Annotated in this window: 86 protein-coding genes and 1 riboswitch (2 of these 87 only partly in view); of the genes, 36 read left to right on the top strand and 50 right to left on the bottom strand. The window is 62.5% G+C overall.

Annotated elements, in window-relative coordinates:
• Window positions 1–307 carry the 5' portion of a hypothetical protein gene (locus BM400_RS06630; RefSeq protein ID WP_245781721.1) on the bottom strand. It extends 95 nt beyond the left edge of the window, so only the first 307 of its 402 coding nucleotides appear in the window; its start codon is at window positions 305–307; the stop codon falls past the left edge of the window.
• A gap of 261 nt (window positions 308–568) precedes the next feature.
• Here BM400_RS06630 and BM400_RS06625 point away from each other — a divergent pair, with 261 nt between their 5' ends.
• Window positions 569–1,477 carry an alpha/beta hydrolase gene (locus tag BM400_RS06625; RefSeq protein WP_089837784.1) on the top strand — a complete coding sequence of 303 codons (909 nt, stop codon included), beginning with the start codon at window positions 569–571 and terminating at the stop codon, window positions 1,475–1,477.
• 62 nt (window positions 1,478–1,539) lie between these two features.
• Here BM400_RS06625 and xylA read toward each other — a convergent pair whose 3' ends face one another.
• Window positions 1,540–2,859, bottom strand: a complete 1,320-nt coding sequence (xylA, locus tag BM400_RS06620) for a xylose isomerase (RefSeq protein WP_245781966.1) — start codon at window positions 2,857–2,859, stop codon at window positions 1,540–1,542.
• A 165-nt stretch (window positions 2,860–3,024) separates the two neighbouring features.
• Window positions 3,025–4,311, bottom strand: a complete 1,287-nt coding sequence (locus tag BM400_RS06615) for an ROK family transcriptional regulator (RefSeq protein WP_089837780.1) — start codon at window positions 4,309–4,311, stop codon at window positions 3,025–3,027.
• Between the two features lie 302 nt (window positions 4,312–4,613).
• Between BM400_RS06615 and BM400_RS22775 the strand changes: the two genes are divergently transcribed.
• From BM400_RS22775 to BM400_RS06590, 5 genes are read left to right on the top strand one after another with little or no spacing between them, the layout of a single operon-like run.
• Window positions 4,614–7,898, top strand: coding sequence for a TonB-dependent receptor (locus tag BM400_RS22775; protein ID WP_089837778.1), 3,285 nt, complete (start codon window positions 4,614–4,616; stop codon window positions 7,896–7,898).
• 42 nt (window positions 7,899–7,940) lie between these two features.
• Window positions 7,941–8,537, top strand: a complete 597-nt coding sequence (locus BM400_RS06605) for a carboxymuconolactone decarboxylase family protein (protein WP_089837776.1) — start codon at window positions 7,941–7,943, stop codon at window positions 8,535–8,537.
• The gene (locus BM400_RS06600) at window positions 8,530–9,771 is read left to right on the top strand and encodes an MFS transporter (RefSeq protein ID WP_245781720.1); all 1,242 of its coding nucleotides are present in this window, start codon (window positions 8,530–8,532) and stop codon (window positions 9,769–9,771) included. Before BM400_RS06605 ends, BM400_RS06600 begins: the two co-directional genes overlap by 8 nt.
• Before the next feature lie 10 nt (window positions 9,772–9,781).
• Window positions 9,782–10,360 (top strand): carboxymuconolactone decarboxylase family protein, encoded by a 579-nt coding sequence (locus BM400_RS06595; RefSeq protein WP_089837772.1) that lies wholly within the window; start codon window positions 9,782–9,784, stop codon window positions 10,358–10,360.
• 2 nt (window positions 10,361–10,362) lie between these two features.
• A complete protein-coding gene (locus BM400_RS06590) occupies window positions 10,363–10,911 on the top strand; it encodes a carboxymuconolactone decarboxylase family protein (protein ID WP_089837770.1) in 549 nt (182 codons plus the stop codon).
• Window positions 10,912–10,979: 68 nt separating this feature from the next.
• Here the strand turns inward: BM400_RS06590 and BM400_RS06585 are convergent, their stop codons facing one another.
• Both BM400_RS06585 and BM400_RS06580 read right to left on the bottom strand, forming a co-directional pair.
• The gene (locus BM400_RS06585) at window positions 10,980–11,720 is read right to left on the bottom strand and encodes an anti-sigma factor family protein (protein ID WP_089837768.1); all 741 of its coding nucleotides are present in this window, start codon (window positions 11,718–11,720) and stop codon (window positions 10,980–10,982) included.
• Between the two features lie 3 nt (window positions 11,721–11,723).
• A complete protein-coding gene (locus BM400_RS06580; RefSeq protein WP_175528899.1) occupies window positions 11,724–12,260 on the bottom strand; it encodes an RNA polymerase sigma factor in 537 nt (178 codons plus the stop codon).
• Window positions 12,261–12,468: 208 nt separating this feature from the next.
• Here BM400_RS06580 and BM400_RS06575 point away from each other — a divergent pair, with 208 nt between their 5' ends.
• Entirely contained in the window at window positions 12,469–15,222 is a 2,754-nt protein-coding gene (locus BM400_RS06575) for a TonB-dependent receptor (protein WP_089837764.1), read from the top strand.
• 394 nt (window positions 15,223–15,616) lie between these two features.
• Here the strand turns inward: BM400_RS06575 and BM400_RS06570 are convergent, their stop codons facing one another.
• The gene (locus BM400_RS06570; protein ID WP_089837762.1) at window positions 15,617–15,847 is read right to left on the bottom strand and encodes a hypothetical protein; all 231 of its coding nucleotides are present in this window, start codon (window positions 15,845–15,847) and stop codon (window positions 15,617–15,619) included.
• Between the two features lie 130 nt (window positions 15,848–15,977).
• Window positions 15,978–16,601 carry a 30S ribosomal protein S4 gene (gene rpsD / locus BM400_RS06565; protein ID WP_089837760.1) on the bottom strand — a complete coding sequence of 208 codons (624 nt, stop codon included), beginning with the start codon at window positions 16,599–16,601 and terminating at the stop codon, window positions 15,978–15,980.
• 498 nt (window positions 16,602–17,099) lie between these two features.
• Here rpsD and BM400_RS06560 point away from each other — a divergent pair, with 498 nt between their 5' ends.
• Together BM400_RS06560 and BM400_RS06555 are read left to right on the top strand one after the other, a co-directional pair.
• The gene (locus tag BM400_RS06560) at window positions 17,100–18,494 is read left to right on the top strand and encodes a glycoside hydrolase family 28 protein (RefSeq protein ID WP_245781719.1); all 1,395 of its coding nucleotides are present in this window, start codon (window positions 17,100–17,102) and stop codon (window positions 18,492–18,494) included.
• Between the two features lie 11 nt (window positions 18,495–18,505).
• Window positions 18,506–19,894 carry a glucuronyl esterase domain-containing protein gene (locus BM400_RS06555; RefSeq protein WP_089837757.1) on the top strand — a complete coding sequence of 463 codons (1,389 nt, stop codon included), beginning with the start codon at window positions 18,506–18,508 and terminating at the stop codon, window positions 19,892–19,894.
• 25 nt (window positions 19,895–19,919) lie between these two features.
• Here the strand turns inward: BM400_RS06555 and BM400_RS06550 are convergent, their stop codons facing one another.
• Complete coding sequence (locus tag BM400_RS06550; RefSeq protein WP_089837755.1) at window positions 19,920–20,828, bottom strand: dienelactone hydrolase family protein; 909 nt, start codon at window positions 20,826–20,828, stop codon at window positions 19,920–19,922.
• 150 nt (window positions 20,829–20,978) lie between these two features.
• On the opposite strand from BM400_RS06550, the gene BM400_RS06545 reads away from it, so the two are divergent.
• Complete coding sequence (locus BM400_RS06545) at window positions 20,979–22,061, top strand: alpha-hydroxy acid oxidase (protein ID WP_089837753.1); 1,083 nt, start codon at window positions 20,979–20,981, stop codon at window positions 22,059–22,061.
• Between the two features lie 76 nt (window positions 22,062–22,137).
• Here BM400_RS06545 and BM400_RS06540 read toward each other — a convergent pair whose 3' ends face one another.
• The 5 genes from BM400_RS06540 to BM400_RS06520 all read right to left on the bottom strand — a co-directional run bounded on the left by BM400_RS06540 (window position 22,138) and on the right by BM400_RS06520 (window position 27,706).
• The gene (locus BM400_RS06540) at window positions 22,138–22,806 is read right to left on the bottom strand and encodes a Crp/Fnr family transcriptional regulator (RefSeq protein WP_089837750.1); all 669 of its coding nucleotides are present in this window, start codon (window positions 22,804–22,806) and stop codon (window positions 22,138–22,140) included.
• 217 nt (window positions 22,807–23,023) lie between these two features.
• Window positions 23,024–24,178: a DegT/DnrJ/EryC1/StrS family aminotransferase gene (locus BM400_RS06535; protein WP_175528898.1), complete on the bottom strand. Its 1,155-nt coding sequence runs from the start codon at window positions 24,176–24,178 to the stop codon at window positions 23,024–23,026.
• Between the two features lie 562 nt (window positions 24,179–24,740).
• Complete coding sequence (locus BM400_RS06530; RefSeq protein ID WP_089837746.1) at window positions 24,741–25,931, bottom strand: glycosyltransferase; 1,191 nt, start codon at window positions 25,929–25,931, stop codon at window positions 24,741–24,743.
• Between the two features lie 146 nt (window positions 25,932–26,077).
• On the bottom strand, window positions 26,078–26,572 hold the full coding sequence (locus BM400_RS06525) for a DinB family protein (protein WP_175528897.1): 495 nt from the start codon (window positions 26,570–26,572) through the stop codon (window positions 26,078–26,080).
• Between the two features lie 66 nt (window positions 26,573–26,638).
• The gene (locus tag BM400_RS06520; RefSeq protein ID WP_245781718.1) at window positions 26,639–27,706 is read right to left on the bottom strand and encodes a YihY/virulence factor BrkB family protein; all 1,068 of its coding nucleotides are present in this window, start codon (window positions 27,704–27,706) and stop codon (window positions 26,639–26,641) included.
• A gap of 333 nt (window positions 27,707–28,039) precedes the next feature.
• Here BM400_RS06520 and BM400_RS21955 point away from each other — a divergent pair, with 333 nt between their 5' ends.
• Entirely contained in the window at window positions 28,040–28,381 is a 342-nt protein-coding gene (locus tag BM400_RS21955) for a hypothetical protein (protein WP_175528896.1), read from the top strand.
• A gap of 140 nt (window positions 28,382–28,521) precedes the next feature.
• Here the strand turns inward: BM400_RS21955 and BM400_RS06510 are convergent, their stop codons facing one another.
• Window positions 28,522–29,493, bottom strand: coding sequence for a 2-hydroxyacid dehydrogenase (locus BM400_RS06510; protein ID WP_089837739.1), 972 nt, complete (start codon window positions 29,491–29,493; stop codon window positions 28,522–28,524).
• Window positions 29,494–29,551: 58 nt separating this feature from the next.
• Here BM400_RS06510 and BM400_RS06505 point away from each other — a divergent pair, with 58 nt between their 5' ends.
• From BM400_RS06505 to BM400_RS06490, 4 genes are all read left to right on the top strand, one after another.
• Window positions 29,552–32,056, top strand: a complete 2,505-nt coding sequence (locus BM400_RS06505) for a glycoside hydrolase family 95 protein (protein ID WP_089837738.1) — start codon at window positions 29,552–29,554, stop codon at window positions 32,054–32,056.
• Between the two features lie 46 nt (window positions 32,057–32,102).
• Window positions 32,103–32,173: riboswitch (Fluoride riboswitch) on the top strand.
• A gap of 11 nt (window positions 32,174–32,184) precedes the next feature.
• Entirely contained in the window at window positions 32,185–33,537 is a 1,353-nt protein-coding gene (locus BM400_RS06500) for a voltage-gated chloride channel family protein (protein WP_217644083.1), read from the top strand.
• Between the two features lie 39 nt (window positions 33,538–33,576).
• Complete coding sequence (locus tag BM400_RS06495; RefSeq protein ID WP_089837736.1) at window positions 33,577–34,239, top strand: metal-dependent transcriptional regulator; 663 nt, start codon at window positions 33,577–33,579, stop codon at window positions 34,237–34,239.
• Window positions 34,240–34,307: 68 nt separating this feature from the next.
• Window positions 34,308–35,654: an Nramp family divalent metal transporter gene (locus tag BM400_RS06490; RefSeq protein WP_089837734.1), complete on the top strand. Its 1,347-nt coding sequence runs from the start codon at window positions 34,308–34,310 to the stop codon at window positions 35,652–35,654.
• On the opposite strand, the gene BM400_RS06485 is transcribed toward BM400_RS06490, so the two are convergent.
• Genes BM400_RS06485 through BM400_RS06470 form a run of 4 tightly spaced genes read right to left on the bottom strand, consistent with a single transcriptional unit; the run spans window position 35,641 to window position 37,820 of the window.
• Complete coding sequence (locus BM400_RS06485) at window positions 35,641–36,120, bottom strand: GNAT family N-acetyltransferase (RefSeq protein WP_089837732.1); 480 nt, start codon at window positions 36,118–36,120, stop codon at window positions 35,641–35,643. The genes BM400_RS06490 and BM400_RS06485 overlap by 14 nt on opposite strands.
• Before the next feature lie 24 nt (window positions 36,121–36,144).
• Window positions 36,145–36,663 carry a phage tail protein gene (locus BM400_RS06480; RefSeq protein WP_089837730.1) on the bottom strand — a complete coding sequence of 173 codons (519 nt, stop codon included), beginning with the start codon at window positions 36,661–36,663 and terminating at the stop codon, window positions 36,145–36,147.
• Window positions 36,664–36,705: 42 nt separating this feature from the next.
• A complete protein-coding gene (locus tag BM400_RS06475) occupies window positions 36,706–37,242 on the bottom strand; it encodes a phage tail protein (protein ID WP_089837728.1) in 537 nt (178 codons plus the stop codon).
• 44 nt (window positions 37,243–37,286) lie between these two features.
• A complete protein-coding gene (locus BM400_RS06470; RefSeq protein WP_089837726.1) occupies window positions 37,287–37,820 on the bottom strand; it encodes a phage tail protein in 534 nt (177 codons plus the stop codon).
• 1,076 nt (window positions 37,821–38,896) lie between these two features.
• Here BM400_RS06470 and BM400_RS06465 point away from each other — a divergent pair.
• Entirely contained in the window at window positions 38,897–42,499 is a 3,603-nt protein-coding gene (locus tag BM400_RS06465; protein ID WP_089841567.1) for a glycoside hydrolase family 38 N-terminal domain-containing protein, read from the top strand.
• A gap of 154 nt (window positions 42,500–42,653) precedes the next feature.
• Here the strand turns inward: BM400_RS06465 and BM400_RS06460 are convergent, their stop codons facing one another.
• Window positions 42,654–43,520, bottom strand: coding sequence for a hypothetical protein (locus BM400_RS06460; RefSeq protein WP_141223827.1), 867 nt, complete (start codon window positions 43,518–43,520; stop codon window positions 42,654–42,656).
• Window positions 43,521–43,624: 104 nt separating this feature from the next.
• Between BM400_RS06460 and BM400_RS06455 the strand changes: the two genes are divergently transcribed.
• Entirely contained in the window at window positions 43,625–45,727 is a 2,103-nt protein-coding gene (locus BM400_RS06455) for a glycosyl hydrolase family 18 protein (RefSeq protein ID WP_089837721.1), read from the top strand.
• Window positions 45,728–46,017: 290 nt separating this feature from the next.
• On the opposite strand, the gene BM400_RS06450 is transcribed toward BM400_RS06455, so the two are convergent.
• From BM400_RS06450 to BM400_RS06420, 7 genes are read right to left on the bottom strand one after another with little or no spacing between them, the layout of a single operon-like run.
• Window positions 46,018–48,174: a glycoside hydrolase family 3 C-terminal domain-containing protein gene (locus BM400_RS06450; protein ID WP_089837719.1), complete on the bottom strand. Its 2,157-nt coding sequence runs from the start codon at window positions 48,172–48,174 to the stop codon at window positions 46,018–46,020.
• A 23-nt stretch (window positions 48,175–48,197) separates the two neighbouring features.
• Window positions 48,198–49,067, bottom strand: coding sequence for an NAD(P)-dependent oxidoreductase (locus BM400_RS06445; RefSeq protein ID WP_089837717.1), 870 nt, complete (start codon window positions 49,065–49,067; stop codon window positions 48,198–48,200).
• 12 nt (window positions 49,068–49,079) lie between these two features.
• The gene (gene araD1 / locus BM400_RS06440; protein WP_089837715.1) at window positions 49,080–50,108 is read right to left on the bottom strand and encodes an AraD1 family protein; all 1,029 of its coding nucleotides are present in this window, start codon (window positions 50,106–50,108) and stop codon (window positions 49,080–49,082) included.
• The gene (locus BM400_RS06435; protein ID WP_089837713.1) at window positions 50,105–51,277 is read right to left on the bottom strand and encodes an L-rhamnonate dehydratase; all 1,173 of its coding nucleotides are present in this window, start codon (window positions 51,275–51,277) and stop codon (window positions 50,105–50,107) included. Before BM400_RS06435 ends, araD1 begins: the two co-directional genes overlap by 4 nt.
• Window positions 51,274–52,545 (bottom strand): MFS transporter, encoded by a 1,272-nt coding sequence (locus BM400_RS06430; RefSeq protein WP_217644082.1) that lies wholly within the window; start codon window positions 52,543–52,545, stop codon window positions 51,274–51,276. The genes BM400_RS06435 and BM400_RS06430 overlap by 4 nt, the downstream gene beginning before the upstream one ends.
• A 19-nt stretch (window positions 52,546–52,564) precedes the next feature.
• Window positions 52,565–54,304, bottom strand: a complete 1,740-nt coding sequence (locus BM400_RS06425) for a GH39 family glycosyl hydrolase (protein ID WP_245781717.1) — start codon at window positions 54,302–54,304, stop codon at window positions 52,565–52,567.
• A 21-nt stretch (window positions 54,305–54,325) separates the two neighbouring features.
• A complete protein-coding gene (locus BM400_RS06420) occupies window positions 54,326–57,601 on the bottom strand; it encodes a TonB-dependent receptor (RefSeq protein WP_089837711.1) in 3,276 nt (1,091 codons plus the stop codon).
• Window positions 57,602–57,865: 264 nt separating this feature from the next.
• Here BM400_RS06420 and BM400_RS06415 point away from each other — a divergent pair, with 264 nt between their 5' ends.
• On the top strand, window positions 57,866–58,711 hold the full coding sequence (locus BM400_RS06415; protein ID WP_089837709.1) for a FadR/GntR family transcriptional regulator: 846 nt from the start codon (window positions 57,866–57,868) through the stop codon (window positions 58,709–58,711).
• A 30-nt stretch (window positions 58,712–58,741) separates the two neighbouring features.
• Here the strand turns inward: BM400_RS06415 and BM400_RS06410 are convergent, their stop codons facing one another.
• Window positions 58,742–59,773, bottom strand: a complete 1,032-nt coding sequence (locus BM400_RS06410; RefSeq protein ID WP_175528895.1) for a YncE family protein — start codon at window positions 59,771–59,773, stop codon at window positions 58,742–58,744.
• Between the two features lie 140 nt (window positions 59,774–59,913).
• Here BM400_RS06410 and BM400_RS06405 point away from each other — a divergent pair, with 140 nt between their 5' ends.
• The gene (locus BM400_RS06405) at window positions 59,914–60,696 is read left to right on the top strand and encodes a ThuA domain-containing protein (protein ID WP_089841562.1); all 783 of its coding nucleotides are present in this window, start codon (window positions 59,914–59,916) and stop codon (window positions 60,694–60,696) included.
• A gap of 44 nt (window positions 60,697–60,740) precedes the next feature.
• Here the strand turns inward: BM400_RS06405 and BM400_RS06400 are convergent, their stop codons facing one another.
• The 5 genes from BM400_RS06400 to BM400_RS06380 form a co-directional block, all read right to left on the bottom strand.
• Complete coding sequence (locus BM400_RS06400) at window positions 60,741–62,699, bottom strand: M1 family metallopeptidase (protein ID WP_175528894.1); 1,959 nt, start codon at window positions 62,697–62,699, stop codon at window positions 60,741–60,743.
• A gap of 193 nt (window positions 62,700–62,892) precedes the next feature.
• Entirely contained in the window at window positions 62,893–64,491 is a 1,599-nt protein-coding gene (locus BM400_RS06395; protein WP_089837705.1) for a hypothetical protein, read from the bottom strand.
• Window positions 64,475–65,674, bottom strand: coding sequence for a glycosyltransferase family 2 protein (locus tag BM400_RS06390; protein ID WP_089837703.1), 1,200 nt, complete (start codon window positions 65,672–65,674; stop codon window positions 64,475–64,477). Before BM400_RS06390 ends, BM400_RS06395 begins: the two co-directional genes overlap by 17 nt.
• On the bottom strand, window positions 65,671–66,885 hold the full coding sequence (locus BM400_RS06385) for a glycosyltransferase family 4 protein (RefSeq protein ID WP_089837701.1): 1,215 nt from the start codon (window positions 66,883–66,885) through the stop codon (window positions 65,671–65,673). Before BM400_RS06385 ends, BM400_RS06390 begins: the two co-directional genes overlap by 4 nt.
• Window positions 66,886–66,887: 2 nt before the next feature.
• Window positions 66,888–67,226: an STAS domain-containing protein gene (locus tag BM400_RS06380; RefSeq protein WP_089837699.1), complete on the bottom strand. Its 339-nt coding sequence runs from the start codon at window positions 67,224–67,226 to the stop codon at window positions 66,888–66,890.
• 377 nt (window positions 67,227–67,603) lie between these two features.
• On the opposite strand from BM400_RS06380, the gene BM400_RS06375 reads away from it, so the two are divergent.
• Window positions 67,604–69,034 (top strand): WecB/TagA/CpsF family glycosyltransferase, encoded by a 1,431-nt coding sequence (locus BM400_RS06375; RefSeq protein ID WP_089837697.1) that lies wholly within the window; start codon window positions 67,604–67,606, stop codon window positions 69,032–69,034.
• Window positions 69,031–70,533 (top strand): glycosyltransferase, encoded by a 1,503-nt coding sequence (locus BM400_RS06370; RefSeq protein ID WP_089837694.1) that lies wholly within the window; start codon window positions 69,031–69,033, stop codon window positions 70,531–70,533. Before BM400_RS06375 ends, BM400_RS06370 begins: the two co-directional genes overlap by 4 nt.
• A gap of 53 nt (window positions 70,534–70,586) precedes the next feature.
• On the opposite strand, the gene BM400_RS06365 is transcribed toward BM400_RS06370, so the two are convergent.
• Window positions 70,587–72,710, bottom strand: coding sequence for an exopolysaccharide transport family protein (locus BM400_RS06365; protein ID WP_089837692.1), 2,124 nt, complete (start codon window positions 72,708–72,710; stop codon window positions 70,587–70,589).
• A gap of 204 nt (window positions 72,711–72,914) precedes the next feature.
• On the opposite strand from BM400_RS06365, the gene BM400_RS06360 reads away from it, so the two are divergent.
• Window positions 72,915–74,279: an O-antigen ligase family protein gene (locus BM400_RS06360; protein ID WP_089837690.1), complete on the top strand. Its 1,365-nt coding sequence runs from the start codon at window positions 72,915–72,917 to the stop codon at window positions 74,277–74,279.
• A 17-nt stretch (window positions 74,280–74,296) separates the two neighbouring features.
• On the top strand, window positions 74,297–75,415 hold the full coding sequence (locus BM400_RS06355; RefSeq protein ID WP_089837689.1) for a glycosyltransferase: 1,119 nt from the start codon (window positions 74,297–74,299) through the stop codon (window positions 75,413–75,415).
• 53 nt (window positions 75,416–75,468) lie between these two features.
• Here the strand turns inward: BM400_RS06355 and BM400_RS06350 are convergent, their stop codons facing one another.
• A complete protein-coding gene (locus tag BM400_RS06350; RefSeq protein ID WP_089837687.1) occupies window positions 75,469–76,704 on the bottom strand; it encodes a glycosyltransferase family 4 protein in 1,236 nt (411 codons plus the stop codon).
• A 235-nt stretch (window positions 76,705–76,939) separates the two neighbouring features.
• On the bottom strand, window positions 76,940–78,346 hold the full coding sequence (locus BM400_RS06345; protein ID WP_175528893.1) for an oligosaccharide flippase family protein: 1,407 nt from the start codon (window positions 78,344–78,346) through the stop codon (window positions 76,940–76,942).
• An 82-nt stretch (window positions 78,347–78,428) separates the two neighbouring features.
• On the opposite strand from BM400_RS06345, the gene BM400_RS06340 reads away from it, so the two are divergent.
• From BM400_RS06340 to BM400_RS06325, 4 genes are all read left to right on the top strand, one after another.
• Entirely contained in the window at window positions 78,429–79,424 is a 996-nt protein-coding gene (locus tag BM400_RS06340) for a glycosyltransferase family 2 protein (RefSeq protein WP_245781716.1), read from the top strand.
• A complete protein-coding gene (locus BM400_RS06335; RefSeq protein ID WP_089837683.1) occupies window positions 79,418–79,993 on the top strand; it encodes an acyltransferase in 576 nt (191 codons plus the stop codon). Before BM400_RS06340 ends, BM400_RS06335 begins: the two co-directional genes overlap by 7 nt.
• A gap of 23 nt (window positions 79,994–80,016) precedes the next feature.
• Window positions 80,017–80,853 (top strand): PP2C family protein-serine/threonine phosphatase, encoded by an 837-nt coding sequence (locus BM400_RS06330; RefSeq protein WP_089837680.1) that lies wholly within the window; start codon window positions 80,017–80,019, stop codon window positions 80,851–80,853.
• Window positions 80,854–81,021: 168 nt separating this feature from the next.
• Window positions 81,022–82,395: an SGNH/GDSL hydrolase family protein gene (locus BM400_RS06325; protein WP_141223825.1), complete on the top strand. Its 1,374-nt coding sequence runs from the start codon at window positions 81,022–81,024 to the stop codon at window positions 82,393–82,395.
• 24 nt (window positions 82,396–82,419) lie between these two features.
• Here the strand turns inward: BM400_RS06325 and BM400_RS06320 are convergent, their stop codons facing one another.
• Window positions 82,420–84,828, bottom strand: a complete 2,409-nt coding sequence (locus BM400_RS06320; protein WP_141223824.1) for a hypothetical protein — start codon at window positions 84,826–84,828, stop codon at window positions 82,420–82,422.
• A gap of 167 nt (window positions 84,829–84,995) precedes the next feature.
• Here BM400_RS06320 and BM400_RS06315 point away from each other — a divergent pair, with 167 nt between their 5' ends.
• The 3 genes from BM400_RS06315 to BM400_RS06305 are packed head-to-tail and all read left to right on the top strand — an operon-like array spanning window position 84,996 to window position 87,533.
• Window positions 84,996–86,009, top strand: coding sequence for a polysaccharide biosynthesis/export family protein (locus BM400_RS06315; protein ID WP_089837674.1), 1,014 nt, complete (start codon window positions 84,996–84,998; stop codon window positions 86,007–86,009).
• A 16-nt stretch (window positions 86,010–86,025) separates the two neighbouring features.
• Window positions 86,026–86,538: a serine O-acetyltransferase gene (locus BM400_RS06310; protein WP_089837672.1), complete on the top strand. Its 513-nt coding sequence runs from the start codon at window positions 86,026–86,028 to the stop codon at window positions 86,536–86,538.
• On the top strand, window positions 86,538–87,533 hold the full coding sequence (locus tag BM400_RS06305; RefSeq protein ID WP_089837670.1) for a glycosyltransferase family 2 protein: 996 nt from the start codon (window positions 86,538–86,540) through the stop codon (window positions 87,531–87,533). The genes BM400_RS06310 and BM400_RS06305 overlap by 1 nt, the downstream gene beginning before the upstream one ends.
• A 145-nt stretch (window positions 87,534–87,678) precedes the next feature.
• Here BM400_RS06305 and BM400_RS06300 read toward each other — a convergent pair whose 3' ends face one another.
• From BM400_RS06300 to BM400_RS06245, 12 genes are all read right to left on the bottom strand, one after another.
• Window positions 87,679–88,389 (bottom strand): high-affinity nickel-transport family protein, encoded by a 711-nt coding sequence (locus tag BM400_RS06300; protein WP_175528892.1) that lies wholly within the window; start codon window positions 88,387–88,389, stop codon window positions 87,679–87,681.
• A gap of 155 nt (window positions 88,390–88,544) precedes the next feature.
• Entirely contained in the window at window positions 88,545–89,819 is a 1,275-nt protein-coding gene (locus BM400_RS06295; protein ID WP_089837668.1) for a Gfo/Idh/MocA family protein, read from the bottom strand.
• A 96-nt stretch (window positions 89,820–89,915) separates the two neighbouring features.
• Window positions 89,916–90,890, bottom strand: a complete 975-nt coding sequence (locus BM400_RS06290; protein ID WP_089837666.1) for a sugar phosphate isomerase/epimerase family protein — start codon at window positions 90,888–90,890, stop codon at window positions 89,916–89,918.
• 160 nt (window positions 90,891–91,050) lie between these two features.
• Window positions 91,051–94,572 (bottom strand): outer membrane beta-barrel protein, encoded by a 3,522-nt coding sequence (locus BM400_RS22770; RefSeq protein WP_281245488.1) that lies wholly within the window; start codon window positions 94,570–94,572, stop codon window positions 91,051–91,053.
• A 291-nt stretch (window positions 94,573–94,863) separates the two neighbouring features.
• A complete protein-coding gene (locus tag BM400_RS06280; protein ID WP_089837664.1) occupies window positions 94,864–98,511 on the bottom strand; it encodes a hypothetical protein in 3,648 nt (1,215 codons plus the stop codon).
• Window positions 98,508–100,511, bottom strand: a complete 2,004-nt coding sequence (locus BM400_RS06275; RefSeq protein ID WP_089837661.1) for a vWA domain-containing protein — start codon at window positions 100,509–100,511, stop codon at window positions 98,508–98,510. The genes BM400_RS06280 and BM400_RS06275 overlap by 4 nt, the downstream gene beginning before the upstream one ends.
• Window positions 100,512–101,399: a DUF58 domain-containing protein gene (locus BM400_RS06270; RefSeq protein ID WP_089837658.1), complete on the bottom strand. Its 888-nt coding sequence runs from the start codon at window positions 101,397–101,399 to the stop codon at window positions 100,512–100,514.
• Window positions 101,399–102,412 (bottom strand): AAA family ATPase, encoded by a 1,014-nt coding sequence (locus BM400_RS06265; protein WP_089837655.1) that lies wholly within the window; start codon window positions 102,410–102,412, stop codon window positions 101,399–101,401. Before BM400_RS06265 ends, BM400_RS06270 begins: the two co-directional genes overlap by 1 nt.
• A gap of 8 nt (window positions 102,413–102,420) precedes the next feature.
• Window positions 102,421–104,580 (bottom strand): tetratricopeptide repeat protein, encoded by a 2,160-nt coding sequence (locus BM400_RS06260; protein ID WP_089837653.1) that lies wholly within the window; start codon window positions 104,578–104,580, stop codon window positions 102,421–102,423.
• Window positions 104,577–105,497 (bottom strand): hypothetical protein, encoded by a 921-nt coding sequence (locus BM400_RS06255; protein ID WP_089837650.1) that lies wholly within the window; start codon window positions 105,495–105,497, stop codon window positions 104,577–104,579. The genes BM400_RS06260 and BM400_RS06255 overlap by 4 nt, the downstream gene beginning before the upstream one ends.
• Window positions 105,494–107,755 carry a glutamine amidotransferase gene (locus BM400_RS06250; protein WP_089837649.1) on the bottom strand — a complete coding sequence of 754 codons (2,262 nt, stop codon included), beginning with the start codon at window positions 107,753–107,755 and terminating at the stop codon, window positions 105,494–105,496. The genes BM400_RS06255 and BM400_RS06250 overlap by 4 nt, the downstream gene beginning before the upstream one ends.
• Window positions 107,756–107,789: 34 nt before the next feature.
• Window positions 107,790–108,596 carry a DUF4159 domain-containing protein gene (locus BM400_RS06245; protein WP_089837648.1) on the bottom strand — a complete coding sequence of 269 codons (807 nt, stop codon included), beginning with the start codon at window positions 108,594–108,596 and terminating at the stop codon, window positions 107,790–107,792.
• A gap of 159 nt (window positions 108,597–108,755) precedes the next feature.
• Here BM400_RS06245 and BM400_RS06240 point away from each other — a divergent pair, with 159 nt between their 5' ends.
• A complete protein-coding gene (locus BM400_RS06240; RefSeq protein WP_245781715.1) occupies window positions 108,756–110,249 on the top strand; it encodes a multicopper oxidase family protein in 1,494 nt (497 codons plus the stop codon).
• A gap of 136 nt (window positions 110,250–110,385) precedes the next feature.
• On the top strand, window positions 110,386–111,291 hold the full coding sequence (locus BM400_RS06235; RefSeq protein ID WP_089837643.1) for a hypothetical protein: 906 nt from the start codon (window positions 110,386–110,388) through the stop codon (window positions 111,289–111,291).
• Window positions 111,292–111,522: 231 nt separating this feature from the next.
• On the opposite strand, the gene BM400_RS06230 is transcribed toward BM400_RS06235, so the two are convergent.
• The gene (locus BM400_RS06230; protein ID WP_089837641.1) at window positions 111,523–112,908 is read right to left on the bottom strand and encodes an MBL fold metallo-hydrolase; all 1,386 of its coding nucleotides are present in this window, start codon (window positions 112,906–112,908) and stop codon (window positions 111,523–111,525) included.
• Entirely contained in the window at window positions 112,905–113,258 is a 354-nt protein-coding gene (locus BM400_RS06225) for an ArsR/SmtB family transcription factor (RefSeq protein WP_089837638.1), read from the bottom strand. Before BM400_RS06225 ends, BM400_RS06230 begins: the two co-directional genes overlap by 4 nt.
• Before the next feature lie 53 nt (window positions 113,259–113,311).
• Between BM400_RS06225 and BM400_RS06220 the strand changes: the two genes are divergently transcribed.
• The 4 genes from BM400_RS06220 to BM400_RS06205 all read left to right on the top strand — a co-directional run.
• Window positions 113,312–113,794, top strand: coding sequence for a rhodanese-like domain-containing protein (locus BM400_RS06220; RefSeq protein WP_089837636.1), 483 nt, complete (start codon window positions 113,312–113,314; stop codon window positions 113,792–113,794).
• A complete protein-coding gene (locus BM400_RS06215; protein WP_089837634.1) occupies window positions 113,791–114,159 on the top strand; it encodes a sulfite exporter TauE/SafE family protein in 369 nt (122 codons plus the stop codon). The genes BM400_RS06220 and BM400_RS06215 overlap by 4 nt, the downstream gene beginning before the upstream one ends.
• A gap of 82 nt (window positions 114,160–114,241) precedes the next feature.
• Entirely contained in the window at window positions 114,242–114,703 is a 462-nt protein-coding gene (locus BM400_RS06210; protein ID WP_089837631.1) for a cupin domain-containing protein, read from the top strand.
• Window positions 114,704–114,771: 68 nt separating this feature from the next.
• A protein-coding gene (locus tag BM400_RS06205; RefSeq protein WP_089837629.1) for a glycoside hydrolase family 3 C-terminal domain-containing protein crosses the window boundary here: on the top strand, window positions 114,772–115,343 show its 5' end (the start). Its footprint extends 2,068 nt past the window's final position; the window shows 572 of its 2,640 coding nt (coding positions 1–572); it begins with the start codon at window positions 114,772–114,774; its stop codon lies beyond the right edge, outside the window.

The following is a 115,343-nucleotide window of genomic DNA, read 5'->3' as shown; positions in this document are numbered from 1 at the left end:
GCCAAGCCAACTGCCCATCCAGCAGCCCTGTATTGACCGGCGGCATCTGCGCAGTGCGGTAGTCTTCCGTCACACCCAGATCCTGAGCCCCCAGCAGGCGATAGACCGGCTGCGCCGCCACGGTCGCCATATAGCTCCCCTGCTGATCGAGCCATTTGGCGTCCCCCCGCTCCGGAATCCCATAGCTGATAAACGTCAACCGCGGTGCGCAAAGCACAATCAGTTCATGCGCATCCACCGCAAAAGCCGCAACACCGGAGCAGCACGAAAGCAGAAGCGCGCGGAGGGAGCGTTGCGAAGGGCGCATGAAAAACTCCGGAGGCCTATTTCTTTTGGCCGCAAAATAAAGAGCAGCATAGACCACCGAGGCAACACAGGCAAGCACCTTCCGCCAAACCTGCAAGGTAAAGCTCGCGCGGAGGCACCGGTTAGCGGCCAGCAGACTCCGCAACCGCAACACGTGTCGTCTCGGTATAATCCGGCTCTGTTTCTTTTCTGCGTCGAACAATAGCGCTGAGCCAAGGCGGCTCGCTTCATCCCGAAGAACACCTGCTCCAAGGAGATTCTGATGACCTCCCTGCCCCGTCTCTTGCTGGCATGCGCCGCTCTCACCGCCTCAGCCTGCGCCCAGCAGTACACCCTCCCCCTCTGGCCCCACGGCAATCCCGAACCCACCACCATCACCGGCCCCGAAACCGACCCCACTACGGACGCCAACCGCATCGTCTCCGGAAAAGTAACGATTCGCGTTACCAATGTGAGCAAGCCACTGCTCTCCGTCTACCAGCCCGATGCCGCACACAACACAGGCGCGGCAGCCCTCGTCTTTCCCGGCGGAGCTTACATCCGGCTCGCCTACAACATCGAGGGCACCGAAGTCTGCGAGTGGCTGAACTCCCTCGGCGTCACCTGCCTCCTCGTCAAGTACCGCGTCCCCCAGCAGGGACACTACCCCGAGAACGTCGAGGACCTCGAAGACGCCCAGCAGGCCATGCGCATCGCCCGCACCCACGCCAGAGAGTGGCACATCGACCCCGACCGCATCGGTGCCATCGGCTTCTCCGCAGGAGCACACCTCGCCGCCGCGCTCAGCACCCATGCGGACTTTCAGGGCAGCAACGTGCCACCATCCACCATCGACGCCAAACCGAACTTCCAGATGCTCCTCTACCCCGGCTGGCTGAACGGCTCCGGGGGCAAGGTCAATCCCACCGTGCAGCCCACCCCCACCACGCCTCCCACCTTCCTCATCATGGCAGAGAACGACTACACCGCACACGTCGAGAACGCACTCGTCTACTTCCAGGCCTTGAAGGACGCGAAGGTCCCCGCCGAACTGCATCTCTTCACGCAGGGTGGCCACGGCTTCGGCCTTCGCCCGACAGACCTCCCCATCTCCCGCTGGCCCGCCCTCGCTGCGGACTGGCTGAAGACCATCCATATCCTCGGCACTCCAGGCCCCATCGGCAGGCCCTAACGCACGCTGCGCGCCCATGCCCGAGGGCACAAGCGCGCAGAGTCGTAGAGCGTGAAACAGGTTTAGAGCTTGGCCGAGTAGATCGCACGCATCAGCAGGTTCTCGATCTGCTCCTGCTTGCCCGAGCGTGGCTTCGGGTTGATGCCATCCGCCAGCGCCTTCGCCGCAATCTCATCCAGGCTCATCTTACCGGAGAGCATGGCCGCTGCGTCGGGCTTGCTCCAGCCCGCATAGCGCTCCGTCAGCAGAGCATCGTAACGGCCATCCTCAATCAGCTTCGCCGCCGTCAGGAACGCACGCGTGCAGATATCCACGCCGCCCACATGAGCGTGGATCATGTCCTCCGCCGTAAAGCTCTGGCGCCGCACCTTCGCATCGAAGTTGCATCCGCCCTTGCCCAGCCCGCCCGCCTTGATGACGTGATACATCGACATCGTCATCGTCCACAGGTCGTTCGGGAACTGATCCGTATCCCAACCCAGCAGCGCATCGCCGCGGTTGATATCGAGCGAACCCAGCACGCCCAGGCTGCCCGCCGTGGCGATCTCATGCTCGAAGCTGTGCCCCGCGAGCGTCGCATGGTTCGCCTCGAGATTCAGCTTCACCTCGTTCTCCAGCCCAAACCGCTTCAGGAAGCCATACACCGTGGCCGCATCGAAGTCGTACTGGTGCGACGTAGGCTCCTTCGGCTTCGGCTCAATCAGAATCTGCCCCTCGAAACCGATCGTGTGCTTGTACTCCACCACAAGCGTCAGGAACCGCCCCATCTGCTCAAGCTCCTGCTTCATATTCGTGTTCAGCAGCGTCTCGTACCCTTCCCTGCCGCCCCACAACACATAGTTCGATCCGCCCAGCTTCTTCGTCACGTCCATGCAGTTCTTCACCGTGGCCGCGCACCACGCAAAGACATCGGGGTCCGGGTTCGTCGAAGCACCGGCCATGAAGCGCGGATGCGAGAACAGGTTCGCCGTACCCCACAGCAGCTTCGTCGACGACGTCTCCATCTTCTCCGCGAAGTAGTCCGCGATCACATGCAGGTTCTTCAGCCCCTCGGCCAGCGTATCCCCCGCAGGAGCGACGTCCGCATCATGGAAGCAGAAGAACGGAAGATCAAGCACACGGAAAAGCTCAAACGCGGCATCGGCCTTTACCTTCGCCTGCGCAATCGGATCGCCCGCACCCATCCACGGACGTTCGATCGTCGGTCCGCCAAACGGATCGCTGCCGTTCATCGCCAGCGAGTGCCAGTAAGCCACCGCAAAGCGCAGATGGTCCTTGAGCGGCTTGCCCAGCACGACCCTCTCGGCATCGTAGTACTGATAGGCGAGCGCGTTCTCGCTGGATGGGCCTTCATACTTCACGGTTTCGAACTTGCTGAACACGGTTTCCAAAATCGTTCCTCCTGAATAAAGCGCAAACGGATAAAAGCGCGAACGCCATCCCTTGGAACCGTTGCAGCGCGATGCGCCTCCGACAGTGTCCTCAGGTGCGGGCGAGACGAATTATTTTTATCACGAAAACATATCCCGGGACTACACCATGCACCGCTACGTCTTGCGAACCCGCTTCACCGCAGCCGTCTTCTTCGCGGCCACTTTCTTCGGCGCACGGTCCGACTTCTGGTTGCTGTGCGATGCCCGGTAGTACCCCGAATGCCGCTGCAACACCACCGCAGCCGCACCCCGCAACAACGCCAGTTCACCATCCCCGCACCGCACCAGGGCAGGCGCGGATTGGGTCAGCAGACCAACCCCGCACTCACGCTCGATGATGTCCTTCACCATGTCCCAGTAAATGGTGATATCCCCAGCAAAAAGAATCACATCCGGCGACAGCGCCGCGTTGATCGTACGCAGTCCGCGCCCGATCGAAACGCTCTGCCGCTCGATCGCCGTATGCGCGGCCGCATCGCCATTCACCGCCAGCCGGATCAGCTCGCTCATCGTGATCCCACCCGCATGCGGCACCAGCTCCTGGTAGTACCGGATCGCCGCCCGCGACGAGGCAAACATCTCCCAGCACCCATAGTGTCCGCATCCGCACTGCGGCCCGTTGGGGTCCACGCAGATATGTCCAAACTCCCCCGCAAGCCCCTTCCGTCCCAGCACCAGCCGTCCCTCCGCCAGCACCGCCGCGCCGACACCCTCGGAGATCGCCACCAGGATCGCATTCCGAACCCCATCCACATGCCCGAACCAAAGCTCCGACAGCAGGCACGCGTTGGCATCGTTCTCCAGCTCCACCCGCAGCTTCAGCCGCTTCGAAAGCGTGCCGGACACGTCATAGTCGAGCCAGTCCAGATTCGGCACCAGCATCAACCGGTTCGTCTCCGGATCGATCCGCCCCGGAACGCTCAACCCCACACCCTCAAACCGATGCCGCGGAAACTGCTCCCGCAGCCTCTCCATCCCCGACGCAATCGCCTCGATGCTCTGCTCCACATTCGAAGCCAGAGGCACCAGCGTCCGCGTCAGGAATCGCCCATTCAGATCGATCACCGCGATCACCGCCTGCGTCGGCCTTACATCCGCCACCAGCATCACCAGCGAATCGTTCAGCGACAGCATCGTGGGCCGGCGTCCGCGCGCCGTCTTCACCACCGCACCTTCGCGAATCCACCCCTCCCGCAGCAACTGGTCCACGATCGAAGACACTGTGCTCGGCTGTAGCCCTGAAGCCCTCGCCAGCTCCACCCGCGCAATCGGCTGCATCTCCCGCACCCGCTCCAGGATCACATCGCGATTGATATCCCGCGTCAGCTCCGTGGAGGCAACCTCCACATACGCAAGCTCACGCACCGCACGCACCCGCAGCCTCTGCCCGCTCGCCTTCATCGCGTACCGTCCGCGTTCATTTGCGAGAACCGTTTGAAAGAATGCATGTTCTCTATCGATTCCATAGACAATTCAGGGCCCTGGCCTGTTCATTTGATTTCCCACGTTATCACGAAATAAATGAAGATCGCCGCGCAGACAAACAAGCCAGGCCCGCCCTCCGGCACAACGCGACACGTCGCCGCCACACGCGGAGGCTCAATCGAAAGTAGGAGTTACCTCTACACCGCTGTGAGGGCGACAGCCTGTATCCGCCTCTCTATAGTTTCGCTTGGCTCCAAACGAGACATTCAGAGGTACGCATGCATTCTTCACGCCGGCAACGGTCGATCTTTTTCGCTGCCATCTGGGCACTTGCCCTGATCATCGCCAGCGGCCCCCTCTTCGCCCAGGCTCCCACGGGAACCATCGAAGGAACCATCACCGATCGCAACGGGTCGATCGTGGCCAACGCCCACATCAGCCTCGTCAGCCGCGCCACCGGGGTCCATCGCGAACTCGCCGGAACCGCCAACGGACGCTTCCGCTTCTCCGCCCTTCCCGTCGGCGAGTACTCCATCACCATCGACTCCACCGGCTTCGCGCCATTCCTTGAAGATGCCATCCAACTCACCGTCGATGGCACCATCCGCATCGACGCCGTCGTCGTCCCCGCAACGTTGCAACAGTCCGTCGTCGTTCACGCCGGCACCGAGAACATCGATCTCGCCACCAACACCCTCGGCAAGACCGTCACCCAGCGCGAGATCGTCGATCTCCCCCTGAACGGCCGGAACTTCGCCCAGCTCGGCCTCCTCCAGACCGGTGTCGCTCCCCTCACCTCCGGCCTGCTCACCGAAGGCGGCTCCCTTCGCGCCGGCCAGTCCTACGTCGTCAACGGACAGCGACCCGAAGCCAACAACTTCATCCTCGACGGAGCCCAGAACGTAGACCGCATGGACGGCGGCTTCGCCCTCCGCATCCCCATCGACGCCCTCCAGGAGTTCCGCATCCTCACCGCAACCGCCTCGCCCGAATACGGCGGCAACATCGGCTCCATCACCACCATCGTCACCAAGAGCGGCACCCCGCACTATCACGGCACAGTCTATGAGTTCTTCCGCAACGACATCCTCGACACCCGCAACTACTTCTCGCAGGGCGTAGAGCCACTCAAACAGAATCAATACGGCGTCACCGTCGGCGGTCCAGCCCTCGGCAAGCGCCTCTTCTTCTTCAGCTACTACGAAGGCCTCCGCAACCGTGCCGGCATCACCACCTCCGCCACCGTCCCCACCGCCGCCCAGCAGGCCGGAGACTTCTCCGCCAACGCCACGCCTCTGCTCAACTTCGCGGCCGGCGGCACCCCCTTCCCCGGAGGCAAACTGCCTGCGGGCGCCCTCAGCCCCGTCGGCCTCAACGTAGCCAGGTTCTACTACGCCGGCAACACCTCACCCTCCGTCTACACCAGCACCCTCGTCGGAACCAACAACTACGACCAGACCGGCCTCCGCCTCGATCTCCATCACACCGACGCCGACTCCTACTTCCTGCGCTACTCCTACTTCACCGGCTTCAACCTCAACCCCATCTCCGTCCGCGGCTCCGACCTCCCCGGCTTCCCCACCCGCGACGACTACGCCGTCCACTCCGCCGTCATCGGCAACACCCACCTCTTCGGCGCGCACATGAGCAACAACGTGCAGACCTCGTTCTTCCGCTACGGCTTCCTCTTCGACCAGCGCCTCAACCAGAACGGCCCACGCACCCTCGGCTTCAACTACGACTCCGCCTCCGCCATCGGCCAGGGACCGCCCTTCTTCAACCTCAGCGGCTACTCGCCCGTCGGCGGAGCCATCACCGGCCCACGCACCTCCGTCCAGAACACCTACGAGGTCTCCGACACCCTCTCCCTCTCGCACGGCTCCCATCTCCTGCGCTTCGGCGGAGACTTCGTCCGCAACCAGTTCAATCTCTTCCAATCCGTAGCCCCCAACGGCTTCTTCGTCTTCGCCTCCTCCTTCCCCACCAACGACGCCTTCGCCAACCTGCTCCTCGGCGCGCCCGTCCTCTTCTACCAGGGCCTCGGCAGCTTCGATCGCGGCGTCCGTCACTGGGGCCTCGCCGCCTTCGCCACCGATGAGTACCGCGTCGCCCCGCGCCTCACCATCAACGCAGGCCTCCGCTACGAGATCATCAACCCCAACACCGAGATTCACGACCGCCTCAACGCCTTCGTCCCCGGCCAGCAGTCCACCAAACATCCCGAAGCCCCCGTAGGCCTCCTCTACCCCGGCGACACCGGCATCGGCAAAGGCATCGCCAAAACCGACTACCTCGGCTTCGGCCCGCGCGTCGGCTTCGCCTGGGATACCTTCGGCACCGGCAAAACCTCCATCCGCGCCGCCTACGGCATCTTCTACGACCCCTTCTCCAACGGCTCCAACGTCACCGCGCAGGGTCCCATCTCGTCCCTGCCCTACGCCCAGTTCGTCCAGATCTCCGGACAGGTCAACTTCGCCGCCCCCTACACCGGCCGCACCGTCCCCCAGCCCAACACCTTCACCCAGCCCGCCACCGCCTTCACCATGGACCCCAGGGCCACGCCGTCAAACGCGCAGGACTGGAACCTCGGCATCCAGCAGGATCTCGGCGCGGCCTTCGTCCTCGAAGCCCGTTACGTCGGCACCAAAGGCACCCACCTTCCCCGCAACATCGAGGCCAATCCAGCCGTCTTCGGCCCAGGAGCCACCTCCTCCAATGCCGACCGCCGCCGCCAGTATGCCAACTGCCGCCCCAACAACGGCCCCTGCGACTTCGCCACCGTCGGCGAACTCACCTACGGACAGAACTCCACATACCACGCCGCCCAGGTCTCGGTCTCGCGCAGCTTCCAGCACGGCATCGGCATGAACGTCTCCTACTGGTGGTCCAAGACCCTCGACTATCTCTCCTCCATGAACCTCCAGGGCGCATCCGCCAAGCCCCTCAGCGGAGAAAACGACCTCGCCCAGAATCCCTTCAACCTCAAGGGCGAGCACGGACCCTCGCTCTTCGACGCCCGCAATCGTTTCGTCGCCAGCGTCATCTGGCAGGTGCCCTTCGCCAGCCACACCACCGGCCTCACCCGCGTCCTCCTCAACGGATGGCAGCTCAACGCCATCGCCGTCGCCAACAGCCCCACGCCCTTCACCGTCTACGACAGCACCAACGTCTCGCTCCAGGCAAGCTCGCCTCCCATCTCCGGATACTTCGCCAGCCGCCCCAACCTCATCGGCAATCCAAACCAGGGTCCGCACACCGTCGCCCAGTGGATCAGCCCGTCGGCCTTCCAGCGCCTCAACCCCGCCACGCAGGCCGGACAGTTCGGCAACTCCGGACGCAACGTGGCCCGAGCCCCTGCCTTCACCAACGTCGACGCCTCCGCCGTCAAGGACTTCCTCCTCCACGAGACCACCTCCCTCCAGTTCCGCGCCGAGATGTTCAACGTAGCCAACCACGCCAACTTCGGCGTTCCCATCGCCGACCTCGCCTCGCCCAACTTCGGACGCGTCCTCCAGTCCGGCTCCCCACGCCTCATGCAATTCGCCGCCAAGATCCTCTTCTAACCAAGAGCCAACAGCCAATAACCGGCAAAACAGAAGGACCAAATGCAACCTCCCATGTATCTGCCCGAAGTCGAGAACAACCCCCAACCCGGTCCGCACCGCAACCTCATCGAGCGCACCCGCGAACTCGGGCAGGAGAACTGGCAGATCTGGAACCTCTTCGCCTTCCGCCCCGAGATGACCATCCACATGGGCCGATTCACCCACGCCGTCATGCACGAGGAGGGCCCCATCACCCCGGCCCTCCGCGAACTCATCGCCGCCTACACCTCCTCGCTCAACCACTGCGAGTTCTGCATGCGCTCCCACGCCGCCGTCACAGCCGCACTTCTCGACGAAGCGACGGTCCACGCCGTCCTCACCGATCTCGACACCGCGCCCATCCCCGACGCCGAAAAAGCCCTCCTCCGCTTCACCCGCAAAGTCACCCTCGACTCCGCCCACATCACCCCCGCCGACATGGCCCCGCTCCACGAGCTCGGCTGGGACGACGCCGCCCTCTTCTACGCCATCACCGTAGCCGCCCTCTTCAACTTCTACAACCGCTGGGTCTCGTCGAGCGGCGTCCATGCCGTCTCCCACGAAGGTCACGCGCTCCACGCAGCCAACATCGCCCAGCGAGGCTACATCCGTGCCTAACGAAACCTCCCTCTCCTACCCCGGATGGCGCGTCGCTCTCGCCGCCTTCGTGGGCGTCATGGTCAGCTTCGCCGCCATGGTGCCCTTCACCTTCAGCCTCTTCCTCACCCCTCTGCAGGACGCCTTCGGCTGGAAGCGCGAAGCCATCTCCCGCGCCTTCGCCATCACCGCCCTCACCGTCGCGGCCTGCTCCCCCACCATCGGCACCCTGCTCGACCGTCTCGCCCCCCGCCGCATCATCCTGCCCTGCATCCTCGTCTTCGCCGCAGGCATGGCATCGCTCTCGCTCCTCGGGCCCCACATCGCACAGTTCTACGCCACCTACCTCCTCCTCGGCATCGTCGGCAACGGAACCGCACAACTCGCCTACTCCCGAGCCGTCCTCACCTGGTTCGAGCAGCGTCGCGGCCTCGCCCTCGCCGTCGTCCTCACCGGCAGCGGCACCGGATCCATCCTCCTGCCCATCATCGCCCAGCACGTCATCACCACCCACGGGTTCCGCGCCTCCTACCTCACCCTCGGTGCCATCGCCCTCCTCGGCTTCCCCCTCACCGCACTCCTCGTGCGCAACCGCGCATCCGCATCAACCCCACACCACACCGCCTCCCCCATCCGGATCGGCTCCGTCCTCGGCACGAAGATCTTCTGGCTCATCGCCATCCCCGTCATGCTCTCCGCCCTCAGTCTCAACGGAGCCATCGCCCATCTCGCCGCGCTCCTCACCGGACGCGCCGTCACCCCCGCGAGCGCTGCCATCGCCCTCTCCATGCTCGGCGTCTCCGGCATCCTCGGACGCCTCATCACCGGCCATCTCCTCGACCGCCTCTTCGCCCCCTACGTCTCGCTCGCCGTCCTCCTCGTCGCCGCCGCCGGCATCCTCACCCTCGCCTTCGCCAACACCGCCGCCACCGGCATCCTCGGAGCCTTCCTCATCGGCTTCGGCTCCGGCTCCGAGGCCGACGTCGTCCCCTTCCTCATCGCCAAATACTTCGGACGCACCCGCTTCTCCACCCTCTACGGCCTCACTTGGACCGCCTACGCCGTCGGCGGAGCCATCGGCCCCGTCTTCCTCGGCCACGCCTTCGACCAGTCCAAAACCTATCTCCCCTCCGCCGTCGTCGCGCTCGCAGTCCCCCTCATCCTCGCCGCGATCCTCCAACTCTTCCTCCCCAGATATCCCGAAGCCCTCACAACCGCAAACGCCCCGGTCACCCTCGAACCGGCCCACACCTAAAGGAGTCACCATGCCCCACATCGACCTGCCCAACCTCCCCGGAATCCGCGGCCCCATGGCCTTCCGCCCCGAAACCTCCAAGCCCCTCAACGAGCTCGTCGAAGTCCTCCTCCGCCACCCCAGCTCCCTCACCCCAGGCGAGCGCGAACTCATCGCCACCTTCGTCTCCGCCCGCAACAACTGCCACTACTGCCAGTCCATCCACGGAGCCATCGCCGCCGCCCACCTCGACGGCGACGAAGACCTCGTCCTCTGCGTCAAGACCGACCCCAACAACGCCGCGATCTCCCCCAAACTCAAAGCCCTCCTCGTCATCGCCGGCAAGGTCCAGGTCGACGGCAAGAACGTCACCTCCGAAGACATCGCAGCAGCCCGCAGCGAAGGCGCCACCGACCTCGAAATCCACGACACCGTCCTCATCGCCGCCGCCTTCTGCATGTACAACCGCTACGTCGACGGACTCGCCACCATCCAGCCCCACGACCCCACCCTCTACCGTGAGCGCGGCAAGATGGTCGCCCGCAACGGATACGTCGCCGCCAACCTCACCAACGTCGCAAACCCACCCGCAGAACTGGTCACGAGGTAACAATGCCCCACATCGATCTGCCCGCAGAAATCCCCGGCATCGGCTCCGCCTTCGCCTTCCGTCCCGAGACCGCCAAACCCATGCGCGAGCTCGCCAACATCCTCCTCTTCCAACCCGGCGACCATGCCAGCCTTCCCTCGCGCGACCGCGAGCTCATCGCGGCCTTCGTCTCCTCGCGCAACACCTGCTTCTTCTGCCAGACCAGCCACGGAGCCGCCGCAGCCGCGCACACCGGCGGCAGCCCCGAACTCGTCGCCAGCGTCTGCACCGACCCATCCACCGCCGAGATCTCCAACAAGCTCAAGGCCCTCCTCGTCATCGCCGCCCACGTCCAGGGCGACGCCAAATCCGTCACCCCAGCCATCATCGAGCAGGCCCGCGCCGAGGGAGCCACAGACCTCGAGATCCACGACACCGTCCTCATCGCCGCCGCCTTCTGCATGTACAACCGCTACGTCGACGGCCTGGCCACCTGGCAGCCCCGCAACGAAGCGATGTACGCCACCATGGGCAAACGCCTCGCCACCACCGGCTACGCCGCCCCAGCATAGACACCCCGTATGCTTTTACGGCACGGCATCGGCCGTGCCGTAAAAGCCACCTCCAACCGGAGTAACGCCTAAGTCCTGGGCCCATCCTGCACATACTTCTTATAAGCCGCGATCCAGTCCGTAGTAATCGCCCTCTGCGCCGTCCCCAGATCGATCGTCTGGTTGCAGACCATCTGGTGCAGCCTCTCCTCCAACTGGTCCTTCGCCCGCGCATTCCAGACCCCACCCTGATACGCCTGCGGCCAGAGATTGCGGATATCGTCCGTCCCGCCCAACTGTGGATTCACCAGATAGTCGATCTGGTAGTTCTTCTCCATCCCCGCCGCCGCAATCCCATACTCCTGGAACACCGCATGCTGGATCGAGGCCGGCAAAACCGGGTCCAGGTCGTCATCGTCATCCGCAGCCGAGCAGATCTCGCTCAGCGAAACCGTACGAATCGCCCCCGGCGTCAGCGACAGATTCGGCACACTCCCCACATCCCCACCCGCATGCCTCCCGGACCCACCCCACCACCCAAGCCCCACCGCCGCCAGCAAAAAGCACGCCGCCACCGCCCACCCCACAGACCTCGGACGAGAACCCGCCCCACTCCGCCTCAGCGCCCCCTCAAGACGACGCCGCGCCCCCAAAGAAGCCCTCGCCTCCCCGCCAAAGATCGCCCCCACCTCATCCATCGTCCGCCGTGCCGAAGCCACCCGCTCCCCACACGCCGCGCACTCCGCCACATGTCCCCGCATCCTGTCCGCCTCGGCCGGTGAGGCCTCGCGATCCAGCAACCGCAGCACGTCTTCGTCCGAAAGATGCATCCTCTACCTCCCTCCCGCGCGTTCCAGCCGAGCCATCGAACGCGCCAGCGAAGCCGCCACCGACCCCAGCGAGATCCCCACGATCTTCGCAATCTCCCGGTACCTTAGCCCATCCGCCCTCAGCCGCAGACACCTCTGGTCCACCAGCGGCAGCGCCCCCAGCGCCGCCTGCAACCGCGCATGCCTCTCCCCAAACAGAGCCATCTCCTCCGGCCCCGGCCTCTCATCGAAACACTCGACCGTCTCGGCAACCTCCACCGTCTTCCGGTACCGCTTCTTCAGCGCCAGGTTATGCACCACCTGGTACAGCCACCCCTTCAGATTCTCCCGAGACCCCTGCTTCCGTAGATGCTGGAACAGCGCAAGAAACGTCTCCTGCACCACATCCTCCCCATCCTGCACCGGAATCCCGAAGCTCACCGCATACGACAGCAGCCGCGTCCCCAGCAGGTCGAACAGGTCCAGCACCTCGTCCTCCAGCCCCTCCGCCTCCCGGGGAACACAAAGCTCGATCACCGGATTGGCAGGAAACGAAGACATAGGAAGTGCAACCAGTATGCAATAAACACACCGGCGCAGGCCAAGCCTCCCATCCCCGCATAAAACCCGCCCCAGCCAAAAAAACCTGAACAAAAATCGCCCCGCAGGGATATACAAACAGACACCCGAAGCCGCCATCTCCCGAACGCCTCGCCCGATCTGTTTCGGCGCACGAACTAAATCGCTTCACCACGCATAGGACCAACAGATGCCCTCCAGCTTCCGCCTCGCTCTCGTCTCCTTCGCCCTCTGCCTCTCCGCGCTCGCCCAGACCCCCACCGGCGAAATCCGCCTCCGTCTCAAGGACCGCGCCGGACTCCCCACCGCCGCCCAGGGAACCCTCACCGGCCCCACCTCCAGCCACACCCGCACCATCGAAGTCGCCCCCGACGGCACCCTCGACATCCCGCAGCTCCCCTTCGGCATCTACCAGCTCCACCTCGCCGGACAGACCCTCGAGATCGCCGTCCAGTCCCCGCGCCCCATCGAGCGCTCCCTCACCACCGCCCTCCCCGGCCTCTCCACCACCGTCAACGTCGTCGCCTCCACCCCCATCGGTGCCCTCGACATCCCCCTCGCCGACGTCCCCACCCCCGTCCAGACCCTCGACGCCCGGACCCTCCAGGACACCAACGCCATCGACCTCACCGACGCCATGAAGCGCCGCCTCAACGGCGTCTACGTCAACGAGAACCAGAACAATCCCTTCCAGCCCGACCTCAACTATCGCGGCTACACCGCCTCGCCCCTCGTCGGAGCACCCGCCGGCCTCTCCGTCTACATGGACGGCGTCCGCCAGAACCAGCCCTTCGGAGACGTCGTCCCCTGGGACCTCATCCCTAAAATCGCCATCCAGTCCATGGAACTCATCCCCGGCTCCGACCCCGTCTACGGCCTCAACACCCTCGGCGGAGCCATCGCCATCCAGACCAAATCCGGCCTCACCAACCGCGGCGTCTCCGTCAATGCCTACGGCGGCTCCTTCGGACGCCGCGCCGTCGACATGGAACTCGGCACCGGCAAAGGCCCATGGAACCTCTTCGCCGCCGGCACACTCTTCCACGAAGACGGCTGGCGCGTCCAATCCCCCTCCAGCGTCAAACAGTCCTTCGCAAAACTCGCCTACAACGCAGGCAACACCGCCTTCTCCCTCTCCGGCGGCTACGCCATCAACAACCTCATCGGCAACGGCACGCAGGATATCCGCGCCATCAACCGCACCGTCGGCCTCAACCACGGCTACAACAGCGTCTACTCCATCCCCGACGACACCTACCAGCACTCGCCCTTCCTCACCCTCAATGCCAGCCAGTCCCTCCGCCACGGCATCGCCATCAACCTCAACGCCTACGTCCGCTACACCCGCACCAACACCTCCAACGGCGACATCAACGACGATTCCTTCACCGAGTCCCTCTACACCCTCAGCAACACCGACAAGAACACCCTCACCAAGGCGGGCATCCCCTTCCCCACCACCCCCATCAACGCCGCCAACACGCCCTTCCCCTATCTCCGCTGCCTGGCCGCCGCCATCGCCCTCACCTCCGGAATCACCACCGCGGAACCCGCCGAGAAATGCAACGGCGTGGACACCGACACCGTCAACCGTCAGCACGCCTACGGCACCACCGCAGCCCTCGCCTGGAACACCGCGCACAACAAGCTCAGCGTAGGCGCAGGCTTCGACCGTGGCGGACTCACCTTCATCCAGAACGCGCAGTGGGGCTACCTCAACCCCGACGGCCTCACCATCACCCGCGTGCCCGCCTTCGATGACGGCAGCGAAGTCGGCGATGACGGCACGCTCGACGACAGCCGCGTCAATCTCCACGGCGTTACCACCACCCCCAGCTTCTACGTCACCGACACCCTGAGCTGGAAAAAGTGGGTCTTCAACGCCGGTGGACGCTACAACCACACCGACGTCGACAACCACGACCGCCTCCCCCGTGCAGTCTCCGGACGCCCCGGACTCACCGCCGACAACAAGTTCCAGCGCTTCAACCCCACCGCTGGCGTCGTCTTCAAGCCCAACACGCTCCTCAACGCCTACTTCGACTACGGAGAATCCAGCCGCGCCCCCACCTCCACCGAACTCGGATGCGCCGACCCCAACTTCCCCTGCTCGCTGCCCAACGCCCTCGTCAGCGATCCGCCCCTCAAACAGGTCGTCAGCCGCACCTTTGAGTTCGGTGTCCGTGGCAATCCGGACGGACGCATCCGCTACGCCGCCGGCTTCTTCCACACCATCAACAATGACGACCTGCTCTTCGTCGCCTCCCAGCAAACCGGCTTCGGCTACTTCCAGAACTTCGGCAAAACCCGCCGCCAGGGCGTCGAAGCGTCCACCAGCGCCCAGTTCCGGAAGATCGGCGCAGGCATCGAATACACCTTCCTCCAGGCCACCTATCAGAGCACCCAGGTCATCGAGGCCGACAGCAACAGCAGCAACAGCAACGCGACCGGCGGCGAAAAGGGCGTCACCGACGGCGGACTCATCACCATCGTCCCCGGCGACAACATCCCCCAGGTCCCCCAGCACCTCCTCAAGGTCTACACCGACTACCACCCCCTCAAAAAGCTCGCCGTCAGCGCCGACCTGCAGGCCATCGGCAGCTCCTTCGTCAAAGGAAACGAAAACAACCTCCATCAGCCCGACGGCCAGTATTACCTCGGCAGCGGCAAGGTCCCTGCCTACGGCGTGGTCAACCTCGGCGCACGCTACACCTTCAGCCCCCACTACCAGCTCTTCGCCGAGATCAACAACCTGCTGAACCAGCGCTACTACACCACCGGCCAGCTCGCCACCTCCCCCTACAACGACAGCGGAGCCTTCGTCGCCCGCGAGTTCGCCCCCTACCCCAGCGGAGACTACCCCGTCCGCAACACCACCTACGTCTCCCCAGGAGCCCCCATCACCGTCTTCGGAGGCATGAAGGTCTCCTTCGGCAGCCACTAAACCCAGCCCTAACCTTCCAGAGCCCCAAGGCTTGAGCCTTGGGGCTCACAGGATCGCCCGGAATCTGGGCTTTAGCCCCTGGGGTATGCTCTCCTGCCCTGGCCTCAACCGTCTCCACGACACCCATTCGCACCGAGCACTCAAATCACCACGAAATGACCACAAAATCCATACAATCTCCCACGTTTTACCGTCCAAAAAACTACAGGTAAAACCCGAAGAAAACCGAAGAAACACCCATAAAACCCAAAGAAACGCCACGAAAGCCCACAAAACCCAAAGTTGAATATTTTCAACAACATACAGGCGTGGCAAAACAACGAAAAGGTGTGGTGAGATCGACACACGTTAACCCGAAAGTTAACGTGTGTCTGAAAATTGGACTGACCAATCGCTAATGCGTCAGGTGACTCGGCATCGCCGCAGCTTCCTCAAACTGCCCCGACGCCGTCATCTCCGCAAGCTGTTCCATCGCCTCCCGGATCATGTTCGCGGCCTGCGCAAACGCCTCCGGAGCCAGGCAAATCGTGACCGGCCCCACACTCAAATGGATCGAACGGCATCCACACAGGTTGATACGGCCAAGCCCAGTACGTTCGGCAAGAGTGACATTGAACTCATCCATGCTGTACTCCTTCTGTATCGCAAACCGTGCGAAACCATAAGCTCGCAGCTCTCAACTCATAGAAAATAAAAGTAAAACCCGAAACCAACCACGAGCCTTTGCCCGACTCGTCCTCGGCAACGGGTCTCAGCTAGACGCCGCGCTTCGCGTAATACTCCGCCACCTGGTTCGAGTTGAACTCGAATGGAACATGGCTCGTATCCGGAATCGAAAGCAGGACGCCCCGATTCGTCGCATTCTGGTCCGGAACCTGCAGAAAGGAAGGCAGCGGAAGCCGTGGACTCTCCCGGGCCTGCAGCGTAGCCGCCATCTGGCTCGCCCGCGGCAACAGCAGGATCGTCGCGCCCGGACGAAGGATCATCGACCCGATCGTCTCGCGCCTCCCATCCACCTGCACATGCCCATGCGACACAAGCTGCCGCGCCGCCGCCATGCTCCGCGCAAACCCCAGCCGGAACACAACATTGTCCAGACGCCGCTCCAGCAGCCCAATCAGAGCCTCGATCCAGTTCTTCGGCTGCAGGCTCTTGGCCTTGCGCACAAAGTGCCGCATTTGCTCCTCGCGCAAGTCATAGTGAAACAAGAGCTTCTGCTTCTCTCGAAGCTGCACGCCAAACTGCGAAAGCTTCGCCTTGCGCCTCTGCCCATGCTGTCCAGGAGGATAATTCCTCTTCTCCAGCGCCCCAGGCTTGCCCAGACCGGGCAACTCCAGACCCAGCGCACGCTGGATCTTCCATTTCCTTCTCTGACTCATGCTGCGATCTCCAATCTCCCGAGACCTGCGGTGCTTCGCCAAAAGACAGCCGCAGAACTCAGTCCTTGAATATAAGACTAGATCAGTCCGATATCCCGGTCAACCATGAAATGAGCGGCTTGCAAAACAGGAGGGCCTCCCTCGTTGTCTTTTTTGGCGAAGCACGAGAGAGGCCCGAGATCGTCAACCCGAAGGCTGGGACCACCCCCATGATAGACGACCCATCCAGCCACAAACCCGGGTGCCCCTCATCTCGACTTTGAGATGTGGGTTCGTCCATCGCAACGAGGTCTTTGGACGCCCACCACGCACCCCACCCAAGGAAACGACTTCATCGTCCCAATATCGCGGTCCAACCAATTCATGCTAGCCTTTCATGGCCAAAGCGAGGGCCCCACGCCCTGCACTGAAAAACAAAGGAAAACCATGACTCACCCCATCTGGCCACGCCGAAAATTCTTAGAAACTACCGGAAAAGGTCTGGCCACTTTGCCCTTCATGGCCTCCCTTCCTCTGCCCGCTGAAGCCCAAAAGCCCCGCAAGCCGACCGAATCCCACGAACCAACAGGACCCGCCGTTCACCTCAACGTCCGCGATCTCGGCGCACTCGGCGACGGTAAAACGAAGGACACCCTCGCCCTCCAGCAGGCGCTCGACCGATGCAGCGTCTTTGGCGGCGGCGAAGTCGTCGTCCCAGCAGGCGACTATCTCACCGGAGCCCTCCTCCTGCACTCCAACACCACCCTGCGCCTCGAAGACGGCGCCACCCTCCTCGGCTCGCCCGACATCGCCGACTATCCCATGACACAGGTCCGCTGGGAAGGCCGCTGGATCAAGGGCTACGGAGCCTTCCTCTCCGCGCAGAACGCCGAAAACGTCACCATCCTCGGCAAGGGCAACGTCACCGCCAGCCCCGCGATCAAGGGCCGCATCCGCAACGCCGACGGCTCCCCCTTCGTCTACAGCCGCCAACCCGGAGCCTCGAACCTAGCCCGCCAGGACATCATCCGCAACCCCGCCCTCATGGAGTTCACCCACTGCAAGAACCTCCTGGTCCAGGACATCGTCACCCAGGGCAACGACATGTGGTCCATCCACCCCGTTTACTGCGAGAACGTCACCTTCAAAAACGTCATCATCCGCAGCGGAGCCGACGGCATCGACGTCGACTCCTGCCGGCATGTCGTCATCGACGGCTGCCAGTTTGACACCCGCGACGACTGTATCTCGTTGAAAAGCGGACGCGGCATGGAAGGCAACACCATCGCCGTCCCTTGCGAAGACGTCCGCATCTCCAACTGCACCTTCACCGACGCCACCTGGGCCTGCATCGGCATCGGCAGCGAGACCTCCGGCGGCATCCGCAACGTCCTCGTCGAACACTGCAAATGCCTCGGCGCCCGCACCCACGCCATCTACATCAAGAGCCGCCCAGGCCGCGGAGCCTTCATCGAGAACATCACCATGAACGACCTCGAGGTCTCGAACGCTAAGCTCGGCTTCCTCCGGCTCAACTTCCTCAACAGCGGCCTGCAGGATCCCTACCCTGTCCCCGGCCTCGACGGCATCCCCACCGTCCGCAACTACACATTCACCAACATCCGCGTCACCGACGTCCCCGTGCTCGTCACCGCCAACGAGATCCACCCCGACAAACCGCTGGACGGCCTCACTATCCGCAATGTCACGGGCACCTGCGAAAAAGGCCTGTTGCTGGCCAATATGAAGAACGTTCACCTCAGCCAAATCAAGGTCACCGGCTTCACCGGCCCTCTCATCAGCACCTACAAGGTCACTGGCACCGGCCTCACGGGAGCCGCCCCTCTCGAAGCCCCCAAGGTCTCCGGCCTCATCGCCGCTCCCGCAACGCCCTACGTTCTCGGCCAGAAATAAGGAAGACGACCATGCAGATCCGAACTACACTCTCGGCAGCCGCCCTCATGGCATGCGCCATCACCGCATCGGCCCAACTGCCCTCGCGCCCCGATCCCAAAGAGATCCCGCTCCCCGAAATCCACACCAGCATGAAGCCCATGCCTGGCCCCGACGCCCTGCCGAATCGCCCCGAGATGCCCGACCCGCTGATCCTCGACAACGGCCAGCGCGTCCGCACCCCTGCCCAGTGGCAGCAACGCCGCAAAGAGATCCGCACCACCCTCGAGTACTACGTCGTGGGCCTCGCGCCCCCGCCGCCCGGAAACGTCGTGGGCCACGTCCTCAGCGAACAAACGCTCGCCAACGGCAAGGTAAAGTACCGCCTCGTCCATCTCACCTTCGGCCCGAAAGATAGCCTGAGCCTCGACATCGGTATCTTCACCCCAATCGGCGTGCCTGCGCCGCCAGCCATCATCTCCCCCTCCGGCACCCCACCCGGAGCGACCCCTCTTCCCCGTCTCCCGCAGGGAGCCAACCAGGGCAAAGGCCAGGACGCCCTCCTCGTCACCGGCCCCATGGTCACCGAGCCCGGCACCCTTCCTCCGGGTGCTCGCGAAGGCATCCGCACCCGCACCGCGGAGGAGATCGCCACCACCAACCCTGCCCTGGCCCACGGCTACGCCTTCGTCACCTTCAACAACAACGACTGCGGCGAAGACACCACACTCCGCCTACCCGATGGAAGCTGGGCCTATCGCACCACCCGCTTCTTTCCGGCCTACCCCAAGAACGACTGGGGCCTCCTCGGAGCCTGGGCCTGGGGCGTCTCGCGCATCGTCGACTACCTCCAGACCGACGCCAACGTAGACAAAACAAAGCTCATCGTCACCGGCATCTCTCGCACCGGCAAGTCGGCGCTCATCGCTGGCGCCTTCGACGATCGCATCGCCATGACCGCTCCCGTAGCCAGCTCCGGAGGGGGTACCCCAGCCTTCCGCTTCAGCGGTGAAGGCCGAGGCGGCAAGGAGGGTCTCACCGAGATCGTCCGCAAATACCCCAACTGGTTCTCGCCGCACCTGCACCAGTTTTGGGGGCAGCAGGACAAATTGCCCTTCGACGCACACTGGTTCTTCGCCCTCTGCGCACCGCGCCCGATTATCTCGCTCGAAGGCACGCACGACCAGAATGTGCCCATCAACGGCGTCTACCAGAGCGAACTCGCCGCCAGGCCGGTCTACTCGTTCCTGCACGCCGACGGCAAAATCGGTGTCAGCTTCGCGGACCGTCCACACGGCATGGTGCAGGGCGACTGGGACGCCATGCTCGCCTTCGCCGACAAGTATCTGCTCGGCAAGCAGGTCGATCGCGACTTCTACACCTTCCCGCCCGCCCTGCTCTCGACGTCTGAAGGGAAATAAAACCGCCCTAAGCGCGCTTTAGCTTTTAGACCCGAACGTACTGATTGAACCAGTGGATCGTCCTCTGCCACGCAAGATCCGCTGCCACCTTGTTATAGCGCTCCGGCGTAGCATCGCAGTTGAAGCCATGCACGCAGCCCGCATAGATATAGCCCTCATGCGGGACGTGCGCCGCGGTCAATCCCTGGTCGTACGCAGGCCACGTCGCCGCAAGCCGGGTATCGAGTTCGCCGTGATGTACCAGCACCGCAGCCTTGATCTTCGGAATGTCCGTTGCCGTCGGTGGCCCACCATAAAAGGGCGCCGCCGCCGCCAGGTCTCCCCCCAACTGGACCGCCAGCATATTCGTCGTTGAACCGCCGTAACAAAACCCGGTAGCGCCGATCTTCCCTGTGCAATCCGGCCGTGCCTTCAGCCACCTGGCGGAGGCAATCATATCCTCGGCCATCTTCGTCTTGTCCACCTGATTGAAGAGCTGTCCGCCCCGATAGTCATCGCCGGGAAAGCCACCGACCGACGTCAACCCATCGGGCGCAAAGGCCATGAAATTGGCCAAAGCAAAGCGTCGTGCAATGTCCTCGATGTGAGGGTTCAAGCCACGATTCTCGTGAATGACGATCACCCCCGGCAGCTTCGTGGGTTTTTCATTGCGCGTATCCGCGCTCATGGGTCGCACGAAGTAGCCCTTGATACTGCCGTTACCTTGCGGAGAAGGCACCGTCTCGTACGTGGCCTTGATGCGGTCGTCGGTACGGGAGACCTGCTGCCCAAGCGCGTAGTTCGGCATCAGGGCAGAGATCACCGAAGCCGCGGCCAGACCGCCCGCAAGCTTATGAATACCATCCATAAACGAGCGGCGGCTGATGTCGCCATGAATGAATTCGTTATAAAGCGCAATCGCCTCGGCGGGCAGCTTGGTTGCTTTCGGTTCCATGATGGGGGTCTCCAGTCGGGTCCATAGTATCAGGCAAATTAATCGAGACAGGACCGCTGTGGACAGCTCGTTTCAGTGGGGTTGTCGGAAAAAGCGTTATGGTAGGAGGATGTTTGCGGTCATCTGCCTGCCGGAGCACCTGGGGTTTGCATGTCACAACGGCTGGTGAATCTCGACGACTACGAAGCGGCGGCGCGAAGCCTGCTCGACGAACAGGCCTTCGAATATGTCGCCAGCGGAGCCGGCAGTGAGACCACGCTGCGAGCCAACCGCACCGCATTCGACGATCTCGAACTCCTGCCCCGGATGCTCCACGACGTCAGCCGGATCGATACGACAGTAGAGCTCTTCGGCAAAATACATTCGCTCCCCGTTCTGCTCGCTCCAACGGGATATCACCGCCTGATGCATCCGCTCGGCGAGCTTGAGACGATCCTCGGCGCGAACATGGCCGACTGCACCCTGGTGGCCGCCAACTTCGCCACCGAAACCTTCGTGTCCGTGCAAGCCCAGGCCGCGCGCCCCCAATGGTTCCAGATGTATGTGCAAAGCGACCGCACCTTCACGCGCGACCTGCTGCAGGAGGTCCTCTCCGCAGGCTGCGAGGCCGTCTGCGTGACCGTCGATCAACCCGTGAATGCCATACGCGACCGGGAGGCGAGAATCGGCTTCGAGCTGCCGAAAGGCATGGAGCGCGCTAATCTCAAGCGGCTGGGTTCGGCCGTGGCCGGGGCTGCCCACTCCCCGCAGGGCTTCCATATCTACAACGCCGTGCGCGCTTCCGATCTGACCTGGAAAGACCTGGAATGGCTGCGGGGCGAGTGCCCGGTGCCCCTCATGCTCAAGGGCATTCTGCACCCGGACGATGCCGTCATGGCGCAGCAGTCCGGATGCGACGGCATCATCGTGTCGAACCACGGAGGGCGCGCACTCGACGGCGTCCAGTCGACCATCGCAGCCCTGCCCGCAATCGTCGAAGCCGTTGGCCCCGGGATGACAGTGCTCATGGACGGAGGAATCCGCCGCGGGACCGACGTCGTCAAGGCCCTCGCCCTGGGAGCGAAGGCCGTCCTTCTAGGACGCCCCTATCTCTTTGGATTGGCGGTTGACGGTGCCGCAGGCGTGGCGCGCGTGGTCAATCTCCTCCGCATGGAGTGCCAGATCGCCATGGGCCTTCTCGGCTGCCAGGACCTGAGCCAGATTCAACCTCAGTTGCTTCACCGAAAGCGCTAAGAGCCGCGAAAAAAAGGAATGCACGGGCGGTCATCCGTGCATTCCAAGGGAGCTGCGTGATGGAAAAAAATGAGTGCTAAACGGTGGCCCGCTGTGTCTTGGGTTGCTTGAAGCCTGTCCCCGGTTTTGCAGCGGTTCGCCGGTGAAGCAGGCGGCTGAGATGTTCCGGTGTGATGGCAAGCAGCTTTGCAATCTCACCCTGGCACATCACGGACGACGGATCCACAGTCCGCCACAGCGAGTGTGCGTTTTCATTCTTCAGATAGTTGAGGCGTTCGCTGGCGCTGCAGCCCTGCACGATGCCATGCTTCTGCTCCACCATCAGCTCCCTGCACTGCGAAGAGATAAAGTGGCGCAGAACGCGCTGGTTCTGCATGAGCCGCTGAGAAAACTGGTCCACCGAGATGCTGGTGACCGAGCAAGGGGTAACAGTGGTCACGTTACAAAGGCTTGGCATATCCAGAAGCGCTAAAGGCGCTCCTGCCCACCAGCCTTCGGACCGAAGCCCCAGGAGAGACTCTTCCCCCTGTTCGTTGGTGAAGGTTATCTTGACGATTCCCGTTCGGATCAGACGAACGAACGACGGTCGCTGACCTTGCTCAAGAATCACTGTCTTTGCGGGGATGGGTTCGGGTTCGGGTAGGCTTTGAAGGAACTCTGTACCGGCGTTGATGGCCGGGGAAAAGACTGGAACAATCGCGTCGAAATCGTCCGGATTGGTACCTGGGGTGTTAAAGGATGGCATGCTTGTATCTCCGATGCGCTGCTTCCTGCTGGTCTATGCGATAGGTACGTTCATCCCTGCCATTTGGATTTTCGGTAGCAACTTTTTTGCACGTTACTTTGGTGCGCAGACGAATTTTTTTCCCATCCTTCTCGGAGACGCCGCGTTCCCCGCGTTCGCATCACCTGTATGTTGATGATTCCAAAAGCCAAAGATCCAGCCCCCGCAAGACGTCGTTTCAACGAGCATGAAGCACCTCGCGAATCGTCCCCGCAATCGAATGCACATCTTCATTCCGGAGCGACGGATAGATAGGCAGACTCACGATTCCCTCCGAGATCCACTCCGCCACGAACAGCGGGCGATCGAACCGCGTATGCAACCCGGCGAAGATCTTCTGCTTATGCAGCGGAGGCTGAAAGCAGCGCTTCGTCGGAACACCACGGCGCTTCAGTTCTGTGCACAGATCCTGCGCCGCCCACCCGCAGAGGCTCGACGTGAGATGAATCGAGAAGTCCTTGTAATTCGAGACATTCCGATGGCGGACGGATTGAAACGACACCCCCGGAATGCCCGCCAGCAAACGCTGGTACTCTGCGGCAATCTTGTTGTGCCGTTTCACCTTCTCCTCGACCATCGCCAGACCGTTCAACGCAAGCGCTGCATGGAACTCCGACATGCGTGCATTCAGCCCGCACAGCACGGGATTGTAAGCGCCGAGATCGCCACAGTTGCGCGCAGCCCGCAGCCGCAACGCAAGCGCGGCATCGTTCGTGGTGATGATGCCGCCCTCCCCCGCGACGAGAATCTTCGTCGGCGCCAGCGAGAACACCTCCGCATCCCCGAATCCTCCAATCGGACGCCCGGACAACGAACTCCCAAACGCATGCGCCGCATCGAAGAGCAGCTTCACCCGGGCATCCTTCGCAATCGTCTGCAGGCTACGCACCTCCACCGGGTTTCCATACATATGCACACCGAGGATCGCAGCCGTCAACGGCGTCAACCGGTGCGTCACATCGATCGGGTCGATATTCCACGTGTCGGCCTGGCAGTCCGCGAACACCGGCGTAAGGCCATTCCACAGGATGGCCTCTCCCGTCGCGAAGGACGTAAACGCCGGAAGGATCACCTCGCCGCGAAGCCCCAGTGTCTTCATCAGAAGGATGAGCCCGCTCGTACAGCTCGACACCGCCACACAATGCCCCACCCGCAGCCGCTCGGCCAGCGCGCGCTCCAGACGCTCCACCAACTGCCCGTTGCTAATCACGCCGCCACGATACACGTCGCGATACACCTCCATCACTTCGTCCAGCGAAGGAAGCGTGGGTTGCATGAACCCGACGGACGGTTCGACTTCGGGGTGAGGAACGAGCTTCGGTGCAGAGGCCATGGCAATCTCCCGGTACATCGGTTGCGAATCGGTAAGGTCAGTGGAAGGAGTCAAGCAAGAGGGAGCTGGCAGAGCGTGGGAGATGGTGCGGAGCGGTTCGGTCTACGGCTGCGCGCGCACCTGCCGGAGATCGGGAGACGAAAGCGTTCGCTGGAAGATCGTCGATCCACCCCGCGCCACCCTTTGGTCGCCTGCACGAACTACTAGCCGATTGTTTTGAACCATAAGATCGATAGTTACCCTGGGTACTTGCGGAACGCATGCAAGTAACAAGTTTCATCACTATGCAAAGTCTCCTCCACGAAAGACATTGATATAGATCAAGATCGGCTGAACTCCCGATCCGGATCCGCGAGCGTGGCGCAGCAAGAAACGCAGGCCAGCAGGCCGCCGCCCACCAGGAACCAGTCTGTCAAGAAGGAGAGAGCACGGAGCCCGTCGCATCGACGCCGGCATAGACTCTTCGGGTTCACGAAGGGCCGGGCACGTTACCGCAAGGCAAACCCCACCCCGCGCCCCTGCATGGGTCCAGCGGAAACGATGCCCAGGTCGCGAGGCTCCCCTAAATCTCCACCGCGCCCGGAAGTGCGCAAGGCACCTTCACGCGCTCCAGAAGATTCGCGAATCCCCTGTAGAAAGCCGTCCAGCGTGGCCGCAGCACAGGCAGCGCATATCCCCCCGCCACCTCCAGGTTCCTCTTCGAGGCCACGTTCAAGGCAGCCGGGTCCTGCACCAGCGTAAGAATCCGCGACGCGAGCCTGGCCGTATCTCCCGGGGTGGCGATATGCTTCTCCTCCAGCAGCTCAGGCACCGCGCCAACACTCGTCGCGACGCACGGCAGAGCCCGTGCCATCGCCTCGATCAACGCCCTCGGCAGAGCCTCCACCAGCGATGGCAGCACAAACAGATCCGCACGGTCCAACTCGTCAATCAAACGTTGCCCCCAGGGCAGCGCCCCACGAAACGTAATGCTCTCCCCCAATCCAAGCCGCTCCACCTGCGCCTCCAGCTCCGGCCGCAGCCTGCCGTCGCCGACCAGCGTCAGCGTCACCGGCACCCCCTGCCAGTGGCAGATGGAGATCGCATCGATCAGAATGCTCAATCCCTTGTAGCTCTGCGAGAACGTAGCCACCGACACGAGACGTCTCGCCGGTGCCGAAAACACACGCGCTTCGTCACGCAGCCACGCGGCCTCCAGCCTCACATCCGAGCACACAACCTCCCGGCTCGTTCGCCCCGCGGGATAACTCGTCTGCAGGATAGAAGCCACATACTTCGCCGCCGCCGCGTTCGCGCACTGCTCTCGTTGCGCCCGCGTAAACAGCCAGCGGAACAGTCCACGCGCACGCATCACGCCCGGAGCGAGCGTCGCGCTCGCATCCCCCACCACCTCCACCGCATAGGGGCGGTTCGACCTCTTCAGTTCGCGATACGCAAACGTAGCCAGCGGAGAAGGGGTCCGCAACATCACCGCACCCGGCTCCGCCAGCACCGAGCGAATCACCCGCCGGCAGCGTAGCGACTGCAGCGGCCCGCCAGAAGAAGGCACCGCACACAGGTTCACGCGCGGCCCGTCCACCCTCATCCAGCCCGGCTTTGCCGACTCCACATCCATCACCCGTCCCACCACCGTCACATGGTCGAAGACCTCCAGGTAGGACTCCCAGAACGCGGCATCGAAGGAGGTTTCCGTCCAGATCGCCCCACAGGGCGTCTGCACAAATCGATAGTCGAGAAAGTAGATCAACTTCATGCAATCACCCGTAGCTCCCGCCTTGCACGTCAGCGCAAGTGTTGGTCTCGATTTGGGATCTAAACCCCATCCTGAGCCCGTGGCCTGGGTCCGTCATTGATCTGGATCAGTTCCTTAAAACCGTCGAGCGGCGCTTGTCCGCCTCCTTACCAGGTAAATCCGCCCGAAGCCGGAGGCCAGCTTCCCAGCATCTGCCGCAGCAGAACCACTCTTCCAAGGTGGTAAGTATTATGCGCCACCAGGCTGATCGTCTGGTCCCGCACCGTCATCACGCGCACAGGCTTCCCCGCAGGCGAGGGGCAGCGAATCGTCGCATCCAAACCAGCCTCATCCCCAGCCACGACAGCGGCCTGCTCGAGCCCCACGAAGAACCGCGAGCACAGCGCGTCCCAGCTCTCGCCCGCACGATCCTGCGCCGTCGGAAAACCTCCCGAGGCATGCTCCGGCACAGGCGTTTCCCGGCCTGCAAACCAGTCCAGCGAGATCTGTTGCCAGAACGTCACATGCCAAAGCTCCTCATAGATCGTATGCGGAGCTCCCACGACCATTGCATCCACCAGATGCCTGTCGATCCCTTCCAAAATATGACTTGGGGGAGCCGCCGCGCTGTCCCCTACCAAAGCCCGCACCAACTCGTTCATCGCAACTCCTTCCATGATTGTGGGGGAAAAGATGTGGGGGAAAAGAAAAGATTGCCATTAAGCGACCTACAAAGGCCGCCAGACCTTCCCACCAGCGCCAGCCTCCGGAGCGTCAACGAGAGCCGCCGGAGCCACCTTGCCCCGCGGCTCGGGCGTCTTCCCCGTCAGCGTCTTCTCCAGCACCGCCGCCGCGATCTCGCTGTTGATCTCCGCCCCCGTCAGCAGCATCAGGCCCGTCACATAAAACCACGTCAACAGAATGATCACCGCTCCCAAGGATCCATATGTCGCCGAGTAGTCGTTGAAGTAGTGAAGGTACAACCGCAGCAGAAGCGAGGCCAGAAACCACCCTCCGATCCCGAACGCGCCACCCGGCGTCAGCCAGTGCCAGCGCTTGCTCTTCACATCCGGAGCGAAGTAGTAGATGACCGCAAACAAAAGAATCAGCAGCCCCAGCGCAGTCGTCCACGTCGCTCCACGCACGATACCAGCCGCCACCATCCCCATCCACGGACGGGCCGCGTGACGCACCACATGCCTAGCCACGAAGTCCCCACCCAGCATGGTTGCCAGCGTCAGCGTCACGATCAACGACAGCAGAACCGTCACCGCCATCGCCGCGCACCGCACCTTCCAGTACGCCCGCGTCTCCCTCACCTTGTACACGACGTTCAGCGTGTCCTGAATCGCCGTAAACCCCACCGAGGCCGACCAAAGCGCCGCCGCCAGACCGAACGTAATCTTCCCCCTGCTCGCATGCGAGGTCGTCTGGTTGAAGGTCTCCAGCACGATCCCCATCGCCGCGTGCGGAACCACCAGCGCCAGGTAGTTCAGCAGACGCAGATAAATCTCAGAGGCCGACCGCGCCGCCAGACCAAGAATTGCCGACGCACTCACCAACGTGGGAAACAGGGCAAACAGAAAGTAGTACCCAAGCTCCGCAGCGCGACTCAGAAGGTTATCCTCGTTAAAGCTCCGGAACGTTCGCTTGGCGATCACCACGGGCGATACTCCCTGCAGGTCCCACAGGGAGCTCAGCGGCGCAATCGAAACATAGTCCCAGATCCGTTGCCGAAGGGGGTCGGGCGGCTTCATCAGGCTGTGGTCGCGCGCGCTCCGCGGAGCAAACGCCACCCCTTTCTCCACTACACCATCCTCCCTCATCGAATTTTCGAATTCATTCACGCTTCACACCCCAGCCCCCCATCCTGCGTTTTCTGGGTTCCGAAAGCTCCAAAGGCGGGGTAAGATCGGCATACCGGCCTCTGAGATCACTCTCGATGCACCATGAATTTAGGTAGATGCGCGTTCCGTTGTCAGCGAAAGCCCTCCAGGATGCCAACTTCCACAACATCCACAAATTAAGTACTCACCATTTTGTTTCCGCTGCATCCAACCCTGAACGGACGTACGCCGCATCTTCATCGCGACCTTATTCACCCCCTTATTCCACCAAGGAGAAGCAACATGGCCATCCAGCCCATTTTCGTAACACCAGAGATTATCGTTACCGGCCTCGACATCGCAGGCATCTTCGCCGCCTTCGAGTCCACGGAGAGCTCACCCCTCCACGCAGCACCCCGCACCCCCGCCCTCGATGAAGAAGACGAATTCGAAGACGACCCCGTTATCGACGACGACCTCGAGGATGACGAAGACCTCGAAGACGACGAGGATGAAGACGACGAAGACGAGGACGAAGATGACTTCGAAGACGACGACTTCGACGATGACGACGACGAGGATGAAGACGACGACGAAGATGATGAGGATGACGACGACGAAGACGAGGATGAGGACGACGAATAACCCTCGCCCTTGATCTGATTAAACCCAACAGGCCCATGCGCTCGGAAGAGCCATGGGCCTGTCTCAATGTACCGGTCCGCTGTCCACGATATCCATGCAGCAGTCCATGTTGTACCGGCTAAAAACGCACCAAAGATGGACTAATATCCATCCTCCGTCACCACATTGTCCAGCGGCTCCCCAGCCGCAAACCGCCGCACCTGCTCCGCCGCCAGCTTGAAGCCGCGCACGATGAATCCCGGCGTGGCGCCCCCGATATGTGGCGTAATAAAGCAGTTAGGGGCCGTCCACAAAGCATGCCCCACAGGCAGCGGCTCGGGATCCACCACATCCAGCACCGCACGAATCCTCTTCTCCTCGAGCGCCGACACCAAATCCCCGGTCGCCACCACCGGCCCCCGCGAAGCATTCACCAGAAGCGCCCCCCGCTTCATCAGCGCGAGCTCGGCAGCGCCGATCAAACCCTTTGTTTCCTGTGTGATAGGGACGATTAACACAACGATGTCCGCCTGCGGAAGAAGCTCAGGCAAAGCCCCGATCGCATGCACCACGGGCTCCGGCCGAGCTCTCCGCGCAATCCGTAACACATTGGCATCAAAGGCTTTAAGCCGCCGCTCAATCGCGGCCCCAATCGACCCATATCCCACAATCAACACCGTCTTGCCCGACAGATCGTCCTGCATCACCTTGTAAAGAGAGGTGTTAGCTCCACCCGAGTCGATCAGTTCGTCGCCCGAGTCGCCCAGATTCCGCCATTCCTGCCGGTTTTGCCGGTCCCGATACAGCGGAAACCTCTTCTGAGCCGCTAAAATCGCGGCTAAAACGTACTCCGACGTCGACGTATCGTGAATTCCCCGCCCATCGCAAAGCGTAACGTCCTTCGGCAACCACGGAAGAATCCAGTCCACACCCGCCATCATGGACTGCACAACCTTCACACCACGCAGATTCTGAAAGACTTGCGGCGCATCCTTGCGAAAGAACGGCAACAGCCAGAAGTCCACTTCCATCGCCTCGGCCGGTTGCGAAGGAATCCGAACGAAGGTCGCCTCCGGAGGAAACCCCTTCAGCAACTCATCCCGTACGCCTGCGTCCACACCCACTCGAACCATACGCAACAGTGTGCCATAAACTACCCTAGCGGGTGGTTCACCTTCCTTTGGAGCGGCGATGAGATTGGCAACGACACGAAGACGTTTTCTGGGCTGGATGGGTGCGGCGGCCGCCGCGACAAAGATGCAGGGAACGCTCTCTGCACAGGCCTCCGCCAGCCCCGGCAACGATCACCGCATCTGGTTCGACAAGCCCGCGCCACAATGGGCCGATGCCCTGCCCCTTGGCAACGGGCGGATGGGAGCGATGGTCTTCGGAAATCACCGCGTGGAGCGGATCGCGCTCAATGAAGACACGCTCTGGTCAGGCTTTCCGCGCAACGGCGGCAAGCTCGGCGATTGGAACAATCCCGGCGCGAAGGCTCATCTGCCCATCGTCCGCAAGCTGGTTCTGGAACAGCAGGACTACCACGCCGCAGACCGCGAGATGAGGAAGATGCAGGGCCCCTTCAATCAGGCGTACCAGCCCCTGGGTGACCTGGAGATCGAGTTGGCCCATGGCGAACAGTTAACCGCATACCAGCGCGAACTCAACCTCCAGACTGCTGTCGCGACCGTAAGCTACACCGTGGGAGACGTGCGCTATCGGCGCGAGGCCTTCGTCTCCGCCCCCGCTCAGTTGCTGGTCACCCGCTTGACCGCGAGCCGGAAAGGCGCGCTCTCGGCAACGATCCGGCTGAAGAGTCCCCTACGCTCCAAGACCACGGCCCCAGACGATCACACCCTCCACCTGACCGGCAAAGCCCCAAGCGAGTCCGCGCCAAATTATCTGGAGACCGACCATCCGATTCTTTACAGCGAAGTCGATGGGGAAGGCATGCACTTCGCCTCGGCACTGCGTGCGCAGCTCGTCGACGGTACGATCAAGAAACAGCCGGACGGAAGCCTGTCGATCGAAGGGGCAACGACCGTGACGCTGCTGCTCGGAATGGCCACCGGCTATCGTGGCTATGCGGTGCCCCCGGATCTCCCCATCGATGTCGTATTGGCCGCGGCGCTGCGCCCCATCGCGCAGGCCGGGGCTGCGTCCTATGCGCGGCTTCTCTCCACGCACACGGAAGATCATCAGAAGCTTTACAGCCGCGTTGCGCTCGACCTGGGCTCCGGCACAACAAACGCCGCGCGGCCCACGAATATCCGCGTCGACAGCTTCAAGGACGACCCCGATCCAACGCTGCTGTCGCTTTACTTCAATCTGGGCCGTTATCTTCTCATCGGCAGTTCGAGGCCTGGATCACAGCCTGCGAACCTCCAAGGCATCTGGTGCGCGGATGTGCGTCCGCCCTGGAGTTCGAACTGGACCGCCAACATCAACGTCCAGATGAACTACTGGCTTACCGAGACTTGCAACCTGTCCGAACTGCACGCTCCTCTCTTCGCCATGGTGACAGACCTGAGCCACAACGGCGCGAAGACCGCCGAGGTGAACTACGGGGCGAAGGGCTGGGTCTCGCACCACAACGTCGATCTGTGGCGGCAGTCCGCCCCCGTGGGGATGGGAAATGCATCTTCCGACCCCACCTGGGCAAACTTCGCGATGAGCGGCCCCTGGCTCTGCGCGCATCTCTGGGAGCACTATCTCTTCACCGGCGACAGGCAGTTCCTGCGCACCAGCTACCCGGTGCTGAAGGGTTCGGCGGAGTTCTGCCTGAGTTGGCTGGTCGAAGACGGCAAGGGCCAACTGACGACATGCCCCTCCGTCTCCACCGAAAATGACTTCTTCGCACCCGACGGCAAGCCAGCCAATGTCAGCGCCGGCTGCACGATGGACATCGCGCTCATCCGGGAGATCTTCGCGCATGTGACCGAGGCGGCAAAGGTCCTTGGTGTCGACCAGGAGTTCGTAGCAGCCTTGTCGGCCGCGCAGAAGCGCATGCCCGTCTACAAGATCGGTCACGCCGGACAGCTGCAGGAGTGGTCGTCCGACTTCGGGGAGCCGGAACCGGGACAGAGGCATATGTCGCATCTCTATCCCATCTATCCCGGCGCGGAGATCACGACGCGCAACAACCCCGGGCTCGCGGCTGCAGCGCGCCGGTCGCTGGAACTCAGGCTTGCAAACGGCGGAGCCTATACCGGCTGGAGCCGCGCATGGGCCATCGGCCTGTGGGCACGGCTCGAAGACGGCGACATGGCCTGGGAGTCGCTGAAGATGCTGATGGAGCACAGCACCGGTGCAAATCTCTTCGATACCCACCCCGCCACGGGCGGCAGCATCTTCCAGATCGACGGGAACTTCGGCGCGGCCGCCTCCATCGCCGAACTTCTGCTCCAGAGCCACGACGGCGAAATCTCTCTGCTGCCCGCCCTTCCCAAAGCGTGGAAGCAGGGCAGCGTACGCGGCCTGCGCGCACGGGGAGGCCTGGAAGTCGCGGTGCGCTGGAGCGAGGGACGTCTCATCGAGGCGAAGCTCTTCGCGTTGCGGGATGGGACGTACACTGTGCGCGTACCCGATGGGGTGACCATCAAGAGCGTCAACGCACCGTCGCTCCAGGGCGCAGAGCCATCCGTGAAGCAGATCACGATGCAGAGGGGCATGCATTATGCGTTGGAGCTTGTCTAGAAGTACGCCCGTTGACGCGAATTTTCGGCAACTGCTATCTTGAAATCACAATCCTGGCGATGGGGTTCGCCTACGATGCCCGGTCGAATGGCCGGCGCTGATGACTCCTACATCCAATAGGAGGCCCATTGCCCGAAACACGTACGCGTAGATCACTGCCCGAACAACTTCTGCTGCTGATCGATCTTGGCCGCTGGATACCCATTGCCGCCCTCGTGGGTATCCTTGCCGGATCGGCTTCGGCACTCTTGCTGGTCTCGCTGAACTACGCGACCGCGATGCGCGAACAGCATGTTTGGCTGATTCTTCTGCTTGCACCTGCCGGTTGGGTCATGGCCCAGATGTATCGGCGCTTCGGCGCTTCGGTCGAGGCAGGCAATAACCTCGTTCTTGAACAGACACACAATCCCACGGCCGTCATCCCCGTTCGCATGACGCCGCTGATTCTCATCGGCACCTTCATCACCCACCTCTTCGGCGGGTCCGCCGGGCGCGAAGGCACAGCGATCCAGACCGGAGCCTCGCTGGCCGATCAGCTCTCACGGCCACTCGGCCTCGCCCCGCATGAACGCCGTATCCTGCTGATGGCCGGCATCAGCGCCGGCTTCGCCTCGGTCTTCGGTACGCCGCTCGCCGGTGCCGTCTTCGGGATCGAAGTCCTGGCGATCGGAACGCTCAGCTACGACGCCATTGCCCCCTGCTTCATGGCCGCCTTCGTCGGCGATCTCGTAACCCGGGCCTGGCATGTGCAGCATAAGATCTACCGCGTCTCCGAGACGCCCGCGATGAGCATCACCGGTGTCGGTTACTCGATGATCGCTGGAGCCGCCTTCGGCCTGGCCGGGATGGGCTTCGCCAGGCTGACCCATGCGATCGCGCGCACAGCGAAAAAGCACATCCCCAACCCAACCCTGCGCCCCGTTGTCGGCGGATTCATCGTCACCACGGCAGTCTTCGCCATTGGCACGACCTATACGCTCAAGTATCTCGGGCTCGGCATTCCGACGATCGTCGCCTCCTTCAACTCCAAACTGCCGGTCTACGACTTCGCCGCCAAAGGCCTGTTTACCGCCATCACGCTCGGCACCGGCTTCAAAGGTGGAGAGGTAACGCCACTCTTCTACATCGGTTCCACGCTGGGCAACGCTCTCTCGCACATTATCCCGCTTCCCTCTTCGCTGTTGGCCGCGATGGGCTTCGTCGCGGTCTTTGCAGGAGCGGCCAATACCCCCATCGCCTCCACCTTGATGGCCGTCGAATTGTTCGGTGCCGAGGCCGGAGCCTACGCAGGCATCGCCTGCGTCCTCAGCTATCTCTTTTCCGGTCATACCGGCATCTACAACGCGCAGCGGGTAGGCAGGACGAAGCACCAAAGCAACGCCTCCGAGGAAGGACTCACCCTGGGCGATGTCGCCAAGATGCGCGAAGAACTGGAGACAGCCCTTGTTCTCGAACGCGCCTCTTCCCTGAAGACCGACTAAAAGGACGAAAAACCTTCACCGGGGTTAACATGGAGTCTTATGTCAGAAGAGATCACGATCTCCAAGGAAGACTATCTCAAGGCCATCCTCGAGGCCGATAGCGAAGGGCACACCGTGATCCCGGCGCTGCTCGCCCACTGGCTCGAGGTCTCTCCTCCGGCTGTCACCAAGGCAGTCAAGCGACTGAAGCAGGATGGATACATCGACGCCAAGGCCAACGGCAGCCTGCGCCTCACCACGAAAGGCAAAGAGACGGCCTATCGCACCGCGCTGCGCCATCACCTCATCGAGCGGATGCTGTCGGAGATCTTCGGGATGGAGTGGCATCAGATCCATACCGAGGCCGAGCGCCTGGAACACGCCGTCTCGCCTGCATTTGAGGCCAAACTGATCGAAAAACTGGGCGATCGCGGCACCTGTCCCCACGGAAATGGCGTGCTTCCTGAAACGCCCGCACAACGTCGCAAACGCGGCACCCTCGCCCTGACCGATGCCGTCGAACAGACTCACTACACCGTCGCAAGCCTCTACGAACGCGACCCCAAACTCCTTGAGTTCCTGCACAAGCTGGGCATCGGGCCGGGCGCCGCGATCCGCGTCCTCGAAAAGAACTATGACGATACCTGGCGGGTCCAGACCCCTGCCGGCCCCGCCACCATCGGGCGTTCCGCAGCGGAACGCGTCTGGGTGAAGCCACAATAAATTAAGGCGGGGACTCCTTTTTATATTAACCAAGGTTTACATCTTGTGGCATACTCAAGTCAAAGCCTATGGCCGACTTGAGCGTTCGCCCCGTCCTCGAACAAAACACCATTACCGAAGATGCCTCCATGCCGGATATCTTCTCGTCCGTGCGGATCTCGCAGTCGCCTCACTTCTGGCGGCGGCTGCTCGGCTTCATGGGACCGGGCTTCCTCATCTCCGTGGGGTATATGGACCCCGGCAACTGGGCGACTGATCTTGCGGGGGGCTCCCGCTACGGGTACACGTTGCTCTTCGTCATCATGGCCTCAAACCTGATGGCAATTCTTTTACAAAGTCTCTCCATCAAGCTGGGTGTTGCGAGCGAACGGGACCTGGCGCAGGCCTGCCGCGAGGCCTATAGCCGACCCGTGGCGATCGGCCTGTGGCTCTTCGCGGAGGTCGCGATTATCGCCTGCGATCTCGCCGAGGTGATCGGATCCGCCATCGCGCTGCAACTGCTGTTTGGCATCCCTTTGACACTTGGAGTTCTTCTCACCGGAGCCGATGTCCTTGTCGTCCTGCTTCTCCAACACAAGGGGTTTCGTTATCTCGAAGCTCTGGTGATCGTCCTGATCGGCACCATCGCGGTCCTCTTTGGCTTTGAGATCTTCCTCTCGCATCCTGACTGGGCACCGATTGTGACGAATCTCTTCATCCCTTCGAAGAGTATGGTCACCGATCCCGCGATGCTCTATATCGCCATCGGCATCCTCGGCGCGACTGTGATGCCGCACAATCTCTACCTGCACTCGTCTCTTGTCCAGACACGCGACTATCCACGCACGAACGAGGGCAAGCGTGAAGCGATCCTCTTTGCGAACATCGATTCGGCGCTCGCGCTCACGCTTGCCCTCTTTGTGAACGCAGCCATCCTCATTGTGGCCGCTGCTGTCTTCCACCGTGGCGGACACCCGGAGGTCGCGGAGATTGGCGACGCCTACAAGCTGTTGACGCCGATGCTGGGCGTCGCCGGAGCGAGCACCATCTTCGCGATCGCCCTGCTGGCGTCCGGGCAAAACTCGACCATCACCGGCACCCTCACCGGACAGCTCATCATGGAAGGCTTCCTCAAAATGAGCCTTCCAGGATGGCAGAGGCGTCTCATCACGCGGTCGCTGGCCATCGTCCCCGCTGTCGCCGTAACGTACCTCTATGGCGAGCAGGGGACGACCAACCTGCTGCTGCTCAGCCAGGTCGTCCTGAGCATGCAGCTCAGCTTCGCGGTCTTCCCGCTGGTGATCTTTACCAGCGACCACCGCAGGATGGGCCAGTTCGTTAACGGAACATGGCTCAAGTGGGTGAGTTACGCCGTGGCCACGCTGATTGCGGTGCTGAATCTCTGGCTTCTCATCCAGACGTTCACTGGTCGATAGCTGAACTTCGCCAGATCATCTCTTCGCCCATTTCGTCACCGGAGACGACCACGAATCCAAGGCGTCGGTACAAACGGGCTGCTGCCGAATGTGGAATCACGCGCAGCCGAATCGATCTCCCCTGGGAGCCGGCACGTTCACAGAGCGTACGAAGCACCGCCGTTCCCACTCCTCTGCCTCGATGCGTGCCTGCAACCGCGATATCCACGATACGCAAACCGTGCGGTCCTTCATCCAGGAGAAGATGGCCAATCGGATCGCCATCCTCCTCGACTATCTGCTGGATGGCAGCCGGAAAGTCCGCTCCGTATCCGGCGCATCGCAATCGATACTGCATGGTGACCATGAAACGACGCTGCTCTTCGCCCATGCCGAGCAGGGCAAATTCCTCTGCCTTATGTTCAGCGAACAGGCGCAAGAGCAGGTCGTCGTCGTCCGGTTTACTCTTGCGAAGTGTAACTGCCATTGCGGAAAGCCGTTCGTGTGTCGCCTAACTGCGGGATGGAAAGATGCCGGACAGGGCAATGATGTAGTTGACGACGTTATAGGGCTGCAGGATGGGGATAGGTTGACTCCCGCCCGCCGGGGAGAGCGCCGCAGGATCCATCGTCACATTGGGCGCGGTTTCCGTAAACCCCGGATTCGGATTGCCGGATGAATCCGAGACCGGAGCCCAGACCTGACCCGTCGGGTCTCCGGCGGTCCCGGCCGTCGTGCTGGCAGAGACCAGATGCGTGTGCAGAGGCATCTGGGCCACAGTCATGGTCACTTTTTCCGCGCCCTGTGCCTCTCCCATCACAACTCCATTTCCCTGCCCGATCGGGCTGCGTCCGCGAAGATCGGGGAGACCGAAGGTTCGGATGCCGTCTCCGCCGAACTGGGTCCCAAGGAGCGAAAAGAGCGCTTGATTCTGCTGGATCGGTAATAACTGCCCATTGCACTGTGCCCAGTAGCGGGGCGCGAAGGAGAAGCCGACTTGCCGGATTTCGCCGAGATACGGATCTGCCATACGATGCTTCCTTTCCATTGTTGAAAGTTCTTGCGAAAGTGTCTAGCTCTGGGTCGGATAGATGCCCACGGTGGCGATCATGAAGTTCACAACGACGTAGGGCTGAAGAATGCTCAACGGCATGCTCGCTCCCGCGGTGGAGACCGTCGTCGGGCTGAGGATCGCATTTCCAGGAGAGGCCGCGTACGACGGATTCCCGGTGCTTCCGTCGGCAGTCACCTGCGCCCATGTGGACTTGGTCGTCGGCACGTTCACCGTTCCAAGGGCATTGCTGGCCTGGATAGCATGGGTGTGGTTGGCCAACTGGTTCGTGTTGATCGTCACCGCTTCCACCCCTGCCATCTGCCCCATGACGTAGTTGCTTCCACCAGTAAGTTGCCCTTGGTGAACGGGAATACGGCCCTGCAGATTGGGTAAGCCAAACGTCTGCACTCCGTCCCCACCATAGGTGGTGCCAAGCAGGGTGTAGAGCGCTTCATTCTCCGAGATCGGCAAAAGCTGGCCATTACAGGGGAGCCAGCCCACCGCACTGAAATTGAATCCTACCTGCCGTATTTCGCCAATAAAAGGTTCAGCCATCTCTATCTCTCTCTTTCTCTTCGGTCGGTTCAAGCTCAATGCGATTAGGGGCGCTGCGGGAAGATGCCTTGCAGGGCGATGATGTAGTTCACTACGAGGGTTGGCTGTGTCACGCTGAGCGGTTGGCTGCCCCCATTTGGCTGCACCAGCGTAACCGGCAGTTGCACGTTCGGTGGCGGAGGAGCATAGGCAGCGCAGGCGTTTCCCGTGGAATCGCTCTCAAGAGCCCAGATCGAATTCGCGGGAGAGGTGTTTGCACCACCGCCTGAGTTGGCTGCGGGAGCATGGGTATGGATGGGCATCTCGCTCTGGGTCAGCGTGACCTGCGCCACCCCTGCGGATTCCCCCATCTCATAGGTGTTCCCGGATGGAAGCGTACCCTGCCCCACAAGCACTGAGCCCTGCAGATTGGGCAGCGCAAAGTTCGTGGTACCATTCCCGCCGAACTGTGTGCCCAGCAGAGAGAACAGCGCCGAGTACTGCTGGATGGACACAAGCTGTCCTGCACACAGCGCCCAGCCATACGGGGCGAAATTGAAGCCGGCAGGTCGAATTTCTCCTAAGTACTGATCTGACATGCGAGATCTCCTTCAAGATAGAGTTCAGTTGGCGTGGTTCAGTATCCCTGATAAGTGAAAAATGAAATGTCTTAGCAAGAGACTGCAAAGTGCAGTGCTCTCCGGAGAGACAAGAAGAAAGGTAACTAACGAGCGTCACACTACATGGGTTTCTTACTCGCTGTCAAAATAATATTTTTCGACGTCGAAGAATGAAGACCATAGATGCTTCTTCTGTTACATCCGGTAAGACATCCAACATATCTCATGGCCCTCAATAGGAGCGTTCCACTTTTGAAGTTGACAAGCCCCCGCGTTTGGAGGAAAGTCTTCTTCACGGATATAACGACTCATCCTGCCGCTCTGCTTTGCTCATCCCTCTTTCTCCAGGTCCAGCCGGTATCAATGCCGGCACTTGCGAATCCATACGATTCCAGAGGCGGCACGACGACTCCGATGCACTGACGGTGATTGCAACACAAAGATACAGTTACACGCCGTCGCCCCAACCGCGGCCTCGCAGAGATGCGCTTATTTCACATTTCCATGTGTCAGTACGCCATGGTGCGATCCCTTTCTAAACCCACAGAAGCAGAGGAGACTCGCAACCTAGTGTCGCTTTTACATCAGGCATGATTCAGTGATCGATTTATTTCAAGTTACGGTATGCGCGTCAGATTCAAACTATGACCGCAACGCATCACTTTCTCTGGAAAGTGGCAATATTACTTTTATTTTTTCAGACTCAACTTACTGACTCTGACGAAGAAGCCTACTCTTCTTTCAACATAAGTCGAGCCGGACGTGATGAAAACACATCTATGCTCTTGCGTTGGCTTTGGCTTGCAGCCGCTGCACATCCATCCGTAGCTGCCTCTCCTGGGCGTCCAGCATGCGCTTCTTCACGGCCCTTCCGGGCACGTGGACCGCTTGTTCTTCTGCGTTTGAAGACGATCCCACCATCATGTGTGTATAACGGTTACCGCTTACGCTCGACCCAAACGGACACGTTTCAGGAAGAGCCAGGCCTTCGTTCGCCCAACAAAGACTCATCCAAAGACACGCAGTCCCCGTTCCGCGCGGGGTTGGAGATCTCGATGTATCGCAGGCATTCCACAAATCGCTCGTCCCGCAGCCAGACCCTCGCTCTCGCCGCAGTCGCCCTTTGCTTACCGCTGACGCTCCAGTCGCAAACCACCAAGGCTCCCGACATCACCAGGGTGCCAACGCTCTACGTCGTCCCTTACGCGCACCTCGACACCCAGTGGCGCTGGGAGATGCCCCAGACCATCAGCGAGTATCTGCTGAAGACCATGCGAGTCAACTTCGACTACATCGACCGCTACCCGCACTACGTCTTCAACTGGACTGGCTCCAATCGTTATCGGCTCATGAAGGAGTACTTCCCCGACGACTACGCACGCATGACCAAATACGTCGCTGCGGGCCGCTGGTTTCCAGCCGGATCGTCCGTGGAAGAGGGTGACGTCAACCTGCCCGGCGCCGAAGGAATCTTCCGCCAGATCCTCTACGGCAACGAGTACTACCGCAAGGACTTCGGCAAAGCGAGCAACGAATACATGCTCCCCGACTGCTTCGGCTTTCCAGCCTCTCTGCCCGCCATTCTCGCGCACGCCGGCGTCAAAGGCTTCTCCACCCAGAAGCTCAACGCGACCTGGCAGCCCGCACCCATCGTGGGTGGCCCCAACTCGCCCGAGCAAACTCCCGAGGGCATCCCCTTCAATGTCGGCGTCTGGATCGGCCCCGACGGCAGCCGCGTCATGGCCGCACTCAACCCCGGCAGCTACAACACCAATACCTACGTCGATCTCAGCAAGGAAAACGGTCCGATCGATCTGCCGAAGCTCTCCATCGAAGAGCTCCGCACCCGCTCCGCCACCATCACCGATCCCGCACAAAAAGTCGCACTCTTCGCCCGCAATCCGGAGCCCAACTGGGTCAAACGCATCGACCTCGACGGCCGCGTCACCGGCATCTACGCCGACTACCACTACGTCGGCGTAGGAGACATGGGCGGCGCCACGCAGGAGAGCACAGTCAAGCTCCTCGAAGCGATCGCGACCAAGAGCGAGACGGTTCTACCCTCACCGCCGCTCGTTCGCGGTGCCGACGTTACGCTCACAGCGAAGCCTGGACCGCCCGTTCGCGTTGGCCTCGGTCCCGTACACGTCATCGAGGCCAACGCCGACCAGATGTTCAACGACATCACGCCGGAGATGTCCACGCGCCTCCCCACCTATCAGGGTGACCTCGAGCTCATCAACCACTCCGCCGGATCCCTCACCTCGCAGGCCTATCACAAGCGTTGGGTCATCAAGAACGAGATGCTCGCCGACGCCGCCGAGAAAGCATCCGTCGCAGCCGAGTGGATGGGCGGTCCAACCTATCCACGGCAGCGCCTCAACGATGCCTGGACCCTCGCGCTAGGTGGCCATTTTCACGATACCGCCGCAGGAACTGCAACACCCGCGACCTATGAGTTCGCCTGGAACGACGATGTCATCGTCGCGAATCAGTTTGCAGGAGTGCTCACCAGCGCAACCGAAACCATCGCCTCCGGCATGGATACACGCGGCGTTGGAGTTCCACTCGTCATCTCGAACGCTCTCAACGTCGATCGCGAAGACCTGGTGGAGGCTAAGGTCAACTTCAGCGGCGCGACTCCGAAGGCCGTTCAAGTGAGGAGCCCCAGCGGCGAACTCTCCCCCGCGCAGATCACGGATGGCAAGGTGCTCTTCTCGGCCAAGGCACCTTCCGTAGGCTACGTGGTCTACGACGTCGTCCCGGCAAGCATGCCGTTGCAGTCGAAGCTGAAGATCACGTCCAACACGCTGGAGAATGACCGATACAAGGTCATGGTCAATGCGGCGGGTGACGTCTCCAGCATCTACGACAAGAGCCTGAGCAAAGAGCTGCTCGCAGCGCCCATCCGCATGGCCTTCTCCAAAGACACGCCCAAACAGTATCCAGCCTGGAACATGGATTACGACCAGGAGCAGGCCGCACCACGCAACTACGTCGCAGGCAACGCATCCATTCGCATCAAAGAGAATGGCCCCGTGCGCGTATCGCTCGAAATCACACGCGCAGCCGAGGGATCGAAGTTTGTACAAACCGTCAGCCTTGCAACCGGCGACGCCGGCAACCGTGTCGAGTTCTCGAACTCCATCGACTGGCGCAGCAAGGACGCAAACCTTAAGGTTATCTTTCCCCTCACCGCGTCCAACCCCAACGCCACCTACAACGAAGACATCGGCACCATCGAGCGTCCCAACGCAACACCACGCCAGTTCGAGGTCTTCTCGCATCGTTGGATCGATCTCACCGACAAGAGCGGCAGCTTCGGCGCAACCATCCTGACCGACTACAAGAACGGCTCCGACAAGCCCACGGACAACACCATCCGTCTTACCCTGCTGCGTACCCCGGGCATGCTTCCCGTCAATCCCGGCAGCTACACCGATCAGGCCAACCAGGACTGGGGACACCACGAGATCACCTTCGGCATCATGGGACACGCCGCAGGCTGGCGCGAAGCCCAGGCCGACTGGCAAGCCTATCGCCTCAACGATCCATTGCGCGCCTTCGCCACGACAAAGCACGAAGGAGCCATGGGCAAGAGCCTCTCTCTGCTCAAGCTGAACACCTCCAGGGTGCGCGTGCTCGCCTTCAAGAAGGCAGAGCAGAGCGATGAAATCATTCTTCGGATGGTGGAGTTGGACGGCAAACCCGCAGCCGATGTCCGCGCAACCTTCGCCGCTTCGGTCGCCGCGGCCCGAGAGGTTAATGCACAGGAGCAGCCCATCGGATCGGCACACGTACGCGACGGCGCTCTCGTCACCTCGTTCACGGCTTATCAGCCTCGGACGTTTGCAGTCCGCCTCGTCGCCTCAGCCAGCAGGGCGGGCTCGATCACATCGCAGCCTGTCGCCCTCAAGTACGACCTCGCGACCTCCACCAACGATGATGCGAAGACGCCCGACGGAGGCATGGACGGAAAGGGCAACGCCTTCCCCGCAGAAATGCTACCTGCGCAGATACAAATGGGAGGCATCGCCTTCGACCTCGCCAACGCAGCCACGGGAAGCATGAACGCGGTCGCCGCGCGGGGCCAGACAATCCAGCTCCCCAAGGGCAAGTTCAACCGCGTTTATCTGCTCGCGGCCTCAAGCGCAGGCGATCAAACGGCCGAGTTCCGCGTCGATGCGAAGTCCCTGAAACTCAACATCCAGGATTGGGGCGGCTTCATCGGACAATGGGACACGCGCCTATGGAAGGACAACGATCCCCACCGCGAGTGGGCCATCTCCGCCCACACGCCAACGTGGCCGACCGCAGACCTCACGCAGCGCGAACTCCGCGTGCCAAGCCCCAAATATCCCCAGGACTATCTTGGTCTGCGCGCCGGCTACATCAAGCCCGCGAACGTAGCCTGGTATGCCTCGCACTTCCATACGCCGCAAGGACTCAATCAGCCCTATCGGTTCTCCTACCTGTTCGCGTACGCCATCGATCTCCCTGAGAACGCCCACACCTTGACGTTGCCGAACGATAGCAGGATCAAGATATTTGCCCTATCCGTAGCGAACGAGACAGCGCCGCTTGCGCCGGCACAGCCCCTCTTCGATACCCTCAACCGCACCACCATGCCCACAACGGTGGAGCAGGCAAGCCGATAACGATGTCTTCGCTGGGGTGTGGCTTTCGTCACGCCTCAGCGAAGGCCAACGCACCGGTGAACATATCCTCCGCCGCTCAACAAGTGCTCCAGCAGCAAGTTGCGGACCCGCATCGTCGCCCTGCTTCGCGGATGGCCCGTTGACACGCCCCTCTCTAGAGGACGCCCCGGGCTTTCGCGAAACCATACACCCGCACCACCTGTCTCAGAACGCTCTCCGGCCCTACCGGGACAAATACAACCGTGCCCTCCCGCCGCGAAATCACATGGCTGGCCACCATCATCCGCATCATCCAGATCGCCGCCCGCACATCCGCACATTCCAACCCCAGCCACCCCGCATAGGCATGGTTCGAAGCACGCAGCCCGGTCTCCCGATGAATGGCACCAGCCAGCCATGCCCCGTCCCCATCGTGACCCACCTGGACAAGCGGCTCCTCAGCGAACACGTCCGCGATCACCTCTTGCTGCGCCAAAGGCATATGCCCCAACCAGTAATGGCAAGTCTTCGCCATCACCGTCACCACGTTCTTGATCTCCTTCTCCATTCGGTACCCAGGTCCCCCCGGCAGAAAGATCACCGTCCCCTCATACCGGCACGAGATATTCTCCATCACGATCGCCCGTACCAGCCATCCAGCCATCGCCGCATGCGCGCACTCTACCCGCACCCATCCAGCCGTGCGCGAAGCAGCAGCCTCCAGCCCAGTCACCAGTGTGATGCCCCGGCATATCTCTTCGACGACCTGCCGATAGCGCCCGGCCTGTCCCTCGATCTCGCTCCGCAACCCAGGCTCCAGCAGAGTCCCCCTGTGCGGCGGTCCACCCGCCATCGCCAGATCGCAAAAACTCTTCCACATCTCGTTCCACGCAACCCGCCCATCGCTCCCGTACACCAGACCGGCGGAGCCCATCGAGACAGGCTGCACCTCCTCGTAGGTCTCCTGATACTCCGGAGGCAAAATCGTCCTGAGTCTCGCCTCCAAAACCGCGAGCGTCACTTCATCCATCGTGCGAATCACTTATTCTCCCGCCGTAGGTCGCCTGCCCTAACGGTACGTCGACCCTGCATGAAACGCTGGCTACGCCCGTTGTCATCCTGTTTTAAAGGATCCTGAAGCTCGCCATGCCGATCAAGCAGTTGTCCGCCGTCCTGCTCTCTGTTCTATCCCTCTCCATCGTCCACGCGCAAGGAACCATCGCCACCTTTCAGCAGACCATCGGCTCCAACACCTATACCATCGCCGGCGCCGATCCCGCCAACGGCGTGACGACAACGCTCCCCACCGTCCTCGTACCCGTCACGCTCTCTTTCGAGACCAAACAAATCGCAGGCAAGCCCTTCCTCATGGACGCCTCCGCCGACGTCCCCCGCGTGCTGGCCTCACCCGTCTTCTCGAAGTTCGCCTTCGGCCCCACCAACACCACGCAGTACGGCGACGCCCTGCTCCGCACCACCTTCCCCAGGTCCGCAGGCTGGCACACCCTCCTCGCCAGGCCTGAGATCAAGCCCATCACCCTATCCATTCCCGCCGGCTACGGCTACATCCTCACCTCGAAGAAGAGCGGCACGGCCTTCGCCGTCGTCGACGTCGAGTTCCTCCAGAAAGCGATCTTCAAACAACTCCCCCGGCAAGACGGCAAACTCATCATCGCCCTCACGCACAACACCACCTTCTACGCCGACGGCGACGCCACCGAGTGCTGCTCCTGGGGCACGCACGGTGTCGACACCGCCACCGGCAACTCCTTCGTCCTCGGCTCCTATCTCCACGCCGCACCTGCTGTCGTAGAAGACAAGGACGTCCAGCCGCTCACCCAGCAGCTCGCCGAGTTCCTCAACGACCCGCTCCACGATCCCCTCTTCCACGGCAACCGCCGCCTTCCCCACCCCGGCAACACCTTCCCCGGATGGCTCCGTCTCGCCAGCGTCAACGGCGGCGACCAGGGCCGCTGCGGTGGCACCGGCGTGGCCACCCAGTACTTCCTCCTCGAACCCACCAACACCAACTCCAAAAACAACATCCCCGCCTCGAAGCCCTTCGCCGCCGGGGCCTATCACCTCCAGACTGCAGCCCTGTTGCCCTGGTACACCGGCCCGTCCGCCCCCTTCGGCACCACCTACAGCTTCCCCGACACCACCGCCCTACCCGAGCCCTCCAAACCCTGCCCCACTCGCAGCGGAGGCGACTTCGTCGAGCCCTCCACCACCCAGCGTCCCAACGCCATCGCCCTGCCTGCCCAACCCAACGGACATAAGCTCATCGGCTACTGGGCCGGCTACTCCCGCGCTGAGTCCATCCTGCCCCTCCGCCAGATCTCCCCGCAATGGGACGTCGTCATCGTAGCCTTCGCCACGCCCGATAAAAACGCACCCGAAGGCACCATGCAGTTCCACACCCCGGCCGGCCTCGACACTGCGCAGTTCAAAGCCGACATCGCCTTTCTCAAGAGCCAGGGCAAGAAGGTTATGATCTCCCTCGGCGGCGGGGGCCAGCACTTCACCCTCGCCGACCCCAACCGTGTTCCCAACTACGTCTCCTCCGTCATCAAGATCGTCTCCGACTACGGTTTCGACGGCATCGACATCGACTTCGAAAGCCCATCCCTTTCCATCGACCCAGGCGACACCGACTTCAAGCATCCCACCACGCCCTCCATCGTCAACCTCATCGGCGCTCTCCGCCAGCTCCACGACCACTTCGGCACCGGCTTCATGATCTCGCTCGTACCCGAAGGCACCCAAATACCCGCCGGCTACCCCAGCTACGGCGGCCAGTTCGGCTCTTACCTTGCGATCACCTACGCCATCCGCGACATCCTCTCCTTCATCGACGTGCAGGACTACAACACTCCACCCCTCCAGGGCCTCGACGGCGAGATCTACCAGCCCGGATCCGTGGACTACCACGCCGCCATGACCGAGCTCCTCCTCCACGGCTTCAACGTAGGCGGCGACCCCAAGCACTTCTTTCCACCCCTCCCCGCCAATCAAGTCGCCGTAGGCTTCCTCACCGGAGACACCACCCCCGCCATCGTCTCCCAGTCCATGGACTACATCATCACCGGCAAGGCCCCAGCCGAAACCACCTACAAACTCCGCAACTCCACCGGCTACCCAGGCATGATCGGCGCCATGTTCTGGACCCTCGACTACGACCACCGCGCCAACTACCTCTTCTCCAACGAAGTAGGCCCCCTGCTCCACGACTACAAACCAGCCAAATAGACAAAGGCCTGAAGACACCCCACGACGCGTCTTCAGGCCTTCTCGTTCCTCTTGTTGCCTTCTTGGTCGTCATCTCCGAAGATTCTGCCGCAGGTGCCGGGGATCTGCTTCTGTCCATGCTGTTGCTTTGTCCTTGCTGTATCTTCTTCTGCTGCTGTTGTTGTTGCTGTTGTCGTTGGTGTCTTCGTCGTTGCCGTGGCCTCTAGGTAACCCAAGGCTCAAGCCTTGGGTCTCACAGACCCGCCACAAAACCGGGCTTTAGCCCCTGGGGTATGCCTTCATGTCCCCGTCTACTTCTTTGCCCCAGCCGCGACCCGCACAACCGGCACCGTGACCACCTGCTTCAGCCGAATGTCATCCGAAGAACTCCCCACCAGCACATCGAACGCTCCAGGCTCCACCCTCATCCCATGCGTCTTCACGTCATAGAAGCCCAACCGTTCCACGGGCAAAGTGAAGTGAACACGCTTCGTCTCGCCCGCCGCCAGTGAAACCCTCTCAAACGCCCGCAGACTCTTGATCGGCTGCACGACGGAAGAAGCCCTCTGGTGCGTATAAAACTGCGCCACATCCGAACCAGCCCGATCCCCAACATTGGTCAGGTCGAACGCAACTTCAACGTCCTTCCCCACCGTAACCGTCATATGGCTGTACTGAAACTTCGTATAGCTCAGCCCATGTCCAAACGGATAAAGCGGCACACCCTTGAAGTACAGATACGTATACCCCTTCGACACGTCATACTCGTTCTGCGGCGGAACCCCATCGAGCGACGCGTAGACCGTATAAGGCAGATGCCCCCCGGGATTGATCTCTCCAAATAAAGCCCGCGCAATCGCCGTCCCGCCAGCCTCTCCCGGATACCACGCCGAAAGAATTGCCGGCACATGATCCTGCGCCCACGTCACCGCCAGCGGTCCCGCATTCATCAGCACCACAACCGTCTTCGGGTTCGCCGCAAACACCGCCTCAAGCAACTGCTCCTGCGCCCCCGGCAGATTCAGGTCGCGGCGATCGCGCCCCTCCGCCTCCACCCGAAGATTCGTTCCCAGGCAGAGCACCGCAACATCCGACTTCCGAGCCAGATCCGCAGCCCTTGCCATCGCCGCAGGATCGGCAGCGTCCACAAACCCCGCACCCTTCTCGTACGAGACCTTCACACCTGAACCCAGCAGCTTCCGCAGCCCCTGCACCGCCCCTTCCTTCACGAAGGGAGTGCCATAGTAGTTGCCCGTCTCATAGTCCCCATCGCCCGCCGGCCCAATCACCGCAATCGACTTGATCTCTGCACGCTTCAGCGGAAGAAAATTCCCGCGGTTGCTCAGCAGCGTCATCGACTCCTCCGCCGCCCTCAGCGACAGCGCAAGATGCTCCGGCGAACGCACCACCGACATCCCAATCTTGCTATACGGACTCGCATCCGCCGGATCGAACGCACCCAGCCGGAAGCCCACCCGCAACACATTCGCCAGCGCCGTGTCGACATCCTTCACCGTCAGCAGACCCCGCTTCACCGCAAACGGAATGTTCGTCTCAAACTCTGAATCGTCCGAGTCATTGCCCGCCTTGATCGCCCAAGCGGTCGCCTCCACCGGATCTTCCGTAGCCCTCTGCCCAACCTCGTTCGAGTTTCTCCTGCTGCCCGTCAACAACTCAACAGCACCCAGGTCATCCGTCACAAATCCATCGAAGTGCCACTGCTTCCGCAGAATATCCGTCAGCAGGTAATGATTGATCGCATCCGGCGTCCCATTGATCGCGTTGTACGAGCTCATCACCGACTGCGCATGCGCCTCCATAATCGCGGCCTTCCAGTGAGGTAGCCAGTACTCCATCAGGTTGCGCTCATCCACCGTCGCCGAAAGATGCTGCCGGCCCGTCTCCACATTGTTCACCGCAAAATGTTTCACCGTAGCAGCCAGCTTCAGATGATTGACATCATCCCCTTGCAGCCCGCGCACATAAGCCACACCCATCCGCGAAGTCAGCCATGGATCCTCCGAGAACACCTCCTGGATCCTCCCCCACCGGGGATCGCGGCTAATGTTGATCACCGGCGACCGATACACTAACCCATGCTTCGAACGTGGCCCATCCGCCTTCGCGTTGTACAGCGCCCTGCCCTCATCCGACATCGCAGCCGCAATCGAATGCACCAGCTCCGGATCCCACGTAGCCCCCATCGCGATCGCAGCCGGAAACAGCGTGGTCGGCTGCTTCGACCACACCCCATGCAGCGTCTGGTTCCACCCGCCCCACATCGGAATGTTCAGCCGCGGCACACCCTGGTTCAAATGGTTCAACTGCGCGGCCTTCTCCTCAAGAGTCAGCCGCCCAATCAAATCATGGATACGAGCCTCAACCGGCAGCTTCGTATCGAGGTAAGGTGCCGGAGCCTGCGCAGAAGCACCAACGGTAAGGACAAGAGCAAGCAGAGCAAATCGCATGGTCGGACGTACCTTTCAAGGGGCTAACGATCTCGTAGCGGCTCAATCACCGAAGCCATGTCCTGCTCCGCATGCCCCTGTGCCATCGCCTGTTCAAACAAAGCACGCGCGTTAGCCGCGGTCGTCAGTTCGACACCCGCCTCAGCCGCTGCATCGTGCGCATACTGAAGGTCCTTGCTCATCAGCTTCAACAGAAAATTCACCGTATAGTCCCGGCTCGTCATACGCGCCGAGAGCGCCGAAAACAAGGGGCTCCCGGGCGCAGCCGAGTTCAAGAACGCAATCGACTTATCTCGATCCAGCCCGCTCCGCTCGAGCCACGCAATCCCCTCTGCCAGCGAAGCGACCTGCACGCCACAAAGAAAGTTGTTCACCAGCTTCAGCTTCGCGCCACTGCCCAGCGGACCGAGATGAATCGCCTCCTTGCCCATCGCCTTCAACACCGGCATCGCCTCGCCGAGCACATCGGCCGAGCCGCCAACCAGAAACGTAAGTTGCCCTCCAGCCGCCTGCGTCCGGCTTCCCGTCACCGGCGCATCCAGCACCTTCAACCCGCGCGCTTCGGCAGCAGCACCAAGCTCGGCAATCCAGTCCGGGCTCACCGTGCTCGAATCGATCACGATGGTCCCCGGCGCGGCAGCCGCAATTGCTCCATCCGCGCCAAGCCACGCCTCACGCGAGGCCGGGTCGTCAGCCAGCATCGAGACGATAATCTGCGCGCCCTTTGCCGCCTCAGCAGGAGTAGCGGCCACACGAGCACCCGCCTCGGCAAGCGGAGCAGCCTTGGCAGCAGTGCGGTTATAAACGGTCAACACAAACCCTGCCTTCAGCAGGTTCTGAGCCATCCCGGAACCCATGGTTCCAAGGCCAAGCAAAGCAACGGAAGTAGACATCGTGATGTTCTCCTAGAGGGAGCGTACCGCAACCGGCACAGTGGACTTCTCTTCTTCATGAATGGGATTCCGCAGCGCACGCCCAAACCCCTCGAACGCCACCTCCGCCACATCGCCCTCCTGCAGCACGACACCCGCACCGAACGAAAGCGAATCCGCTCCATAGAAGTGCACATGAATATTCCCCGGCTGCCGATGCCCTGAGAACTTGAAGTGATGGTGCTCGAGATTGGCCAGCGAGTGTGCCATGTTCTCTTCACCACTCGCAATCGCCTTCTCCCAAATCACACCGCCATCACGCTCAATCCGCACCGTCCCATGTACATCCGTAAATGGCGCATCCACGACAAGCTCAGGTCCCAACGAACATGCCCGCAGCTTCGATCCCGCAAGATTCAGATAGTTGCGCCTCTCAAACTTATGGTCCGAGAACTCATTCCCATTGCACATGCCGATGCGATACGGAGTGCCATCTCCCGCAATCAGATAAACGCCCGCAATCTCAGCCTCTTCGCCACCATCTTCCGCATGCGAAGGAATCTCCAGCGCCTCAAACGGAGCCCGCAGCACGGCGGCATCGCCCTTATAAAACCACTCCGGAGCGATCCCCACCTGCCCATTCGCGGGACGCCCACCTTCCACGCCCCACTGAAACATCCGCATGCTGTCCGTCAGCACAGCCGGAGCCTTATCCTGCGCCGACTGTCCCGCAAGATGCATCGCTTGCCGCTGGCTCGCGCTGCCCAGATGCGTAAGCCCGGTCCCCGCAACCAGCACCCGCGAAGGGGCGCCCGGAACATCGATCGGCGTCAACAGACCCCAGACCGAGGTTCCCGCATACACTTCGTCATACGACAGCACAGCACCAGTCGCAAGCGACCGCGCATGATCCGCAATCCCCACATCGGCATCCAGACAGGCCTGGGCCAGCTCATACACCGAACCAATGCCAACCAGGCAGCGAAGGCTCGGCTCATCGACCAGAGCCACATGTCGGCTCTGATCATCCACGTTCAGCAGTTGTACAAGACGCACGCTCATCCGATCACCTTGAAGCGCTTCAACGATTCTTCGTTCACCGTAAGCCCCAAGCCAGGCAGCGTGTCATCGAGCTGAATGTAACCATTCGTCGGCGTGGGCTCGCCATCGAAGATGTACCAGAACAACTCGTTGCCAACCTCAACATCCACCTGCGGAAAGAACTCCGAGATCGGGCAGTTCAGGCTCGCCATCGACACATGGTAGTTGTGCATCTGCCCCGCATGCGGCACCACCGGCACCTGGAACGACTCTGCCAGAGCGCAGATCTTCCTCGCCTGCGAAATCCCTCCCACGCGATTCGTATCGAACTGGATATAGTCCAACGCATCGGCCTCCAGCAGCTCGCGGAACCCGAAGATGGTGTGCTCATGCTCGCCACCGGCAATCGGAACACGCCCATAGCTCTTCAGCGTCGCATACCCCCGCGTATCGTCAGGAATCACCGGCTCCTCCAGCCACCGCAGATTGAAGGGCTCGAGCAGCGGCAGCATCCGCTTCGCATAGTCGAGCGTCCATCCCATGTATGCATCCGTCATCAGATCGATGCCATCACCAATCACCTCGCGCACGGTACGCACCAGGTCAATGTTCTTCTGCATCCCTGCGGCCCCATCGAGCGGACCCCACCCATAGCGCAGCTTCATCGCCTGGTAGCCTTCGTCCTTATACTTCTGCGCTTCCACCCGCAGTTCATCGAGCGGCATCGAATAAAGCCTGCTCGCATACACCGGTATCTTGTCCTTCGTCCGACCGCCAAGCAAACGATATACCGGCTGCTTCGCATCCTTGCCCAGCAGATCCCAGAGTGCAATGTCGACCGCAGAGATCGCCGTCATCGCAACGCCCTTGCGTCCGAACGCCATCGTCCGCCGATACATCTGTTGCCACAGATACTCTGTATCCCACGGGTCCGCACCAATCAGTAACGGTTCCAGATACGTATCGATCAGCGACTTCGTCACCACGGGCGACAAGGCCGCATTGCCGAGTCCAACCAGACCCGCATCGGTGAAGATCTCAACCAGCACCCAACCGTGAAACGCGAAGTTCCCCATCGATGCCTCGCCGAAGTTCACAAGATCCATCGGATTGGTGCAAAAATGCGGAGGCAGCGGAACAGTCGCGCCCTCCCACTGAACGACGCGCGTACGGACTTCGGTAATCTTCATGCGTTGCTCCTCTTAAGGGTTTGTGGTGTCAGCGGTTGAATCTTGCCGGCAAAGAGCAGGATCGCAAGAAAGCCAATGAGATGAAATGTTCCAACCAGGACAAACAGCGTCCCGTAGCCGAAGCCATGGCCGAGCAGATAGCCCGCGACCACGCCAAAGATTGCTCCGCCAATCGCGCCGCCGAAGCCAACCAGGCCCGACACCGTACCGACTGCGGAAAGCGGAAAGACATCGGCCGGGACCGTCATAATCAGACCCGACCAGGACTGTTGAAAGAAGAACGCAACACTGAACAGCAGGATCGCGAACTCAACCGGCACCAGAGGCACAAACATCACCACTGGCATAAAGATCGCACTCAATCCAAGCGCCACCTTCCGCGCCACATCCAACGTGTGTCCCTGTCGCAGCAACCGCGACGAGAACCACCCACCCAGAAAACTCCCCACGCCCGACGCAGCATACGGTATCCAGGCGTAGTAGCTCACATGCTTGATGTCGAAGCCACGCGCGTCATAGAGATACTTCGGCAGCCAGAACAGCAGGAAGTACCACGCCGAGTCGCTCATGAACTTCGCGAACACCAGCGCCTGCACCCGACGCATTCCGATGATCTCGCGAAAGCTCAGCTCCCACGCCAGCAGCCGTGCATCCAGCGTGTTCTCCGACAGCGTCATCGGATTGCTGCGATAGCTCATCATCCACCAGGCCACCCACACCAACCCAAGACCGCCGGCAGCAAAGAACACCATCCGCCAGCCCGAGTGAATCAGCACGATCCCGATCAACGGCGGTGCCAGCACCGAACCAAGCGCCGTACCCGCATTGATGATCCCCACCGCGGTCGATCGCTCATGCGCCGGAATCCACTCCGCCACAACCCGCACCGCGGCCGGAAACGCTCCACCCTCGCCCATGCCCAGCAGAAAACGCGCCCCGAGCAAGACCATGAAGCCCGAAGCAAAGCCATGCAGCGCACACGCAATCGACCACCACAGCATGATGATCAGAAAACCGCGCCGTGTCCCAAGCCGATCCAGCAACCTCCCGCCCAGTGCATAGAGAGCCGCATACGAGAGCAGGAACGCAGTCTGCAGGTACGAGAACTGCTCATTCGAAATAGGGATGTTGTGTTGTATCGCCGAGATCGCTACTGGCAGCGTCTGACGATCAAAGTAACTGATCGCAATCGCTACCGTCACCAGCGCGACGGCGTACCAGCGCATCTCCAGTCCCATGCGCCGGTCCGCCGTATTCCGTGTTGTCATCGCTGCGCTCATCGTTTCCTTACCACTTCAAATGCAGTAGAGACGTGCCCTGGCGCGGCATATCCGTCGTGACGACAACGTGCCCGTTCGCAACATCCAGCCACACCGGGGAGGTCAGCATCGCAAGCTGTCCCGCCGCCTGCAACGCGGCATACTGCGCGGCGGTAGGATGCTGCGGCGAGCCCATCGACTTCCACACCGTGTAAGAGTTCGAGTGCGTGTCGTCCAGGCGATAGTGCTCCAGCAGAACCCGATGGACCGCAGGTGGAATGCCCGCAATGTTCACCGTAGTGGGCACCGCATCCGCCGCACCATCGACATCGTTGTAGTTCCACACCAGCACCGCCGCCTCGCGATCCGCCTTCGTCGCAAACGCATCGACATCCGAAGACTCACGCACGCCCGCCTTCAGTATGCTGTCCAGCGGCACCTGCCCGGTGCTCGTCGTCCCCACACGAGTGCCTTGCATCAGCGCAAACATGCGGAAGACATTCAGCACCGGCTTGTCGACACCATTCGTAGCCAGCGAACGGAAACCTTCAAAGTATTCGCGATCCTCAAACTCGAACGACCAGCTCAGCATCGCGAGAAGATTGACGCCATGACGATCCTGCAGGTCGAACAACCCCTTGAACGCAGCCGCCGTATACGCCGGATAAAGCGTACCGTTGCGATAGTTGTTCGCCGGGTTCACCTTCGAGGAGCACGCTGCACACCCTTCCGGATCTGCCTCACTGATGATGATTGGCAGCTTCTTGAAGCGGGGGAATGTGGCAATCAGTGCGAAGCCAGCATCGGCATCCCGCATCTCCTGCTGAATCCCCATCGTCACCTTGCCGTCTTTGATGGTGGGCTGTCCCTTCGCATGAAACGAGATGAAGTCCATCGGAAGCGGCTTGCCATCCGCCGCACTCTTACCGGAGTTCACATGCTCCAGAAAGTTCTTCAGAAACGTGGCAGCCTTCGGCGAGCGCGGACTCGTGGTCGCGGGACCGCCCACCATCGCGCCGGGAAGAGCCTTCCGCACCCCACCCACTGCATAGTCGTACAGCTTCCAGTACTCTTCAGGAGTCGTGTGCCAGTAATCGATGTCCGGCTCATTCCAAACCTCGAAGTACCACTTCAAAACCTCTTCCTTGCCGTAGCGCTCCACCAGGTGAGCCGTCGCAACGCGGCACAGCTCACCCCACTTCGCATAGTCCTTCGGCGGATTGTTCGACTTACCCGTGATCGCGTTCTGCGGATAGTGCACCTGGTACGGCTCATGACGATTGGGCAGATCCGCCGCCAGCGCCTCAGGCATGAAGCCCAGCTCAACCATCGGTCTTACCCCGGCGGCCTTGTACGCATCGAAGATTCCGTCGAAGATCTTGAAGTCATACACCGGCTTGCCGTTCGCGTCTTCGCTGTAAATATTGGTGGAGCTGAACTTCAACTCCGCCACGCCGTTGCCGGAGGTAAGCAGGTGATGCGCGCGGATGTACACAGGCACAGGACTCAGGTCATGCAGCTCCTTCAATAGCGCCTTGCCGTGGCGCATCGTCGTATAGTTGCCTTCGTCATAGCCGAACCAGCTATACAACGGCTTGTACGGTCCGACCGTCTTCGCCAGATCCACCTGGATAGAAACCGGAGGGCCCGTCGGTACCGGGACCCTCTCCGGCACAGTGCCCTGTGCCAGTACCGCGCCAGACATCAGGTGCAGGCCAATCCCGCCACTCAACAACGCCCGTCCAAACCATCGTGTGACATCGTTCATCGTCTTCCCTTTCGAGCTGTTTTAGAAGTTGTACTTGAGCGCGAACTGAATGTCGCGTGAAGGGACCGAAGTGCTTGTAATCTGGCCACCGGCAGTTGCGTCGATGGTCGAGTTGGGCGCATTGAAGCTTGTCGTGTTGGAGACGTTGAAGAACTCCGCACGGAACGAGAGCGTGCTCTCCCGCGGCATCGCAAAGTTCTTGAAGATCGACGCATCGTACTGGCGAACCTTGTCCGTGCGCAGCGTATTCGCACGAACCTGCCCATACGTGTAGAGCGGTGCGACGACATACTTGCTCTTGTCGAACCAGGTGGCAACGGACTTCACGAACGCCGGGTTGCCGCCCGCGGGGTTCAGGTTTGGACGCTGGCCACCAACTCCCGTGTTCGCCCGGTCGCCCGAGATCACAGCAGTAAACGGCACACCGGACCGAACGACGATAATCGTCTGGATCTGCCAGCCGCCCAGCACACTGTTCACCAGCGTGTTCGAGTGATTCAGGAAGTGACGTCCACGCCCAACCGGAATCTCGTAGCTTCCGCTTGCGGCAACGTTATGCGGCACATCGTAGGGCGAAACCGCATACTCATACCCCGTGTTGCCCCCAAGCGCGGGAGACTGGTTGAACTGCATGAACTTCGAATAGGTGTACGAGACAAGACCCGAGAGACCGTGGCTCGCACGATGATCGATCTTCATCTGCAGCGAGTGATAACTCGTCGACGTGTCCTGCGTGTTGAAACCGATCGTGCCCCACGGCTGATACGGCCTGCGAGCCTGGATCGAACCGGCACCAGGCGTGGGATCGTTGAAGTCGTTGCTTCCATTCAGATGCACACCACGGTTGCCCACATAGCCAACCTCAAAGACATCCTTCTTGCTCAACTGCTGCTGAATCCCGAAGCTATAGTGCTCGTTATAGCCCATCTTCAACCGCGTCTTGCTCGGGTTGAGCGTCGGATTCGCCTGTGCCGAACCCAGTGCCGTGCCCAGGAAGAAGTTCGCCAGCGTGCGCGTCGGAACCACGTTCTGCGTCTGGTTCACCGTCTCAGCCAGACGATAAGGAAGCGTATTCAGGTTCACGCGCCCGGACGTTCCCTCCGGCTCGTAGAACATACCGAAGCCGCCACGAACGATCGTCTTGCTCGTCAACGCATACGACACACCAAGACGCGGTCCGAACTGCGTCTTGTCCGTATACGTAATGTTCGAAGGAAGCTTCGCCTGCGAGCTGGTCTGGATGTATTGACCGAAGAACTGATACGCCGCGGGTGCCGCATACTGCGCCGTCAGATCCGGCACCGCACCCGGGCCGGACACGATAATCGGCTTGGCCTGCGTCGGATCGAACGTGCCGATCTGCCCCTTGTAACCTCCCAGCCACGGCGAGTACTCATAGCGAAGCCCCGCATTGATCGTCAGCTTGCTGGTCAGGCGAATGTCGTCCTGGAAGTAGAACTGCTTGTACGTCGCCTGTCCGCCGAAGTTGTCAGCAGGATAAGCGCGCGCCACCGAGGACGGATAGCCAAGCAGGAAGTCTGCATACGCATCGCCCGAAGCATTGCCGTTGAAGCTGAACTGACCCGCGTACGTCTGGCTATCGTAGCCAAGCCACTGGTAGTAGCGAAAGAAGACGCCTGCCTTCAAAGACTGCCGGCCGCGCAGATAAGTGAAGTTATCCGTGCCTTCCACAGCCTTGCGATCCTGCGACTTCGGCCTCTGATCGAACGCCGAACCCTGCAGCGACGCATATCCGCTCCACGAATAATCCGGGAACGATCCGCCACTGCCGGGACGCGTCTGGGCAGCAAAGCCCGCGACACCAAACTTCGTGTTGTAATCCGTTCCTTGCAGAAACGCCGTGAGACGAACATGGCTCGGCAGATAGTGGACGCGTGCCTCATTCACCTTGTTCGCACCGATATTCGTGATGACCCCCAACGCAATGTCCTGCCCGATCGATGTGAGCGAAGCCTTGCCAAGCTGAGGCGACGCATTTGGGTCCGTCTCGCGGTTATCCACGTACACCCAGCGCGCAAACAGGCGATTCGTGGCGTTGATCTGGTGGTCGAGACGCACGATGAACTGGTCGAAGTCGATCGCCTGCGACGGTGTGTTGCTGAACGTTCCCGTCGTCGTATTCACCTGCGGCACGTACGCCTGAATCGCAAGAGCCTGCGGCGAAAGTCGATTCGTAGGGATAGTGTTGTTCGCAAAGGGAACGCGCACCACCGTGCCGCCCACCGTCGTCGTCAGAAGCGGATCGTAGATCGTCTTCGTGCCGAAGTTGCCCGTGCGCTGCGCGGAGTTGGCGACGATGCTGTTGAAGATAAGCCCCTGTCGCAGACGCTGGCCTTCATAGTTCACAAAGAAGAACGTGCGATCCTTGCCGTCATAGAGATGCGGAACCGAGATGGGGCCGCCCAGGTTCACGCCGAACTGGTTGCGCTTCAAAATCTGCCGCGTCAGCGCGAAGTAGTTGCGCGCATCCAGCTTGTCATTGCGAATGAACTCGAACACGCCGCCATGAAAGCGATTCGTCCCACCCTTGGTCGTCGCGTTGAAGAACGCGCCGCCCCGGTTGTACTCAGCCGAATACGGGCTCTGCGTCACCGAGAACTCCTGCAGCGCATCGATCGAGGTCTGGATGAACGTACCGCCCTGGTGCTGTTCGCTCACGTCCACACCATCCAGCAGGAAGGAGGTCGCACTCCCGCGGATACCGCTGATCGTATTCCCATCGACGACCTCAGGCCGGATCGCAAGCGAGTTTCCCGTGGGCGCAAGCAGCGCGGCACCAGGCGTCAACTGCGCCAGCTTGAAGAAGCCACGGCCATTCAGCGGTAACTCCGTCAACTGCTTGTTCGTAATCACCTGCCCAATCGTCGCCGAATCCGTCGAAAGCAGCGCCGCAGCCGTCGTGACCTCCACCGAAATGTTCGACGCACCGATCCGCAGCTTCATATCTTCACGCACAATCTGTCCAACCTGCACCTCGATGTTCGAGGCCGTGGTTGTCTCAAATCCCGCCGCCGTGATGCTCAGCGAGTAGATACCCGCCTGCACCGGCGTAATCACAAACTCGCCGCTCTCGTTCGTCACCGCAGTCTGCGTAATGTTCGTGCCCATGTTCGTCACCTTCACAGTCGCGCCCGGAACCACTGAGTCCGATGGATCCGCAATGCGGCCGACAAAACGGCCCTGCTCGACCTGCCCAACCGCTACCCGGACAAAGCACAGGGCCATCATGGCCAGCATGCACAGTTTGATTGCTCCATGAAACGTTATCTTTTTCATCGTTCTCCCTCGAAGTCCTCGCGCATGCCGAGCATCGCTTTCTGAACCGCGCACAAAGGTAGTACCGATGAATTGCAAGTGTCAACCCCTGATCGTAAAAATCAAGAAAAGGCTTTCTACTGGCATATTCCGCATAATAAAGCACAAAGACTGAGGCACTCGCATCGCAACTGGGGCGATTTTATCGCAATTGGTTGTACCTTTAAAATTCTTAGCTAAAAATCCGCCTTTGACTTTGTTGGACCGCTGCCTCACGATAGACCTATGAATCGACGACGTCCGCTCCGCCTCTCGGCCTCAGAGGACACCCTGAACAACAAGGAAGACGTCACGCATCTCCTCATCCTGCGATTCCAGCAGATGCTCTCCGAAGGCGTGCTCTCACCCGGCACCAAACTGCCCCCCGAGCGCGACCTCGCCGCCCACTTCAAGGTGGCGCGCTCTTCTCTCCGACAGGCCTTGAAGGTCCTGGAGATCATGGGCGTCATCACCCAGAAAGTCGGAGACGGCAGCTACCTCAACCGCGACGCGTCCTCCGTCCTCGCCGTACCCATGGACTTCCTCTTCCTCCTCGACGACACCTCCGTCCAGGAACTCACCGAGCTGCGTTTCCTCATGGAGCCGGCGCTCGCCGCCCAGGCCGCCGAGCGCGCCAACTCCGAGGACATCGCACTCCTGCGCCAGTCCATCACCGACCTCGAAAACTCCGAGCAGGATCGCATCAAGCTTGTCGCCTCCGATCTCCTCTTCCATCGCGCCATCTTCCAGGCCTCTGGAAACCGGCTCACCGGACGCATCTTCCACACCATCCACCGCGCCATGCTCAACATGATGATGGTCACCTCGCAGATGGTCGACCTCGAGCACACCGTGGCCTTCCACCGCCCTATCCTCGCCGCCATCGAAGCCCGCGACCCCAAGCTCGCCGCGCAGCTCATGACCGCGCACCTCACCGACGCCCAGAACCTCCTCGCCCAGGGCCGCGAGCACGAACTCGCCCGCGCCCTCCGCGATCACATGGCCCTCACCACCATCGGCGTCAAGCGTGGCAAGGCAAAGAAGACCGCCCCCGCAAGCCGACCCCTGCGTCCTGCCCGAACCACGCGCTGACTCATAGCGCAACGTCGAAACGAGTCCGGCCTAACGCAGCTCCGTAAACGGAGTGCCGCCCATATCCGCCGCATACACTTGGTGCGTCACCGGATTCACCGCCAGCGCATAAGGCCGGTCTCCGCCCGGTACCCGCTTGCGCATCCTATGCGTCCGCGCATCGATCAGGGTCACCATCCCCGAGTGCGCATCCGCCACATAGATCGTGTGCGTCGTCGGCTCATACGCAATCGCCTGCGGCTTACCACCTACCGCAACCGTAGCCACTGCCTTGCGCGTCGCCGTATCCACAATCGTCACGGTTCCGTCCCCATAATTCGCGCTATAGATCTGGTGCCCGTCCACATTCAAAGCCAGTGCACACGGCATGTGCCCCGTCGGCACATTGACGACGGCATAACTCGCCAGATCGATCGCCCCAATGTCCGCGTCCTGCACATGCGCGACATAAAGCATGCCGCCCCCCCGTACAAAGCCCCACTGGTGATGCGCATGGGTAGGCTCATTGGTCAGCTTCGACGTAGCGAGGTTCATCACGCGGAACGTATCGCTCTCGTACCCCAGCATGTACAGCCGCTGATGGTCCGGATCCACAATCACGCCATCCGCCGACCCCGCCTTGATGTTGGTCACCGCATGCGTATCCCCATCGATGACCGTTAGCTTATCGCTGAACGTGTTCGTCACGTAGACCTTGTTCGTCGCTTCATCCAGCGCGATCGCATACGACCGTCCCGCCGTGGGCACCGTGGCAACCACATGGTTCTCCGCATCGAGAATCGTCACCGAATGCCCTCCGGAGTTCACCACATACACCCGTCCCGTGCGGTTGTTCACCGCAACCGCAATCGGCCTCGCGCCAGTGGCCACGCTCTCGACATGCCCCGTCGCATCCACAATCGACACACTGTCATGCGACGTGTTCACCGCATAAATCTTCCCCGACACACTCGCGGCGATGCCGTCGACCTGGATCAGTCCACTCGAAGCCGGAGCCTGCCCATAGGCAACAGAAGCGGCGAACAACACAGCGGCAGCATGGCGTAAAAGAGCCCTGGGCATGCAATCTTTTCCTCGCTCTGCCACTTTGTCACTTAACATAAGAAAGTGCAAGCTGGAGAACGAACGCTAGCCGTGTATGCCTCGAAACGGAAGCGCCTTCCCGGTCTTTCCTCGTGTGACGAAGGAGAAAACAAATGTACATGAACACCGTTCGCAACGCGCTCCTGCTTCTCCTTCTGGCCACTGCCCTTAGCCTCCACGCGCAACAGCAGCACGCGTTTCATGTCCTCGCCTTCTACTCTGAAACCGTCGAGCAGGACCACATCGACTTCGCCCATCAGGCCATCGACTTCTTCAACGCCGCCGCCAAACGCGATCACTACGACTTCGCCACCACCAAAGACTGGAACGACATGAACCCCGGCAAGCTGGCCCAGTACCAGCTCGTCGTCTGGCTCGACGACTTCCCCCACACCCCCGCGCAGCGCACCGCCTTCGAGCAATACATGGAGCACGGCGGCGGATGGCTCGGCTTCCACATCGCCGCCTACAACGACGCCGGCACCAGGTGGCCGTGGTTCCTCAGCTTCCTGGGCGGAGGCGTCTTCTACGGCAACAACTGGCCACCTCTCCCCGCGACCCTCATCGTCGACGACAAAGACCATCCGGTCACCCGCGGCCTCGGCAACACCCTCCAGTCCCCCGCCAACGAGTGGTACATCTGGAAGCCCTCGCCCCGCCTCAACCCGGACATCAAGGTCCTCATGTCCCTCGCGCCCTCGAACTACCCCATCGGCTTCAAGGACATAATCACCGGCGGCGACCTCCCCGTCGTGTGGACCAACACCCGTTACCGCATGCTCTACATGAACATGGGCCACGGCGACCGCGTCCTGTCCAGCGAAGCCCAGAACAAGATGATCGAAAACGCCATGCTCTGGGTAGCCAAAACCCACAACCCCAAACCCTCCCCAGGCGAATAAGAAAGCCGCGACCCAAGAGGCCGCGGCTTTTCACATCCCGAAGACTAATTCGTCTTCGAGTTATTCGACCGGTCATCATCGGGCAACTGGTGATCCGGGTCCACCGTCACGGAAGCGATCGGTGTCTTGTTCTCCAGCGTCCACGTATAAACGCCCTTCGTCATCCACGTCTCCACCGGCAGTGTCACCCGCGTCTTCGATCCATCGGTAAACTTCACCTCGACCGGAGTCGGCAACACAAGCTGTCCATGGTTCGTGATCGTCACCACCGACCCCTCAATCTTATCGACCGAAACATCGTACTTCCAGTTATTCAGGTACCAGCCCTTCCAGAACCATCCCAGGTCCTCGCCGCCCTCGCTCTCCATCGCCCGGAAGAAGTCCGACGGCGAAGGATGCTTGAACGCCCAGTCTTTGATGTACTTCCGGAAAGCCCAATCGAACCGGTTCGGCCCAAGAATCTGCTCGCGCAGCAGCACCATCCCATACGCACCCTTGAAGTAGCTGATCGGATGCCCCAACTGCATCGGATAGCTATCCGCCGGCATCATCAGCGTCCCCGCATCCGGATTGTCCAGCACCTTCAAAATCGTATCCGGCGGCTCACCGCCAGCCGAGTACTCACCATCGCGCTTCGGCCCATACTTCCCGCCCATGTACTCGGCCGACTCCTCGATATCGATGAACGTATTGAACCCTTCATCCATAAACGCATTCCGCCGCTCGTTCGATCCCACGATCATCGGGAACCACGTATGCCCGAACTCATGCGCCGTCAGCCAGAAGAAGAACGGTCCCTTGTCCTCCACGCCGTCGAACACCACCCCCGGATACTCCATCCCACTCGAGAACCCCGCAATGCTCACTGCCGCCGGCCACGGATACGGGAACCAGTGCTTCGAGAACCGCTCCATCGTGTCCTTCGTGTACTCCGTCGACTTGTCCCACGCATCCGGCCCCACACTCTCCGGCGGATACACGCTCATCGCCAGCGACTTCTTCCCCTCCGGCAGGTTGATCCGCGCCGCGTCCCAAACGAACGTAGGCGAAGCACTGAACACCACATCCCGCGTCTTGTCCATATGGAAGTGCCACGTCAGCGTGCCGTCCTGCTTCGGCCTGCTGGCCGGATCCCCCACCTCGGAAGGCTTGCGAATATAAACCGTCTTATCGCTGTTCTTCGCCTGCTCCAGACGCTCGATCTCCACCTTCGTCAACACATCCTTCGTGTTCACCAGCTCGCCCGAACCCGCCACAATAAAGTTCGAAGGCACCGTCACGTAGTAGTCGAAGTGCCCATACTCCAGGTAAAACTCCGCCCCCAGGTAAGGCAGCGTATCCCACCCACGCAGGTCGTCGTACACGCACATCCGCGGATACCACTGGGCCATGTCATAGATCTCGCCCGTCTTCGTAGCGCCCCACGACGTCCTCCCGCCCCACACACCCGGAATCGCGTAGTGATACTTCATATGCACCTTCAGCACGCCGCCATGCTTCAGCGGCTCCGCCAGCCGGATCTGCATCCGCGTATCCGACACCAGCGTGTCCGCCTTCACGCTGGTCTTGCCCGACACAATCTCGACCGACTCAAACTCATACCCCTCGCTGGTCGTCACCACCGGAGCCGCATCCACCGCACCGCGCCGCCCTCGCCGTCCGCCGCCGCTCGCAATCCGCGCCCGCGAGTCCTTCCGATACGTATTCTGCTCCAGTTGAATCCACAAACTGGTCAGCGCATCCGGGCTGTTGTTCGTGTACGTAATGATCTCGTCGTTATGCAGCACCTTCGCCGCCGTATCGATCGAGGCATGCATCTCGTAGCTCGCCTCGTTCTGCCAGAACTGCGGACCGGGCGCACCGTTGCTCGAGCGATAGCTGTTCACCGGGTCCGGCAGGGTGAGCGGCGAGAAGGTCAGCCGTGGATCATAACCAGCCGTCTGGGCCAACCCAGACCCGGTCAGCACGGCAAGCAGGGCAAATCGAGAGAAAAAAAGACGCACGCGGGGGCTCGCTTTCGTTCAGCAAAAAGTAGAGGATCTCCCCCGACTATAGCTGTTCCCTCCCCTGCCCTCCAACGCCGGTCCGGCAGCCGATCGCCCATCCCGCATAAAGAAACCAAGACGAGCACCGCAGAACTCTTTCGCCCGCGAAGACGTTCCGATCGAACGGACACCGCAGCGACAGGCCAACGCACTAATTCCGATCGACCTTCCGCTCCTCATACTCCACCGTGCTGATTCCCCCATGCTCCCGCAGCAACGAGACCACCTTCTCGCTCCCCGCATATCCGTTCCGCAGAAACCAGCACTGATAATCGACATCCGCATACCGCCTCTGTCCGTTCCATCGCCGCGGATGGCTCCGGTCGTACGCGTTGTACTGCGGCAGAAGCCACTGCGTATAGGCGCCCTCATCCACACCCGCAATCAAGTTCTGTGTCATGTTGTCCCAGCTCCGAGCCTTGAACGGAACCTTCGCGGCATCCACCACCGAGCAAGGCATCGGACCCACATCCTGGTGCACGATCACCAGATCCGGCCCCAACGCCTTCACATCCTGCGGATGAATCAGGTGCAGCGCGAACTCCGGCGTATTCAACCCCCAGGGATCATAAGCCACCCACTTCGAGTAGTAAGGAATCGCCCCGCTCTCCGTCACAATCATCGTGCCCCGCCCCGGCATCTCCGCAAGCTCCTTCGCCAGCGCCACGACCTCCGGCTGCGGATACTCCAGCGTATAGATCACACTCCAGTTCACCCAGAAGTAGCCCATCAGCAAGACCCACACACCCAGCCCCGCCGCCAGCACCCGCCCCGCACGACCCTTGTAGCTATCGAAGTTCGCCGCCAGCAGCACACCCATCACCACCAGCGGATACAGAAAGAACCGGTTCGCATAGTTCTGGTCCAGCCGCATCGCCAGGTAAAACATCGTCGAAGGCACAATCAGCGTCCCGAACAACAAACGATTCTGCGCCTTCAACATCGTCCGCCCCAGCGCAATCGACAGGATCAGGCAAGCCACCACCAGCGGCGGAATCAGCGAACCCGCACTCTTCACCACCAAAAAGTGCAGAACCCGCGTCGTATCCGACTTCACATAGAACGGCAGCGGCAACAGATGCCCAAAGTAGTGCCAGCGCCACACAAAGTAGACCAGCCCCGGAACGATAAACCCGCCCAGCAGCTTCCCGAACCGCGCCCTGAAGCCCTCACCCTGAAACGCATACACACACAGGAGCGGCCCGGCAAACACCACGCCATCCGGCCGAGTCAGGCAAAGCAGCAGCCCACACAGCACCGCCCACCCATACCGCCCCCACCAGACCAACGCCGCCATGCCTCCCAGCAGCAGCGCAAAACAAAACACCGAAAAACCCGCCTCCGCCGCAAACGTCTGGGGTGCCAGCAGAATCAGGCAAACCACCGCCGCCACATTCACCAGCCCGGCCCTCACCCCGGCCAGCCGAACCATCACCACGCCCAGCCCCACAGCACACGCCGCGCTCGTGGCGATCGCCAGCCCATACGCCGGAATCCCAGCCTTCTCGCCCAGCGCAATCCAGACCATCCACAGAAAATCCGTGGCCCCCTCGGCTCTCGGCCCATCCGAGATATACGAGATCACTCCGGTCTTCGCCAGATTCAGGCTGTACTGGAACAAAATAATCGCGTCTTCCGAGGCCTGGCAAAAATGCGGAGCCACACAGAACCCCACCAGCAGAAGCGCTCCCAGAACCGCCAGCAGCCGCCAGATCATCCCCAAGCCACCATCGTCAGCGCGCTTCGTCATCCTCATCCTTCACCAGCGTAGCGTTGCGATCCGTCCTCACCCACTCCTGCTTCGCACTCGCGTGGCGCAACAGCGTGGGCACAAGCAGAAGCTTCCAGACTATATAAAACGGCGCTCCGGCAAGCGTCACCACGTCCGCCCAGCCGCGCTTGCGCACCGCAATCGTCACACCCAGATGAATCAGCACCACCGCCAGCCCGGTCAGCCCCACCGTGCTCACCAGCTTCGCATGTGCCGTGGCCGCCACCACCAGCAACACCACATGGAAAGCCAGCGGCAACAGCAGTAGATCCAGCAGCGGCTCCAGCGACGTCACCTGCCCGCGCAGCACATCCGCAAACAGCTTCGGGGCCTGGATCCTCGCGATATGCAGCCGCCCACCCTCCCACCGCGCCCTCTGCGTCTTCACGCCCTTACCGCGAACCGGCATCTCCCCAAACACCCCGCCACCCTCGACGAAGTGAACCCTCTTCCCAGCCCGCACCAGCGCCAGGTGATACTCCAGATCCTCCACGAGCGAAGCCGCCAGATAAGGCACCGCCTCCAGCGTCTCGCGGCGCAACCCAAACCCATTCCCCAGAATCCCGGCCGAAACTCCCATCCGCTCCCGCCCCCGCGGCCTTACCCAATTGAACGCCGACAGCGCAAAGTCCATCAGCCGCGTCCGCACCGTCTCTTCCCCCTGCCGAGCCGTATACCGCACCTGCACCGCCTCCGCCCCGCCCCGCAGAGCCCCGGCAGCCTTCAGCAGAAAGTCCGGCGCGACCACCGTATCCGCATCCACCACCAGAAAGCAGTCATACCCTTCGGCGCCCAGCCGGGTAAACGCATCATGCAGCCCATGCCCCTTACCGCGCTCCAGCGGATCTTCCCGCCGAATCACCCGGGCCCCCGCCGCCTCCGCCATCGCCGCCGTCTCATCCATGCAGTGGTCGGCAATCACGTACACATCCACCTCAAACCCCGTCCGCGTCGCCGCCATCAGGCTGCGAATGCACGACGCGATCACCGCCTCCTCGTCATGCGCCGGAACCACCACCGCGACCCGCCAGGCACCCTCACCACCCGGGAGTTCCTCCCCCGGCATCAGCGCCGCGATACTCAGCATCAGCAGCTCGATCGTCCCCGGCAGCGTCACCACGGCCGCCACGCCCCCCACGAAGCTCCACAACGCGCCGATCATGCCAGCCTCCGCCGAAAGATCTCCAGCAGCCCATCCGCGCTGCCCGCCAGAGCATACTCCGCCCCAACCTTCACCCGCCCAGCCTTGCCCAGCGTCTCCCGCAGCGCCTCATCGTTCATCAGCCGCGCAATCGCCCACGCCATCCCGCGAACATCCGAAGGCGCCACCAGCAGCCCGTCCATCCCATCCCGAATCAGCTCCGGAATCCCGTTAATCCCGGTGGCAACCACAGGAATCTCCATTGACATCGCTTCCATCAGCACCACGGGAATCCCCTCTGCAAAGCTTGCCATGGCAAATACATCGGCCGCCCCATAGAAATCCCGAATCCGGTCCTGCCCCACCGACCCCGCAAACCGCACCGCGCCACCCAGACCCCGCGAGTTCACAAAAGCCTCCAGCGCCTGACGATCCGGACCATCCCCCACAAGATCCAGCTCGACCTCCCGCCCCTGCCCACGCAGCAGTTCAACCGCCTCAATCAAAATCCTCTGCCCCTTGGCCCCCACCAACCGCCCGACGCAAAGCACCTTGAACACACCCTCCACAGCCTTCACTCCGCGAGCCCCAAAGTGCCCCGAGTCCACCCCCAGCCGCCCAATCTCAAACTTCCCCCACTCCTCCGAAAGCTTCATCATCTGGCTCTGCGCAAAGAAGCTGATGCACACCACAAACTTCGAAGCCGCCACCTTCGCCGCCAGCGAGTAAGCCGTCACGTCGTAAAACTCATCCGGCCCATGCACCGTCATCGACATCGTCAGCGGCGACGTACTCGTCGCAATCTTCGTCGCAATCGCCGCCACCGCGGCCGCCGGCGTCGCAAAGTGAACATGCACATGCGTCAGCCGCTGACGCCGCAGCCAGTGCAGCAAAATCAGAGCCTCGACAAAATAAAAACCACCGAGAAGCACCCGCCGCAGGTCGCCCCCACCCATCCTCACCCCATACACCAACCCGCGCAGCACGCCCACCGGCTCCGTCGAAAGCAGCGACCCCAGCGCCTTCATCGCGCCCTTCGCGCCCGCCGCCTTCACATAAAAGGTCTTCTCAGCCTCAATCCGCTCCACCTCGGTCAACACCCGGGGCCCATTGATCGAAGCGACCGCAATCTCCATGCCCCGCGCCCGCAGGGCCAGCACCTCACGCAAGATGAACGTGTGTGACACATCCGGGTACTTACTGACCAGATACCCCACCCGCAGCGTCTTCATCGTCACCCCTTGTACGACGAAATCGCCTCTTCCGCGCTGTTGAAGACCTCAAACACCCGATGCATCCGCACCAGTTCGAACAGAGCCCGAACCGGCTTCCGCAACCCGAACAGCTTGATCTCCGCGTTCACCCCATGCGCCGCCTTCAGGCTCGACACCAGCGCACCCAGACCGCTCGAGTCGATAAACTCCACCTTCGAGAGGTCCAGAACCACCTTCGCCCCATCGCGCAGCAAAGGTTTCATCGCCTCCTTGAAGGCCGCCGTCGTGCCTGCGTCGAGCACCTTCGACTCAACCCGGCCAACGGAAACATCGCCCTCTTCCGAGGTCAAAACCATCATCGCTACGCTCCAGAATTCCTCGCGAACCTGCACTCTGCCGATGCGGAACAGTTCAGATGTATCACATCGTCTCTGCCCGGTCGAGAGACCCGCGTCCCCTTATTATCTCCCGACGGAGGGAGTTACTTCGGTGTAGTGGACTCTCCACACCGCGCGCGTTATCCTTGCCGATCAGCGGTCAACCGCAATTCAAAATCGCGAGCGGCCTCCGGGCATGTTGTTCAAACGGGAACACTCCTGGCCGATCCTCAAAACCCCGCCTTCGCGCAGCGCCGGGAATGTGTCACTCTTTGTAAGGAAGATCACAAGAAGCAAGGCGAACCTCACAGCCCGGTCGATCCAGCCCCATCCAACGCACATCTACATCTTTAGAGCGCATGCCAGCCGATACGCCGGATAAAAAGCCGCAGGAAGTAGCCCCCCTCGACAGGAGCAAACTCCTCGCCGAACTCGTCGACGCGTTCTCCGAAGACGGCATACGCAACCGCCGCCGCGCCCAGGCCCGCCGGACGAAAAAATGGCACGTCGCCGTCCGTGCCGCCCGCCTCCTCCGCGTCCTCGCCGATACCTACCTCGCCTTTATCTTCATCACCCTCCTCAGCCCTCTCCTCCTCATCCTCTTCGTCATCGCCATCTACGCCGATGGGGGCATCCGCAGCCAGATCCGCCTCGGACGCTGGGCCAAACGCTACGCTCAGTACGAGTTCTACTTCCCCAAATTCGGCTTCTTCCAGCGCATGACCTTCCTCCGCAACATGCCCGCGCTCTACAACGTGCTCATCTGCGAGATGTCCTTCATCGGGCCGCGCCCCATCCACCCCGAAGAGATCGTCGACGATCCCCGCAACGCCTGGAAGCGCTACGACCTCCGCCCCGGTCTCCTCTCCCTCTCCTGGATCCGCAAGCGCGCCAACATCGCCCACACCTCCGAGCTCTCCCTCGACCTCGAATACATCGAGACCAAGACCTTCTGGGGAGACCTCGGCATCGCCCTCCGCGCCATCCCCACCGCCATCTTCACCCGCAACACCGGGCCCACCCCGCCCATCATCCACATCCTCGGCATCCGCATCGACAACCTCACCATGTCCGAGGCCTCCGAACGCATCGTCGACCTCATCCGCGAGGGCAAGTCCAACCAGGTCTGCTTCACCAACGCCGACTGCATGAACATCTCGGTCATCAACCCCGTCTACCGCGCCGCCCTCGCCGCCGCCCGCATCACCCTCGCCGACGGCATCGGCATCCGCATCGCCGGAGCAATGCTCGACCAGAACGTCTGCGAAAACGTCAACGGCACCGACATGTTCCCCTTCCTCTGCGCCGCCCTCGGCAAGGCCGGCATGAGCATCTACCTGCTCGGAGGCAAGCCCGGCATCTCCGAAGCCGCCGCAGCATGGATCACAGAGCACCACCCGGCCGTCCGCGTCGCCGGCTATCACCACGGTTACTTCTCGAAAGACGAAGAACCCGGCATCATCGCCGGCATCCGCAACTCCAAAGCAGACATCATGCTCCTCGCCTTCGGAGCTCCGCGCCAGGACATCTGGATCAGCGAACACCTCAACGAGTTCGGCACCAAGGTCGCCATCGGCGTCGGCGGCCTCCTCGACTTCTACTCAGGCCGTATCCCTCGCGCTCCCATCTGGCTCCGCGAGCTCGGCCTCGAATGGTTCTACCGCTTCTACCAGGAGCCCGGCCGCATGTGGAAGCGCTACTTCGTCGGCAACGGCCTCTTCCTCTACCGCGTCTTTCGAGAGCGCCTTCGCAACTCCGCGGCAAGCGCCACGGCGAGTAGCATCCGATGATCGGCGTCATCATCGTTCCTGGGCCATCGCCCGCCATGCACGGCCTCGACGCCGACCGCTCCCTCGCGCTTCTCCCCCTCGGAGACCGTCCCGCCCTCCAGCACATCGTCGAATCCCTCGTCGATCAGGGAATCCTCCGCATCGAGTTCATCGTCGGTCACGCCCCCGAGCGCGTCGAAGCCCTCTTCGGCAACGGCGACCGTTGGGGTTCACGCTTCCGATACCACCTCGCCGCCGACCCCACCCACCCCTATCGCTCGCTCCGCGTCATCCACGAGATCAAAGCCGAGGCCTGGCTCCTCCTCCACGCCGAGCGCTTCCCCATCGTCGACTTCGAAGCCGTCCGCCGCGCCGAAACCACCCTCTACTACGAAGCCGACGAGACCCTCCTCTCCGGCGACGACCTCCTCGGAAACCTCCACTGGGGAGGAGCCGCTCGCTTTCCCCTCGGTGCCAGCGTCGAGGACTTCGCCAACTTCACTCCCCGCGAGCTCACCCGATACTTCGAAGACCGCGCCCTGGAAGGCACCGCCACCGTACTCGCCACCGCCCGCTGGATCAGCATCGCCACCCCCGCCGGCCTCCTCATCTCCCAAACCAAGCTCCTCAACCAGCAGATCAAAGGCCACACCATCGCCGGCCTCGAGATCCAGCCCAACGTCTGGGTCTCACGCAACACCATCATCCACCCCGACGTCACCCTCAACCCACCCATCTACATCGGCCCCAACACCCGCATCCAGCAGGGCGTCACCCTGGGTCCCAACGTCGTCATCGGCTCCAACTGCTTCATCGACTCCCGAACCTCCATCGAAAACTCCCTCATCCTCATGGGCAGCTATATCGGCCAGTCCCTCGAGCTCAACCAGACCATCGTCGCCCGCACCCTGCTCGTCAACGTCCGCCTCGACACCTCCCTCGACGTCGGCGAGAGCTTCCTCCTCGGCCGCGTGGCCGACCCCCATCAGCGAGGCATCCTGCGCCACCTTCTCCAATCCATCGGAGCGCTTCTTCTCTTCATCCTCTTCTTCCCCATCTCGTTCGTATCGCTCGCATGGTTCATCCTCATCAAGGGCATCAGACTCACCACCGTCGAGATGGAGGCTATCCCACTCGCCGACCGCCCCACGGAAGAAGAAACCTACAAACTTCCCTGCCTCGGTGCCGACGCATGGTCCATGCCGCGCAAGGCCGGCTGGGGAGCCTTCACCCGCCAGTTCCTCCCTGGCCTCCTCGCCGTGTTCGTCGGAGACATCGGCTTCGTCGGCCTCCCTCCCCGCACCCGCGAGTCCATCCAGAACCTCTCCTCCGAGTGGCAAATGCTCTACGCCGACGGCAAAAGCGGCCTCATCTCCGAGGCCAGCGTAGCCGCAGCCGACCGCACCGACGACATGCAGCTCTACCTCGCCGACGCCTACTACGACGTCCGCCGCTCCTGGCAGCACGACCTCAAACTGGCCCTCCGCTACTTTGCAGCCCTCATCCTCCCCCGCCCCTAGCGAGACCGATGTCTTTGCCAGTGCATCTGGGTGTGATCGATCAGGCGTTGCATTTATTTGCGAGAGTACACTTCCGGATCGTCGCGTAGGGGTATGCGTTCCGCCTTGGCTTCGAAGTCGATGGGCTCCTGCTCGGGCATCTCGGATTGGCGCGTCTCGACGTCGTGGATGACGGAGAGGAACTCGTCGTCCGCATGGACGGTCTTGACCTTGCTGAGGACCGCGGCGACGCCGGGAACGCCGAGTCGCTTGAGCAGCTCGAGGGCGTTGGTGAGCTCGCCGCGGGTCGTCTTCTCGGACTCCGCAACCAGGATCGTGATGTCGGAGAGGCGCGCGGCGAACTCGGTTTCAGCCGACGAGAGCAGAGGCAGACCCTCAATGAAGAGGAGGTCCACGTTCGAGCGCATGCGGGAGAAGTTGCCGATGTTGAAGTTCTCTCGCCGCGCCGGGGCAATGCGGGAGGACTTGGAGACCTGGCCGTCGCCCATGAGGTAGGCCATCTCATCCTTGGGCAGGGCGACGTGCTTCATCACCTCGGCGGCGTCGACGATCAGGGTGGTGTAACCGAAGCGCTCGATCTTGCGGGCGAGTGCGGCGACCATCTTGGAGATACTGGACCCCGAGGAGGCGGCAGTGAAGACGAAGGTGCGGGCTCCGCCGGTGCGGTGGGCCTGATCGACGCCGGCTACGAGCCGCAGCATGAATTCGTCCATCACGGAGGATTTGACGTCGCGATGATGGGGGAGGACGGCCATGGGCTTGAAGTCGAGGGCGCGGCTGACGTCCTCGGCGATATAGACCCTGGGGTCCATCTTCATGCTCAGGACGGCCGCCATGAGCCCGAAGAGGATGCCGAGGGGGACGGCACCGCCGATGATGAAGATCTTCTTGCTGGCCTTGGGCTTGGAGGGCGGTGCGGCGGGCAGAAGAATGTGGACGAGGCCCGAGGTGTTCTTTTCGAGCTCGATGGCGTTGATGGCGCTGTCGATCTCGGTGAAGTGGGTCTGGAGCCGGGTGATGTCCATGACCAGATCGGCGGCGCGCTGGAGCTTCGGGGTGGCTCCGCTGGCGACGGCGGTCTTCTGGGCAAGCTCTCCTTCGAGGCGGGACTGGAGGGTCGCGGTGCGGTTGGCGTCGAGACGGAGCTTCTCCTGGAGCTGCCTGGCGGCCTTGGTGCGGACCTCGGTGGCGGCGGCGTCGAGCCACTGGTCGAGACGGGTGAGCTCGTCCTGATCCTGTTTGTAGAGGGGATTCTTAGGGGTGAGGCCGGCCATCTGGCTGACGAGCACGCTGCGGCGCTGGCTGATGGTCTGCTTCAGGGCGGCTAGGCCGGGATCGTTGGCGGAGGCATCCTCGGCGGCGGCACGGAGGCCGGCGGAGGAGTCGGAGCCGGTTTGGGACACCGAGGCAAACTGAGCGGCGGCGATAGCGTGCTGGGCGGTCGCCGCGGCCAACTGGGCGCGGAGGTCGGTGAGCGTGACGTCGAAGGGATTGGTGACTTCGGGGTTGGTGGTGTCGGCGACGCCGAGGGCCGCGCTGAGGGCTGCCTGCTCCTGGCGGTCGCTGCTGAGGTTGTTGCGGAGGCGGTCGCGCTCGGTTTTGAGGATCTGGAGTTGCTGATCGCTTTGGGCGAGTTCATCGGAGCGTTCGCCGTGAATATAGGCTTCGCTGACTGCGTTAACGACGTCGGCGATGGCCTCGGGATCGGAACCGGCGAGGGTGATGGAGAGCTGGTAGCTGCCTTGGTCGCGCTCGACCTTGAGGTTGGTGCGGAGGCGGTCGATGGCGGCGTCGTCGGTTTCCTGCGGGAAGCGCCATTTGACGGTGGCGGGCTTGCTGAGGGCCTCGGCGAGAATGTCGGTGCGGGTAATGGTCTGGAGCTGCTGGTTGATGTAGGTGTCGTAGCGCGCGGGGTCGTAGGTGGCGCCGGTATTGTCGGTCGTGAGCTTGGCCTTGACCGGCTGGACGTAGATGAGGGCGTGGGTCTCGTAGTAGGGTCTTCTGCTCAAGCCATAGGCGAGGAGAACGACGGAAATTCCTACGGCGACCGAGATGGCCAGTGTCTTGTGCATCTTGAAGCTGCGCTTCAGATCCAGGGAAAAGCCTCCCGAACGCTCCGAGTCCGAGGACTGGTCGCGGGGGATCTCCGGAGACTGCTTCAAGATGGCCGCATTCATCGTTTGGTCTTCATCCCTTCACCGGATGGACGTACTGCTTTGATCGTAAGCGCCCCGGCGATATTTGCTCACGGAAAACTTTGGGGCGTTGCATTCTTTGATACCGTGAAGCCGCACGACCGGTGAGTGCGATGCCTGATTCCGGGCGTTTGAAGTGGACCGCGCAGCCTATACTCGGAAGAAAGCAGACGTTGCTCCTTACGTATGGAAGTCGTCGCCATCATCCCGCTGTTTGTCTGCCTTGCCGTGGTGTTCACGCAGGGAACGCAGGCTGCCTTCCAGAAGGTGGTGCTGCCGGTGATGTTTCTGTTTCCGACATACTACTTTCTTGCGGCGCGTCCGTTGCCGTCGCTGAATTTTCTCGATTCCGCGCTGCTTGGGCTTGGGGTGGGCGTACTGGTGTACGACCTGCCGCGTTGGCGCTTCTCGCGCGCGGATCTGTGGATGGTTCCGTTTGTGCTTTCAACGGCTTATACCGACTACACAAAGGGGCGGACGACCGAGGCGAGCTTCACCATGTTCAACACCTTGGTGGAGGCGGTCGTGCCCTACATGGCGGGCAAGCTGCTCATGGAGTACAAGGATGGCCGGGAGGAGGCCAGCCGGCGAACGGTGTGGCTGATGGTGATCGCCGCGGTCGTGTCCACGATCGAATACTTTTTCAAGTTCAACCCGTTTGGGCGGATGTGGAATCACTTCTTTCCGAACGAGTGGAGCGGATGGGTGACGCAGATCCGGTGGGGTTTTGGGCGCGTGGCGGGGCCGTTTGCGCAGTCCGAGCTGGCCGGCATTGTCTTCTCGTTTGGGTTCATGCTGGCGATCTGGCTGGCGAAGCGGGAGTACGAGGAGCGGTACGGCAAGATCAAGATTCCGGAGCGGCTGAACCGGCCGAAGGTGGCGGTGGGCGGGCTGCTGGTGATCCTTCTGATGACGCAGGCTCGCGGGCCCTGGATCGGGACGGGGCTGGCCTTGCTGGTGGCTTCGATCGGCCGGGCGAAGAAGCCGATGGCGCGGGCGATCCTGGTGGTGGGGCTGCTGGTGGGGGTGGGGGTTCCGGCGTACGTCATCTCGAAGCAGTGGGTGGCGGGACCGCGCACGGACTATGGATCGGAAAGGGAGACGGCGCAGTATCGCGCGGAGCTGGTGGACAACTATATTCCGGTGGCCGAGGCGAAGGGCGCGTGGGGCTGGGGGCAGATCTTTCCGCGGATCCATGGGCAGACGTCGATCGACAATGAGTATCTGTTTCTGTGGGTGACGCAGGGGTGGATCGGGGCGATCTCGTTTATGCTGCTGCAACTGGAGGCGGCGATTGCGCTGCTCGGAGCGGCTGGGCGGGTGAAGACGGTGCAGGACAGGCACTTTGTGCTGACGCTGTTTGGAGTGCTGGTGGGGATCGCGTTTACGATTGCGACGGTATTCCTGGGGGCACAGAGTTATCCGCTGTTCTTCCTCCTGATCGGGTGGTCGCAGGCGGTGGGGACGTCCCGGTTTACGGATAAGCGGAAGATGGCGACGAAGAGCGGCAAGGCGACGGGGGAGCCCGCGCTGATGCGGGTGTATAGCTAGGATCTCTGGGGAGAACGATGGAAACGACGAGGGCACCGAAGCAGATCGCGATCTATATGCACACGCTGTACAACGGCGGGGTGGAGCGGGTGATGTTCGACCTGATCCGGGGCTTTCTGGACCGGGGGATCGCAGTGGACCTGGTGCTGGATCTGCTGGTGTATTCGCCGTTCGAGAAGATTTTGCCGGAGGGCGTGGAGCTGGTGAAGCTGGAAGCGCATAGTCCGCTGCAGCGGGTGGGGAAGCTGCGGGATTATCTGGCAACGAGGAGGCCCCATGCGATGTTGTCGGCGACGCACTTTGCGAATGAGACGGCTTGCGTGGCGCGGGCGCTGGCCCGGGTGAAGACGCGTCTGCTGCTCTCGGAGCATACGACGCTGTCTTCAGACATTGCGAATTCGAAACCGGGGAGCCTGCGGACGACGGTGATCCGGTGGACGACACGGAGGATCTATCCGATGGCGGATGCGATCATCGCGGTGTCGAACGGGGTGGCGGACGATATGTGCAAGGTAAGCGGGCTGGATCGGGGGAAGGTGATCACGATCTACAACCCGATCGATGCGACGCGGCTGTTTGCGGCGGCCGCTGAGCCCTTGGAGGATGACTGGTTTGCGGCGGGGGCTCCGCCGGTGATGCTGGCGATCGGCAGGCTGGAGACGCAGAAGAACTTTCCGAATCTGTTGCGGGCGTTTGCGATGATTCGGGCGGGGCGCAAGGTGAAGCTGCTGATCCTGGGGGAGGGGTCGGAACGGGCGCACCTGACGGCTTTGGTGGAGGAGCTTGGTGTGGCGGACGATGTGCGGATGCCGGGGTTTGTGGCGAATCCGGCGGCGTACATGGCGCGGGCGGCCGTGTTTGTGATGAGCTCGAACTGGGAGGGGATGCCGGTAGCGCAGATGGAGGCTTTGACTTTGGGGACGCCGGTGGTGTCAACGGATTGCCCGAGCGGGCCGGCGGAGATTCTGGCCAATGGGACGTATGGCGAGATGGTGCCGATGGATGATCCCGCGGCTCTGGCGGGGGCGGTGGAGCGAGTGTTTGCGGGGGCGCGGAAGGTGATTCCAGCGGCGGCGCTGGAGCGGTTCAATGCAGATGCGATTACGGAGCGGTATTTGGGGTTGATGTTTCCGTAGCCCCGAGGAACCCCATATCTCAGAAGCGAGATACAGGGCACCCACGTTTGTGGCTACTTGGGGGCGATGCGGGCGTAGACGGTGCGCCACTCCTTGATGATGTCGGACCAGATGAAGTGCTTGTCCAACGCTCGCTTGCGGGCGGCGATCGACATGCGCTCGGCTAACTCACCGTCCTGGGCAAGCTGGTCCATCTTGGCGGCCAGCTCTTCAATGACGAACTCTTCGTCGCGTGGGGGGATGAGGAAGCCGGTCTCGGGGGTGACGAGGAGCGATGGGCCGCCCCAGTCGCAGGCGATGACGGGCAGGCCCTGCACCATGGCCTCCTGGACGACGATGCCGTTGGCTTCGGCGAGAGACGGGAAGACGAAGGCACGGTACTGGCGGAGCATCTCGGCGAGATCTTCGTGGTTGGCGACCCACTCGATGAAGATGACGCGGTTGTCGAGAGCCATCTCCTTGACCAGGGCGCGCATCTTGGGGAGCTCGGGGCCGCGGCCGATGATGGTGAGCTCGATGGGGAGCTTGGTGAGCGCGAGGGCCTTGATGATGAGGTCGGTGCCCTTGTGCTCCACGAGGCGGCCGTTGTGGTAAAAGCGCGGGTTGACGCCGGTGTGGGTGATCCGGGGGAGCAGGGCGAGGCGGTCCTGCACACCGCTGTCGATGGAGTCGACGAGCTGATTTTCGGTGCAGCCTCCGGCGCGGAGGGAGTCGTAGGTGCGCTTGCCTCCGGCAACAAGGAGGGCGGCGGCCTGACGCTTGCCATCGGGGAGGACGCGGTTGCGGGCCTGCATGAGGCCGTGGAGCCAGCGGCGCACCTTGTAGGAGCGGGTTTCGCGGTGCAGAAAGCCGGGCGGGTAGTGGATGTTGCCGTTGATGGGCCCAATGACGACGTGGCTGCTCGGTAACGAGGGGTAGCGGAGGATGGGGGAGACAGGCGACGTGAGGTGGACCACCGCGCGCGGGTTCCAGGTGAGCATCTCCTCGACGACCTTGAGGCCGGCCTTGAGGAAGGCGCGGTTAAGGGTCTGCTCGAAGAGGGGGCTGCGGTAGAGTGCCTTTTCGAGGCCGGTGTCAGGGACGTAGGTGACGCTCATCTCGGGAAACTTCTTGTCCAGTTCGGCCTTGACGCGCACATGCGTGACCTGGTGGACCTTGACGCCCTGTTTGGCGAGTTCGAGGTAGATATGGAGGGCCTTGATGGCCTCGCCGCCCATCTGCTCGGAGACGTTGGGGGCTACGAGGATGACTTCGTACTGATCCATAATGCGGGGGCCATGCGATGCCATGTGCGACTCCTGAAAAAGATGCGGACGGATCTGATGAATCGAAACGCGCGCCGGTCTCCGTTTGAGCGGTTGCGGCCGGGACAAGACGGCATACCCAGGGGCTCAAGCCCGATTGTTTGGTGATGCTGTGAGACCCAAGGCTAAAGCCTTGGGCTACCTGGAAGCAAAGGCAAAAGCAAAGGCAGATCCCCTTTGGGGATGACAACCGGGAAGCGATAGCAACAGCGAGGCCATGTCAGGCGGGGTGGAAGGGGACGGCGGCCCAGAGAGAGGCCCGGGCGAAGAGGCAGGCTAGGAGGAGCGCGACGAAGGCGCCGGTCATGAGCAGATCCTGCTTGAGGGGCTTGATGCCTTCGCGGGTGGCTCCGGTAAGAACGACAAGGTACATGGGGAAGTCGCCGGCGGCAACGGCGATGACGGCTCCCAGCATGCCGTAGAAGTGGTATCCGCTCCAGACTCCGGCGCTGACGGCGATGGCGTAGGCGGCGTTGCCGTAGGCGTTGTAGCGGGCCTGTCCAAGAGAGAAGAGGACAGGCAGGGTCGTGGTGTAGAGCAGAGTGTGCCAGAGGCCGATGGCAAGGATGGGAATCATCCACGCGGCCTCGTGATAGCGCTTGTCGTAGGCGTGGAGGACGACCTGATCGCCGAAGGTGACCATGATGCAGAGGAGCGAGCCGCCGACGAGGAGCGAGTAGGAGCGGTAGCGAAGGAACTTGACGCGGAACTCTTCGCGGGGGAGGTGAATGATCTTGGCGATAAAGGGGTACGCGACGCGGTTGCCGAGAGAGAGGAAGATCTGGCGGGGGAGATCGGAGAGCTGGTAGGCGAGGCCGTAGACGCCGAGGAGGGTGAGCGTGGTGAGCTTGCCGAGGATGAGGCGATCGGCCTGGGAGGCAAAGAAGAAGAAGGCGGTGCCGATCATGATCCACTTGCCGAAGTGGACGATGCTGGAGAGCGCTTCCTTCTCCCAGCGGAACCGGTTGCGGATGCCGGGGGCGACGGTGGGGATGTGGCTGAGGACGAGCCGGTAGATGCCGGAGACGATCTGTCCGGCGACGATGGCCCAGACGGAAGGCCAGATGAGGGCCCAGACAATGGTGGTGATAAGAGAGACGACGGACATGGATCCGTCGATGGCGAAGAGGCGCCGGACACCCATGTGGCGGGAGAGGGTGAGCAGGTTGGTGGAGTTGAAGCCGCTGATGACGTTGGTGAAGGCCAGCACCGGGAGGAGATAGAGAAGGTGGTGGTTGTTGTAGAAGAGGGCCATGGGCCAACTCACGGCGAGGGCGATGATCCAGAGGGCCGTGCCGCGGATGACCTGGAGGGTCCAGGCCGTGTTGAGGAAGTCCGGCTCGTCGCCGCGTTTGGACTGGATGACGGAGGGACCCAGGCCGATGTCGGAGAGGAGATTGATGCCGACAATAAGGGTGGAGACGAGGGTCATCTCGCCGAAGTAGGCGGGGGCGAGCAGACGGGTGAGAACGAGGGAGGAGACGACGCGGAGGAGGGTGCCGGAGCCGTATTCGAGCACGGACCAGACGGAGGCTCGGAGGGCCGTCTTTTCAAGGGCCTTCATCGCCGGTGCTGTGCCTGTGTGCTGCCCCTCGGCTGATTCCCGACCCGCTGATTCCTGACCCATAGATGCTTGATTTCCTGGAGTGTTGTGACTTTGCACCCAGTGTACCGGATGGCTGGAGATGCTTGAGTATACTGAACGCACTGTGAAGCCAACCGGATTGGGAATCGACGTTTCGATCGTCATTGTCTCGTTCAACACGTGCGAGGTGCTGCGCGCGTGCCTGGAGTCGGTGCAGCGGGAGATCGGTGCGCTTTCAGCCGAAATCATGGTGGTCGATAACGCATCGACGGATGGCTCGGCGGAGATGGTGGCGGCGGAGTTTCCCGAAGTGATCCTGTTTCGGAGCGATACGAACCTTGGATTCGGCGCGGCGAACAACGTGGCGCTCGAAAAAGCTACCGGCAGATATCACGTTCTGTTGAACTCGGACGCGTTCTTCGCGCCGGGGGCGCTGCATCTGGCGATCCAGCATATGGATGCGACGCCGGACTGTGGGCTGGGCGGAGCGCGGCTGATCGGTCGGGATGGCGCGTGGCAGCCTTCGGCGCGGACGTTTCATTCGATTGTGGGTGACCTGGTGGTGATGACGGGGCTGGCCGGGCAGTTTCCAAAGAACAGGTTCTTTGGAGACTTCGACCGCACGTGGGCGGATTCGATGGAGGCGGCTTCGGTGGACTGGGTTCCCGGGGCATTCTGCATTGCGCGGCCCGAGGTCCTGGCGAAGGTGGGGTTGTTCGATCCGGCGTTCTTTCTCTATTACGAGGAAGTCGATCTTTGTAAGCGGATCAAGGATGCGGGGTACAGCATCTGGTACTGGCCGGATGTGGTAGTAGTGCACTGGGGCGGTGAGTCTTCGAAGCGGGTGAAGACGCTGGCGTACTCGTCGATGGCGGCGCAGGTGGTAATGTGGCGGATGCGGTCGATGTTTCTTTACTACCGCAAGCACCATGATGAGCAGGCATGGCTGGCGAAGGAGGCCGAGGGCTTCATGTACCGGCTGACGATTGTGCGGAATAGGTTCGCAAGCACCCAGGAGAGGAAGGATCGCGGCGAGCGGTACAAGGTGCTGCTGGCTTTGCTGGAGCAGGCGTGGAAGGACACCAGGGGAGGGCGGTTTTCACCGCCGCGGCCATGGTAAAGGCGCTTCTGAGTGGAACGATTCGCTCGGTGCTGAAGGCTACGGCCGGGGTGCGGCTGGCGCTGGGGAAGCTGTATGCGCATGCGCGGCTGTCGAGCCAGTTGAAGACGCATCTCCCGGGGTCGGTGGTGGTGCTTGGACGCAACGAGGTGCATGGGACCGGGGCGATTGCGTTTGGGGAGCGGTGCTACCTGTTTCCGGAGCTGTACCTGGAGACGCAGGGAGCGGCGACGATCGCGGTGGGCGAGGGCGTAGTGATGTCACGTGGGGTGCATGTGGTCGCCATGGCCGGGATCGTGATCGGCAGGGGCACGATGATTGGGGAGTACTCGAGCCTGCGGGATGCGAACCATCTGCGGAGCGCGGACAAGCCGATGCGGGAATCGGGGTTTTCGGCGAAGCCCATTGTGCTGGGGGATGAGGTCTGGATCGGGCGCGGCGTCACGGTGCTCGGTGGGGTGACAATCGGGCATGGCGCGACGGTGGGGGCGAACGCCGTGGTGACGAAGGATGTTCCGGCGGGTGCGGTCGTGGCAGGCGTTCCGGCCAAGGCGATTCAGGGGCGTTGAGCCGGTGGTAGACTCGTCGCTACGTGAACCACGACGACGCCATCCGGGCTCTGACGGAAGAGAATGCAAGACTGGTTGCCGAGAACGCGCGGCTGCGCTCCGGGTATGAGCTGGTGCAGTCGGAGCTGCGGCATGCTTCGGCGCTGCAGTTGAGTCTGCTGCCTACGGTGTTCGACGTGCATCCGAAGTTCGGGATCGACTGGCTGCTGCTGCCGACGAGCTACCTGGCAGGCGACAACCTGAACTACTTCATGATGCAGGGCCGGTACCTGATCTTTTATCAACTGGATGTGGCCGGGCATGGGGTGGGATCGGCGCTGCTTTCGGTGACGCTCAACCAGTTGCTTTCGCCGCATCCGGGGAGCCCGATGGTGCGGTACGACTTTCAGTTGGAGCTGAAGAGGATTGTGCCGCCGGTGGATGTGGTGAGCGAACTGAACCGGCGGTTTCTGCCGCAGGGCGATGGATATTTCACGATGCTGTACGCGGTGCTCGATACCGAGACGCGGGAGATTCGTTTTTGCCAGGCGGGGCATCCGGCGCCGCTGAAGTTTGCGGTGGATGGGACGGCGACGCCAGTGGGGGATGGTGGGTTTCCCGTGGGGTTGTGGCCGGATATGACGTATGACGAGACGGTAACGACGCTGCAGGCGGGTGAGAAACTGCTGGTGTATTCGGATGGGGTGGGGGCCTGCTTGAATGCGGAGGGCGAGCCCTATCCCGTGGAACGGCTGGCCCGTGTGGTGGCGGACTGCGATCCGCATGAGGCGCTGAAGGCAGTGAAGGCGGATCTGGAGGCGTGGACCGGAGGGTCGGAGCTTCCGGATGATGTTTCGCTTCTGTTGCTGGTGGGTCGGTAGAGGCGCGTCTTACAACGGTCACCGCCCACATGCTAGCCTCAACCAGACACCGCCCATCAGCCGATCGGGAAACGATGTCGAAAACCTGCTCAGACACCACAGGGGACGTATACCAATAAAATAAAGGCCAAAAGCCCCAACCTCCGCGAACTCAAACAGGAATCAAGAATGCGTCTGGCAAGGCTTCTTCTGGGTGGAACACTCTTTATGCTGAGCGCGGCCACGGCCGCCACGCTCTACCGCGCGCACGAAGAGACCCAGAACGTCCCCGACACGCAGAAGCTCGCCCGCACCCTCGAGATCATCCGCACCAGCACCCCCACCCACCGCAAGGTCCTCAAGGTCCTCTTCTACGGCCAGTCCATCACCAAAAGCGGCTGGGACCAGCAGGTTCAGGAGCACTGGAAGCAGCGCTACCCCAACACCATCTTCGTCGTCCAGAACCTCGCCATCGGCGGCTTCCCCACCCAGGATCTCGAACGCACCACCGCCCGCGACCTCGCCGCCTCCTACCCCGACCTCATCGTCTTCCACGACTACGGCGACCATCGCGCCTACGAGCGCATCGTCCGCCTCTTCCGCACGAACACCGTCGCCGACATCCTCGTCCAGACCGACCACGGCGACACCATGCCCGACCCCGTCTGCCGCGAAGGCCTCGCCCTCGGCCGCCCCCCCGGCTGCGCCGGCTGGTTCTGGGTCCATCAGCGCGACTGGCACGATGAGATGTCCTACCACAAGATCCCGGCCCTCGGCCGCAAGTACGGTCTCGCCGTCGAGCCCCAGCGCCAGTGGTGGCGCGACTACCTACTGCGAAACCACATGGCCCCGGAAGCCCTCCTCGCCGACATCGTCCACCCCAACGAATCCGGCAAAACCCTCATCGCCAGCTTCTTCAACCAGTACTTCGATGGCCTTGTCGACCGCTGGAGCCACGAAACCGAAAACACCGTAACCACCCTCCCCGCCACTCCCAAGGTCCACTTCGAAGGCACCCGCCTGGAGCTGATCACCGATCGCCCCCTTGCCGCCACCCCGTCCGTGACCATCGACGGCAAGCCCGCCCTCGATCACGACGGCTGCTGGCTCGCCACCCGCGCCACCGCCCTCGATACCGGTCGCGACTGGCCCGCCCTCCGCCGCATCGATCTCATCCACGACCACACCGCCGAGGACTGGACCGCCACCCTCTCCCACTTCACCCCCGACGACGCCGACTTCGAGTTCACCCTCTCCGGCTCCGTCTCCGGCAATCAGGGCTCCGGCCGCGCCTCCCGCGACTTCGTCACCCCATCCGGGGCCCTCAAAATTGCCTCCGTCGACTGGATGCCCCCCCGCGCCTTCCAGGAGACTAAGCTCCCCCTGCACGACCCATTCATCGTGAAGTGGTCCGTCGCCCCAATCTGCGCAGCCTCCCCCGAGACACCCGGCTCAGAGTACCGCTACGTCCTGGCTGCCGGCCTTCCCCCCGGACCCCACACCGCCCGGATCGAGGGTGATCTCACCGGGTATCTCCGAATCGACCGCCCGCCCCTCCGGTAAGCCGATCGCCCTCACATAGCCCCGCTAACGCCCGGTCCAACTGAAAACCGTCATCGAAAACGGAGCCAGCTCATACGGCGTCTGCGCATGGAAACTCGGCAGCGTCATCTCCTTGATCGCCACCTTGTTCGACGTCTCGTTCGTATCGTCGATATGCTCCGACGTCAGCACCGACACCTTCACCGGCCCCGTCGGAGCCTCCCCCGAGATCGTAATCGGCTGCGTCCCCGTGCGGCTCAGGTTGACGACGATCAGCGTACGGCTCGCTCCCTCGGAGAACGCAAACGTCTGCAGCGCATGCACCCGGTCCAGTTGCACCTGGTCGTTCTGGCTCTTCTTCTGCTGCCACGTCGGGTTCGCCCCGGTCAGCTTCGTCTCCAGCATATTCGCCAGAATCGATGCATTCGCCAGCTTCTCCGCCAGGTACACCGGCCTCCGGCGATTCGTCGTCCCGCCCATATCGACCACCGCCCCAAACAGCGGAGACGTCTCATGCTCCGGCTTCCCCGTCGTGTTGGCGAAGCCGTTCTGGAAACCCGGCAGCGCCCAGATCGACTGCGTACTGACACCCAGATCGCGAAGCATCAGCAGCATATGCTCGATGACCGTAATCCCTCCCGCAACCGACGGAACCGCGCGGTTCACGCTCTCCTGCGAAGCCGTCCCGTCCGCGGTTCCAAGGTTCACCTCATACACGGACAGCTTCGCCGGCCGCGCCGCATGCGCCGCCACGTTCGCCTGCTGGTACATGCTTCCGGACGCGACCGAATCAAGCCGCTCCGGTTCCGCAAACATCGGCGCGAAGATCGCCTCGTTCGAGCTATCGTCGTTGAAGTGATTGAAAAGGTAGGGCGCAACGGCGGTCGAATCGTACGCGCCCGAGTGCGAAAGCTCCTTGGTCGTCCAGTCCGGAATATCCGCAAACGTCCCGATCACCAGGTCGAACTTGTTCGACGGATAAAACGGCACGCTGCGCGCCGCCTGAAAGATCAGCCGCGCCCTCGACCCGTAGATAACCGGGTCGGGCATAGCCGTCCCCGCAAAGATCGGCCCATTCCACTCCTCGTTCCCAAGCTCCAGATGGATGGTCGAAAACACCTCGGTCCACGGCTGAACCTGCCCCGCCGCCGCACGTTTCGCCCCATACGGCGTACCCGCCGGCCCAGACAGATACTCGATCAGATTCCTGGTCTCCTGCGGCGTAATCGCCGAGGGCATATTGAACCACGGGTCCGCCCCAACCGCCTGGCACAGCGCCAGAAACTCCGGCAGCCCGATCGGAATCCCACCCTGCTCCGCGGTCCGCTCGCTCCAGCCCGCACGCTGACGGCCAGCCACCGGTGCAATCAGGTTGTCGATCGACGACCCCAGATGATCGCCATCCTGGTAGCGCAGCACGCCGGGCCGAAGCTCTCGCAACGTCTCCACCACCTCATCGCGAAACGCCGTCGAGTTCGAAGAGGTCCGTGCCGGAGTAAGCGACACATCATCCAGCAAAACCGAGCCGCCGCCAACCGAAAACCCCAGGGCAGCAGTCCCGATCGTGTCATGCTCGTTCGCCGTAAAGTCCAGCGTATAGTCCTGCCACCGGTTGGAGAGACTCACCTGCTTGTTGAGCATGGACTCCGTCTGTCCATTCGAATCGCGGTGAACAGCCACATTGATCCTGTTGTTCCCGCCGAGCCCCTTCGCCCGGAAGGCAACGTGATACACACCGCGGAGTTGCACAAAGGAGTGCCCCGCCAGAGAGTCGAAGTACGCATTCACCCCCGCGGACTGCCCCGGAATCTCCGCCGTCAGGCGCAGGGCCTGCTTGCCTGGGGTATTGGGAGCAAGATCCTTCGTCTCCGTCGCAATGGTGCCGCCGGCCCACACGCTCGGCCACCATCCCGCCTCCGCCTTGCCGGGAATCGTCTTGCGCACCACCACGAAGTCCCCCGGAAGCGGGGCCGTATTGAGACGGTCGAAGTGCAGGCTGATGCCGTCGTCCTTCAGGTTCGGGTTGGCCGCGTCCTGTTGCGTAATCGTTCCGGTCGACCCAACCGACGGGCCGGACAGGAACTCGAAGGTCGCACCCTTCAGGAAGTCGGCAGGCCATTGGTTCCACTGGTTGGCCTCCGTGCACCGCACCGAAGAGGCCGTGGCGCACCGGAGAATCGACTGCCAGGTCTCGCCCTCGAAGCCGGGATTCGAGGCAACTAGATTCCGCAGCATCTGCCCCGAGTCGTAAAAGCTCTGACCGGCAATGTTGATCCCGAAACGCTTCACTTCGGAGCGGATCACCACGGGAGCAATGTGAATGTCCGTGATAGTCGTCGTGGGGTCGGAGGCCGGCTCCGCAACTGACGTGGAGTGCGCGATGTTCCGCTGGCAGCCGAGGAGAATCACAAGAATAAAGCCCGAAACGAAACGCGATTTTCGAAGAACTGGCATGATGGTTCCTGCAATTATCCCCCCCTTTGATGGAATGTGTGTGCAGGGAAAGGAAGTCCTGTGAAAAACGGTTGCTGTCTGGTAACGATCGGAACCTTGTTTTGGCCGGATGGAAGACAGGAGCGTGACCTATGATTGAATCTGACCGGTAGGTCGAAGGGGTTGCGATGATGCTGGTGCGTCGATGCTCGCTGATGGGAATGGTGCTGATCGCTGGACTGTGCCAGGCGCAGGATGCCGCGCCCGGCCTGCAGATGAACCGGGAAGCCGTCCTCAAGGCCTTCGAGCCAGCGGCGGATCAGCCCTACCAACTCGGGCGCGGCGATGAGATCTCGGTCGACGTCATCGGCCGCCCGGAGCTGACCGGAAAGCACACCATCGGCCCCGACGGAAACATCACCATGCCCATCGTAGGCTCGGTGAAGGTAGTCGACCAGACCCGCGAAGGCGCCGCCGAGGTCATCAAAGAGGCACTCGGAGCCTACTACGCAGGGATGACTGTCTCCATCGGAGTGGACAAGTACTCCTCCAACAAGATCCTCCTCCTCGGCGCGGTCGAGCATCCTGGAATCCTTCTCTTCGACGGCCCTCCAACCCTCCTCGAAGTCATCTCCCGCGGAGGAGCCCAGTTGCAGGCAGGCGGCGGATCGGGTGGGAGCGGCGGCGGCAGTATCGACGCCAGCCCTTCGACGCGGCCGATCGCAGTCCCCGAAGAGTGCATGATCTATCGCGGCAACGAGACCATGATCACCGTCCAGCTCCGCAGTCTGCTCGATGAGGGCAACGCCCTCGCGAACATGCGCCTCAAACGCGACGACGTCGTCTACGTCCCCGGTCAGACCAAATATGTCTCCATCCTCGGCATGGTGGCGCGCCCCGGAAACATGCGGCTGGATGCAAAATCCACGCTGCCCCAACTCCTCGCGCAGGCTGGCGGAGTCACCGAGCTGGCCGGCAAGAACCCGAAGATCCAGATCATCCATCGCGGCGTGAACGGCCAGCCCGGACGAACGCAGGAAGTCGCGTACAAGGACATGCTCACCCCCAGAACGCTGGATCTCTCCCTCCAGACAGGGGATATCATTCTCGTACCGGAGAGCACCTTCAACGGCCTCGGCTATGCCTTCGCCAAGATCTCGCCTCTGGTGCAGCTCTTTACGGTGAGTTCGCTGCTTCACTGATCTTCGGGGGGAGAGGGTGTTCGAAAATATTCGCGACGACTGGAAGAGCCACGACCGGCAATGGAACCGGCACGGATTCTGGGTGCTCGTCATCTACCGCTTCGGGCGATGGCGCTACGGCATCAAGCCCCGCGCGCTCCGGGTTCCCTTCTCCTTTGCCTATAAAGTCATGAAATTCTGGTCGGAGATGCTCCTGCAGGTGGAGCTGCCCTGCGAGGCCGTCATCGGCCGTGGTCTCGTCATCGAGCATATCGGCGGCATCATCATCAGCGGAGACGCGGTGCTGGGCGACGACTGCACGCTCCGCAACGGCGTCACCATCGGACTCCGCCGCAAAGGCACACGCGGCTCGCCACGCATCGGCAACCGCGTGGACATCGGCACAGGCGCGAAGATCCTCGGCGAGATCGTCATCGGCGACGACGTCGCCATCGGCGCGAACGCCGTCGTCCTCACCGATATCCCCTCCGGCTCCATCGCCGTGGGAATCCCCGCAACCATCCGTCCCATGAAGGGCGGGCGCGCCTGATGCTCCTCTCCGTGGTCGTGATCGGGCGCAACGAGGGCGAGCGGCTCGCCGCATGTCTGCACTCCGTGCAGCACATGCGCCGCGACGGCTTCACCGTCGAGACCATCTACGTCGATTCGGGCTCGGTCGACGGCAGCGTCGAACTCGCCGAGGCCATGGGCGCACGCGTCGTGGCACTCTCTCCCGAGCGTCCCTCCGCAGCCCTCGGCCGAAACGCCGGATGGCGCGCCGGCCTGGGCGAGATGATCCTCTTCCTCGATGGCGACACCATCCTCGATCCGGAGTTCGTCGCGGCATCCCTGCCGGAGTTCAACGCACCCGAGATCGCCATCGTCTGGGGCCACCGCCGGGAGACGCGCCCCAGAAGCTCCATGTACGTCCGCATGCTCGACCTCGACTGGATCTACGCTCCCGGCTTCACGCCCTACTGCGGCGGAGACGCCCTCATGCGGCGCGCGGTGCTCGAGTCCGTCGGCGGATTCGACGACACCCTCATCGCCGGCGAAGAACCCGAGCTCTGCCGCAGGATCGCGGCAAAAGGCTTCAGAATCCTCCACGTCGACCGCAAGATGACCGGTCACGACCTCGCGATCCACCACTTCAGCCAGTACTGGCGGCGCAACACCCGCGCCGGCTACGCCTTCGCCGAGGTCTCGGACATGCTGAAGGCCCGCGGAGAAAGCTTCTGGGAAGAAGAGGCCGTGAAAAACCGCAATCGTGCCCTGACCCATATCGCGGTGTTGCTCGCCGGAGTGCTCGGCTCTGTCCTGCTCCGGAGCGCGTTGCCCCTCGCTCTGATGATCGCGTTCTTCGCGGCCATCAGCCTCCGCTCCGCCCTGAAAAATCGCTGGAAGACCGACGACTGGGTAGCCCTGCTTCTCTTCGGCATCCACTCGCACTTCCAGCAACTGCCGATCTTCTGGGGCCAGTTGAAGTACAAGTGGAATCGTCGCCGCGGAACCAGGCAGAAGCTCGTAGAGTACAAGCGCAGCTAAATCTTCTGCCGTGACAGGGAGCTCTCCCTGGAAACAGTCCGGATGCGATCCCATGTTTCACGCACCACGTTTTTCCACCCATTTGGCCACGATATCCATACATTTTTCCATGTTTTGGACCTGTCGCCACGCGGAGCGAGGAATATCAACTGGGAATCCAGTGAACGTTCGCCGTAAAAAGGCCATCGACGAAGCCGATCTGATACACCAGGAAAAGGCCGAAGCAGATGCTCGCAAGGCCAGAAACGACCGTCAGGGTGCGGGTGGCGCCGCGTCCGGTCAAGGCGATGGGAATCGCCATCGCCGTCGTCATCAGCATCATCCCCAGCACCGTGCCCAGCCCGAAGACCGCCAGATAAGCCACCGCCCAGGTGGGGCTTGGAATCATCGAGAGCACCAGCAAGGCAACAGCCGCGGATCCCGCGAGTCCGTGGACCAGCCCGATGAAGAGCGGGCGCAGGATGTGAAAGAGGCCCAGCGTGGGCTTCGTCGGCTCCGGCGTGAAGTGGTGGGTGATGCGCGAGAGAACGCCCGTCAGGTTCAGCACGCCGAGCAGAATCAGCATGGCGGCGACCGCAAGTTCCATCGAAAGGCCCAGGCGGGGCGGAATCACCAGCTTGAAGAGGATGATGGCAGCGCCCACGGCCACGATCGTGATCGTGTGACCAAGCCCCCACAGCACACCGATCAGCGCCCCCCGTGGGACCGAGCGCTCCCGCGCGACGATCGTGGAAACCGCGACCACATGGTCGGGATCGGTCGAGTGCCGCATCCCCAGGACCAGTCCAAGCCCGACGACCGCAGCGAACGAAGCCAGCGGGTGGGCCGTGGTCACGGACTGGAAGGGGGCGAACATCTGGCTTTGAGTATACAAACCGCCACATCATCCCGCCGGGCCGTGGAGCACTTTGATTCCCCTCCCGCGCAGCGGCAAGGATCGTGCGTCCGAAGAGAAACCCCACACCGCGAGCAAGTCGCGCGTGTGGGATGGGGTGAGACGGCACGCCGTAGCTAGCCGTGCGCGTGGTGCCCGGGCATATCCATCCACAGCGCGTTGGGGTCGGCAGCCTTCGCTTCCTCGAACGTCACGCGAGCCTTGCGGCGGTACGCGAGGTTCGACATGTAGGCCGCGACCGAAGACTTGTAGCCCACATCCACCGTGGCATGGACGTTGTGCGAGCGGGAGCGAATGGCCTCGAACCAGTTGGCCATATGATCCACGCCCGGGGTGCTGGACTGGATGACCGTGCCCTCGGCGTTGTTGATCTTCTCCGGCATGTAGGTGGTATTGCCGGAGCGGCTGCCGGTGATCATACCGGTCGAACCGGAGACATGCTCGATCGTGCCATTCGAGCCGAGATAGTGCTCCCCAAGACCGTAGCGGGCGTTCGAGAAGGTAGACTGCCAAAGCACCGTGAGGTCGTTGGGATATTCCAGCGTCACGGCGATGGTATCGGGGACCTGGCGGCCATCCTTCTCGGAGAAGACGCCGCCCGCGCAGTAGGCCGCCGCGGGAACGTCGAGATCGAGCGCAGAGGCGATCCACGCGATCTGGTGCACCATGTTCTCCGTGATGTTGCCCCCGGAAAACTCCCAGAAGAGACGCCAGTTGATGAACTTCATCGGGTCGAACTCGGCCTTCGGACGATTCGCCAAAAAGAGATCCCAGCGGACGTGCGCCGGGTTGCAGTCCTCGGGAATTGGCCGGACCCATTGGCCCTTTCCACGCGGGGTATTGCGGCTCATCCAGGCCTCAACCATCGTGAGCTTACCCAGTTTTCCGCCCTTCACCCAACTCTGCACATCGCGGAGTTCGCCTTCGCTCTCGTGCTGCATCCCGATCTGGACGACCTGTTTGGAGGCCTTGGCGGCGTCGCGACAGGCCGTGGCATCGGCGATGTTGTAGCACATCGTCTTCTCGGAGTAGAGGTCCTTGCCCGCCGCAAGGGTGGCCAGGAAGTACTTGGCGTGCAGATGCAGGGGCGTCGCGTTGATGACCGCGTCCACGTCCTTGTTTTCGAGGAGTTTCAGCGGGTCATCGTAGGTCTTGATGCCGGGATATTTGGCGGTCATCTGCTCCAGGCGGCGCGTATAGACGTCGGCTGCGGCAACAATCTCGATGTTGGGCTGTTTGAGGGCGTTGCGCATGTCCTCCTGGCCGCGATCTCCGCAGCCCACAAGGGCTACCCGGATGCGATCGTTGGCACCGAGGGCGCGTGCGGTGGGGAGCGCCATGACAGCGGCTGCGGCGGTAGCCTGGCCCATGAATGTTCTGCGTGTGACCATGATGGATTCCCTCTCGTTGCGGGCTAAAAACAGACAAAAGATTGTGGGGAAAAAGCGGAAAAAGAGACAACGGCAAAAGCGAACGGGACGCTTCTTCTAGCAGGTGATTCCGGCTTTGACGAGGGTCTCTTTCAGCCCCTTCATGCTGATGCGCGTTGACTCTTCAGGAGTTGCGGCTCCGTGCCAGTGGGTTTCCAGCGAGACGCCATAGTGGTAGCCATCCTTCACGAAGGCTTTGAACTGCCCGGTCCAATCGATGATGCCTCCGCCTACCGGTGCCCACGAGGCCTTCCCATCGGCCGCGCGGACGGTGTCCTTGCAGTGGCAGTGACCGATGCGGTGCTTCGGAATCTTGTTGTAGGCGTCGGGATACGGGACGTTGCCCGGAAAAGTGGCGGCGTTGCCGGGATCCCAGTTGAGCATGAAGTTCTTGTTGGGCACGCCGGCCAGGGTCTCCACGGCCTCTTCGCCACTGCCAGTGTTGCAGGCCATCTCGTTTTCGAGAAGAAGAATCATCCCGTGTTTGGCGCAGGTCTCGGAGGCCTCGCTGAGCTTGGCGTTGATGGCCGCACGATAGGGCTTCGGGTCTTCGAGACGCCAGAAGTCGAAGCAGCGGATGCGGTCCGTCCCAAAGGCCTTTGCGGTCTCGATGCACTTCAGCAGAAGCGCGTCCTGCTCGTGCGGATCGACTTCCCTGGGTTTTTTGAAGCTTGGGCTGTGCTGCGAAATCGGCGCGCCGGGCCAGTCGGACTTGAAGAGCGGGCTGGCGATGTCGGTGACCTTGAGGTTGTACTTGGCGAGGATGCGTTTGGACTCGTCGATCTGTGCCGCGTCCAGCGAGGTGACCGTCTTGCCCCACATGCTGCGGAGCTCGATCCAGTGCAGCCCGAACTCGTTGGCCGCCACGTCGCAGGCGTGGTCGAAGTCGGGCGAAATCTCGTCGTTGATGACGGCGAGCCGGAAGGGGCAGGATGTGGAGACCGAGGCCTTCTGCGCGTAGAGGCCGCGCGTGGCGAGACCGGTGGCGGCGAGGCCCATTCCAACTACAAATTCACGGCGCGAGGAAGGCATGGCTGACTCTTTCCGGGAGGGAATTTTGAAACGGGATCATTGTGTCATGGAGCCGGCTGGAAACGCTACCAGCGGCTGCAAGTGCATGGGCCGGAAGGACCCGTAAACGGAACGAGCCTGCCGCAACGTGGCGCCGCGGCAGGCTCGGGTTGGTGGAGGGTTAGAAGGTCAGCTTCGCGCCGGCCTGGAGGACACGTGGTCCGCCGACGCCGTTGACGTTGCCGACGCCGCTGCCGAGGGTGCCGGTAACGCGGCCGAGGGTGCTCCCAAGGGTCGCCGAAGGGTTGGCGAACTGCGGTGTGTTGGTCAGGTTGAAGGCATCCGCACGCACCTCAAGATTGGATTCCCGGAAGATGGGGAAGGCCTTGAAGAGCGACAGGTTGTTGCCGAAGTCCGCCGGTCCGCGGAACTGGTTCCGTTGCGTGTTGCCGACGATACCGGTTGCGGGAGCCGAGAACACCGAGGGATCGAACCATGACACATTGCCGGCGCCGGTCCGCGCGTGGGTCACGTGGTAGGTTCCGTTCATGTTGACGGTCTGCGCGGTGCCCGGCGTGGGGCTGCTGGTGGTGATCGTGAAGGGCGAACCGGTGACGGCCGTAACGATCGCCGACGCCTTCCATCCGCCCAGCGCGTACACCAGAGGACCGTGGTTCAGGTACTTCTTCCCACGGCCGAAGGGCAGCTCGTAGGTGACGGTCTGCGCGTAGTTGATGGTGCGGTCGAAGTCGAGCACCGTGTAGTTGCGGCGCAGGTCGCCCGCGAAGAAGAGCAAGGCGCCATCCTGTGCGCCGGTAACGTAGCCCTGCGCCTTACTCCAGGTAAACGCCGAGGTAAAGGCAAGGCCCTTCGTCATGCGGCGGATAAGCTGCACCTGCAGGGACTGGAAGTTGTTGGACGTGCCCATGAAGTACTGGGTGACCGCAGCGGTTTTGCCGAAGGCGATGTTGAGCGGATCGGACGTACCGCTCTGCCCATACACGCGTGGCTGGTTGATGTTCTGCGCCACGCTGATGCGCGTGCCGTGGTTGGCCACATAGGCGATCTGCAGGGACAGGTTCTCCGGGAGAGCCTGCTGCAGCGCCACGTTCCAGGAGGTGACGTAGGGATTCTTGAAGTCCTTCGGAATATAAAGGTTCGCGAGCCCGATCGTGCCGTTGGCGGCGCTTTCGGTGAGCGTTCCGTCGGATCCGAAGGCGATGGTCGGCGTCGCCGGAATACCCGTGACGAAGTTGACGTATCCACCCGCCGGATTGAGAGCTGCACCGTAGGCCGGCGTGTTGTTGTAGGCGGTGCTGGTCTTGATGGGGTAGTTGTAGGCGTAGGTGTTATCCACGAACGGAACGTAGCTGACGCCGAAGCCGCCGCGGATGACGAGCGAGTCAGTCGCGCGGAAGGAAGCGCCAAGGCGTGGAGCGAAGTTCTTGTAGTTGGACTGCATGCCGAGGTTGGAGGGATTGCCGGCAACGCCCGCCATAATCAGCTTGTTGGTGGTGGGATCGTAGTTCACGAAGCCGCCGGCCTTACGCGGCGTCGCAGGGGGATAGAGTTCGTAGCGCAGGCCCACGTCGACCGTGAGCTTGCTGGTGGCCTGCCACTTGTCGGAGACGAAGAAGAAGAGCCAGCTCTGGCGATAGGCCGGGAAGGTGCTGTTGGTGTCCTGTCCGACTTTGTTCGGCACGCCGAACAGAAGGCTGGCAATGTCGTTGGCCTGGCCCGTAGCCGCTCCGTTGAAGGAGGTGGCGCCAGGAGCGGACGTCTGGTTTTCGGAGAAGTAGAACTGCCCGGCGGCCGCATTGTTGTTTCCCTGCAAGAGATCGTCGCGGATGCGGCGAATGTCCGCGCCTGCCTTCAACTGGTGGTTCTTGATGATCTTGGTCCAGTTGTTGGCGACGTCGATGTTGGATTCCGCACGCAGCCAGGGCAGCGAAGCGGAGTAACCGATGAGGGGGCCGTTGAAGTTGTTGAGCGTGAAGGCGACCTGACCGCTGGTGGTGAGGGTGTTGTTGGTCCCGTTGGGCCCGTTGCCGGGGATGCCCAGCGTCTTGGCGTCGTTCTGGCCATAGTCGGTCTGCGTGGCGGAGTTGCGGAGGTGAGCGACGCCGGCGCGAACCTCGGTGAAGAGGGTGGGCGAGAAGGTGTGATCGTAGTTGCCGCCGGTGCTGTACGCGGTGGCGACACCGGTGGCTTCGAACCCGCCGCCGCCGGCAGGGCCGCCGAGGAAGGAGCCGAAGACGGGAGCCTGGAAGGTATTCGTCGTCTGGTGGCTGAACCGGCCGCTGAGGTGATCCTTCTGCGAGATGGCGTAGTCCGACTTGATGTCGTAGCTCCACGCATCCTTATGGAAGGGAAGGTTGGACGAGAAGTTGTTGGAGATGACGCCGGAGGTGTACTTGGCGGCGGAGAGGTTGGTCGCCGGATTCCGCGAAAGCGCATCCAGCATCGTGAGCACCTTGACGCTGATGGGGCTGATGCCGGGGTTGTTCAACGGGATAATGTTGCCCGCGAAGGGCGTGCGGCCGGTGCCGCAGTTGTTTGCCGTTGCGCCGCTGCCGGTGCAGTCGGCCGTATCGCCGGTGTTGGGGTCGTAGACCTGTCCGGAGTAGCCGGACAGATTGAGGGAGTTGTTGACCACGTTGTAGTAGGGCACCGAGGTGATGTACGTGGTCGATTCGTGGTCCGAGGTGCGGAGGATGTCGCCGAAGATAAAGAGCTTGTCCTTGAGGATAGGACCGCCGAAGGAGCCGCCGCTGTAGTTGTAGACCAGGCGTCCGTTGGGTCCGGTGGCGAAGTAGTTGCGGGCGTTGACGCCGTTGTTCTCCATGGAGTGGAAGGCCGAGCCATGGAACTTGTTCGTGCCCGACTTCAGCGTCACGTTGACGACCGTGCCGACAGCGCGGCCAAACTCAGCCTCGAAGTTGTTGGTCGTGATGTCGACGTTTGCAATGGCGGCTGCCGGCGGGACGAGGATGATGTGAATGCCGGTGCGCTGATCGTCGTCGATACCTTCGATCTGGTACAGGTTCACATAGGTCGACTGGCCGTTCGCGTTGGTCGAGATGTCGTTGTTGGCGTTGAAGAACTGCGAGTTGTTGAAGGTCAGCGGCGCCATGCCGGGGACGGTCTGGAGCAGGGACTGGAAGCTGTTGCCGCTCGACAGGGGCAGATCGGCGATCTGGCGCTGCTCGATGTTGGTGGAGATGTCGGCGCGGTCGGTCTGGAGGAGCGGCGGAGCGGCGGAGACGGTGACGGTCTCGGTCGTGCTGCCGGTGGCCAGGGTCAGATCGATACGGTCGGTGGTATTGGTCAGCAGCGAGACGTTCTCCTGCGTCTGCTTCTTGAACCCGTTCGCGGTCACCGTCACGCTGTAGGTTCCAGGCGGGAGGTTGGGCTCGGTGTAGTTGCCGCTCTCGTTGGTGACGGTGCTGTAGGCGGTGCTCTGCCCGGTGAGGACGATGGAGACCTGCGCTCCGGCGACAACCGCTCCGGTGGCGTCGGTGACGGTGCCGACGATGGTGCCACTGACGGCCTGTGCCATCGCCCGATGGCCGGCCATCAGGGAGGTCAGCAGGAGCAGGCAGAGCCCTGTCCCCTTGCAGAGGGTTTGAGCAAACGCGGGACGCAGGAAGCGATGCAAGGTTTGCTGCTTGATTTTGCGCTGGGTTGATTCGAAGAATTTCATGTCGTTGCCTCTCAAGTTGACTGCCTACCCGGGTCTCTGCGGCGCTGGACCCGTACCACCAAAAACATACGCGCCGTGAACCCGGTCATTGTTTGAACAGCCACGGAACTTAGGCTTTCCGGCGCATGACTGTCAAGAGAAAGCAGCAATTTGAAATCGATTTTGTTACAAATCAGTCATTCTTCAGCTTTTTGGCACCTGCTGGAACGCGACCGGTGGGGCCTCGCAGGGGCCGGAGCGCCTGCGATTTCAAATGAGAGGGCGTTTCTTTAGGGAATCGGAGGACTGGAGTTATTGGCCTTTGCCAAGGCGCCGATAGTAGTCGGCCACGGCATCCTGGTAACCGGCGGGGACGGAAGGGGTCTTGCCGGTGCGGACCTGGCCTTTGGGGGCGTCGGCATGGCGGGAGAGCTGGAGCTCCAGCTTGTCCACGTCGGCGAGGACCTGGGTGTGGAGGGCCTCGACCATGGCGGGGTTGCCGGGGAAGCGGGAGGGGTCCAACTGCTGCATCTCCTTCGCGAGATCGGCGATCTCCTTCAGGGCCGCGGGGTCGTTCTTGGCGGCGGCCCGGAGCTGGTTGAGCTCCGTGAGGCCTTGGCGGATGACGCGCTCGGAGTCGGCGGGGTTGGTGCCCCGGTCGGCTTGCCGGACGCGCAGGCCGGTGTACGCGTAGGTATTGTTGCCGGTGTTGAGGTTGCGGTCGGCCGGGCCGCCGTCGCCGCCGCCCTGACGCTGCCGGTTGCCGAGATCGCCGGTGTTGGCCCCGGCTTGCTGCTGGCCGTCGCCTGTTTGCTGCGGGCGATTGCCTGTTTGTACTCCGCCGCCCTGCTGCCCGTTGCCCTGCTGCTGGCCACCCTTCCCTTGCTGCCCCTGCTGCTGTTGTCCCTGGCCTTGTTGTCCCTGGCCTGCGCTCTGCCCGGGGTTCTGGGCACGGCCCAGCCGCTCAATCTCGCTGCGAAGGCGACCTACGTGATCGAGCGCAGCGATCTGACTTCCCTGCCCCGGCTGCCCACCCTGCCCGGGCTTGCCGGAAGCTTCGGAGGCGGCTCCCTGCTGCGCCGCGCGGAGCTGCTGGTTGAGGTCCTTGAGGTTCCTGGCGATCTCGGCCTCGGTGCCGTTGGAGTTGGGGTCGATGCCGCGGCGGAGCCAGTCGGCGGTGCGTTGCACGCGGTTGTCGAGGTCGGACTGGTCCATCTGGCCGAGGGCGTCGCGCAGCCTGGAGGAGGTGCCGGGCTGAGTCGAAGCCATCTCCCGGGCCGTGTCGCGGAGCCCCTTCTGCAGATGGCCAAGATCGTCGGAGAGGCGCTGGCGGTCTTCGGCGAGCTTGTTGCGCTGCTGCATGCGCGTGGCGTACTGCTCCGCCGTCGCGCTGCCGGAGGTCGCGGCCTGGTTCTTCAGGCTCTGAATGCGGTTGGCTTGCGCGGCCTCTTCCCTGGCGATGCGGTCGGCCTCGCGGGAGAGCCCATCCAGCTTGCCGGTGGCCTGTTGCTTCTGGGCTCCGCCGAGCAGGTTGGTCGCTTCCTTAAGCTGTTCGGCGGCCTGCCGCGCCTGGGCCTGCGCCTGTTCCGGTCCGCCCTGTCCCTGCGTACCGGCGCGACGCATCTCTTCGTTGGCGGCGCGCAGCCGGTTCAGGGCCTGCGTGACGCGGGGGTCGGCGTTGCCGTCTTTGGAGCTGTTTCCGGCTTGCTCGCTGGATGACCCGGAGGGCTGTCCCTGCCCGGACTGGCTGCCGTTGACGGCGTTTTGTTGATTCTTTTGCATCTGCTCCATCTGCCGCTGCAGCTCTTCGGCCTCGCGACGAAGCATCTCCTGCTGCCACCGCTGCTGGAAGGTCTGCGGCTTGTTCTGTTGCTGCTGGGCGATCTCCTCCTGACGCTTGGCGAGAGCATCGAGCTTCGCCAGGGCATCGTCGACTTTCTTGGCTTGTTCTTCGGAAGCGGAACCGGTCTGTGCGGTCTCGTACTGGTTCTTCTCCGTGTCCATCTCGAGATCGAAGAGGCTGGCCAGATCGCGCCCGGCGCCGCCTCCACCACCGCCGCCGCCCCCCTTCTGCCCAAAGGCGACCTGGATCTTGCGGAAGGTGGCCTCCGCGCGGAGAAGCGCCTGCAGGGCCTTTTGCTCGTTCGGCAGGGCCTCGGGCCAGGACCTGGCCTTGAGCTGCTCGGAGGAAGGCACCATGGCAGTGGCGGCGATCTGCATGTCCTTCTCGAAGCTGGTGAACTCCTCGTTGGCGCTGGCCAGATCGCGGCTCTGCATGCGGCCGGAGAGCGCAAGGGCCTGCTCACGGAGCTTGTCCTGTGCCTCCGAAAGCACCTTGCCCATATCCGCGTTCTGCTGGGGGGTGGCGGTCTTGTCGTTCTGCTGCTTCCAGGTAGCGGCGATCAGCTCTTTTTCGCGGCGCGAGATGTCGGTCTGGTTGCCCTGCTGCTGGCCTCCACCACCGCCACCGCCGCCGCCCGCCTGCGATTGGGAGAACTCGCGCTCGAAGGGGTCGGCCTGGATGAAGCTGATCTCGGTCTTCGCCTCCGCGTGCGCGTCGCCGGCGGTAGCATAGAGCGAGATGACGTCGCCGGGGGCCATCTTGAAGTCTTCGAGCTTGAGCGTCGTGGTGGCTTTGCTCGTCTTGGCTCCGGCGTGGTCGAGCAGCGGGACGGTCTGCTCCGTGCCGCCGTTGACGGAGTAGTGCAGTGCCATATTCCTGAGGCCAAACTCCGCGTTGGCGCGCACGCCGATGGTGACCTCTTCAATGGGGCTGGCCTTGTAGTCGGCTCCCGGGCGCTCGATGGCGATCTCGGGGGGCGTGGCCTTCGAGGTGGAGATGAAGTAGTCCTCGGAGAGCCGGACCGGCTGGTCGTGATCGATGGCGGCTACGTGATAGGCGCCGTCTTTGGTCATGACGACCGTGCCTCGGTAGCGATTGCCTTCGAGAGGAGTGAGGTGCAGAGGCTGGCCTCCGTCCAGCGAAAGTACGCCGTCTTTCAGGGGGCTGTCCATCACGACGGTCAGGTCGGCTTCGGTGCCTTCGAGGGCGCGGAGGTCGCCGCCATGTTCTTCCGAGACGGGCTGCATGCCGGTCCATTTGGGGTAGCGGTAGGTGACCTCGATCTGCTTGACGGCAGGGAGATCGACCACGCGGAAGTGAAAGTGTTTGGACTCAACCGGCCCAGCGGCCACGTAGTACTCGACCGAGTCTGGGAGGCCGGTGAAGAGGAACTGAAAGCCCGAGCCACCTTCCATGGGCTGCATGGGAACAGGGTCCCACTTGCCTGCGTTTCGGAAGCGGGCGAAGAGGCTGACCTTCGCGCTGTCGAGGCCGATCAGTTGGGCGGTGACCATCTGGTCGGAGTTGCGGCGGACCGCCTGATCCCCGGGAGTGACGCGGATCTCGTACAGGGGTGCCAGGTCCTTTTTGGGACCGGTCCAAAGGAGCGAAGCGCCATAGCCGACGGGGCCGGGGCGGGCGATGACCAGCCACCAGAGGACGCCGGTGCAAAGGACGGCAGCCGCGACAAACGCCGCGAGGTAAGCCTGCGGGATGAGGTCCGAGGCCGGAGCTTCGGCGGTGAGCGTGAGGGTATCGGCGGCTAACAGGTCGAGGAAGGGGTCGTTCGCCGCCTCGCGCTCGGCGAAGGTAAGCAGCCGCTTGTCGAGCTCCGGGAAGCGGGCCTCGGCGCGGTGGATGGCGCGCGCTCGTGTGAGGCGCACCAGGGGCCATGCGAGCGCGGCGGCGGCGGCGACGAAGAGCGTCGCGAAGAGAGCCATGCGCGCCGGGGTGAGGGCCGTTGCCGGGAAGGCGTAGTGGTTGAGCAGAAGGGCGAAAACGATGGTCGCGAGGAGTGCGGTGCCGGTGACGATCGCAGCTCCGCGTAACCCGGCGGCAAGACGCAGCCGCTTCTGTATGGCTTCGATATAGAGGTTGAGCTGTATGCGCCGGCTCATGCTTCCTCCCGCTGCGTGCCCAGATACCGGCTGGCGACGATGGACTCCGCGACCGCTGCGGCCAGTACGAAGAGCATAACCCACCACCACAGGCTGGACGCTGTGTTTTTCTTCTCGGCAGCGGGGGCGGGGCTGGTGGACTGCGACGGGGCGTTGCCGCTCCAGAGGGCGAGCGTATCGGCCGGGATGGGTTTGAGGGACGACTCGCGTGGGTCGGGATTGACGGCGACAAGGGTCTCGCGTCCGCTGGGGAAGCGGATCTGATAGAAGCCGGACTGTTTGAGCGCGAGGGTCTGGACGGTAGACTCTTCGGCGAGGGAGAGGGGGCGTTTCCCGTCGGGGCCGATGACGACGACCGCCGCGGGGCTGGTGGGTCCGGTGGACGGACTGCGGAGTGGCACGAAGCTGTCGACGAGGCGTGGGCCTGCGGTGCGCTCCATGCCGGCGAGGGAGCGAGCGGTGCGGTCGACAAACGCAACAAACTCCGGATGCAGAGGCAAGTCGTTGGTGACGTTGTCGAGGCCGGAGGTGAAGAGCAGAATATGACCCTGGCCGATCTGCTTGTCGAGCAGCAACGGGGTTCCGTCGGCGAGTTTGGCGAGAACCCTGGCGTTGTCTTGAGGAACAACGGACGCATAGAAGAACTGCACGTCAGGCCATGGATCGCGCGTAGCCGGATGGGCGGCGTCCATCTGGGCAGCGGTCGTGAAGCCCCCCGCGCGGGTGTAGTAGCGGCCCTCGGAGACCGTCGCGTTGTAGACGGGGATCCGCTCGCGGTGGGCTCCGGCAGCGCCCTCGGCGATGAGGACGCTGCCTCCGCTCTCGATGCTCTTGGTCAGGTTGTTTTCGAGCAGCGATGGGATCGACGGCACGTCCGAGAGAACAGTGAAGGCGTAGCGGGTGGGGTCGGCATCGGCCGCCTGCTCGGGCGTGATCGGCTGCAGAACGAACGACGCCTGCGCCGCAGCGGCGAGGGCTGCGCCGTAGTAGAGCGGCGAGCGCGTATCCGACGCCTGATGCACGAAGAGGACGCGCTCCGGGTCCGCGCGCTTGACGGCAAAGAGGCTCTGATCATCTGCGGGGAAGCCATCCGCGCTATCGATCCGGACAGCGCAGCGGCTCTCGCCGAACGGGACGTCGAGCCCCTCGAAGGTGATGGTCGCGCGCCCACCGGCGGGGACGTCGATCTGCTTCGTCGCGGTGACAGTGCCGTTCACCACCAGCGAGATGGTGCGGTGGGCGGCGGGGGTATTGTGACCGGCGATGACGGCGACGACATGAGCCTTCTTCGGATCGACGAGCTGCGCGGGGGCTTCGACGGACTCGATGGTCCAGTTCGGCACGGCGTTGGGCGCGAGCGGATGCAGGATGAGCGAGACGTTGCCCGGCATGACCATATCGGCGAAGTTCGCGGGCATATTCGACTCCTGCATGTCGGAGAAGAGGTGGAGCTCGATAGGGGTATGCACGGTCTCGGCAAGGGCACGGATGCCGCGGCCCAGCTCCCCGAAGCTGCTGTGACCGTCGGCGGGAGCGATCGCGTCGATGGCTGCGGTGAGCTGCGCCTGATCGGTGATGGGCTGAGTAAGGATCGACAGATCGCCCGCGAGGAGCATGATCTGCGCGTGCTGCGAGCCGTGGCGCTTGGCGAGGACTTCGAGGGCTTGCCGTTTCGCGTCGGCGAGACGGGTGCCGGCGCGCATCGAGAAGGAGTCGTCAACGGCCAGGACCAGGAGGGTTTCGCTGGCAGAGGCGGAGGATCTGCGGATGAAAGGGTTGGCGAAGACCAGGGCGAGGAGGATGACCAGCAGAGCCCGCAAAGAGAACAGGAGCAGGTAGCGCAGGCGGCGGTGACGGGTGGAGCTTTGCGTGCCGCGCTCGAAGAACATCAGCGAGCTGACCGGGCGCGGCGTCGTCGTGTGACGGCGCAGCAGGTGGAGGAAGACCGGAAGTCCCACCGCCGCCAAACCTGCCAGGAACCATGGCGCGAAGAAGCCCATCTAGTTGCCTCCCGGACGCAGGTGCAGGTACTCGCTGAGCGCTTGGTCGAGCGGCCGGTCCGTGACAAGGAGATGATAGCCAAGGCCCGCGGCACGCGCCTTCTGCTGCATCTGCTCCAGATGCGCGTCCAGGCGGCGGCGGTACTCGCCCTTGATGTACTCGGGGATCACCTCCATCCGCTGGTCGGTCTCGAGGTCGACGAGGATGGAGGGGCCGTTGAGCCTGGGCTTGATCTCGCCGGGGTCGAGAAGGTGGAAGAGCACGACCTCGCTCCCGTGAAAGCGCAGCGGCTCGATGGTCCTGATGACCGTCTCGGGCTCTTCGTAGAAGTCGGAGATCACGATGACGACACCGCGGCGGCGCAGCATCTCCTGCAGATGCTGCAGCGGCTTGGCGAAGTCGGTGCGCGCATGGGGCTCGGCGGCCTCAAGCCCGGCCAGCAGCCGCGGCAGTTGGCCCGTCCGCGTGCTTGGCCGGATGGAGTTGCGCACCTCGTCGTCGAAGACGATGAGTCCGGCGGGGTCGCGCTGGTTATGGATCGCAAGATAGAAGAGCGACGCGGCCACATAGCGCGCATAGTCCATCTTCGAGACGGCGTGCGAGGCGAACTGCATGGAGTTCGACGCATCGAGAAGGACGGTGAGCTGCGAATTCGTCTCACCGCGATACCGCTTCAAATAGGTGCGGTCGGTGCGGGCGTAGAGGTTCCAGTCGACGTGGCGGAGATCGTCACCGGGGGTGTAGGGGCGATACTCCGCGAACTCCTGCGAGAAGCCGAAGTCCGGTGAGCGGTGCAGACCCGCCACGAAGCCGTCGACGACCGTCTTCGCGATGAGGTCGAGCCCGTTGATGCGGGCGAGCACGGCTGGGTCGAGGAAGCGCTGCATTAGCTCTCCCTGGGCGGAGGCATGTGGGCCAAAAGTCGACGCAGGATCTCGTCGGTATCGATGCGTTCCGACTCAGCGTGAAAGTTGAGCAGGATGCGATGGCGCAGTACAGGGATCGCGAGAGCAGTGATGTCCTCGTACGTCACGTGGTAGCGTCGACGCGAGAGCGCACGGGCTTTCGCAGCCAGAACGATGAACTGCGCGGCGCGGATGCTCCCGCCAAAGTTCACGTACTTCTTGATAAAGTCCGGCGCGTTCTCGCTCTTGGCGCGCGTGGCGCGGACAAGGTTGACGACGTACTTCGCGAGCGACTCGGCGATGGGAACCATGCGGACCAACTCCTGAAAACCCAGGAGTTCCTCCGCGTTGGTGACGGCCACGACTTTGGGCGCGCGAGTGGCCGTGGTGAGATCGACGACCTTGAGCTCATCGGCGGCGGAGAGGTAGTCCATCATCGCGTTGAAGAGGAAGCGATCGAGCTGCGCTTCGGGCAGCGGATAGGTGCCTTCGAGCTCGATGGGGTTCTGCGTCGCCAGCACGAAGAAGGGCGCGGGCAGCTTGTAGACGTGACCGCGCACCGTGCAGGAGCGCTCCTGCATGGCTTCGAGCATCGCGGCCTGGGTCTTGGGCGGGGTGCGGTTGATCTCGTCGGCGAGGACGACGTTGCCGAAGATGGGCCCTTGCACGAAGGTCCATGTGCGGTGGCCGGTCGTGATGTCTTCTTCGATGATGTCGGTGCCGGTGATGTCCGAAGGCATCAAATCGGGCGTGAACTGGATGCGCTTGAAGGTGAGCCCAAGCGTCTCCGCGATCGTCCGGACCATCAGCGTCTTCGCCGTGCCGGGCATGCCGGTGATGAGGCAGTGGCCACCGACGAAGAGGGCGATGAGGATCTGGTCGAGGACATCGTCCTGCCCGACGATGACCTCCCGGACCTGCTCGAGGATGCCGTCGCGTACGGCGCGGAAGCGTTCTACGCGTTGTTCGAGATCTGCGGTGGTGCTGGTGTCCATGAGGGTCCTCACTTCTGCTTGAGCTGAACGAATAATTTCTGTGCGGGGCGGAAGCCCGGTGCAGCTTCGAGTGCGGCGAGTACGCTCTCTTCCGCCTTGTCTTTGTTGCCTGCAGCCAGGTAGGCCTCGGCCAATTCGTAGTGGGCCGTCGCCTGATCGAGTGGCTTGAGGGCCACGACAGCGGCGAACTCGCGGACGGCGTCCTCGTTGTGGGCGAGAGCTAAATCAAGCTCGCCGAGATGACGGTGCAGCGACTCGTCTTCGGGGTAGATGTAGTTGATACTTTCCAGCGTGCGGGCGGCGGCGGCTTTGTCGCCCTGCTCTTCTTCCAACGCGGCCAGCCTCGCGAGAGCCTCAGGACTTTCGCCGCCCATCGTCGCATAGGCTGCCAGCGTCTTGATGGCTGCGGGTTTGTTGTTGCGGGCGAGCTGCGCGGCGGCCAGCATCTCGTAGGCGTTGGCGTCGCCCACATACTCGGGATACATGGCGATGACGTTGGGAGCGGTCTCCAGCGTGATGTCGTCGTCCTTCACCGCTGCCAGCGCCTTCAGGCCCTTGCGCCATGTGTCGAAGTTCTTCGCGCGGTCGCCGACCTGCTTGTCGAGCCACTGCATGTAGGCCTTGTCGAACTCCGCCGGAGTAAGCTTCAGCTCCTCTTCGATAACCTGCGGCGTGGGCTTCAAAGCAGCGAAGGAGTGGACCATGTCGAGCAACTTGCCTTCGCCCCAGCGTTGCGCGATATAGTCGCAGATCGACCCGCCCTGGAAGTAGGAGACGATCACCTGCGACGGATACTCCGGGAAAAGGAAGCCCTGATCCATCTGTGACACGGGAAGTAGCTTTCTATCGCGGATGGCGACGAGGACATCGGGGGTAAGCCGGTTGCTCCACTCCGCGTGAGCCTGGCCCTCTTCATGCACGGCAAGGCCCTCGGTAAACCAGCGAGACACACGGTGATTCGTCGCCTGCAGGATGAAGACGTGGCTCAACTCGTGCCACATCGTGGCGCCCCAGTTGAAGTCGCCGGGCTTGCGTCCCGAGGGCGAATCCATGGCGACGACCTCGCCGAAGGTGACGCCCAGCGCGCCCAGCCCGGGCATGCCCATCGTGCGCACCGCAAAGTCTTCGTGGTCCGGGTAGACCTCAAGCTGCACCGGCGCGGGCAGCGTGAGCTGATACTTGCGCTGGTACGTGTCGATGGCCTTGTGGAGCTCAGGCTGGAAGTAAGGCTGGAGCAGCGCAACCTCATTCTTGCTCAGGCGCAGGATGGTGGTCGCGTCCTGAAGGGTGACGAAGTTCTTGTAGCTGTCGAGCAGGCGCAGACTGTTGACCGTCGCAGCGTCGCGCTGGCCGTGCTCGTAGCTGGACGCAAGCAGCTTGAGAGGTTCGTCCTGCTGCCCAAGCCGCATCAGGTTGATGCCTAACTGCGATTGCGCGGCCCAGAGATCGGGGTCGGCGGCGACCGCTTTGCGGTAATACGCGACGCCCTCGTTGTAGCGGCGATTCAAGACCAGGTGATAGCCCACCAGCGCATAGGACTCGCCGTCGTGTGGATCGACGGCCTTGATCCTGGCGAACCATACCGACGGATCGCGATCCGCGAGGATGTCGGCGGCTGCGTGAACCGCCAACGCCTCGAGAGAATCACTCGCAATCGCAAGCGCTTTATCCGCCTCTTCGAGCGCCTCCTGCGGCTTGGCGTTGGCGAGCAGCAGATTGGCGCGAAGCTCATGCGCTTCAGCCAGTTTGGGGTCGAGGGCAAGCGCCTTCGCGGAGTACTCTTCGGCCTTCGAGTCGAAGCCGTCGGCGGAGACGATGGCCATCCCAAGGTAGGCCCGCCCGTTGTTCGGGTCCAGCTTGAGCGCTTCGTGGAAGAGGTCGTCGGCATCCTTGTTATTGAATCGCTCGTGTAGCAGAAGGCCCCAGCGGACGCGGATGTTCGCATTGCCCGGCTGCTCGGCGAGCGCCTGGCGGAAGGACTCGTTCGCCTGTTCCCACTCCCGCAGACCCCAGAAGCCTTCGGCGCGAATCGCCGGATCGGAGGCGCTCGTCAGCGACTGGAAGCAGCGGGTGGCTTCGGCATCTTGTCCATGCTTCTTCAGGTCCCGGCAGTGCTCGGGCGCCGGTGCGGCGAGCAGGAGCAAGGCGAGATGGAGGACGAAGCTCACTGTTCCAGCGCCTCCTGCACGGCTGCCAACGCAAGCAGGGCGTCGGTGAGCTGCTTCTTGTAATCGGCTGGATCCATCGCCGCCTTTTGGTACTTCAGTGCGTCGATCTGTTGCTCCAACTGCTCCTTCTTCGCGAGCAGATCGCGCTTGGCCGGGTCGTTCATCGCGGCCTGCGCCGTGCCGATCCGAAGGACGGTGAAGCTGCTCAGCAATGCTCCCTGACGCCCCTGCTGGGTGCCGATCCGCACTCCTTCGCCACGACCCGTATCCTCGAACACGGCGTGCTCGGTGGCAAGACGCTTCTGCGATTCATAGAACGCGGCGGTCTTGCGTTCGGCGTACTGGAGCGCCTCCATGGCGGAGATGGACTGGCTCTTGTCCGTGTCGGTGGTCGGGTCCTGAAGGGCCTCGGCCCAGTAACGCGCGAAGACGGTGGCGTTCTTCTCCGTGCCGGACTTGGTGGCGGTAATGACGCCACGATTCGCGCGCTGAAGCGTCGAGAGCGCGCCCCCGCTGGCGCTGGTGGTATCGACAACCAGTTGGCGGCGCGTAGGGATGCGGTTGAGGAGTTCGGCGAGTTCAGCCGCGCTGATGTCCGGCCCGGGAAGGTTGAACTTGTACGCGACCCCATCGAAGGTGCCGTGGCCGATGAGCGTGAGGACAAGCTCGTCCTCGGGCTTTGCCTCATGGGCAATCTGCGTCAGGGCTTCGGTCAGTCTTGCCTTCGTCGCCTGCGGGCCGGTGAAGGTGGAGACGTGGTTGCTGGGCGAGGACTGGAACGACTGATCGAGGTCGTTGGCGATGGCCTTGAAGCGCTGCTCATAGTCCGGTTCCCCGCCAAGGCCGGCGACGGTGACATAGTACGTCGCGGCGTGTGCAGGGATGGCAAGCAGCAAAAGCGCCAGGGCAAGCTTCATACGATCCCCCACTTTCTGCGCAGCCACCACTCGCCGGATGCAAGACCAAGCAACAGGAAGAAGATGATCGGCATATTCCAGAGTTCCTTCGTATCGCGCACGGAGATCCCGGCCTCGGAGTAGGAGATCTCCTGCGGGAGCCGGGCGAGCTCTTCCAGCTTCCAGGCGCGGCCGCCGGTCTGCGCGGAGAGCTTGTCGAGCAGGTCGCGGTTCTGACTGGTATGAAAGTCTTCGGCGACGCCGTCGGTGCGCTCCAGCGTCAGGAGGTCGCGGCCCAGCTCCTCCTTGCCGCGCGAGGCCGTGACCTCAATCCCATAGATGCCGGGCTTATCGGCGGTCCAGTCGGCGGTAAAAACGCCGGACTGGGCCGGGACGGGGGCAAGATCGATCAGGGAGGTTTCGTTCTCCGGACCGTTGACGTGTGCGGTGACGTGGGCGTCCGGGGCAGGGTTGAACTGCTTGTCGCGGACGGTCGCCGTCAGAGTCGCATGCCCCTCGTCGTTGAGACGGTCGTTCCCGGCAGCAGCCGAGACCGGCCCCGCGGAGTCTCCGGCGGTCCAGCGCAGGAGCTGCTGCCAGAAAAGATCGTGGCTCGGGTCACCCACGGCTCCAGACATCTGCCAGCGCCAGGTGCCGGAGGTGGCCAGAATCGCGGTGCGGCCATGCCCGTAATTCTGGGTGACGAGCAGGGGCAGCGTGCCGCGCGGGGTGATGCTTTGGGCCAGCACGGTGGCCCCCGGCTTGGGCGTTCCAGGATCCTGATAGTTCATCAGGTAAGGAAGCTTCTTCCAGCGCGCGGCGTTCGCAGCGGGATCATCGACCAGCCGGGTGACGGCGCTCTCGACGCCCTGCGGTGTAAGCTGCGCGGTCGCCGGATCGAGGTGAAAGGTCCCCTTCGCGGCAGGCAGAAACGTGGGCAGCAGGTCGGAGACGCTGCTCGCGTTCCAGCCGCCATCGGTGAGTGCAAAACGCCCCCCCAGGAAGAGCACCCCACCGCCGCGCTGATCGACAAACTCACGCAGCAGCTCCTGCTGCGCGGGCGTCAGGTAGCCCGCCTCGACGGAGCCGATGACGATGCCGTCGTACGCAAAGAGGTCTTCCGCCTTCGAGGGAAAGCCGTCGGCAAGCTCCGCCGGATCAGCGATGCCCTGGCGGTAGATCTTGTTCTCCGTGGTGCGGAGCATGGCGACCACCTGGACGGCGTGGTCGTCCTCCGCCGCGCGCCGCAGGAACTTGTACTCCCAGCGCGGCTCGCCCTCGACGTAGAGGATGCGGCGTTTGTCGCCGGAGACCGTAAGGAGCCGGCTGGTAGCGTTGTTCGCCGTGCTCTCTTCGCCGGCCAGCGGCGTGAGCGACGCCGCGATGCGTTTGACGCCCGCCGGTCCGGCATGGAAGAAGAGAACCTCCGTCTGGACGACGCCGTCAGCAGCGAGCGTGACCTCCTTCGAAGCCAGCAGCTTGTCCCCGTCGCGCAGGGCAAGCGTCGTGTGCTGCCCCGTGTATCCGTACTGCCGGAAGCTGACGTCCGCCTTCAGCCTCGCATCCGCCAGAGCCTTCGAACCAACACTGACCTGCTCCAGCTCGAGGTCGTGCGCGGGAGCCTCGCGGCCGAAGCCGACCGTGTGGACCGGCAGACGACGGTTGCGGAGCGCGCTCAACGTGTCCGCATCGATGCCTCCGCTGTTCTCCGCGCCATCGCTGAGCAGCACGATCGCCCCAACCGGCAGATCGGAGGTCTCCGCGACGATCTGCCGGAGCCCATCGCTCAGGTGCGTGGCGGCGGCGGTGGGCTGCAGATCCGCAGCCTTCACAACACGTCCGGTCGTGCCGTCGATCCGGTAGAGCCGTGTCTGAAAGCGCTTCTGGAGACCACTCAGCACGCCCCCGTCCAGCGCCTTGATCGCCGCAGATGCGCGCGTCTGGCCATTCACGTCGGGGATGGCCATGGAGCGCGAGTCGTCGACGACAAGCGCGATGATGTTCTGCTGCGACTTCAGCTCCGCAACCGTGACCGCCGGCTGCCACAGCAGCAACAGCACAAGCGCCACCAGCGACGCCTGCATGCCCCACACAAGCGCCGCGCGCCAGGTGCGCAGCTTCGGGTCCGCCCCGGGAAGACGCCGCCGGATGAGCCATCCCAGGCCGCCAGCCGCCGCAACGATCAGCAACAGCAGAAGCCACACCGGCCACGCGCCAAGCAGCACCAGTTTTCCCTTGGTGAACACCGGCAGCGGATATTGGAACAGCCACTCAAACATGCATTTTCCTGCGCTTCTACCCGCTGGAGCTGCTTTAGTGCGTCAGACCGTACACGATGTAGTTGAGGCTGACGCGGAAAGCCATGGAGGCGAACTGCTCTGGGTACTCCGGATCGTCCGCCCACTCCCACGCGTCGCCCAGGTGCATGTTGTGGCAGATCGCGACGACGATCCGTCCGTGATCGTCGCGAATCCCGCGCCACTTGGGAACGAACCCGTCCTTCTCATACGTGCGGTGGGTGCGAATCCACTGCTCCCCCGGAACCTGGAACCGGTCGTCCATGTCATACAGCACATGGAAGATCTCGTCCTTGTCCGTCAGGTCTTCCACCGGCCTGTCCGGAAAGACCTGGCGCATCCCGGTCATGAAGTTCTCCCAGTCGGCGGTGCCGTGGAAGTCGTCGACCATCAGGAAGCCGCCCTTGGTCAGGTAGTCGCGCAGCCGCCTGGCCTGTTCGTCCGTAAACGACCACGTCTGCACCTGCACCGCGTAGACGAACGGATAATTGAAGATGTCGTCGGAGTCGAGATTCACCACCTGCTCGACGGGCCGCCCCTGCACGCGGGTCAGGCGATTCAGCGCGATCAGAACCTGCCGGTCGGCCTTCGGATAGTCGCGCGACCAGCTCTGGAAGTGCCGGCCATACCCCCCGAAGCCCCCATAGTTGCTGGCCCCGCCAAGGTTGGTGGTGTAGCTCAGGCGCGACCACGCAAACTCCGCCTTCTCCGTGCTCTGTTCGGGCTGGTAGCCCCAGTTGGCAACACGCTGGTACGCGTAAAGTCCCGTGCAGCACGCCGCCGCACCCAGAATGCCAATCGACGCAATCCGAAGGATCTTCATGGGACGTAACCCCCGATGGCGCGAGCATATCAGATGGTGCGCGCCCTTCTTCTGTTCCGTGCAGTGACCGTATAGACGAGCGGAACGGATATTTGTCGCAAACCGGGCCGAAGAAGATTTGATCGCACCGGAACGGCGCTTGTCCGCATAGTGCCGTGCGTGAGACGATCCCATGCAAGCACGGTGCCGTCCGCCGGCCAAGGAGACCATGTGCAGAGGCGCGACTTCATCAGGACGGGATCGATGGCGCTGGCTGCAACCGCGAAGATGCTCCGCGGCCAGATGCCCATGCCTCCCGCCGCACACACATCTCCAGACGCATCCACGCAGGGCAACGCCGACATCACCCTCACCATCGCGCCGGTCACCGTCGAGCTGGCTCCGGAGCGCGTGCTCTCCACCATTGGCTACAACGGAACCTCGCCCGGCCCGGTGCTGCGGATGCGCGAAGGCAGGCCGGTGACCGTCAACGTCATCAACCAGACCGACACCCCGGAGCTGGTGCATTGGCATGGTCTCGCAATTCCGCCGGAGGTCGATGGCGTCGAGGAAGAGGGCACGCCGTTTGTGCCGCCGCAGGGGCGCAGACGCTACAGCTTCACGCCCAGGCCCGCTGGCTCGCGGTGGTATCACTCGCACGCCATGGCATACTCCGACCTGCACAAAGGCGCGTACACGGGGCAGTTCGGCTTTTTGATGATCGATGGAGCGAGCGACCCGGGTGCGTATGACCAGGAGCTCTTCCTCGCCCTGCGAGACTGGGAGCCGTTCTACACCACCTCCATGGAAGACGAAGACGAGATGGCCCAGAACGATCCGCAGCCCGAGAAGCCCGAGGTCATGAATACCGATCCGAACGGGCTTGAGGTCAGCTCGGTCACCTTCTCGATCAACGACAAATCGCTCGGCGCCGGGGAACCGATCCGCGTGAAGCAGGGGCAGCGCGTGCTGATGCGGTTTCTGAACGCCTCCGCGATCGAGAACCGGCGAATCTCACTCTCCGGCCATCAGTTCAAGGTGATCTCCATGGACGGAAGCCCCGTGCCGAATCCGGCGCTCGTCGAGACGCTTCTGCTCGGCGCGGGCGAGCGCATCGACGCCGTCGTCGAGATGAACCATCCCGGCGTATGGATCATGGGTGCGCCCGAAGATGCGATTCGCAACGCCGGACTCGGCGTCGTCGTCGAGTATGCAGGGCAGCATAAGCAGCCCCTCTGGGTGAAGCCTGCGTCGATCGTCTTCGACTACAGCGTGTTTGGCTCCAACGCGGCGCCACGCACGCCGGACCACACCATCGAGATGATCTTCGAGAAGCTTCCGCGCGGGGCAAGCCCCTTCAATACGTTTCTGGTCAACGGAAAGAGCTATCCGCACGAGCGGGAGTTCGTGCTCGAACAGGGCAAGCGGTACCGGCTGGTCTTTCGCAATCGCACCGACGACGCGCACCCCATGCATCTCCACCGGCATCTGCTGGAGCTCACGGAGATCAACGGGAAGAAGACCTCGGGGATCATGAAGGATACCGTCGTGGTCCCCTACTACGGACGCGCCGCCGTCGACTTCACCGCCGACCAGCCAGGGCTCACGCTCTTCCACTGCCACATCCAGCAGCACATGGACTACGGCTTCAAGGCGCTGTTTCGATACGCCTGAAGCGAACTGCTTTGTTTCCGTCGGCGCTCGTTGGCGGTCCAAAATTCATCGAGCCATCGCACCAATTGGCTCTACAATGCGAGCACATTGGCCGCATTCGACGAGGTTCCCCCGACCCATGCCCTACCCTTCCTGTTTGTCCCGCCGCCTGTTGCTGGCCTTCCTGTGCTCCTTCACCGCCGCCTCCGCGCAGGCTCCGCCCTACGACCCCGCGATCTTTCTGAAGCCTGTGCCCACCGCCGAGATGGACTTCGTGAAGCAGCTCGCCGGCAAGAGCTCCGGTGACGTCATCAAGGACAAGCAGTTCCGCAAACTGATGAAGAACTTCGTGCCCGACTGCATGTTCCACTATGGGCGCGATATGCCTCTGCAGGACGCGCTGGAGATGGCGCTCGAAAGATCGCCTCTGCCCTCGGGGATTCGCGATGGCCGGTACTTCATGATCGCGGGCGAGAAGGGCCCGTATCTGGCCGGGCGCGCCTTCCTCTGGATCGACCTGCAGACGGGCATCGGGGCGGGCGCGTTCTTCTTCCATCCCACCAACGGCGAACCCACGCCGACCGTCGCGGTCTTCGCGCGGCAGGTCAGGGAGAAGGCGATCGGGTTGAGCGATCTTCCGCCGGCCTTCGCCGACGACCTCATCCAATGGACCGCCGCAGCGCGGATTCCGCCCGTGACGACACGCTACTTCCTCACCGGTAACAACAAGCGCATCCTCCTGGAGCACGATGAGGACTTTTGCCTGGCCGAGGACGGCTCGCACCTGCCGGCCGACAGCGGATGCGAGCAGAGGAACGCCGACGCCGCCGACATCGACGTCAATACCGCCTACTACCTGGAGCAGATTCACTACGCGACAAACGGAACGGCGTGGATGGTCGTCGGTGCGAACCAGAGCGCGTGGATGCAGGTGCGCGACAACGCATGCCGGGTAGGTCCGGACCTGCTCGGGTGCCGGATTCGCGTCAGCCATGAGCACGTCCGTGTCATCAGCCAACGACCGATCGGCGGACACCCACCGGTCCACGCCGGAAGACGTTGAAACCCGGCCCGGCGAAAAACAGGCTGCATGCCGCACACCACGTTTTCCATGCATTGGGCCACAGTATCCATCCATCGGCCCACGTTTAACGTCCAAAATGCTCGTGGTGAAACATTGGGCTTTTCGAAGATGCTGCCCGTAAGTCCTTTAGAACGCCAGGATACGGGAAGGGCCTGGTGGATGCACCATTTCTGGTGCATCCACCAGGCTTTTTCCAACCCCTGTAACAAATCAGCCCGGCTGTTTCTCGAGCGGCATCCCCGCCTCCAGCCATGCGCCGACACCACCCGCCAGGCTGCCGACGTGCGTAAAACCGGCTCTCAGCAGGAGGCTGGCGGCGAGGCTGGCGCGGTATCCGCCCGCACAGACCGTGATCAGCGGCGTGTCCCGCGGAATCGGCGCAACCGCCTCCAGAAGATCGCCCAGCATAGCCGCGCGCGAACCCGGAATTACGCCTTCCCTCCGCTCCGCCTCGTTGCGTACGTCGAGAAGCATGGAGGTATTCGCCTGCGCAGCGGCGTCTACGGGCGCGAACTGCACCGTTTCAGCGACGGGTAAACCTGCCGCAGTCCAGGCTGGCATGCCTCCATCGAGATGGCCCGCGATCGCGTCGAGGCCAACGCGGATGAGCGCGAGACGCGTCTCGGCTTCGTCGCCGTCGCCCCCGATCAGGACGATCCGCTTCGTGGGGTCGAGCATCCATCCCGCCCAGAGAGACAGGTTCCCCTCCACGCCAATGTTGACCGCACCGGGGATGTGGCCATCCCCGAACTCCGCCGGGGTCCGCAGATCGACCAGGACAAACGCAGGATCCGTGGAGGCCGAGAAGACCGTCTGCACCGAAAGAGCCGAGGCACCCGGCAGCGTCGCAAGCACCGGCGCGCCGTCTGCATTGAGCTGCTTCATCCGTGGATAGTAGGCGGGCATCGGCGGCACGGAGGCCAGGATGGTGGTGACGAACGCCTCTGCGGCCAGACGGAAGAACGGGTTGGTGGCGCGCTCGGAGCCGAGCGTGGTGGCGGCGTGGCCGCTCATGCCGGATCCGCAGAGGGAGCCCGCGCCGTGGCCGGGGTAGACCGTCAACGCATCGGGCAGACCGGACAGGCGTTGGGTCAGGCTGCCATACAGGGCGTGCGCGAGGCCTTGTTTCGCGCCCTCGCCAAGCAGATCGGGACGTCCGAGCGAGCCGGCGAAGAGGAAATCTCCGGAGAACATCGCGGTGGGCTGGGTGGCTCCGGATTCGAAGAGCAGAAACGACAGGTGCTCCGGGGTGTGCCCAGGGGTGTGAACGGCCTCGAGGCGCGCGCCGCCGATCGAGACACGCTCTCCATGGTGGAGGGCGCGATGCGGCATGGCGTAGCGGTAGAGCTCCCCCTCGTCGTAGGCGCTGAGGCAGAGGGGAGCTCCCGTAGCCGCGGCGAGCGCGACCGAACCCGCGGCGAAATCGGCGTGGATGTGGGTTTCGAGGATCGCGACGATGCGCAGGCCATGCTCGGCCGCGTAGGCGATATAACGGTCGATATCGCGGATGGGATCGATGACCGCGGCCTCGCCGTTGTCCGAGACGAGATAGGAGTACTGAGCGAGGCCGGGCACTTCAAAACGTTCCACGTTCATGCGCGCACCTTGCGGGGAGCCGCGCCGCTCAATGCTTCGAACTCGCGCTTGCTCTTCTTTGCCTCGCTCTTGCAGACCAGCTCGCAGAGACGAAAGACCATGGGGTCGCTGATCGCATAGAGGATCGAGGTGCCCTCGCGGCGGCGGCTGACGAGCCCCGCATCGTGCAGGATGGTCAGGTGCTTGGACACGTTCGGCTGGTTGCCGTCGAGGGATGCGACCAGTGCGCCGACGGCTTTTTCCCCGGTCTCGAGCTGCTGCAGAATGCGCAGCCGGAAGGGCTCGCCGAGCGTCCGGAAGCGCCGTGCCACGAGGTCCATCATCTTGTCCGACATTTCGTCTTGCATCATGAAACCTACTATATCGACATGTAGTAATATAAGCAAACTGGACGAGGTGGCCGATGAAAACACGACTGATCGATGTGCGGGAGTATCCCGAGTTTGCCGCAGGCTATATCGACGGGGCTGAACATGTGCCCCTGGGCAGTATCGCGGCGAGCAGCGGCGCGTGGGACCGGTCGGCACCGCTCGTGATCGTCTGCCGCTCCGGACGCCGCGCGGAGCAGGCGAGGCAGCAACTGGCTGGCGTTGGCTTTGGCGACGTGACCATCCTCGAAGGGGGCGTCGAACGCTGGGCCGCGCAGGGAAAACCCCTCCTCACGATCGAGCGGAGGCCATGGTCGATGGAACGGCAGGTGCGCGTTGCCGCCGGTTCGCTTATTCTTCTTTCCATGACCCTTGCCTTGACGCTCTCGCGCTACTTTCTGCTCGGCACCGCCTTCGTGGGAGCCGGCCTGGTCTTTGCCGGCGTCAGCGACCTCTGCATGATGGCAACCGTGCTGGGTGCGATGCCCTGGAACCGCCGGACGGGGCGTTGCGCATGAGCCCCTTCGCCATCCTGGGTGGCCTCGCGCTGGGCGTCGTCATCGGCGTGATCTCCGGCACCGTTGGGATCGGCGGCGGCGCGCTGCTGATTCCCGCGCTCGTCTACTTCTACGGCATGACGCAGATTCGAGCGCAGGGCACCTCGCTCGCGACGCTTCTGCTGCCAATCGGCTTCTTCGCCTTCTGGACCTACTACAAGGCCGGCCATGCGGATCTCAAGCTCGCGATGCTGCTGTCGGTGGGTTTCGCGCTGGGTGGCTGGCTGGGCGGAAACTGGGCGCAGCACCTCTCGGAGACGGCGCTCCGCCGCGGCTTCGCGGCGCTCCTCCTGGTGCTCGCGGCAAAGCTCGCCTTCAGCCGCTAGAAAATCTTAATTTCGACAGGTGGATTATTGATGGAGTAGAGTAATCCCGTCGCTCAACACCAAACCACCACCAGGAGCCCCCATGCTTACCCGTCGCGATCTTTTGGTCGCCTTGATTGCTATCGGTACGACGTGCGGCGTTCTTGCCGCGGCCAATCCTGAGCGAAAGCTGATTCGGTCCTCCACCTACGACTGGAACAGCTTTGTGGCGAAGCCTACGCCGATCGGCGAGACGCGCTTTGTGGCCAATGGGCCCACGGCAACGCTCCAGAACCTGGAGATGCACATTACGACACTGAATCCGGGCAAGGAATCGCACCCGCCGCATCGTCATCCGAACGAGGAACTGATCATTCTGCGGCAGGGTACGGTGGAGACACTTTCGAACGGGAAGTGGGTGCGGCTCGGGCCTGGCTCGGTCATCTTCAACGGCTCGAACGAACTGCATGGCCTGCGGAACGTCGGCCAGGATCAGGCGATCTACCATGTCATCAACGTCCAGACGGCCGCTACGCCAGCACCTTTGCCTGCAGCGAAGCCCTAGCAGGCTGCTGCTGCATTTCGGTCACTGCACCACAGATTTCACGGCACAACAGATAAGGATAAACAGGCATGACCGCACGACAGATCGCCCTTCTTCTCGCCCTTTCGGCTGCACCGCTTGCTCAGGCGCAGAAGCCTTTGCCGTATCTCGATCCGAGTCTGCCGATTCCGGAACGCGTGGATGACCTGGTTGGGCGGATGACGCTCGAGGAGAAGGTAGGGCAGACGATCGATGTAGCACCGGCCATCGAGCGGCTGGGCGTTCCGGCCTACAACTGGTGGAACGAGGGTCTCCACGGCGTCGCGCGGTCGGGCAATGCGACGGTCTTTCCGCAGGCGATTGGCATGGCCGCGACGTGGGATGTGCCGCTGATTGAGAAGATCGGCGATACGATCTCCACCGAGGCGAGGGCGAAGTACAACGATGCGCTGGCGCGGAACAGCCACGAGCGTTACTACGGGCTAACGATCTGGTCGCCGAACATCAACATCTTTCGCGATCCGCGCTGGGGGCGTGGGCAGGAGACGTATGGAGAAGACCCGTTTCTGACCGCGCACCTGGGCATGGCGTTTGTGCGTGGACTCCAAGGCAACGATCCGAAGTACTTCAAGGTGATTGCGACGCCGAAACACTTCGCGGT

Source organism: Granulicella pectinivorans (assembly GCF_900114625.1).
Classification (GTDB): domain Bacteria; phylum Acidobacteriota; class Terriglobia; order Terriglobales; family Acidobacteriaceae; genus Edaphobacter; species Edaphobacter pectinivorans.
The sequence above is the reverse complement of the archived record's forward strand: the minus strand, read 5'-3'. Positions and strand labels throughout refer to the sequence as shown.

Coding starts and splice junctions, on each gene's coding strand:
- BM400_RS06625 (WP_089837784.1), top strand. CDS start 569: ATGACCTCCCTGCCCCGTCTCTTGCTGGCATGCGCCGCTCTCACCGCC.
- BM400_RS06615 (WP_089837780.1), bottom strand. CDS start 4,311: ATGAAGGCGAGCGGGCAGAGGCTGCGGGTGCGTGCGGTGCGTGAGCTT.
- BM400_RS22775 (WP_089837778.1), top strand. CDS start 4,614: ATGCATTCTTCACGCCGGCAACGGTCGATCTTTTTCGCTGCCATCTGG.
- BM400_RS06605 (WP_089837776.1), top strand. CDS start 7,941: ATGCAACCTCCCATGTATCTGCCCGAAGTCGAGAACAACCCCCAACCC.
- BM400_RS06595 (WP_089837772.1), top strand. CDS start 9,782: ATGCCCCACATCGACCTGCCCAACCTCCCCGGAATCCGCGGCCCCATG.
- BM400_RS06590 (WP_089837770.1), top strand. CDS start 10,363: ATGCCCCACATCGATCTGCCCGCAGAAATCCCCGGCATCGGCTCCGCC.
- BM400_RS06585 (WP_089837768.1), bottom strand. CDS start 11,720: ATGCATCTTTCGGACGAAGACGTGCTGCGGTTGCTGGATCGCGAGGCC.
- BM400_RS06580 (WP_175528899.1), bottom strand. CDS start 12,260: ATGTCTTCGTTTCCTGCCAATCCGGTGATCGAGCTTTGTGTTCCCCGG.
- BM400_RS06575 (WP_089837764.1), top strand. CDS start 12,469: ATGCCCTCCAGCTTCCGCCTCGCTCTCGTCTCCTTCGCCCTCTGCCTC.
- BM400_RS06570 (WP_089837762.1), bottom strand. CDS start 15,847: ATGGATGAGTTCAATGTCACTCTTGCCGAACGTACTGGGCTTGGCCGT.
- rpsD (WP_089837760.1), bottom strand. CDS start 16,601: ATGAGTCAGAGAAGGAAATGGAAGATCCAGCGTGCGCTGGGTCTGGAG.
- BM400_RS06560 (WP_245781719.1), top strand. CDS start 17,100: ATGGCCTCCCTTCCTCTGCCCGCTGAAGCCCAAAAGCCCCGCAAGCCG.
- BM400_RS06555 (WP_089837757.1), top strand. CDS start 18,506: ATGCAGATCCGAACTACACTCTCGGCAGCCGCCCTCATGGCATGCGCC.
- BM400_RS06550 (WP_089837755.1), bottom strand. CDS start 20,828: ATGGAACCGAAAGCAACCAAGCTGCCCGCCGAGGCGATTGCGCTTTAT.
- BM400_RS06545 (WP_089837753.1), top strand. CDS start 20,979: ATGTCACAACGGCTGGTGAATCTCGACGACTACGAAGCGGCGGCGCGA.
- BM400_RS06540 (WP_089837750.1), bottom strand. CDS start 22,806: ATGCCATCCTTTAACACCCCAGGTACCAATCCGGACGATTTCGACGCG.
- BM400_RS06535 (WP_175528898.1), bottom strand. CDS start 24,178: ATGGCCTCTGCACCGAAGCTCGTTCCTCACCCCGAAGTCGAACCGTCC.
- BM400_RS06530 (WP_089837746.1), bottom strand. CDS start 25,931: ATGAAGTTGATCTACTTTCTCGACTATCGATTTGTGCAGACGCCCTGT.
- BM400_RS06525 (WP_175528897.1), bottom strand. CDS start 26,572: ATGAACGAGTTGGTGCGGGCTTTGGTAGGGGACAGCGCGGCGGCTCCC.
- BM400_RS21955 (WP_175528896.1), top strand. CDS start 28,040: ATGGCCATCCAGCCCATTTTCGTAACACCAGAGATTATCGTTACCGGC.
- BM400_RS06510 (WP_089837739.1), bottom strand. CDS start 29,493: ATGGTTCGAGTGGGTGTGGACGCAGGCGTACGGGATGAGTTGCTGAAG.
- BM400_RS06505 (WP_089837738.1), top strand. CDS start 29,552: ATGAGATTGGCAACGACACGAAGACGTTTTCTGGGCTGGATGGGTGCG.
- BM400_RS06495 (WP_089837736.1), top strand. CDS start 33,577: ATGTCAGAAGAGATCACGATCTCCAAGGAAGACTATCTCAAGGCCATC.
- BM400_RS06490 (WP_089837734.1), top strand. CDS start 34,308: ATGGCCGACTTGAGCGTTCGCCCCGTCCTCGAACAAAACACCATTACC.
- BM400_RS06485 (WP_089837732.1), bottom strand. CDS start 36,120: ATGGCAGTTACACTTCGCAAGAGTAAACCGGACGACGACGACCTGCTC.
- BM400_RS06480 (WP_089837730.1), bottom strand. CDS start 36,663: ATGGCAGATCCGTATCTCGGCGAAATCCGGCAAGTCGGCTTCTCCTTC.
- BM400_RS06475 (WP_089837728.1), bottom strand. CDS start 37,242: ATGGCTGAACCTTTTATTGGCGAAATACGGCAGGTAGGATTCAATTTC.
- BM400_RS06470 (WP_089837726.1), bottom strand. CDS start 37,820: ATGTCAGATCAGTACTTAGGAGAAATTCGACCTGCCGGCTTCAATTTC.
- BM400_RS06465 (WP_089841567.1), top strand. CDS start 38,897: ATGTATCGCAGGCATTCCACAAATCGCTCGTCCCGCAGCCAGACCCTC.
- BM400_RS06455 (WP_089837721.1), top strand. CDS start 43,625: ATGCCGATCAAGCAGTTGTCCGCCGTCCTGCTCTCTGTTCTATCCCTC.
- BM400_RS06450 (WP_089837719.1), bottom strand. CDS start 48,174: ATGCGATTTGCTCTGCTTGCTCTTGTCCTTACCGTTGGTGCTTCTGCG.
- BM400_RS06445 (WP_089837717.1), bottom strand. CDS start 49,067: ATGTCTACTTCCGTTGCTTTGCTTGGCCTTGGAACCATGGGTTCCGGG.
- araD1 (WP_089837715.1), bottom strand. CDS start 50,108: ATGAGCGTGCGTCTTGTACAACTGCTGAACGTGGATGATCAGAGCCGA.
- BM400_RS06435 (WP_089837713.1), bottom strand. CDS start 51,277: ATGAAGATTACCGAAGTCCGTACGCGCGTCGTTCAGTGGGAGGGCGCG.
- BM400_RS06430 (WP_217644082.1), bottom strand. CDS start 52,545: ATGACAACACGGAATACGGCGGACCGGCGCATGGGACTGGAGATGCGC.
- BM400_RS06425 (WP_245781717.1), bottom strand. CDS start 54,304: ATGAACGATGTCACACGATGGTTTGGACGGGCGTTGTTGAGTGGCGGG.
- BM400_RS06420 (WP_089837711.1), bottom strand. CDS start 57,601: ATGAAAAAGATAACGTTTCATGGAGCAATCAAACTGTGCATGCTGGCC.
- BM400_RS06415 (WP_089837709.1), top strand. CDS start 57,866: ATGAATCGACGACGTCCGCTCCGCCTCTCGGCCTCAGAGGACACCCTG.
- BM400_RS06410 (WP_175528895.1), bottom strand. CDS start 59,773: ATGCCCAGGGCTCTTTTACGCCATGCTGCCGCTGTGTTGTTCGCCGCT.
- BM400_RS06405 (WP_089841562.1), top strand. CDS start 59,914: ATGAACACCGTTCGCAACGCGCTCCTGCTTCTCCTTCTGGCCACTGCC.
- BM400_RS06395 (WP_089837705.1), bottom strand. CDS start 64,491: ATGACGAAGCGCGCTGACGATGGTGGCTTGGGGATGATCTGGCGGCTG.
- BM400_RS06390 (WP_089837703.1), bottom strand. CDS start 65,674: ATGATCGGCGCGTTGTGGAGCTTCGTGGGGGGCGTGGCGGCCGTGGTG.
- BM400_RS06385 (WP_089837701.1), bottom strand. CDS start 66,885: ATGAAGACGCTGCGGGTGGGGTATCTGGTCAGTAAGTACCCGGATGTG.
- BM400_RS06380 (WP_089837699.1), bottom strand. CDS start 67,226: ATGATGGTTTTGACCTCGGAAGAGGGCGATGTTTCCGTTGGCCGGGTT.
- BM400_RS06375 (WP_089837697.1), top strand. CDS start 67,604: ATGCCAGCCGATACGCCGGATAAAAAGCCGCAGGAAGTAGCCCCCCTC.
- BM400_RS06370 (WP_089837694.1), top strand. CDS start 69,031: ATGATCGGCGTCATCATCGTTCCTGGGCCATCGCCCGCCATGCACGGC.
- BM400_RS06365 (WP_089837692.1), bottom strand. CDS start 72,710: ATGAATGCGGCCATCTTGAAGCAGTCTCCGGAGATCCCCCGCGACCAG.
- BM400_RS06360 (WP_089837690.1), top strand. CDS start 72,915: ATGGAAGTCGTCGCCATCATCCCGCTGTTTGTCTGCCTTGCCGTGGTG.
- BM400_RS06355 (WP_089837689.1), top strand. CDS start 74,297: ATGGAAACGACGAGGGCACCGAAGCAGATCGCGATCTATATGCACACG.
- BM400_RS06350 (WP_089837687.1), bottom strand. CDS start 76,704: ATGGCATCGCATGGCCCCCGCATTATGGATCAGTACGAAGTCATCCTC.
- BM400_RS06345 (WP_175528893.1), bottom strand. CDS start 78,346: ATGGGTCAGGAATCAGCGGGTCGGGAATCAGCCGAGGGGCAGCACACA.
- BM400_RS06335 (WP_089837683.1), top strand. CDS start 79,418: ATGGTAAAGGCGCTTCTGAGTGGAACGATTCGCTCGGTGCTGAAGGCT.
- BM400_RS06325 (WP_141223825.1), top strand. CDS start 81,022: ATGCGTCTGGCAAGGCTTCTTCTGGGTGGAACACTCTTTATGCTGAGC.
- BM400_RS06320 (WP_141223824.1), bottom strand. CDS start 84,828: ATGCCAGTTCTTCGAAAATCGCGTTTCGTTTCGGGCTTTATTCTTGTG.
- BM400_RS06315 (WP_089837674.1), top strand. CDS start 84,996: ATGATGCTGGTGCGTCGATGCTCGCTGATGGGAATGGTGCTGATCGCT.
- BM400_RS06305 (WP_089837670.1), top strand. CDS start 86,538: ATGCTCCTCTCCGTGGTCGTGATCGGGCGCAACGAGGGCGAGCGGCTC.
- BM400_RS06300 (WP_175528892.1), bottom strand. CDS start 88,389: ATGTTCGCCCCCTTCCAGTCCGTGACCACGGCCCACCCGCTGGCTTCG.
- BM400_RS06295 (WP_089837668.1), bottom strand. CDS start 89,819: ATGGTCACACGCAGAACATTCATGGGCCAGGCTACCGCCGCAGCCGCT.
- BM400_RS06290 (WP_089837666.1), bottom strand. CDS start 90,890: ATGCCTTCCTCGCGCCGTGAATTTGTAGTTGGAATGGGCCTCGCCGCC.
- BM400_RS22770 (WP_281245488.1), bottom strand. CDS start 94,572: ATGAAATTCTTCGAATCAACCCAGCGCAAAATCAAGCAGCAAACCTTG.
- BM400_RS06280 (WP_089837664.1), bottom strand. CDS start 98,511: ATGAGCCGGCGCATACAGCTCAACCTCTATATCGAAGCCATACAGAAG.
- BM400_RS06275 (WP_089837661.1), bottom strand. CDS start 100,511: ATGGGCTTCTTCGCGCCATGGTTCCTGGCAGGTTTGGCGGCGGTGGGA.
- BM400_RS06270 (WP_089837658.1), bottom strand. CDS start 101,399: ATGCAGCGCTTCCTCGACCCAGCCGTGCTCGCCCGCATCAACGGGCTC.
- BM400_RS06265 (WP_089837655.1), bottom strand. CDS start 102,412: ATGGACACCAGCACCACCGCAGATCTCGAACAACGCGTAGAACGCTTC.
- BM400_RS06255 (WP_089837650.1), bottom strand. CDS start 105,497: ATGAAGCTTGCCCTGGCGCTTTTGCTGCTTGCCATCCCTGCACACGCC.
- BM400_RS06250 (WP_089837649.1), bottom strand. CDS start 107,755: ATGTTTGAGTGGCTGTTCCAATATCCGCTGCCGGTGTTCACCAAGGGA.
- BM400_RS06245 (WP_089837648.1), bottom strand. CDS start 108,596: ATGAAGATCCTTCGGATTGCGTCGATTGGCATTCTGGGTGCGGCGGCG.
- BM400_RS06230 (WP_089837641.1), bottom strand. CDS start 112,908: ATGAACGTGGAACGTTTTGAAGTGCCCGGCCTCGCTCAGTACTCCTAT.
- BM400_RS06225 (WP_089837638.1), bottom strand. CDS start 113,258: ATGATGCAAGACGAAATGTCGGACAAGATGATGGACCTCGTGGCACGG.
- BM400_RS06220 (WP_089837636.1), top strand. CDS start 113,312: ATGAAAACACGACTGATCGATGTGCGGGAGTATCCCGAGTTTGCCGCA.
- BM400_RS06215 (WP_089837634.1), top strand. CDS start 113,791: ATGAGCCCCTTCGCCATCCTGGGTGGCCTCGCGCTGGGCGTCGTCATC.
- BM400_RS06210 (WP_089837631.1), top strand. CDS start 114,242: ATGCTTACCCGTCGCGATCTTTTGGTCGCCTTGATTGCTATCGGTACG.